98 protein-coding genes and 3 pseudogenes (1 of these 101 cut by a window edge) are annotated in these 114,020 nt (G+C 72.1%); 61 read left to right on the forward strand and 40 right to left on the reverse strand.

The features are described 5' to 3' along the window. The 4 genes and pseudogenes from AB0O07_RS09660 to rbsD form a co-directional block, all read left to right on the forward strand. Positions 1–292 (forward strand): annotated as a pseudogene (locus AB0O07_RS09660) (sugar ABC transporter ATP-binding protein); its annotated part reaches 1,187 nt to the left of the window's first position; the annotation flags it as partial. Positions 293–470: 178 nt separating this feature from the next. Beyond that, positions 471–2,453, forward strand: coding sequence for a substrate-binding domain-containing protein (locus AB0O07_RS09665; protein WP_365629634.1), 1,983 nt, complete (start codon positions 471–473; stop codon positions 2,451–2,453). Positions 2,454–2,541: 88 nt separating this feature from the next. Beyond that, the gene (locus AB0O07_RS09670) at positions 2,542–3,576 is read left to right on the forward strand and encodes a ribokinase (protein WP_365629637.1); all 1,035 of its coding nucleotides are present in this window, start codon (positions 2,542–2,544) and stop codon (positions 3,574–3,576) included. Beyond that, positions 3,573–3,959, forward strand: a complete 387-nt coding sequence (gene rbsD, locus AB0O07_RS09675) for a D-ribose pyranase (protein ID WP_365629640.1) — start codon at positions 3,573–3,575, stop codon at positions 3,957–3,959. Before AB0O07_RS09670 ends, rbsD begins: the two co-directional genes overlap by 4 nt. Before the next feature lie 46 nt (positions 3,960–4,005). Here rbsD and AB0O07_RS09680 read toward each other — a convergent pair whose 3' ends face one another. The 4 genes from AB0O07_RS09680 to AB0O07_RS09695 all read right to left on the reverse strand — a co-directional run bounded on the left by AB0O07_RS09680 (position 4,006) and on the right by AB0O07_RS09695 (position 10,209). Next, a complete protein-coding gene (locus AB0O07_RS09680; protein ID WP_365629643.1) occupies positions 4,006–5,847 on the reverse strand; it encodes a nickel transporter in 1,842 nt (613 codons plus the stop codon). Continuing rightward, on the reverse strand, positions 5,847–7,322 hold the full coding sequence (locus AB0O07_RS09685; RefSeq protein WP_365629646.1) for a tetratricopeptide repeat protein: 1,476 nt from the start codon (positions 7,320–7,322) through the stop codon (positions 5,847–5,849). The genes AB0O07_RS09680 and AB0O07_RS09685 overlap by 1 nt, the downstream gene beginning before the upstream one ends. A 162-nt stretch (positions 7,323–7,484) precedes the next feature. Continuing rightward, complete coding sequence (locus AB0O07_RS09690) at positions 7,485–9,023, reverse strand: DUF4331 domain-containing protein (RefSeq protein WP_365629649.1); 1,539 nt, start codon at positions 9,021–9,023, stop codon at positions 7,485–7,487. A gap of 505 nt (positions 9,024–9,528) precedes the next feature. Then, positions 9,529–10,209: a lytic polysaccharide monooxygenase auxiliary activity family 9 protein gene (locus AB0O07_RS09695; RefSeq protein WP_365629652.1), complete on the reverse strand. Its 681-nt coding sequence runs from the start codon at positions 10,207–10,209 to the stop codon at positions 9,529–9,531. 270 nt (positions 10,210–10,479) lie between these two features. Between AB0O07_RS09695 and AB0O07_RS09700 the strand changes: the two genes are divergently transcribed. Continuing rightward, the gene (locus AB0O07_RS09700) at positions 10,480–11,184 is read left to right on the forward strand and encodes a 1,4-alpha-glucan branching protein (protein ID WP_365629655.1); all 705 of its coding nucleotides are present in this window, start codon (positions 10,480–10,482) and stop codon (positions 11,182–11,184) included. Between the two features lie 80 nt (positions 11,185–11,264). On the opposite strand, the gene AB0O07_RS09705 is transcribed toward AB0O07_RS09700, so the two are convergent. The 3 genes from AB0O07_RS09705 to AB0O07_RS09715 all read right to left on the reverse strand — a co-directional run bounded on the left by AB0O07_RS09705 (position 11,265) and on the right by AB0O07_RS09715 (position 13,468). After that, a complete protein-coding gene (locus AB0O07_RS09705; protein ID WP_365629658.1) occupies positions 11,265–11,645 on the reverse strand; it encodes a hypothetical protein in 381 nt (126 codons plus the stop codon). Between the two features lie 114 nt (positions 11,646–11,759). Further along, positions 11,760–13,253: a sodium:solute symporter gene (locus AB0O07_RS09710; RefSeq protein WP_365629661.1), complete on the reverse strand. Its 1,494-nt coding sequence runs from the start codon at positions 13,251–13,253 to the stop codon at positions 11,760–11,762. After that, positions 13,250–13,468, reverse strand: a complete 219-nt coding sequence (locus AB0O07_RS09715) for a DUF3311 domain-containing protein (protein WP_365629664.1) — start codon at positions 13,466–13,468, stop codon at positions 13,250–13,252. Before AB0O07_RS09715 ends, AB0O07_RS09710 begins: the two co-directional genes overlap by 4 nt. A gap of 343 nt (positions 13,469–13,811) precedes the next feature. Here AB0O07_RS09715 and AB0O07_RS09720 point away from each other — a divergent pair, with 343 nt between their 5' ends. The 3 genes from AB0O07_RS09720 to gcl all read left to right on the forward strand — a co-directional run bounded on the left by AB0O07_RS09720 (position 13,812) and on the right by gcl (position 17,013). After that, positions 13,812–14,201, forward strand: coding sequence for a gamma-glutamylcyclotransferase (locus AB0O07_RS09720; protein ID WP_365629667.1), 390 nt, complete (start codon positions 13,812–13,814; stop codon positions 14,199–14,201). 88 nt (positions 14,202–14,289) lie between these two features. Beyond that, on the forward strand, positions 14,290–15,186 hold the full coding sequence (locus tag AB0O07_RS09725; protein ID WP_365629670.1) for a 2-hydroxy-3-oxopropionate reductase: 897 nt from the start codon (positions 14,290–14,292) through the stop codon (positions 15,184–15,186). Between the two features lie 42 nt (positions 15,187–15,228). Next, positions 15,229–17,013 carry a glyoxylate carboligase gene (gene gcl, locus AB0O07_RS09730; protein ID WP_365629673.1) on the forward strand — a complete coding sequence of 595 codons (1,785 nt, stop codon included), beginning with the start codon at positions 15,229–15,231 and terminating at the stop codon, positions 17,011–17,013. Between the two features lie 51 nt (positions 17,014–17,064). Here gcl and AB0O07_RS09735 read toward each other — a convergent pair whose 3' ends face one another. The 5 genes from AB0O07_RS09735 to AB0O07_RS09755 all read right to left on the reverse strand — a co-directional run bounded on the left by AB0O07_RS09735 (position 17,065) and on the right by AB0O07_RS09755 (position 24,481). Then, entirely contained in the window at positions 17,065–17,745 is a 681-nt protein-coding gene (locus AB0O07_RS09735; RefSeq protein WP_365629676.1) for a response regulator transcription factor, read from the reverse strand. Then, entirely contained in the window at positions 17,742–18,971 is a 1,230-nt protein-coding gene (locus AB0O07_RS09740; protein WP_365629679.1) for a sensor histidine kinase, read from the reverse strand. Before AB0O07_RS09740 ends, AB0O07_RS09735 begins: the two co-directional genes overlap by 4 nt. A 142-nt stretch (positions 18,972–19,113) precedes the next feature. Further along, positions 19,114–21,432 (reverse strand): MMPL family transporter, encoded by a 2,319-nt coding sequence (locus tag AB0O07_RS09745; protein ID WP_365629682.1) that lies wholly within the window; start codon positions 21,430–21,432, stop codon positions 19,114–19,116. 240 nt (positions 21,433–21,672) lie between these two features. Further along, entirely contained in the window at positions 21,673–23,946 is a 2,274-nt protein-coding gene (locus AB0O07_RS09750; RefSeq protein WP_365629685.1) for a PQQ-binding-like beta-propeller repeat protein, read from the reverse strand. A gap of 112 nt (positions 23,947–24,058) precedes the next feature. Beyond that, a complete protein-coding gene (locus AB0O07_RS09755) occupies positions 24,059–24,481 on the reverse strand; it encodes a YjbQ family protein (RefSeq protein WP_365629688.1) in 423 nt (140 codons plus the stop codon). 149 nt (positions 24,482–24,630) lie between these two features. Between AB0O07_RS09755 and AB0O07_RS09760 the strand changes: the two genes are divergently transcribed. The 5 genes from AB0O07_RS09760 to AB0O07_RS09780 all read left to right on the forward strand — a co-directional run bounded on the left by AB0O07_RS09760 (position 24,631) and on the right by AB0O07_RS09780 (position 29,029). Further along, positions 24,631–24,711 carry a putative leader peptide gene (locus AB0O07_RS09760; protein ID WP_365630348.1) on the forward strand — a complete coding sequence of 27 codons (81 nt, stop codon included), beginning with the start codon at positions 24,631–24,633 and terminating at the stop codon, positions 24,709–24,711. Between the two features lie 279 nt (positions 24,712–24,990). Next, positions 24,991–25,878, forward strand: a complete 888-nt coding sequence (locus tag AB0O07_RS09765) for an ABC transporter permease (protein WP_365629691.1) — start codon at positions 24,991–24,993, stop codon at positions 25,876–25,878. After that, a complete protein-coding gene (locus tag AB0O07_RS09770; RefSeq protein WP_365629694.1) occupies positions 25,851–26,717 on the forward strand; it encodes an ABC transporter ATP-binding protein in 867 nt (288 codons plus the stop codon). The genes AB0O07_RS09765 and AB0O07_RS09770 overlap by 28 nt, the downstream gene beginning before the upstream one ends. Positions 26,718–26,777: 60 nt before the next feature. Then, entirely contained in the window at positions 26,778–27,827 is a 1,050-nt protein-coding gene (locus AB0O07_RS09775) for an ABC transporter substrate-binding protein (protein ID WP_365629697.1), read from the forward strand. Further along, the gene (locus AB0O07_RS09780; protein ID WP_365629700.1) at positions 27,824–29,029 is read left to right on the forward strand and encodes an LLM class flavin-dependent oxidoreductase; all 1,206 of its coding nucleotides are present in this window, start codon (positions 27,824–27,826) and stop codon (positions 29,027–29,029) included. The genes AB0O07_RS09775 and AB0O07_RS09780 overlap by 4 nt, the downstream gene beginning before the upstream one ends. A 363-nt stretch (positions 29,030–29,392) precedes the next feature. Here AB0O07_RS09780 and AB0O07_RS09785 read toward each other — a convergent pair whose 3' ends face one another. Further along, positions 29,393–30,451 (reverse strand): acyl-CoA dehydrogenase family protein, encoded by a 1,059-nt coding sequence (locus AB0O07_RS09785; RefSeq protein ID WP_365629703.1) that lies wholly within the window; start codon positions 30,449–30,451, stop codon positions 29,393–29,395. Positions 30,452–30,545: 94 nt separating this feature from the next. Here AB0O07_RS09785 and AB0O07_RS09790 point away from each other — a divergent pair, with 94 nt between their 5' ends. Then, positions 30,546–31,448, forward strand: a complete 903-nt coding sequence (locus AB0O07_RS09790) for an AraC family transcriptional regulator (RefSeq protein ID WP_365629705.1) — start codon at positions 30,546–30,548, stop codon at positions 31,446–31,448. Between the two features lie 1,051 nt (positions 31,449–32,499). On the opposite strand, the gene AB0O07_RS09795 is transcribed toward AB0O07_RS09790, so the two are convergent. The 5 genes from AB0O07_RS09795 to AB0O07_RS09815 form a co-directional block, all read right to left on the reverse strand. Further along, positions 32,500–33,453 carry a cyclase family protein gene (locus AB0O07_RS09795; RefSeq protein ID WP_365629707.1) on the reverse strand — a complete coding sequence of 318 codons (954 nt, stop codon included), beginning with the start codon at positions 33,451–33,453 and terminating at the stop codon, positions 32,500–32,502. 18 nt (positions 33,454–33,471) lie between these two features. Then, positions 33,472–34,251 (reverse strand): SDR family oxidoreductase, encoded by a 780-nt coding sequence (locus AB0O07_RS09800; RefSeq protein WP_365629710.1) that lies wholly within the window; start codon positions 34,249–34,251, stop codon positions 33,472–33,474. Beyond that, entirely contained in the window at positions 34,248–35,261 is a 1,014-nt protein-coding gene (locus tag AB0O07_RS09805; RefSeq protein ID WP_365629713.1) for a VOC family protein, read from the reverse strand. The genes AB0O07_RS09800 and AB0O07_RS09805 overlap by 4 nt, the downstream gene beginning before the upstream one ends. A gap of 178 nt (positions 35,262–35,439) precedes the next feature. After that, positions 35,440–36,213, reverse strand: coding sequence for an SDR family oxidoreductase (locus tag AB0O07_RS09810; protein ID WP_365629716.1), 774 nt, complete (start codon positions 36,211–36,213; stop codon positions 35,440–35,442). After that, entirely contained in the window at positions 36,210–37,748 is a 1,539-nt protein-coding gene (locus AB0O07_RS09815) for a long-chain fatty acid--CoA ligase (protein WP_365629718.1), read from the reverse strand. Before AB0O07_RS09815 ends, AB0O07_RS09810 begins: the two co-directional genes overlap by 4 nt. Before the next feature lie 184 nt (positions 37,749–37,932). On the opposite strand from AB0O07_RS09815, the gene AB0O07_RS09820 reads away from it, so the two are divergent. The 3 genes from AB0O07_RS09820 to AB0O07_RS09830 are packed head-to-tail and all read left to right on the forward strand — an operon-like array spanning position 37,933 to position 41,007. After that, positions 37,933–38,796 (forward strand): enoyl-CoA hydratase/isomerase family protein, encoded by an 864-nt coding sequence (locus AB0O07_RS09820; protein WP_365629721.1) that lies wholly within the window; start codon positions 37,933–37,935, stop codon positions 38,794–38,796. Continuing rightward, positions 38,793–39,851, forward strand: a complete 1,059-nt coding sequence (locus AB0O07_RS09825; RefSeq protein ID WP_365629724.1) for an alcohol dehydrogenase catalytic domain-containing protein — start codon at positions 38,793–38,795, stop codon at positions 39,849–39,851. The genes AB0O07_RS09820 and AB0O07_RS09825 overlap by 4 nt, the downstream gene beginning before the upstream one ends. A 1-nt stretch (position 39,852) precedes the next feature. Then, the gene (locus tag AB0O07_RS09830; RefSeq protein ID WP_365629727.1) at positions 39,853–41,007 is read left to right on the forward strand and encodes an acyl-CoA dehydrogenase family protein; all 1,155 of its coding nucleotides are present in this window, start codon (positions 39,853–39,855) and stop codon (positions 41,005–41,007) included. 172 nt (positions 41,008–41,179) lie between these two features. Here AB0O07_RS09830 and AB0O07_RS09835 read toward each other — a convergent pair whose 3' ends face one another. After that, the gene (locus AB0O07_RS09835) at positions 41,180–41,887 is read right to left on the reverse strand and encodes a TetR/AcrR family transcriptional regulator (protein ID WP_365629730.1); all 708 of its coding nucleotides are present in this window, start codon (positions 41,885–41,887) and stop codon (positions 41,180–41,182) included. A gap of 197 nt (positions 41,888–42,084) precedes the next feature. On the opposite strand from AB0O07_RS09835, the gene AB0O07_RS09840 reads away from it, so the two are divergent. Further along, positions 42,085–44,082 (forward strand): thiamine pyrophosphate-dependent enzyme, encoded by a 1,998-nt coding sequence (locus AB0O07_RS09840; protein WP_365629733.1) that lies wholly within the window; start codon positions 42,085–42,087, stop codon positions 44,080–44,082. Positions 44,083–44,264: 182 nt separating this feature from the next. On the opposite strand, the gene AB0O07_RS09845 is transcribed toward AB0O07_RS09840, so the two are convergent. Continuing rightward, positions 44,265–45,314, reverse strand: a complete 1,050-nt coding sequence (locus tag AB0O07_RS09845; RefSeq protein ID WP_365629736.1) for a cyclase family protein — start codon at positions 45,312–45,314, stop codon at positions 44,265–44,267. Between the two features lie 169 nt (positions 45,315–45,483). On the opposite strand from AB0O07_RS09845, the gene AB0O07_RS09850 reads away from it, so the two are divergent. Together AB0O07_RS09850 and AB0O07_RS09855 are read left to right on the forward strand one after the other, a co-directional pair. Continuing rightward, positions 45,484–45,882, forward strand: coding sequence for a nuclear transport factor 2 family protein (locus tag AB0O07_RS09850; protein WP_365629738.1), 399 nt, complete (start codon positions 45,484–45,486; stop codon positions 45,880–45,882). Positions 45,883–45,949: 67 nt separating this feature from the next. Continuing rightward, positions 45,950–46,363, forward strand: a complete 414-nt coding sequence (locus AB0O07_RS09855; protein ID WP_365629741.1) for a nuclear transport factor 2 family protein — start codon at positions 45,950–45,952, stop codon at positions 46,361–46,363. Positions 46,364–46,443: 80 nt separating this feature from the next. On the opposite strand, the gene AB0O07_RS09860 is transcribed toward AB0O07_RS09855, so the two are convergent. Continuing rightward, positions 46,444–48,138, reverse strand: coding sequence for an NAD(P)/FAD-dependent oxidoreductase (locus AB0O07_RS09860; protein ID WP_365629744.1), 1,695 nt, complete (start codon positions 48,136–48,138; stop codon positions 46,444–46,446). A gap of 246 nt (positions 48,139–48,384) precedes the next feature. Here AB0O07_RS09860 and AB0O07_RS09865 point away from each other — a divergent pair, with 246 nt between their 5' ends. From AB0O07_RS09865 to AB0O07_RS09885, 5 genes are all read left to right on the forward strand, one after another. Next, positions 48,385–48,777: a carboxymuconolactone decarboxylase family protein gene (locus tag AB0O07_RS09865; protein WP_365629747.1), complete on the forward strand. Its 393-nt coding sequence runs from the start codon at positions 48,385–48,387 to the stop codon at positions 48,775–48,777. Between the two features lie 109 nt (positions 48,778–48,886). Then, positions 48,887–49,627: an SDR family NAD(P)-dependent oxidoreductase gene (locus AB0O07_RS09870; protein WP_365629750.1), complete on the forward strand. Its 741-nt coding sequence runs from the start codon at positions 48,887–48,889 to the stop codon at positions 49,625–49,627. 47 nt (positions 49,628–49,674) lie between these two features. Next, positions 49,675–50,895 carry an FAD-dependent oxidoreductase gene (locus AB0O07_RS09875; protein ID WP_365629753.1) on the forward strand — a complete coding sequence of 407 codons (1,221 nt, stop codon included), beginning with the start codon at positions 49,675–49,677 and terminating at the stop codon, positions 50,893–50,895. Between the two features lie 52 nt (positions 50,896–50,947). Next, positions 50,948–51,142, forward strand: coding sequence for a ferredoxin (locus AB0O07_RS09880; protein ID WP_365629756.1), 195 nt, complete (start codon positions 50,948–50,950; stop codon positions 51,140–51,142). Between the two features lie 63 nt (positions 51,143–51,205). Beyond that, positions 51,206–52,189 (forward strand): SDR family NAD(P)-dependent oxidoreductase, encoded by a 984-nt coding sequence (locus AB0O07_RS09885; RefSeq protein WP_365629759.1) that lies wholly within the window; start codon positions 51,206–51,208, stop codon positions 52,187–52,189. 97 nt (positions 52,190–52,286) lie between these two features. On the opposite strand, the gene AB0O07_RS09890 is transcribed toward AB0O07_RS09885, so the two are convergent. Continuing rightward, on the reverse strand, positions 52,287–53,732 hold the full coding sequence (locus AB0O07_RS09890; protein WP_365629762.1) for an MFS transporter: 1,446 nt from the start codon (positions 53,730–53,732) through the stop codon (positions 52,287–52,289). Between the two features lie 216 nt (positions 53,733–53,948). Between AB0O07_RS09890 and AB0O07_RS09895 the strand changes: the two genes are divergently transcribed. Then, positions 53,949–55,190, forward strand: coding sequence for a cytochrome P450 (locus tag AB0O07_RS09895; RefSeq protein ID WP_365629765.1), 1,242 nt, complete (start codon positions 53,949–53,951; stop codon positions 55,188–55,190). On the opposite strand, the gene AB0O07_RS09900 is transcribed toward AB0O07_RS09895, so the two are convergent. Together AB0O07_RS09900 and AB0O07_RS09905 are read right to left on the reverse strand one after the other, a co-directional pair. After that, complete coding sequence (locus AB0O07_RS09900; protein ID WP_365630407.1) at positions 55,173–55,409, reverse strand: hypothetical protein; 237 nt, start codon at positions 55,407–55,409, stop codon at positions 55,173–55,175. The two genes, AB0O07_RS09895 and AB0O07_RS09900, sit on opposite strands and share 18 nt — an antisense overlap. A gap of 502 nt (positions 55,410–55,911) precedes the next feature. Next, a pseudogene (locus tag AB0O07_RS09905) lies at positions 55,912–56,502 on the reverse strand (IS110 family transposase); the annotation flags it as partial. 296 nt (positions 56,503–56,798) lie between these two features. Here AB0O07_RS09905 and AB0O07_RS09910 point away from each other — a divergent pair. Beyond that, entirely contained in the window at positions 56,799–57,908 is a 1,110-nt protein-coding gene (locus AB0O07_RS09910; RefSeq protein WP_365629769.1) for an NAD(P)-binding domain-containing protein, read from the forward strand. A 75-nt stretch (positions 57,909–57,983) separates the two neighbouring features. On the opposite strand, the gene mltG is transcribed toward AB0O07_RS09910, so the two are convergent. Both mltG and AB0O07_RS09920 read right to left on the reverse strand, forming a co-directional pair. Then, positions 57,984–58,841: an endolytic transglycosylase MltG gene (gene mltG, locus AB0O07_RS09915; RefSeq protein WP_365629772.1), complete on the reverse strand. Its 858-nt coding sequence runs from the start codon at positions 58,839–58,841 to the stop codon at positions 57,984–57,986. Between the two features lie 150 nt (positions 58,842–58,991). Further along, positions 58,992–60,875 (reverse strand): ABC transporter ATP-binding protein, encoded by a 1,884-nt coding sequence (locus tag AB0O07_RS09920; protein ID WP_365629775.1) that lies wholly within the window; start codon positions 60,873–60,875, stop codon positions 58,992–58,994. Positions 60,876–61,058: 183 nt separating this feature from the next. Between AB0O07_RS09920 and AB0O07_RS09925 the strand changes: the two genes are divergently transcribed. The 3 genes and pseudogenes from AB0O07_RS09925 (at position 61,059) to AB0O07_RS09935 (ending at position 65,495) form a co-directional block, all read left to right on the forward strand. Next, on the forward strand, positions 61,059–61,502 hold the full coding sequence (locus AB0O07_RS09925; RefSeq protein WP_365629778.1) for a MarR family transcriptional regulator: 444 nt from the start codon (positions 61,059–61,061) through the stop codon (positions 61,500–61,502). 124 nt (positions 61,503–61,626) lie between these two features. Further along, a pseudogene (locus AB0O07_RS09930) lies at positions 61,627–63,414 on the forward strand (ABC transporter ATP-binding protein); the annotation flags it as partial. Positions 63,415–63,713: 299 nt separating this feature from the next. Continuing rightward, positions 63,714–65,495, forward strand: a complete 1,782-nt coding sequence (locus AB0O07_RS09935) for an ABC transporter ATP-binding protein (RefSeq protein ID WP_365629781.1) — start codon at positions 63,714–63,716, stop codon at positions 65,493–65,495. A 197-nt stretch (positions 65,496–65,692) separates the two neighbouring features. On the opposite strand, the gene AB0O07_RS09940 is transcribed toward AB0O07_RS09935, so the two are convergent. Further along, complete coding sequence (locus AB0O07_RS09940) at positions 65,693–66,484, reverse strand: metal-dependent hydrolase (RefSeq protein WP_365629784.1); 792 nt, start codon at positions 66,482–66,484, stop codon at positions 65,693–65,695. Positions 66,485–66,568: 84 nt separating this feature from the next. Between AB0O07_RS09940 and AB0O07_RS09945 the strand changes: the two genes are divergently transcribed. Both AB0O07_RS09945 and AB0O07_RS09950 read left to right on the forward strand, forming a co-directional pair. Continuing rightward, positions 66,569–69,142, forward strand: a complete 2,574-nt coding sequence (locus AB0O07_RS09945) for a DUF3516 domain-containing protein (protein ID WP_365629787.1) — start codon at positions 66,569–66,571, stop codon at positions 69,140–69,142. 100 nt (positions 69,143–69,242) lie between these two features. Further along, positions 69,243–70,115 (forward strand): acyl-CoA thioesterase II, encoded by an 873-nt coding sequence (locus tag AB0O07_RS09950; RefSeq protein WP_365629790.1) that lies wholly within the window; start codon positions 69,243–69,245, stop codon positions 70,113–70,115. A 36-nt stretch (positions 70,116–70,151) separates the two neighbouring features. Here AB0O07_RS09950 and AB0O07_RS09955 read toward each other — a convergent pair whose 3' ends face one another. Continuing rightward, complete coding sequence (locus AB0O07_RS09955; RefSeq protein ID WP_365629792.1) at positions 70,152–70,814, reverse strand: DUF6585 family protein; 663 nt, start codon at positions 70,812–70,814, stop codon at positions 70,152–70,154. Positions 70,815–71,003: 189 nt separating this feature from the next. On the opposite strand from AB0O07_RS09955, the gene AB0O07_RS09960 reads away from it, so the two are divergent. Both AB0O07_RS09960 and AB0O07_RS09965 read left to right on the forward strand, forming a co-directional pair. Then, positions 71,004–73,430 carry a helix-turn-helix domain-containing protein gene (locus AB0O07_RS09960; protein ID WP_365630351.1) on the forward strand — a complete coding sequence of 809 codons (2,427 nt, stop codon included), beginning with the start codon at positions 71,004–71,006 and terminating at the stop codon, positions 73,428–73,430. 137 nt (positions 73,431–73,567) lie between these two features. Then, positions 73,568–73,849, forward strand: a complete 282-nt coding sequence (locus AB0O07_RS09965) for a hypothetical protein (RefSeq protein ID WP_365630354.1) — start codon at positions 73,568–73,570, stop codon at positions 73,847–73,849. Positions 73,850–73,980: 131 nt separating this feature from the next. Here the strand turns inward: AB0O07_RS09965 and AB0O07_RS09970 are convergent, their stop codons facing one another. Then, the gene (locus tag AB0O07_RS09970; protein ID WP_365629795.1) at positions 73,981–74,631 is read right to left on the reverse strand and encodes a GntR family transcriptional regulator; all 651 of its coding nucleotides are present in this window, start codon (positions 74,629–74,631) and stop codon (positions 73,981–73,983) included. Positions 74,632–74,766: 135 nt separating this feature from the next. On the opposite strand from AB0O07_RS09970, the gene AB0O07_RS09975 reads away from it, so the two are divergent. Beyond that, positions 74,767–76,410 carry an L-lactate permease gene (locus AB0O07_RS09975; protein WP_365629798.1) on the forward strand — a complete coding sequence of 548 codons (1,644 nt, stop codon included), beginning with the start codon at positions 74,767–74,769 and terminating at the stop codon, positions 76,408–76,410. Positions 76,411–76,476: 66 nt separating this feature from the next. Beyond that, positions 76,477–77,598, forward strand: a complete 1,122-nt coding sequence (locus AB0O07_RS09980) for a glycerate kinase (RefSeq protein WP_365629801.1) — start codon at positions 76,477–76,479, stop codon at positions 77,596–77,598. Between the two features lie 15 nt (positions 77,599–77,613). Here the strand turns inward: AB0O07_RS09980 and AB0O07_RS09985 are convergent, their stop codons facing one another. Then, the gene (locus AB0O07_RS09985) at positions 77,614–77,823 is read right to left on the reverse strand and encodes a DUF6011 domain-containing protein (RefSeq protein ID WP_365630357.1); all 210 of its coding nucleotides are present in this window, start codon (positions 77,821–77,823) and stop codon (positions 77,614–77,616) included. A 203-nt stretch (positions 77,824–78,026) separates the two neighbouring features. Here AB0O07_RS09985 and AB0O07_RS09990 point away from each other — a divergent pair, with 203 nt between their 5' ends. After that, positions 78,027–78,515 carry a glutathione peroxidase gene (locus AB0O07_RS09990; protein WP_365629804.1) on the forward strand — a complete coding sequence of 163 codons (489 nt, stop codon included), beginning with the start codon at positions 78,027–78,029 and terminating at the stop codon, positions 78,513–78,515. 35 nt (positions 78,516–78,550) lie between these two features. On the opposite strand, the gene AB0O07_RS09995 is transcribed toward AB0O07_RS09990, so the two are convergent. Further along, positions 78,551–79,783, reverse strand: coding sequence for an acyl-CoA dehydrogenase family protein (locus tag AB0O07_RS09995; RefSeq protein ID WP_365629807.1), 1,233 nt, complete (start codon positions 79,781–79,783; stop codon positions 78,551–78,553). A gap of 260 nt (positions 79,784–80,043) precedes the next feature. On the opposite strand from AB0O07_RS09995, the gene AB0O07_RS10000 reads away from it, so the two are divergent. After that, entirely contained in the window at positions 80,044–80,691 is a 648-nt protein-coding gene (locus AB0O07_RS10000) for a TetR family transcriptional regulator (protein ID WP_365629810.1), read from the forward strand. A 62-nt stretch (positions 80,692–80,753) separates the two neighbouring features. On the opposite strand, the gene def is transcribed toward AB0O07_RS10000, so the two are convergent. Next, positions 80,754–81,311: a peptide deformylase gene (gene def / locus AB0O07_RS10005; RefSeq protein WP_365629813.1), complete on the reverse strand. Its 558-nt coding sequence runs from the start codon at positions 81,309–81,311 to the stop codon at positions 80,754–80,756. Between the two features lie 115 nt (positions 81,312–81,426). On the opposite strand from def, the gene AB0O07_RS10010 reads away from it, so the two are divergent. The 5 genes from AB0O07_RS10010 to AB0O07_RS10030 all read left to right on the forward strand — a co-directional run bounded on the left by AB0O07_RS10010 (position 81,427) and on the right by AB0O07_RS10030 (position 86,019). Then, entirely contained in the window at positions 81,427–82,665 is a 1,239-nt protein-coding gene (locus AB0O07_RS10010) for a MurT ligase domain-containing protein (protein ID WP_365629816.1), read from the forward strand. Positions 82,666–82,712: 47 nt separating this feature from the next. Continuing rightward, a complete protein-coding gene (locus tag AB0O07_RS10015; protein WP_365629819.1) occupies positions 82,713–83,441 on the forward strand; it encodes a glutamine amidotransferase in 729 nt (242 codons plus the stop codon). 198 nt (positions 83,442–83,639) lie between these two features. Further along, positions 83,640–84,665: a 6-phosphofructokinase gene (locus tag AB0O07_RS10020; RefSeq protein WP_365629822.1), complete on the forward strand. Its 1,026-nt coding sequence runs from the start codon at positions 83,640–83,642 to the stop codon at positions 84,663–84,665. A 168-nt stretch (positions 84,666–84,833) separates the two neighbouring features. Further along, positions 84,834–85,799, forward strand: coding sequence for a cytochrome c oxidase assembly protein (locus tag AB0O07_RS10025; RefSeq protein WP_365629825.1), 966 nt, complete (start codon positions 84,834–84,836; stop codon positions 85,797–85,799). Positions 85,800–85,860: 61 nt separating this feature from the next. Then, positions 85,861–86,019: a hypothetical protein gene (locus AB0O07_RS10030; RefSeq protein WP_365629828.1), complete on the forward strand. Its 159-nt coding sequence runs from the start codon at positions 85,861–85,863 to the stop codon at positions 86,017–86,019. Between the two features lie 108 nt (positions 86,020–86,127). On the opposite strand, the gene AB0O07_RS10035 is transcribed toward AB0O07_RS10030, so the two are convergent. The 5 genes from AB0O07_RS10035 to AB0O07_RS10055 form a co-directional block, all read right to left on the reverse strand. Beyond that, positions 86,128–86,292 (reverse strand): hypothetical protein, encoded by a 165-nt coding sequence (locus AB0O07_RS10035; RefSeq protein ID WP_365629831.1) that lies wholly within the window; start codon positions 86,290–86,292, stop codon positions 86,128–86,130. A 308-nt stretch (positions 86,293–86,600) separates the two neighbouring features. Continuing rightward, entirely contained in the window at positions 86,601–87,413 is an 813-nt protein-coding gene (locus AB0O07_RS10040) for an SAM-dependent methyltransferase (protein WP_365629834.1), read from the reverse strand. Between the two features lie 169 nt (positions 87,414–87,582). Next, positions 87,583–88,236 (reverse strand): response regulator transcription factor, encoded by a 654-nt coding sequence (locus AB0O07_RS10045; RefSeq protein WP_365629837.1) that lies wholly within the window; start codon positions 88,234–88,236, stop codon positions 87,583–87,585. Positions 88,237–88,240: 4 nt separating this feature from the next. Continuing rightward, positions 88,241–89,716 (reverse strand): histidine kinase, encoded by a 1,476-nt coding sequence (locus AB0O07_RS10050; RefSeq protein ID WP_365629840.1) that lies wholly within the window; start codon positions 89,714–89,716, stop codon positions 88,241–88,243. Between the two features lie 89 nt (positions 89,717–89,805). Further along, positions 89,806–91,122 carry a Clp protease N-terminal domain-containing protein gene (locus tag AB0O07_RS10055; protein ID WP_365629843.1) on the reverse strand — a complete coding sequence of 439 codons (1,317 nt, stop codon included), beginning with the start codon at positions 91,120–91,122 and terminating at the stop codon, positions 89,806–89,808. A gap of 436 nt (positions 91,123–91,558) precedes the next feature. Between AB0O07_RS10055 and AB0O07_RS10060 the strand changes: the two genes are divergently transcribed. The 9 genes from AB0O07_RS10060 (at position 91,559) to AB0O07_RS10100 (ending at position 102,285) form a co-directional block, all read left to right on the forward strand. Further along, positions 91,559–91,864: an MSMEG_0570 family nitrogen starvation response protein gene (locus AB0O07_RS10060; RefSeq protein WP_365629846.1), complete on the forward strand. Its 306-nt coding sequence runs from the start codon at positions 91,559–91,561 to the stop codon at positions 91,862–91,864. Next, positions 91,861–93,171, forward strand: coding sequence for an MSMEG_0569 family flavin-dependent oxidoreductase (locus tag AB0O07_RS10065; protein WP_365629849.1), 1,311 nt, complete (start codon positions 91,861–91,863; stop codon positions 93,169–93,171). Before AB0O07_RS10060 ends, AB0O07_RS10065 begins: the two co-directional genes overlap by 4 nt. 37 nt (positions 93,172–93,208) lie before the next feature. Next, positions 93,209–94,900, forward strand: coding sequence for an MSMEG_0572/Sll0783 family nitrogen starvation response protein (locus tag AB0O07_RS10070; protein WP_365629852.1), 1,692 nt, complete (start codon positions 93,209–93,211; stop codon positions 94,898–94,900). Between the two features lie 10 nt (positions 94,901–94,910). Then, positions 94,911–96,026, forward strand: coding sequence for an MSMEG_0568 family radical SAM protein (locus tag AB0O07_RS10075; RefSeq protein ID WP_365629855.1), 1,116 nt, complete (start codon positions 94,911–94,913; stop codon positions 96,024–96,026). Beyond that, the gene (locus tag AB0O07_RS10080; protein ID WP_365629858.1) at positions 96,023–97,519 is read left to right on the forward strand and encodes an MSMEG_0567/sll0787 family protein; all 1,497 of its coding nucleotides are present in this window, start codon (positions 96,023–96,025) and stop codon (positions 97,517–97,519) included. The genes AB0O07_RS10075 and AB0O07_RS10080 overlap by 4 nt, the downstream gene beginning before the upstream one ends. Continuing rightward, complete coding sequence (locus tag AB0O07_RS10085) at positions 97,516–98,427, forward strand: carbon-nitrogen hydrolase family protein (RefSeq protein ID WP_365629861.1); 912 nt, start codon at positions 97,516–97,518, stop codon at positions 98,425–98,427. Before AB0O07_RS10080 ends, AB0O07_RS10085 begins: the two co-directional genes overlap by 4 nt. Before the next feature lie 54 nt (positions 98,428–98,481). Beyond that, positions 98,482–99,318, forward strand: coding sequence for a carbon-nitrogen hydrolase family protein (locus tag AB0O07_RS10090; RefSeq protein ID WP_365629864.1), 837 nt, complete (start codon positions 98,482–98,484; stop codon positions 99,316–99,318). Continuing rightward, positions 99,315–100,400, forward strand: a complete 1,086-nt coding sequence (locus tag AB0O07_RS10095; protein ID WP_365629867.1) for an MSMEG_0565 family glycosyltransferase — start codon at positions 99,315–99,317, stop codon at positions 100,398–100,400. Before AB0O07_RS10090 ends, AB0O07_RS10095 begins: the two co-directional genes overlap by 4 nt. A 334-nt stretch (positions 100,401–100,734) precedes the next feature. Next, positions 100,735–102,285, forward strand: a complete 1,551-nt coding sequence (locus AB0O07_RS10100) for a cation:dicarboxylase symporter family transporter (protein WP_365630359.1) — start codon at positions 100,735–100,737, stop codon at positions 102,283–102,285. Positions 102,286–102,325: 40 nt separating this feature from the next. Here the strand turns inward: AB0O07_RS10100 and AB0O07_RS10105 are convergent, their stop codons facing one another. Together AB0O07_RS10105 and AB0O07_RS10110 are read right to left on the reverse strand one after the other, a co-directional pair. Next, positions 102,326–102,784 (reverse strand): ribose-5-phosphate isomerase, encoded by a 459-nt coding sequence (locus tag AB0O07_RS10105; RefSeq protein WP_365629870.1) that lies wholly within the window; start codon positions 102,782–102,784, stop codon positions 102,326–102,328. A 21-nt stretch (positions 102,785–102,805) separates the two neighbouring features. Continuing rightward, positions 102,806–104,620, reverse strand: a complete 1,815-nt coding sequence (locus tag AB0O07_RS10110) for a dihydroxyacetone kinase family protein (RefSeq protein ID WP_365629873.1) — start codon at positions 104,618–104,620, stop codon at positions 102,806–102,808. A 127-nt stretch (positions 104,621–104,747) separates the two neighbouring features. Between AB0O07_RS10110 and AB0O07_RS10115 the strand changes: the two genes are divergently transcribed. The 9 genes from AB0O07_RS10115 (at position 104,748) to AB0O07_RS10155 (ending at position 113,185) form a co-directional block, all read left to right on the forward strand. Next, positions 104,748–105,560, forward strand: a complete 813-nt coding sequence (locus tag AB0O07_RS10115) for a GntR family transcriptional regulator (protein ID WP_365629876.1) — start codon at positions 104,748–104,750, stop codon at positions 105,558–105,560. A gap of 3 nt (positions 105,561–105,563) precedes the next feature. Next, positions 105,564–106,400, forward strand: a complete 837-nt coding sequence (locus AB0O07_RS10120; protein WP_365629879.1) for a sugar phosphate isomerase/epimerase — start codon at positions 105,564–105,566, stop codon at positions 106,398–106,400. Continuing rightward, entirely contained in the window at positions 106,397–107,281 is an 885-nt protein-coding gene (locus AB0O07_RS10125) for an NAD(P)-dependent oxidoreductase (RefSeq protein ID WP_365629882.1), read from the forward strand. The genes AB0O07_RS10120 and AB0O07_RS10125 overlap by 4 nt, the downstream gene beginning before the upstream one ends. Then, the gene (locus AB0O07_RS10130) at positions 107,278–108,255 is read left to right on the forward strand and encodes an aldo/keto reductase (protein ID WP_365629885.1); all 978 of its coding nucleotides are present in this window, start codon (positions 107,278–107,280) and stop codon (positions 108,253–108,255) included. Before AB0O07_RS10125 ends, AB0O07_RS10130 begins: the two co-directional genes overlap by 4 nt. A gap of 87 nt (positions 108,256–108,342) precedes the next feature. After that, entirely contained in the window at positions 108,343–109,674 is a 1,332-nt protein-coding gene (locus tag AB0O07_RS10135) for an extracellular solute-binding protein (protein WP_365629888.1), read from the forward strand. Further along, positions 109,671–110,645 carry a sugar ABC transporter permease gene (locus tag AB0O07_RS10140; RefSeq protein WP_365629891.1) on the forward strand — a complete coding sequence of 325 codons (975 nt, stop codon included), beginning with the start codon at positions 109,671–109,673 and terminating at the stop codon, positions 110,643–110,645. The genes AB0O07_RS10135 and AB0O07_RS10140 overlap by 4 nt, the downstream gene beginning before the upstream one ends. A gap of 8 nt (positions 110,646–110,653) precedes the next feature. Then, positions 110,654–111,553, forward strand: a complete 900-nt coding sequence (locus AB0O07_RS10145; RefSeq protein ID WP_365629894.1) for a carbohydrate ABC transporter permease — start codon at positions 110,654–110,656, stop codon at positions 111,551–111,553. After that, complete coding sequence (locus AB0O07_RS10150; RefSeq protein ID WP_365629897.1) at positions 111,553–112,131, forward strand: DUF624 domain-containing protein; 579 nt, start codon at positions 111,553–111,555, stop codon at positions 112,129–112,131. Before AB0O07_RS10145 ends, AB0O07_RS10150 begins: the two co-directional genes overlap by 1 nt. Positions 112,132–112,141: 10 nt before the next feature. Then, a complete protein-coding gene (locus tag AB0O07_RS10155; protein ID WP_365629900.1) occupies positions 112,142–113,185 on the forward strand; it encodes a hypothetical protein in 1,044 nt (347 codons plus the stop codon). On the opposite strand, the gene AB0O07_RS10160 is transcribed toward AB0O07_RS10155, so the two are convergent. Then, positions 113,168–113,938, reverse strand: coding sequence for a GntR family transcriptional regulator (locus AB0O07_RS10160; protein WP_365629903.1), 771 nt, complete (start codon positions 113,936–113,938; stop codon positions 113,168–113,170). The genes AB0O07_RS10155 and AB0O07_RS10160 overlap by 18 nt on opposite strands. Positions 113,939–114,020 lie beyond the last annotated feature (82 nt).

Consider the following 114,020-nt stretch of genomic DNA (forward strand, 5'->3'; position numbering starts at 1 on the left):
CCTGTCCGGCGGCAACCAGCAGAAGGTCGTCATCGGCAAGTGGCTGCTGGCCGAGGTGCGGGTGCTGATCCTGGACGAGCCGACGCGCGGGATCGATGTCGGCGCGAAGGTCGAGATCTACCAGCTCATCAACGAACTGACGGCCGCGGGCCACGCCGTGCTGATGGTCTCCAGCGATCTGCCCGAGGTGCTCGGGATGAGCGACCGGGTGCTGGTGATGGCCCAGGGCCGGATCGCCGGTGAACTCACCGGCGACGAGGCGACCCAGGACGCGGTGATGGCCCTCGCGGTGGGCGCGGCGGCCCGTACCACCGGCACACGTACCACCGAAACCGCCGCGCGGCACACCCCCCAAGAACCAACCCCCCAAGAACACACCGCCCAAGAACACACCGCAGAACGACACACCACCGAAGAACACACCACGGCCACCGATCCGGCTGTCGACGATGAAGGAGTGGAGGGCTCCCGTGGCCACTGACACGCTCACGAGCGGGAAGAACACGGCAGGCGGCGGGGGCGGGGGCGGTGCCTCCGGGCTCCGCAGGCTCCTCCTCGACAACGGCGCGCTGAGCGCCCTGGTGGTCCTGGTGGTGGCGATGTCGCTGCTCTCCGGCGACTTCCTCACCACCCAGAACCTGCTGAACGTCGGTGTGCAGGCCGCCGTGACCGCGATCCTCGCGTTCGGTGTCACCTTCGTCATCGTCACGGCGGGCATCGACCTGTCGGTGGGTTCGGTGGCGGCGCTCTCCGCGACCGTCCTGGCGTGGTCGGCGACCTCGGCGGGGGTGCCGGTGTGGCTGGCGGTCCTCCTCGCCGTCCTCACCGGCATAGCCTGCGGCTTCGTCAACGGGGCGCTCGTCTCGTACGGCAAACTCCCGCCGTTCATCGCCACGCTGGCGATGCTGTCGGTGGGGCGCGGGCTCTCCCTGGTGATCTCGCAGGGCAGCCCGATCGCGTTCCCCACCTCGGTCTCCCGGCTCGGTGACACGCTCGGCGGCTGGCTGCCCGCGCCGGTGCTGGTGATGGTCGTGATGGGGCTGGTCACCGCGGTGATCCTGGGCCGTACCTACCTGGGCCGCTCGATGTACGCGATCGGCGGCAACGAGGAGGCGGCGCGCCTGTCGGGGCTGCGGGTCAAGCGGCAGAAGGTCGCCGTCTACGCCCTCTCCGGACTCTTCGCGGCCGTCGCGGGCATCGTGCTCGCCTCCCGGCTCGCCTCGGCGCAGCCGCAGGCCGCGCAGGGGTACGAACTCGACGCGATCGCCGCGGTCGTCATCGGCGGCGCCAGCCTCTCGGGCGGGGTCGGCAAGGCGTCCGGCACCCTGATCGGCGCGCTGATCCTGGCGGTGCTGCGCAACGGGCTCAACCTGCTGTCGGTGTCGGCGTTCTGGCAGCAGGTCGTCATCGGGGTGGTCATCGCGCTCGCGGTGCTCCTCGACACGGTGCGCCGGCGCGCCGGTGCCACCCCGGTGGCGGGCGGCGCGGCCGGTACGGGGGCGAGCGGCGGGCCGGGCGGCAAGAAGGCGCGGGCGGTGCGGTACACCGTCGCCGCGGTGCTGGTCGCCGCCGTCCTCGGCGGGGTGTCCTTCTGGAACACCGGCTCCTCCGGGGGCACCACCAAGCTGGGGCTCTCCGTCTCCACCCTCAACAACCCCTTCTTCGTCCAGCTCAAGGCGGGCGCCCAGGCGGAGGCGAAGGCGAAAGGCGTGGACCTCACCGTCACCGACGCCCAGAACGACGCCTCCCAGCAGGCCAACCAGGTGACGAACTTCATCAGCGAGGGGATGTCCTCGGTGATCGTCAACCCGGTCGACTCGGACGCCTCGGGACCCTCCGTACGGGCCGCGAACAAGGCGGACATCCCGGTGGTCGCCGCCGACCGCGGTGTGAACAACGCCGAGGTGGCGACCCTCGTCGCCTCCGACAATGTCGCGGGCGGGGCGGAGGCGGCGAAGACCCTCGCCGAGAAGCTGGGCGGCAAGGGCCGGATCGTGATCCTCCAGGGCACCGCGGGCACCTCGGCGAGCCGGGAGCGCGGCGCGGGCTTCGCCCAGGGGCTCAAGGCGTACCCGGGGATCGAGGTCGTCGCGAAGCAGCCCGCCGACTTCGACCGCACCAAGGGCCTCGACGTGATGACCAACCTGCTCCAGGCCAACGGCGACGTGAACGGTGTGTTCGCCGAGAACGACGAGATGGCGCTCGGCGCGGCCAAGGCGCTGGGCTCGAAGGCGGGTTCGTCGGTCGCCGTGGTCGGGTTCGACGGGACGCCCGACGGGCTGAAGGCGGTCGAGGCGGGCACGCTCTACGCGTCGGTGGCGCAGCAGCCCCGGGAACTGGGCAAGCTGGCGGTGCGCAACGCGATCGCGATCGCCGAGGGCAAGAAGATCGACACGACGGTGAAGGTGCCGGTGAAGGTGGTCACGGCGGAGAACGTGGCCGACTTCTCCTGACCCCGGCACCGGACCCGCCCCGACACCGGCTGCCGCCCCGGGGGCGGTCCCGGGGCAGCAGCCACCGACACGATGGAGTGAGAGAGCGATGTACGCGTATGACCTGCTGGTCGTGGGGTCGGCCAACGCCGACCTGGTGACCCTCGTCGAGCGGCGCCCCGGCCCCGGCGAGACCGTCCTCGGCTCGGACCTCCAGGTCCAGCCGGGCGGCAAGGGCGCCAACCAGGCCGCAGCCGCCGCCCGGCTCGGTGCCCGTACGGCGCTGCTGGCCCGGGTCGGCGACGACGCGCACGGCCGGCTGCTGCTCGACGCGCAGCGCGCGGCGAGGGTCGACACGGCGGGGGTGCGGTCCGGCGGGGCGCCCACCGGGGTCGCGCTGATCACCGTGGACCCGTCCGGCGACAACAGCATCGTGGTCTCCCCGGGCGCCAACGCCCGCCTCTCCCCCGCCGATGTCCGGGACGCGGCGGAGCTGTTGGCGACGTCCCGGGTGGTCTCGGCGCAGTTGGAGATCCCGCTGGAGACGGTCGCCGAGGTGGTCCGCGGGCTGGCGCCCGGCAGCCGCTTCGTCCTCAACCCGTCGCCGCCGGTGAAGCTGGACGCGGAGATCCTCGCGGCGTGCGACCCGCTGATCGTCAACGAGCACGAGGCCCGGGTCCTGCTGGGCGGGGCCGCGGGCGCCGACGGGGGCCCGGACGGCGGTCCGGACGGTGGCTCGGACGACGGTCCGGACGGCGGTCCGGACGGTGACGGTGCCGGTGCCGAACCGGCCGACTGGGCGCGGGCGTTGCTCGCGCTGGGGCCGCGCTCGGTGGTCATCACACTGGGCGCGGAAGGGGCGCTGGTGGCGGACGGCCGTACGACGGTACACGTACCGTCCGTCCCGGTGCGGGCGGTCGACACCACCGGCGCCGGGGACGCGTTCACCGCAGCGCTGGCGTGGCGGCTCGGCGCGGGCGAGGACCTGGCGACGGCGGCCGGCTACGCGGCGCGGGTGGGCGCGGTGACGGTCACCCGGCCGGGCGCCCAGGTCTCGTACCCGACGGCGGAGGAAGTGGCGGCGCTGCCGGCCGGAGCCCCGTCGGGCCCGGGGGAGCCGTCGGGGCCGGAGGTGTCCCGGTGAAGAGGTCGGGGATCCTGAACCGTCATCTCGCGGGCGCGCTCGCCGAGTTGGGGCACGGGCACGAGGTGCTGGTCTGCGATGCGGGCATGCCGGTCCCGGCGGGTCCGCGCCTGGTGGACCTGGCGTTCCTGCCCGGGGTGCCGTCCTTCGCGCAGGTGGTGGAGGGGCTGCTCGCCGAGCTGGTCGTGGAGGGCGCGACGGCCGCCCACGAGGTGCGGGAGGCGAACCCGGAAGCGGCGCGGCTGCTGGCGCCGCTCCCGGAGCTGACCTACGTCCCGCACGAGGAGCTGAAGCGGCTCTCGGCGGGCGCCCGGCTGATCGTACGGACCGGGGAGGCCAGGCCGTACGCGAATGTGCTGCTCAGATGCGGGGTCTTCTTCTGATACGGGCGGAGCGCGGCCCGGGGTGCCCGCCCCGGGCCGGGCCGTCTCACCCCAGTCCTGTGACCACACCCCGGAGCAGGAGCCCGCACCCGAGGGCGAGGACGACGGTCGCCGAGGCGAACGGGGCCGCCCGGTGGGCCAGGGCGAAGAACCGGCCCCGTGGCCGGGCGGCCAGCCTGCGGGTGGTGGTCTCGCGCAGCCGGACCACCGCGAACCCGGCGCCCGCCAGGGTGACGGCGAGCCCCGCCCCGTACGCGATCACCAGCAGGAAGCCGAACCACGCCTGCCCGAGGGCCGCAGCGCCGACCAGTACGACGACGGCGGACGGGCTCGGCACCAGGCCGCCCGCGAACCCCATCAGGACGATCCCGCGCAGCCCGGGGGCGGGCGGAAGGTGACTGCGGGCGTGGGCGAGAGCCGCCGCCTCCGCGTCGGCCTCGGCATCGCTGTGGGTGTGCGGGTGGGGATGCGGGTGTGAGTGGGGATGGGGGTGCGGGTGTGCGTGGGGGTGCCCGTGCTCCTGGGGCTCGGGCTCCGCCGTGAGGGTGGCCACCCCGCTCCCGGCCGGCTCGGGCGCGCGGCCGTCGCCGTGGGAGTGCCCCTGCGGGTGCGGGTGTCCGTGTCGGTGTCCGTGTAGGTGTCCGTGTCGGTGTCCGTGACCGTGCCCAGGAGTGTGCCCGTGTGTGTGATCGCGGGCGTGATCGTGCCCGTGGCCGTCCCCATGGCTGTGCCCATGACTGTGCCCGTGCTCGTGCCCCTCCCTATGCCCGTGCGCATGCGCATGCGCATGTCCGTGCCCCTGCGGGCGCTTCCGGTGCCGCCACGCCCGGCGGAGCAGCAGCGCGCCCGCGACCGCGACCAGGGCGCCGCTCGCGATGGAGAGCCAGAACACCACCGTCGGCGCCGCCGCGGAACCCGCCGCGATCAGCGCTCCCAGGGCGAAGACACCGAGCGTGTGCGTCAGTGTCACCGAGAGGCCGAGGGCGAGCACATCGCGGAGCGAGCTGCGTCCGCCCGCCGTCGCGGCGGCGGCCATCATGGTCTTGCCGTGCCCGGGGGCGAGCGCGTGCATCGCGCCGAGCAGCAGCGAGGCGCCGAGCGCCAACGCCGCGAAGCCGACGGTCAGTTCGTGCCGGGCCACCAGTCCGGTGAGCGCCTGCGCCCAGCGGTCCGCGCCGCGCGGCAGCACCCCGGCGGCCGGGGAGCCGCCGGTTTCCTGCTCGCCGCCGGCCAGCGCGGGCCCGCCGGCGTGCACGGTGAACGCGGCCTCCTTGCGGTCGGGCGGTGACGAGAGCAGGTCGTCGGGGTAGGCGGTCAGCCGCCGCGACACCGAGCCGGAGGGGACGTCCCCGGTCTCCTTGAGGGTCGTCCGGTCGCCCCGCGCGGTGATCTCCCGCCAGCCCGCGCCGGTGGCGACGGCCGCCGGCCGGTAGGTGAGCCGGAGCGGCTCGTCCTCCGGCAGCGGCGCCGTCAGTTCGCAGGTCACCCGCAGGGTCCGCAGCCCGGCCTGGCCGGGCCGCTCCTCGGCCTTCGCCGCGCCCGCCGTGACGGTGACCTCCGTGCCGCCGCCCTCCCCGGTGAGCAGCTCGGCGCCCGCGGCGGCCGTGTCGCAGCGGGCCGTGGCCCAGGCGGTGAGTTCGGCGGCGGAGAGTTCGTCGTTCCCGTCGGTGTCGATCCGGGTACGTTCCTGGGCGGCCGGGATCTCCGCCAGGTCCTCGACATGGTCCACCCGCAGGGTGCCGGGGGCGGCCACCAGGCCGTCGTACTGGCTGACCGTGAAGTTGCCGAGCGGGTGCGCCTGGGCCGCCGGGGCGGCCAGCAGCGCGAGCGCCGTCCCCGCGACCAGGGTGGCGAACGCGGTGGCGACGGTGCGGCGCGGCTCCGCCATCACTCCCCCTCCCCCTCACGGGTCGGTTTCCGCAGTGTGTCCCTGGCCTCGCGGGCGCCCGTGGGCGAGAAACCAGGGTTGAGGTCGAGGGCGGCGGTCAGATCGCGGCGCGCGGCCCCGGTGTCGCCGAGGGCGTGCTGGATCATGCCCCGGTGGTAGAGGAATTGAGCGTTGCGGTAGCCGGGGGTGGCGGCGGTCGCCTTCTTCGCGTAGGCCAGCGCCTCGCGGTCCTTCCCGTTGGCGTGCAGCGCCCAGGCGAGCGCGTCCGCCGTGTGGACGCTCTCGCGGCGCGACCACTCGGCGCGGGCGGCCTTCAGCGCCTCCGCCGGGTCGCCGTGGTCGGCCTCGATGAGGGCGGACTCCAGATCGGTGGCGACCCCGTTGGCGCGGGCCAACTTGGTCCATACGCCGACGAGTTGGTACTGCTCCTCGGCCTTCTCCGGCTCTCCGGCCACCTCCTGGAGTTCGCCGAGGGCGGCGAGCTGACCGGGCAGGGGGTAGCGCCGTACGACCTCTTCGAGGGCGGTCAGGGCCTGTTCGGTCCTGCCCTGGGCGGCGTAGGTGCGGCCACGCCCCTCCAGGGCCGGGAGGTACTGGGGGTCGGCGCGCAGGGCCGCCCCGAAGTGGTCCAGGGCGTCCGCGTACTGCCCCTGGCTCCAGGCGAGTTGGCCGAGCGCGGTGGCGACGTAGGCGGTGTCGGCGGTGCTGGAGGCGGAGTCGAGCGCGCGGAGCAGCACGTCGCGGGCGCCCTCGGTGTCGCCGGTCAGCTCCTGGACATACGCGTAGCGGGTGAAGACGGGGAGGCCGGGGCGGCGCCGGTCGGCGAGTTCGACGGCCTGCGACGCCTCGTCGTAGCGGCCGAGTTCGACGAGCGCGTCGACCCGGGTGGAGAGGGCGCGCTCGCTGTACGGGTTGACCCGCAGCGCCCGGTCGGCCTGGGCGAGCGCGGCGGGGAAGTCGTGGCGGGCGGCGGCGAGTGCGGAGCGTCCGGCGAGGGCGGTGTCGTTCTCGTCGGCGGGGCGCAGCGCGAGCGAGCGGGTGAACGCCTTCTCCGCCTGCGGGTAGCGGGTGGGGTCGCCGCTGGTCCTGGCGTCCTCGACATAGGCGGCGCCGAGGGTGGCCCAGCCGGTGGCGTCCTTGGGGTGGTCCTTGAGGTGTTTCTGGAGGGAGGCGATGCCCTGGGCGAGGTCCCGGGAGGTGAGCTGGTCGACGGGGACGCTCGCGGCGAGCGCGGGCGCGGCGCGGGTACCCGGGTCCTCGTCGCCACGGGCGCCGAGCGCGACGGAGGCGGCGGTGACGGCCAGGGCGACGGCCATGACCGTGAGAACACGACGCCGACGCCCGGCACCCGCCGTCGCGGCGTCCGCCGCTGTGGCGCTCGCCGTGGCAGCGCCCGTCGTCGCGGCGCCGCGCGCCTTCTCGCCCCCTCCCTCGCCCTCACGCCGTCGCGCGGTGTGCGGCTTCCGTACGAGCATCGGTCTCGCCTTCCTGGGGTCGTGCGGTGGTGGGGGCCCGGCGGCGCCCGTGGGGGAACGGATGACGCCGCCGGGCCGTTCGGGTGGACCGGTCAAGGCCCTGCGCCAGTACGGCGGTTGGCGCCCGGAGGGTACGGTGTGCGCGGTACGGGGGTACCCGCGTCAGCCGACCCAGGACGGGCGGGAGCGACGGGCGCGGAACCAGGTGGCGCCGAGGCCCACGATCAGGGCGACGACGGCGCCCGCGCCGGCGGAGACGAGCATCAGCGTGGTGCTGGACCAGTTCGCGGTGAGCGCGCCCATGCCGGTCAGTCCCGAGCCCGCGCCCTTGGTCGCCACGTCGGTGGCGTCGACGTCCGAGCCGGCCTTGGGGAGCGCCACGTACGGGAAGTTCTTCTCGAACTCCTTGTCGTTGGCGTCGACCTTGTCGCTCAGGTCGTTCTTCTCGCCGAGGAGCGCGCCCTCGACGACCTGGAGCGAGATGTCGAGCACGTCGTCGGAGAGGCGGCGGCCGTTGGGGAAGCCGGCGGTGTCACCCTCCAGGACGGCCAGCCGCTTCGGCTTGTCGACCGGCTTGATGGAGGTGTTGAGGCGCAGCATCTCCGAAGGGGTGACCTTCGGGGGCTGGTTGAGGTCCTTGACCCCGGTGAGGAAGACCTCGGCGAGGTCGTTCCGCGGCTCCTTGGGGGCCTTGATGCCGAAGATCGCCTCGATGAGCTTGGGCAGCTCGGGCTCGGTGACGTTCTTCAGGAAGTCCGCGTCGTTCTCCGGCGAGGAGGCGTTGAACTTGTCCTTGTCCTTGACCGGGTTGACGACCTCGTTGACCAGCGGCATGCCGAGCCGCGAGACACGGGTGAACTCGCCCCTGGCGTTCTTCCGCTCCGTGGTCGCGTAGACGCCGATGACCGGCTGTTCCTTCGACTCCCGGAGGTAGGAGGTCGGGACCTGGAGGGCGATGCTGTTGACGTTGTAGCCGCGGAGGGTGTCGTTGCCGACCTCCGACAGGTCGCCGCCGTACAGCAGGTCGAAGACGCGCAGGTCGGCGAAGAACGGGTCGTCGGCCTGGCCGGCGAAGGCCTTGATGCCGCCGGGGACCTTGGCGATCGCCTGGTCGCGGAGCTTCTTGTAGTCGGGCATCGACGCCTTGCCGACGTTGGACGGGGCGACGGGCAGCCCCTCGGCGACCTTGTGGCGCGAGACTTCCTTCTTGTGCTCCAGCCGGATCAGTTCGATGTCGTAGGTCTGGGTGAAGTTGAGCTCCGGGGCGTCCAGGCTCTTCACCACACCGGTGTTGTACAGGAAGGTGTGCTCGTTCTTGCGGTGGTCCTTGAACGTGAACCGGTAGATCAGGTCGTCCTGCGCGTCACCGTTGTTGTCGATGTGGATCTCGTACCGGGCGTCGGTGGCGAACGTGTAGAAGTTCGGTCCGCCCGCCGGCTCCTGGAACGGCAGGACATTGGTGATGATGGTCGTGGTGTCGGGGTGGTCGGGGCTGACGAACGCGTAGAGGTCCGTGTTGTCGAACTGGGGCTGGCCCGAGATCAGGGGCGCTTCGCGGTGGCTGGAGGCGTGTGCTGCCTGGGGCACCAGCGCGGCCACGCCGGTGGCGGTGACCCCCCCGGCGGCCAACGCACCACAGGCGAGCAGCGCGACGCTCCTGCGTCCCCGCCACGTACGCCCGCTTCTGGTGATTGCGGTCATCGATTCGTCCTTCGTCGTCCGTCATCCGGTGCCGTTCCGGCTTGCTGTACGTCCTTACGTGCGCCACACCGGTCTTGTTCGGTTCGGATCGCGGCAAGTTGGTTCTCCGGAGACCGAGTTGGGGCCGGAGGCCATGGCGGGGCTGGGACGTAGCCGGATCGGGGCCGGCAAAAAAATTTTTCGGCCGGACCAATCCTTCGGAGGCCGTGCGACGAAGAAGAGAAGACGGGGAGTATCAGCGCACGTCAGAACGGGTACGCGCGGGCCTCGGGGCGACGCTCCCGTACGTACCCGGGCGGTGTTCCCGGTACGGAGCGGGGCGGGCCCCGTACGACGGACGCCGGTCCCGGCGGAGCGTCGGAAACGCTCACCGGGACCGGCGGTGGGGGGTGCCCGTCGCCGCCGTACGGCCCCGTCACACCGACAGGTCCGTACCACCGGACGGGCCCTTCACACCGACCGGGGGACCGTCACACCGGAAGGCCCCCGGTCGCCCCCGGAGGGGTCAGACGAAGTTGACGTCGCTGCACAGGAAGTAGGTCTGGTCCATGTGCGACGCCTGCCAGATGGTGTAGACGACATGGCGTCCGGTGTATCCGGAGGTGCTGACGTCGATGGCGTAGTTCTGGCTGGGGCCGTAACTGCCCGTCCTGGCGACCAGTTGGAGGTCGCTCCACTTCAGCGGCTGGGTGGTGGGGTCGTACCCCTGCCGGCTCACATAGACGAGGAAGTAGTCGGCACCGTGGCTCGCCTGGTCGTACAGGTCCACCCGGAAGTCGGCGCGGATGTCCGTGGTCTTCCACGCGCCCGGCGTGTCGAGCGAGCGGTACCGCCCGCCCTCGGTCTGGCCGCCGCTGCACAGCTGGCCGTCGGGGACGGCGGCCGGGAAGTTGCCGCCCGAGCCGTCCCGGTAGAGGCCGTTCCAGTTCCACATGGCGTTGGGGTTGTCCTGCCACGCCTGCCAGCACATCGGGTCGAGCTGTGCCATCGCGGGGTTCTGGAAGTCGCTCCCCCACCGCAACCAGCAGCCGTAGTTGCGGGAGGCGGGGTCGATGACGGAGCCGTGCGCGGAGGCGGTGGTGACGGAGGGGATCAGGCAGAACAGCGCCGTGGCGAGCACGGCGAGCGCCCGGGCGGCCCAGTGCCGGGACCGCCTGATCCTGCTGTCGTGATCATGACATTTCATGGAGTCTCCATTGTCCGGTCTGTGGGGTGTTCGGAAATGGGAGCGCTCCCACTTTACCGCGCCGTTACGCGGCGGCATAGAGCCGAAACATGCCATTCACCGGAAACCGGGGGCGCGGGCCGGCACCACGGGCAAGGCGAGGCCCTGGCCCGGAGTACGCTCCGACGGGGCCGTCGCGGAGGACGTGGCGCCGGGCACCCCCTGACCGCCGAGACCGCCGCCCTGCCGTCCCCGCCCCGAGCCGAACCCACGCGAAAGGCTGCCCGACCTATGGCCGTTGTCCACCGCACCACCATGCGACCGACCAAGCTGGAGCTGCTGACCCTCTGGCTCCCCACCCGCCCCTGGTACCACGCGGGTACGGGCACCCCCGCGTTGAGCCGGACCGGCGGGTTCCGGCTCGACGACCCGCGCGGGGAGGTGGGGATCGAGTTCATGGCCGTCACGGACACCTCCGGCGAGCGGCCGCACACCTACCACATCCCGCTCGGCTACCGGGGCGCGCCGCTCGACGGGGCCGAGGAGGCGCTGATCGGGACGAGCGAGCACGGGGTGCTCGGGCTGCGGTGGATCTACGACGGGGCCCATGACCCGGTGGTCGTCGCCGCGCTGCTCGCCCTGCTCGCCGGGGAGGCGGAGCCGCAGGCGCAGAGCCTCAGCGACACACCCGACCCGTCGGTCGTCGCCCGGCTGGCGGAGTCCGCCCGTCCGGTCGTCGAGGGTGCCGCATCCGGAGCCGTACCGGTGGTGGACGGGCCGGAGGGCACCGATCTGCTGCTCCGTACGGCCGGCCCCGACGGCTCTCCCGGCATGGCGGGCGGTCCGCTGACGGTACGGGTCAACCGCACCCTGACCGACGACGGTGACGCCCCGTCGGGCGCGCCCGGGCGGCTGGGAGAGGTGACCGCCGGGTGGAGCCTGCCGGACGGCACGGCGCCGCGCGGCGCGTACGCCGTCGTGACGGGCGCCGCATAGGGCCGGGGCGGAACGGAGGAGCCGGCCGACACGGGGTCGGCCGGCTCCTGGCTCCGGTCGTGGCGTGCGCGTACGCGGGGTTACGCGGGCACCGGCTCCTGCTCGGCGTCGGCGGCCTGGGCCTCGGCGCCGGCCCGCCGCTCGGCCTTGGCCTGGGCCACGGCCTTCGCGGAGGCGCTGCCCGCGGCCTCGCCGGTGCCGTCGGGCTCCTCCGCGCCGCCCTCGGCGATGGCCAGGAAGTGGCGGACGGCCTCGACGGAGAGTTCCAGCTCGTCGGAGGCGCCCACCTCGCTGCCGAAGACCTCGACGGCCTCCGCGACCGCTTCGGCGAGTTCCGCCTCGGCCTTGCGGAGTTTGGCCTCGGCCTTGTCGACGGTGTCGACCACGGCGAGCTGGCGGCGCTGCTTCTCCTGGAGCTTCTGCTTACGGGACGGGCTTTTCTCGGGGGATTGCGAAGTCATGACCAAGATCCTATGACGACCCTCCGCAATCCCCGAAATCCCAACTGACGCCCGTCGAAAGGCGGTTCCCGGGCCCATTCCGCGCGGCAATTCCGGGTCCCCGCCGCGGGCTCTTCACACCCCTTGTCCGGCGGTGGCCCCGGGCCTGGCCTCGGCGCGCGGGGCCGGTTCCGGTCTGCGGGTGAGTGCGGAGACACCGGCCGTCACCAGGGTGTTGAGCAGCAGCGCCACGATGCCGACGTTGAAGTCCTTGACGGACTGGGGCAGGAAGGGCAGCAGGTCGCCGACGGTGACGCCGGAGAGGCTGACGAGCGCCACGACCGCCACGCCGACGGTGATCCCGGCCGCCGCGCCCTCTTTGGTGACCAGCCGGCGGGCGGCGAGGCTGCCGACGAGCGCCGGGAAGAGCTGGGTCACCAGCGCGTATCCCATGAGCAGCAGGGAGACCAGGGAACTGCCGCCGTTGAAGGTGAAGTACAGCGAGATCAGCGCGAGCGCCGGCACCAGGAGCTGGGCCAGTCTGCCGACATGGGCCTCGGAGGTGTGCGGGCGGGCCAGCCGGTAGACGTTCTTCGCCAGACAGGTCGCGGAGGTCATGAGCAGCAGCGAGCCGGGGACCAGCGCGGTGAGCAGCCCGGCGCCACCGACGATCCCGACCGCCCACGGCGGGAAGGCGGCGGTGGTGACGCGGAGCAGCGCGAGGTCGGCGTCGGCGCCCTGGAGGCCGGGGACGACCATGAGCGCGGTGAAGCCCGCGAAGAAGACGAAGAGCAGGATGAGCTGGTAGAGCGGCATGAAGATGGCGTTGCGCCGGAAGACCCGCTCGTTCTGGGCGGTGTAGGAGGCGCTGAAGGTGTGCGGCCACATGTAGAAGCCGACGGCCGAGAGGAGCACGGTGGTGGCGAACCAGGAGGTGCTCATCCCGCTGGAGGGCAGGGTGAGGAAGCCGGGGTGGGCGGTGTCGACGGCCCGGAACATGTCGCCGATTCCGCCGAAGTAGTGCACCGGCAGATAGATCCCGAGCACGAGGACGACGAGCAGGATCGCGACGTCCTTGAGCACGGCGGTCCAGGCGGAGCCGTGGATGCCGGAGATCGTCACGTATACGGTCAGCGCGACGGTGCCGATGATGATGGCCCAGTGCGAGGGGATGTGTCCGTACGAGGCCACGGAGACGATGATCCCGAGGCCCTTCAACTGGAGGACGAGGTACGGCACCATCGCGACGACGCCGACGAGCGCGACCAGCGCGCCGAGCCAGGGGCTCTCGAACTTCGCGACGAAGAAGTCGGACTGCGAGATCAGCCGGTGTTCCTTCGCGTACCGCCAGACCGCCGGCAGCAGCCAGTACGACAGGACATAGGCGAGCGAGGCGTAACAGAGGATGTAGTACGCGGGCGCTCCCTTGCCGTAGGCCCAGCCGGAGGCTCCCAGGAAGGTGAAGGTCGTGTAGATCTCCCCGGCGAGCAGCAGGAAGACGAAGACCGTCCCGAAGCCGCGGCCTCCGACGGACCACTCTTCGAGGTTCATGTCCCTGCCGCGGCGGGCGCGCAGCCCGAGCCCCAGGGACGCGATGAGGAAGAGCAGGATGACGATGAGGGCGGTCACGACGCGGGGTCCTTCCGGTGGGCCGGGGCGGGCCGGTTGGCCGGGTCCAGCCGGTAGATGACGGCCATGGTCGCCGAGATCAGCACGACCCAGAGGACCAGCCAGAAGAGGATGAACGGCATCCCGAGGACGTAGGGCGTCACCCGGTTCGCGAAAAAGATCCCGCCGAGGATCCCGAGGAACGGGACCACTCCGAGCAGGTGGAAGGGTTTCACGGTCAAGGACCTCCTGGAGCGGGCGGGCTCCTCACCGGAGCGGAGGCTCCGGGGCTGCCGCCGGGGGGGGCGGCCGGGCCCGCCGGTTGCGCGATGGGGCGGCTCTCCGCGTTTAGTTGAACTTTCACACTGCGGAAACTCATTTCCGGCCTGGGAGATGTATAGGCCCGCCTGGCGCCCCTGTCAACGGTTCCCACGAGACGGACAGATGTCGCATCGCACCCCGCGAGGGGGGTTGTTATTCCGCCATGCAGAAAATACTATCCGCATCACAGAAACAGCGACCGTGCCTCGTACCCGTCCCCGTCCCCGTACCGCTGACGCTTCTCCCGGAGGAGACCCCATGGCACACATGTTCCTGAACGGCCAGGCGATGGAGGGCGGCCCCTTCCACCACCACCTCAAGGGCGCGCCGCTGGTGGCCCGGACCCGTACCGCACCGGGGTACCGGTTCTTCTCGATCCGCGACATCTGTCCGGGGATGCTGCCCGACGCGAGCGCCGGCAGCACCGTGCTGGGCGAGGTCTACGACGTACCCGACGAGGTGCTCCGCGACGAACTGCTGCCCTGCGAACCGCCGGAGCTGGAGTTCGGCATCATCAAGCTGGCCGACGGCGCCTCGTGCTTCGCGATGGTGCTGCGCCGCGGCGAGCTGGAGAAGGGCGTCCACACCGAGATCACCCCGTTCGGCGGCTGGCGCGCCTATCTGAAGACCCTCGGCCGCGAGGTCTGAGCGGCGGGAAGACTCCGCACGGCGGGAGCGGAGCGGCAGCCGGCTCCGCCGGCACCATCCGACAGCGACGAAGAGAAGGAAGCACACGATGAGCGTCACCCCCCGGAAGATCGCCTTCATCGGCCTGGGCATCATGGGCGCCCCGATGGCCGCCAACCTCGTCCGTGCCGGCCACACCGTGACCGGCTGCAACCGCAGCCGGCCGGCCGTCGACACGCTGATCGCGGCGGGCGGCCGGGGCGCCGCGACCATCGCGGAGGCGGTGAGCGACGCCGAGGTCGTGATCACCATGGTCCCGGCCGACGCCGAGGTGAAGGAGGTCGTCCTCGGCCCGGACGGCGTCCTCGCGCACGCCGCCCGGGGCACCCTGCTGATCGACATGAGCAGCATCACGCCGGGGACCTCGCTGGAGATCGCCGCCGCCGCGCGGGAGAAGGGCGTCCGTACCCTCGACGCCCCGGTCTCCGGCGGCGAGGCCGGGGCGATCGAGGCCGTCCTCTCCATCATGGTCGGCGGCGAGGCCGAGGACTTCGCCGACGCCCGGCCGGTCTTCGACGCGCTGGGCACCACCGTCGTCCATGTCGGCCCGCACGGCGCTGGGCAGACCGTCAAGGCGGCGAACCAGCTCATCGTCGCCGTCAACATCCAGGCCCTCGCCGAGGCCGTGGTCTTCCTCGGCAACGCCGGGGTGGATCTGACGGCGGCGCTCGATGTGCTCGGCGGCGGTCTGGCCGGCTCGACGGTGCTGGAGCGCAAGCGCGCGGCGATGGAGAGCGGCGACTTCAAGCCCGGCTTCCGGATCGACCTGCACCACAAGGACATGGGCATCGTCACCGACGCCGCCCGCGCGGTGGGCGCCCCGCTGCCGGTCGGCTCCCTCGTCGCCCAGCTCGTCGCCTCCGCGCGCGCCTGCGGCGACGGCGGCCTGGACCACTCCGCGCTGCTCCGGGGCGTCGAACGCCTCGCCGGCCGCGGCGACCACTGACCCCACCCCCCACACGACGCACGAGACCCCCAGGAGAACCTCATGGCTCGCATGACCGCGGCCCAGGCCGCCGTGCAGATCCTCCGGCGTGAGGGCGTCACCCACGTCTTCGGGCTGCCCGGCGCTGCGATCAACCCCTTCTACTCCGCGATGCGGAGCGACGGGGAACTGACCCATATCCTCGCCCGGCATGTCGAGGGCGCCTCCCACATGGCCGAGGGGTACACCCGGGCCAAGGCCGGCAACATCGGTGTCTGCGTGGGCACCAGCGGCCCGGCGGGCACCGACATGATCACCGGTCTGTACGCGGCCGCCGCCGACTCGGTCCCGATCCTCTGCATCACCGGCCAGGCCCCGGTGTCCAAGCTGCACAAGGAGGACTTCCAGGCCGTCGACATCTCGGCGATAGCCAAGCCGCTGACGAAGATGGCGATGACCGTGCTGGAGCCCGCGCAGGTCCCCGGCGCCTTCCAGCAGGCGTTCCATCTGATGCGCTCCGGGCGTCCCGGGCCGGTTCTGATCGACCTGCCGATCGATGTCCAGATGGCCGAGATCGAGTTCGACCCGGAGACGTACGAGCCGCTGCCGGTGTACAAGCCGGCGGCGACACGGGCGCAGATCGACAAGGCGGTCGAGCTGCTCCAGGCGGCCGAACGGCCGCTGCTCGTCGCGGGCGGCGGGGTCATCAACGCCGACGCGAGCGAGCTGCTGGTGGAGTTCGCCGAGCTGACCGGGGTGCCGGTGGTGCCCACCCTGATGGGGTGGGGGTCCATCCCGGACGACCACCCGCTGATGGCCGGGATGGTGGGGCTCCAGACCTCCCAGCGGTACGGCAACGAGACGCTGCTGGCCTCGGACTTCGTGCTGGGCATCGGCAACCGCTGGGCCAACCGGCACACCGGCTCGGTCGACACGTACACGCGGGGGCGCACCTTCGTCCATGTGGACATCGAACCGACCCAGATCGGCCGGGTGTTCGCGCCGGAGCGGGGCATCGTCTCCGACGCCGGGGCCGCCCTCGAACTCTTCGTCGAGGCCGCGCGGGAGCTGAAGGAGGCCGGGGCACTCAAGGACCGGTCGGCCTGGTCGGAGAGTTGCCGGGAGCGCAAGCGGACGCTGCTGCGCAAGACGCACTTCGACAGTGTGCCGGTCAAGCCGCAGCGGGTGTACGAGGAGATGAACAAGGCGTTCGGGCGGGACACGCGGTACGTCTCCACGATCGGCCTCTCGCAGATCCAGGCGGCGCAGATGCTGCACGTCTACCGCCCCCGGCACTGGATCAACGCGGGCCAGGCGGGCCCGCTGGGGTGGACGCTCCCGGCGGCGCTGGGGGTCGCGACCGCCGACCCGGACGCCACCGTGGTGGCGCTCTCCGGGGACTACGACTTCCAGTTCCTGATCGAAGAGCTGGCCGTCGGGGCGCAGTTCAGGATCCCGTATCTGCATGTCGTCGTGAACAACGCCTACCTGGGGCTGATCCGGCAGGCGCAGCGCGCCTTCGACATGGACTTCTGCGTGCAGTTGTCGTTCGACAACATCAACGCGCCGGAGGTCGGCGGATACGGCGTGGACCATGTCAAGGTCGCCGAGGGGCTGGGGTGCAAGGCGATCCGGGTCTTCGAGCCCGATGCCATCCAGCCGGCGCTGGAGGAGGCCAGGAAGCTGATGGCGGAGCACCGGGTGCCGGTGATCGTGGAGATCATCCTCGAACGGGTCACCAATGTCGCCATGGGCACCGAGCTCGACAACGTCAACGAGTTCGAGGAGCTGGCGGCGGGCCCGCAGGACGCGCCGACGGCCACGCTCGCCCCGGTCAGCGGAGGGTGACCGGGTGCCCCCTGTGGGCATCCGTGCCCGGGGACACCCGCCGGGGCGCGATCAGCGGAGGGTGCGTGCGATCGGCACCAGCCCGGTCTGGTAGGCGATGACGACGAGCTGGGCGCGGTCGCGGGCGCCGAGTTTGGTCAGGGCGCGCTGGATGTGGGTGCGTACCGTCAGCACGCTGATGAAAAGACCCGCGGCGATCTCCGCGTTGGATCTGCCCTGGGCGGCGAGCACGGTGACCTCGCGTTCTCGCGGTGTGAGATCGTGCAGCCGCTCGGGGGGCGCCAGGGCGTTGTCCGGCGCGGGGGCCGCCAGGAAGCGGGTGATCAGGGCGCGGGTGGCCCCGGGGGAAAGGAGCGCCTCGCCGGAGGCCACGGTACGGATCCCCGCCAGCAGGGCGTCGGTGGTGACGTACTTGCCGAGGAAGCCGGAGGCACCGACGCGCAGCGCTCTGGCCACGTACTCGTCCGTCTCGAACATGGTGAGGATCAGCACCCGGGTGCCCGCCAGATCGCGGTCGTCGCAGATGGCGGCGGTGGCGGCGAGGCCGTCGGAGCCGGGCATCCGAATGTCCATGAGGACGACATCGGGGTGACGGGTACGGGCCAGTGCCACGGCCTCGTCGCCGTTGGCGGCCTCCCCCACCACCTCCATGTCGTCGCAGGAGTCGATCAGCAGCCGGAACGTGCCCCTCAGCAGGGCCTGGTCGTCGGCGAGCAGGACGCGGACGGTCACGGGGCCACCTCTTCCTCTGACATGTCGTTCCGGCGCTCCTCCCGGGCCTGGGGATGGATCGGCAGCGCGGTGGTGACTTCGAAACCGCCCCCGGCACGGGCCCCGGCCCGCAGGTCACCGCCGACCGAGTGGGCGCGTTCGCGCATCCCCATGAGGCCGAAACCGTCCTGCCGGGCGGCGGGAGCGGTGGCGGGTCCGTCATTGGTGACGGTGATGAGCAGACGGGAGTCATGGTAGGTGAGCCGCACGCGGGCCGCGTGACCGCTCGCGTGTCTGGTGACGTTGGTCAGGGCCTCCTGGATGATCCGGTACGCCGTCAGGTCCACACCGGGGGTCAGGGGCTGGGGCTCGCCCTCGGTGGTGACGGTGAGTTCGAGCCCCGCCGACCGGCAGGCGGAGATCAGTTCGGGGAGCCGGTACAGACCGGGTGCCGGTTCCAGGGAATCCGCGTCGGGGTCGCCGGCCTGGCGCAGCACGCCGACGGTGGCCCGGAGTTCGAGCAGCGCGGAGGAGGTGGTGGACGTCAGGGCGGCGAGGATCTCCCGCGCCTGCTCGGGGTGGCTGCGCGCGAGGTGGGCGGCGGTGCCGGCCTGGGCGTTGGCGACGGCCATGTGGTGGGCGACGACATCGTGGAGCTCGCGGGCGATACGCATGCGCTCCTCGGCCACGCGCAGCCGTGCCTCCTCCTCACGGGTGTGCTCGGCGTGGGCAGCGCGGGCGTGCACCGACTCCGTGTAGAGGCGCCGCAGGCGGGACTTGCCGCCGAAGGAGAGGGGCAGCATCAGCCACAGGAAGGGTCCCACGGTCCTGAGCAGGAACGAATGGCCGCTGGGGTCGGCGATCAGCGCCGTGGCCACCACAACGGACATGGTCGTCCAGCCGTAGACGCGCGTGGTCCTGGAGTCGGTGAGTGTGGCCAGCCAGTACAGCGCGACCATGACCGGCGCCAGCAGCAGCGGACTGAGCAGGTAGCCCCCCGCGGCCATGAGCACGGCGCCCGCCGCGGTCACGACGACCCCGGTGCGCGGATGGCCGCGCCCCTTCATGACGGCGACACAGGAGACGACGGCGGCGAGGATCTGGACCGGCCACTCCTGCGGCGGGCGAGCGCTGTCCGGCGTGGTGATCACGGAGCCGAGGACCGTGCAGCCGAACAGCGCGAGCACCGTCACCGCGTCCACGGTATGCGGGTGGCGCTCCGTGTAGCGCTCCAGACTGATGGTCATCACATTCCTCCGGGTGGCGTACGGGGTCCATGGTGGCCGAATCCGGCCGGGACCTCCTCCCGGGCGGTACGGCCCGGGAGGAGGTCCCGGGCCGCACCGCCCGGGGAAGGTCCCGGGCGGGCACGCGTGGTGGGACGGCCGGTCAGAGGCGCGTCGTCACCGGCTCCCCGGCCGGCGCCCCGGGACTCGTCGAGACGGCCGGCCGGTGGCCGAGGGTCTCCCCCTCGACATCGACGCGAGGCAGGATCCGGTCGAGCCGGCGCGGCAACCACCAGGCCCGGTCGCCGAGGAGCGCGAGGACGGCGGGCACCAGCGCCATGCGGACGACGAAGGCGTCGAAGAGCACGGCCGAGGCGAGTCCGAAGCCGATCATCTTGATCATGGAGTCGCTCTCGCCGATGAAACCGGCGAAGACCGCGATCATGATCAGCGCGGCGGCGGCCACCACCCGGGCGCTGTGCCGGAAGCCGGAGATCACCGATTGTTCCGCCGTTTCTCCCCGGACGTGCGCCTCTCGCATGCGGGAGACGAGGAACACCTCGTAGTCCATGGCGAGACCGAAGACGATGCCCACCAGGAAGATCGGCATCAGGCTCATGACGGGGCCCGTCTGCTCCACTCCGAACACGCCGGCTCCGTGTCCCCACTGGAAGACCACGACGACCGCGCCGAGGGCGGCGAGCACCGACAGCAGGAAGCCGAGAGCCGCCTTGAGCGGGACGAGCACGGACCGGAAGACGGCCAGCAGGAGGACGACGGCCAGCCCCACGATGGTCGCGAGGTAGGGGACCAGTGCGGCCTGGACCTTGGCGGCGATGTCGATGTTGAGCGCCGTGGTGCCGGTGACCTCGAAGGAGGCCCCGGTCGCGGACTCGGTGCCGGGCCGCTCGTCGCGGATGGTCCTGACGAGGGTCTTGGTCCTCTCGTCGGTGGGGCTGGTGGACGGCGTCGCCATGAACACCGCCGTGTCAGCCGCCTTGTTGAAGGAGGGCCGCGTGACGGAGACCACGCCCCTCGTGCCGCCGATCCGCCCGGCGACCGCCGCCACGGCCGCCTTCGCGTCCTCGGTGCCCTTCGCGTCCACGACGATGGTGAGCGGCCCGTTGAAACCGGGCCCGAAGCCCTGGGCGAGAGCGTCGTAGGCGCGGCGTTCGCTGGTGGAGGTGGACCTTGCCTCGTCGCCGGGCATGCCCAGCCGCAGGGATGTCATCGGCACGGCGAGGGCGCCGAGGCCCAGAACGCCCAGGATCAGCACGGGGACGGGGCGGCGCCAGACGAAGCGGGCCCAGCGGGCGCCCAGGTTGTCCTGGGCCACCGGTGGCACCGGTGGCACCGTTCCGGTCTCCGGATGCCGCGCGGTGTTTCCCGCGTCCCGGGTCCGCCCGCCCCACCGGGACCTCCGGCCGGGCCGGGCTGCCTGCCCGCCGGGCCCGCCCTGCCGCCGTACGGCACCGGGCAGTACCGCGCCGGGCCAGAAACCGAGGAGGGCCGGCACCATGGTCAGCGCGACGAGCACGGCGACGACGACCGCGCCCGCGGCGGCCAGGCCCATCTTGGTCAGCATCGGAACACCGACCACCGCCAGACCGGCGAGCGCGATGACGACGGTGAGCCCGGCGAAGACGACCGCGGATCCGGCGGTGCCCACCGCGAGACCGGTCGCCTCCTGCGGGGCGTGCCCCTGGGCGCGTTCCTCGCGGTAGCGGGAGACGACGAAGAGGGCGTAGTCGATGCCGACGGCCAGCCCCAGCATCATCGCCAGGGTGCCGGTGCTCGTGGAGAGGCCGAAGGCGGCGGCCAGCGTGGTGATCGTGAACAGGGTGACACCGACACCGAGGAGCGCGGTCAGCAAGGGCAGTCCGGCGGCGGCCAAGGAGCCGAAGGTGATCAGCAGGACGACCGCGGCCACCGATATGCCGACGATCTCGGCGACGCCGCCGGGCCCGCCGCCGCTGTCCGTCGCGGAGCCGCCGGCCTCCACGGTCAGACCCGCCTCGCGGGCCCGGTCCACGGCCTTCTCCAGAGCCGCCCGGTCGCCGTCGGTGAGGTTCTCGGCCTTCACCCGGTACATGACGGTCGCGTACGCCGTGGAGCCGTCCTGGCTGACCGCCCCCGACGCGAAGGGCTCCGCGACGCCGGCGACCTGTGGCCCTTCGCCCAGTTCACCCACCGTCTCCTCGATGAGCCTCTTGTTACCGGCCGCGGTGACCTGCTGACCGTCCGGGGCCACGAAGACCACCCGGGCGGTCGCGCCGTCGGCGGCAGCCCCGGGGAAGCGCTCGCCCATCAGGTCGAACGCCCTCTGGGACTCGATCCCCGGCATCGAGAACTCCGTATCGGGGGCTCCCGGCGCCCGCAGCGCGGTCAGCCCGGCACAGGCCAGCACAGCCGCCCACAGCACGGCGGCATACCAGCGCCGCCGGAAGGCCAGACGGCCCAGTCGATAGAGAAAAGCAGCCACGGCAAGGAACCTCACGTCGGATCGCACGGACCCGACCAGGCTGCCGTCCCAGGGGGTGCCCGGTCGTCGTGCGGCTGCTGGCAACCGCGTCTACCGCAACGGCAGGAGCCCGTACCGCGGCTGCGGTACTTCCGCGACCGGCCAGGCACCGCCGGGCCGGCCGGGCCGGCACGCCGCCGCCGTCGTCCGCCGGGAGCGCCGCTGGTACGCCCGCGCCGCCGACGGCCGGTCGCGCCGGGGTCAGCCGGAGGTCGGCGGCTTCCGCGTGTCGAAGGCGACGACGGTGTTCTGGGCCGCTGCGACGATCACCGCGCGCCCCATGACGGTGACGCGCGGGCTCGCGCTCAGGTCGCCCGTGAGACCGTCGGCCTGCGGATCCGTGGTCCACAGGCGTCTGCCGTCGTACCCCGCCAGGGCGACGACCCGGCCGGTGGCCGAGCTGAAATACAGGGCGCCGGCTCCTGCCACCGGGCCGGAAGCGCCCTCCACGCTCGTCTGCCGGGACCACTTCTCCCGGCCGGTCGCGGGGTCGATCGCCGTGATCAGTCCGGTCTGCCGGCTCACGTAGAGGGTGCCGTCCGTCATGCCGGGCGTTCCCTCGTAGGTCTCGGCCAGCCGGGATTCGGTGACCTCGCCGGTGGCCGGGTCGACCCGTACCACCCCGTCGTAGCCGGACATCTGCGGCCCGTCCATGGCCATCCGGAGGAGGACGAGCTTGCCGTCGGCGACGCCCATCGGCATGACGGGGTCCGACAGCGCGATACGGGCACCCAGCTTCCCCGAGGCGCCGTCGACCGGGTACAGACTGGCGTGGTTCACCTCCAGGGCGTCCAGCTCCGGGTCCGTCGCGCACATCGCGAGCAACTGTGCGCCCTCGGCGACGGGGGCGCACCGGGTGCCCGCCGGGAACGAGGTCTTCCAGGTGACCTTGCCGCTGTGCGCGTCCCTGGCCTCGAAGCGGGAGTCGGCGGCGTCGACGGTCACCACGGTGGAGCCGGTCACCACGGCGTCCTGGTCCCGGGCCGTGACGGCCAGCGACTGGGCGCCGGACTCCACGGACCACAGCTCCCGGCCGCTCTCCGCGTCGACGGCCACCACCTCGATCCGCGGGTCCTGCGGGGCGTCCTCGGCGGCGAGGCGGTAGCCGACCACCGTGTCGTCGGTGGCGCCCACCAGGTGGACGCCGACGATGGGGATGCCCGGGCTCTTCACCGTCCACACCGGCGAACCGTCCGCGACCCTGAGACGGGTGGCGACCACCCCGCCGCCGCCGCAGAACAGCGCGTCGCCGCGCGCGACGCAGCGCAGTTCGTCGGGGGTGTCCTCGCGACCGCCCCGCGCCGTCGTGTGCCAGGGCTTGAAGCCGTCCGGCAGCGCGGCGACCGGCGCGGCGGTGCTGCTGACCCCGCCCGCGCCACCACCACCGCCGTTCCCGACGAAGCCGCCCGCCTCCAGCGCGGTGATGCCCCCGCCGGCCGCCGCCACCGCGGCCACCGCCGCGAGCACGGAGCGCCACCGGCGGCGGAGCCGGCGGCCGATACGGGCATCGCCGGCCCGGGCGGCACCGGAACCGGCCGGGGAGCCCGGCGCCGTGGTGTCCCCCGCCGCGAGGTGGTGCTGGGTGATCATGTCGCGGGTGCGGCCGGCGCCGGGCCCGTCCGCGCGGGTCCCGTCCGCGCCGGCCCCGTGCGCACCGCTCCCGCCGAGGTCGGCCGGCAGGTCCCGGAGCAGGACGAGGAGTTCGTCCGCCGAAGGACGCCCCTCGGCCTCCTTGGCCAGGCACGGTTCGACGACCGCGCGCAGGACCGGCGGCACCGCGTCCAGCTCCGGTTCCTCGTGCACCACCTGGTACGCCGACAGGTAGGGGCTGTCCGCCTCGAAGGGCCCGCGCCCCGTCGCCGCGAACACCAGCAGCGTCCCCAGCGAGAACACGTCGGACCGCGGCCCCACGTCGCGCGGCGCCCGCAACTGCTCCGGCGACATGAAGGGCGGCGTCCCGATGACCCGCCCGGTCATCGTCAGCGTCTGCTGGTCCGCGGCGCGCGAGATGCCGAAGTCGATGACGCGCGGCCCCTCGGACGAGAGCACGACGTTCGAGGGCTTCAGGTCACGGTGGACGACGCCCACCCGGTGGATGTCGCGGAGCGCCTCGGCGAGACCGATGGCGATGCTCCGCAGCTCCGCCCCGTCGAGCGGGCCACGCGCCGCGATGTGCTGGGCGAGCGTGGGTCCCTCGATATAGGTCGTCGCCATCCACGGCTGCTCGGCCTCGGGCGCGGCGTCGACCACGGCGGCGGTGAAGGCTCCGCTCACCCGCCGCGCCGCCGCCACTTCCTGCCGGAACCGGATGCGGAACTCGTCGTCGCCCGCGAAATGCTGATGGATCAGCTTGATCGCGACCGCCCGTCCCGAACTGGTACGGGCGAGAAAGACCGTGCCCATGCCTCCCGAGCCGAGCCGGGCCTCCAGCGGGTAGCCGCCGATCTCGGCCGGATCACCTCCGCGCAGCGACACTCTTCCCGACCTCTCGTCCTCCCGTGCGCCTCGGTCACCACGGGTCCGCGTGTCCATCCTGTCCTGCACACAAACTAGCGGCTGGGCGGCGCGACGGAGCGCGGCGGGTGCGCTACCCCAGGAAGCTCAGCCGCACCTGGCGCTCCGGGTTGTCGGTGTTGGTGTCGACCAGGCAGACCGACTGCCAGGTGCCCAGCGCCAGTTGGCCGCCGACGACCGGGAGGGTGGCGTGCGGGGGCACGAGGGCGGGCAGGACATGGTCCCTGCCGTGGCCCGGGGCGCCGTGGCGGTGGCGCCAGCGGTCGTCGGCGGGGAGGAGGGTGTGCAGGGCGGCGAGGAGATCGTCGTCGCTGCCCGCGCCGGTCTCGATGACGGCCACACCGGCCGTGGCGTGCGGCACGAAGATGTTGAGCAGGCCGTCCCGGCCCGCCGCCGTCTCGCGGAGGAACTCGGCGCAGGAGCGGGTCAGATCGGTCACGGTCTCCTGACCGCCGGTGGTGAGACGGAGGACTCTGGTGGTGAACGCGTGCGACATGCGCCCATCCTGCCGTCCGCCCCGCCGCTCCCCGCCACACGCCCCGCCGACTGCCGCGCACCGGTCCGCTTCCGCGTCCCCGTCCGCCTCACCGTCCGCGTGCCGAGACGGCATTGACCGAAGCCGCTCGCTCCCCTACCTTCTGCGACATGTCCCGATCAGCTCTGCTCACCACGCGCGGTCACATCGACCTGCTGCGGGTGGCCTCCGCGTGTTGTCGCGGCCGCTGATCCCTCTCCGGTTCCGGCGCCGCTCCCTGCCGAGCGCCGTTCCACCCCGCCGTCACCCCGTCCCCTAGGGCCTGTCGTCCCCCGGCCTGCCGCGCCGTGGCAGTGCCGCGCCCGGACGCCCGGGGCCGGGCCCTGACGGCGTACCCCTCTCCTCCCCTTCCGCCGTCCGCCGTCCGCGCGTGACCCCCGTACGCACCTGTACGGGGATACGGGTCCCCCCTCACGGGTACGGGTCCGTCCCCCCTCACGCCGTTCCGCCGCCGCCCCCGTGGAGCCGCCATGACGATCGACCATGCCCCGCCACCGGACATATCCCCCGTATCGCCCCAGCCCTCGCTCTCCGTCTCCTCCGCCCCGGTGCTGGAGGCCGTGACGCCCGACTCCGTGCGCGGGGCCCGGTCGCGGGCCGTTCCCCGCTGGGTCCGCCGGGGCGTCGGGCCGCTGGTGCTCCTGCTCCTCTGGCAGGTGCTCAGCTCGGCGGGTGTGCTGCACCGGGACGTCCTCGCCTCGCCCGGCACCATCGCCCGCTCCGCCGGTGCGCTGATCGCCGACGGGACGCTGCCGGCGGCGATGGCCGTCTCGCTCCAGCGGGTCGCCGTGGGGCTGCTGCTCGGCGGGGCGGCCGGGGTCGCGCTGGCGCTGGTGTCGGGGCTCTCCCGGCTCGGCGAGGACCTGGTGGACGCGCCGGTGCAGATGCTCCGTACCGTCCCCTGGGTCGGGCTGATCCCGCTCCTCATCATCTGGCTCGGCATCGGCGAGGCGCCCAAGGTCGCGCTGATCGCGCTCGGGGTCGCCTTCCACCTCTATCTCAACGTGTACGCGGGGATTCGCGGCGTCGACGACCAACTCGTCGAGGCGGGACAGTCGTTGGGGCTCGGCCGGTGGGGGCTGATCCGGCATGTGGTGCTGCCGGGGGCGCTGCCCGGCGCGATGACCGGGCTGCGGTACTCGCTCGCCACCGCGTGGCTCGCCCTGGTCTTCGGCGAGTCGATCAACGCGGACGCCGGGATCGGCTTTCTGATGAACCAGGCCAGGGACTTCTTCCGAACCGATGTGATCGTCGTCTGCCTGGTCGTCTACGCCCTCCTCGGCCTGCTCGCCGACGCCGTCGTCCGTACTCTCGAAAGGCTGCTGCTGCAATGGCGACCGACCTTCACGGGCCAGTGACCGAGACGCCGGGCCGCGCCGAGACGCCGGGCCGCGCCGAGGCGGCGGCCGTCCGGGTCTCCGGGCTGACCCGCTCCTTCGGCGGGCGGCCCGTCATCGACCGGCTCGAACTGACCCTGCGCCCCGGGGAGTTCACCGCGCTGCTGGGCCGCAGCGGCTGCGGCAAGTCGACCCTGCTCCGGGTACTCGCCGGGCTCGACCGGGAGATCGAGGGAACCGTCCTCGTACCGAAGCGGCGCGCGGTCGCCTTCCAGGCGCCCCGGCTGATGCCCTGGAAGCGGGTCTGGCGCAATGTGCTGCTCGGTCTGGACGGCAAGCCCCAACGGGCTCTGGCCGAGCGCGCGTTGAAGGAGGTCGGGCTCGGCCACCGGGCGGACGCCTGGCCGAAGACGCTCTCCGGCGGTGAGGCCCAGCGCGCCTCGCTCGCCAGGGCGCTGGTACGCGAGCCCGAACTGCTGCTGCTGGACGAGCCGTTCGGGGCGCTGGACGCGCTGACCCGGCTCACCGCGCAGCGGCTGGTCGCGGACGTGTGGCAGCGGCACGGCTGCGCGGTGCTGCTCGTCACCCACGACGTGGACGAGGCGCTGCTCCTCGCCGACCGGGCGCTGGTGATGCGGGACGGGGTCATCGCGTACGAGACCCCGGTGGCTCTGGACCGGCCGCGCTCCGTGGACGACCCCGGCTTCGCGCCGCTCCGCGCGCGGCTGCTCACCGAACTCGGCGTGGACCGGCCGGAGGCGGCCGAGCCGGAGACGGCCGCACCGGACGCCCCCGGCCCGGCCGCGCCGGACGCCCCGCACCCGGACGGCGCCGGCGCCGGCGCCCACGGGGACACGTAACCCCGCCCCGCTCCCCCACACCTGAGCCTTCGCGCTCTCCGAGCCCTGAGAGAACCCGAGATGAGACGCTTCCGCCCCGCCCTCCTGCTCCCCCTCGTCCTTCCCCTCACCCTCCTCCTGGCCGCCTGCTCCGGCACCTCGTCCGCCGACTCCTCCGGTGGCGCGGGCCGCACCGACGGCAAGGGGTCGCTGACCCTCGACATCGGTGACCAGAAAGGCGGCGCCGAGGCCGTGCTGCGCGCCGCCGGTGAACTGAAGGATCTGCCCTACCGGGTGAAGTGGTCCACGTTCACCTCGGGCCCGCCGATGCTGGAGGCGATCAACGCCGGTGCCGTGGACCTCGGTCCGGTCGGCAACACCCCGCCGGTCTTCGCCGCCGGGGCCGGTTCGAAGATCACGGTGGTGGGTGCCCAGCACGGCAGCTCCGAGGGCGAGGCCATCCTCGTACCGAAGGACTCGCCGCTGAAGAAGACGAGCGACCTGCGGGGCAGGACCGTCGCCGTGGCCCAGGGCAGCTCCGCGCACTACCAGTTGATCGCCTCGCTCAAGAAGGCGGGGCTCACTCTCAAGGACATCAAGGTCACCCTCTTGCAGCCGGCCGACGCGCTGGCCGCTTTCGCCGGGGGCAAGGTGGACGCCTGGGCCGTGTGGGACCCGTACACCAGTCAGGTGCTCCGCGCCGGGCAGGGCCGGGTGCTCACCACCGGGCAAGGGGTCGTCAACGGGCTCCAGCTCTTCGTCGCGGGGAACGCGGCGCTCCAGGACAAGGCGAAGTCGGCCGCGCTCGGCGATCTGCTCGACCGGCTGCACCGGGCCCAGAACTGGGTCCACGGCCACCCCGAGGCCTGGGCGAAGGTCTGGGCGAAGGACACCGGGCTGCCGTACGAGGCGGCGCTGGACTCGGTGAAGCGGACCCAGGGCACCCGGGTTCCGGTGGCGGTGGACAAGGACGTCGTCGAATCCGAGCAGGCGATCGCCGACACCTTCGCCGAGCAGGGGCTCATCCCGCGCCGCTTCGACTTCGCCGACTATGTGGACGGCCGCTTCAACAAGGACCTGCCGCCCTCCACCTCCCCCGCCCGCGGCTATGGAAAGGCCACCTCCCGATGAACGTTCATCTGCACTGGTTCCTGCCGACCGGCGGCGACGGACGGACCCTCGTGGACCGGCACGCGTACACCGACGGCGGGGTCAAGCGCTCGGCCATCACCCCGGTCAGCGGGGTCAGGGCGCCCGACATCGAGTATCTGGCGCAGATCGCCAAGGCCGCCGAGCACCTCGGCTTCGAGGCGGTGCTCACGCCCACCGGCACCTGGTGCGAGGACGCCTGGCTGACGACGATGGCGCTCGCGCAGCAGACCGAGCGGCTGAAGTTCCTGGTCGCGTTCCGGCCGGGGCTGATCTCACCGGTGCTGGCGGCGCAGATGGCGGCGACATACCAGCGGATCACCCGGGGCAGGCTGCTGCTCAACGTGGTGACCGGCGGTGACGCCACCGAGCAGCGGCGCTTCGGCGACCATCTCGACCACGACCGGCGGTACGCGCGGACGGCGGAGTTCCTCTCGGTGGTCCGGGGCGCCTGGCAGGGGCGCCCGTACGACTTCCACGGGGAGCACTTCCAGGTGGCGGGCGGGCTCACCGCGCTGCCGCCGGACCCGCTGCCCGAGATCTTCTTCGGCGGCTCCTCGCCGGCCGCCGGTCCGGTCGCGGCCGACCACGCGGACGTCTATCTCACCTGGGGCGAGCCGCCCGCGCAGGTGAAGGAGAAGACCGAGTGGATCCGGTCGCTGGCGGAGGAGCGGGGGCGCACGGTCCGCTTCGGCATCCGGCTCCACACCATCTCGCGGGACTCCGCCCAGGAGGCCTGGGCGACGGCCGGACGGCTGCTGGACGATCTGGACCCGGAGACGGTGGCCGCCGCGCAGCGGGCGCTGGGCCGCAGCGAGTCGGTGGGCCAGCAGCGGATGCTCGCGCTCCACGGCGGTTCCCGCGAGGATCTGGAGATCGCGCCCAACCTGTGGGCGGGGGTGGGTCTGGTACGGGGCGGGGCGGGCACCGCGCTGGTCGGCAGCCATGGCGAGGTGGCCGACCGGATCGAGGAGTACCACGCGCTGGGCATCGAGCACTTCGTGCTCTCGGGGTACCCGCATCTGGAGGAGGCGTACTGGTTCGGCGAGGGCGTGACGCCGGAGCTGGCCCGGCGCGGGCTGCTCGCCCAGGTCCCGGCCTCCCCGCTGCTCGGGGTCGGGGGCGCGGCCCCGGGCGGCGAGGGCCGGGGCGGCGCGCCGCTGCTGCTGGCCGGGGGCCGCTGAGCGCACGCCTCCCCCGACCGCTCCCCGGCCTCCGCCGGCCGTACGGGGCGGGGGGGGCGGCGGACCAGCCGGAGGGCCTCCTGGTTCTCGGCCGGGGTGCAGTCCTCCAGCCAGAAGAGGCGGCAGGGCTCCAGGTCCTTGCCGAGCTGGGCCGCCTGCGCTACCAGCAGTTCGACCGCGACCGCCCCCGGCTCCCCCCGGCGAGCGCGCTTTCGTTCAACTCAAGATGGGGCGGCTGCGACGTGGCGGCTACTGCGGCGAGCCCGCTGTTCCACTCATCTCATCGGCACAGCGGCCAGGCCATCCATGCCCTTCTGAACTGCATATATTCGGGATAAAAACGGTTCCGTGATCTTCTGTGCTCTACGCGACCAGCGCGCTGCCGAGGCCCTCGGTGGCGAGATAGGCGTTCAGCACGGGATGACGGCTGCCCACCGCGACGTCCCGCCAGTAGCGCTGCAGGGAGTTGGAGTCACGGAAACCGCTGGAGCCGTGCAGGTCGAGCAGGAGCTCCACCGCGCTCCGGCAGTCCTTCGCCGCACCTGCCAGACTCGTCCGGAGCTGGGCGCGCTCGACCTCGGTGAGGTCCTCCCGTGCGCCGGAGTGGGCGATGGCGAGCATGGTCGTGTCGGCCCGGTTCACCAGCGAGGCGGCGTCGGCCAGCCAGTGCCGGGCGCCGGGGGAGTCGCCCATGTGCGTGTAGCTCGTCATGAAGGGCTTGCGGTCGGACGCGAACATGTCCTGGACCACGTCGAGCGCGCCCTGCGCCGCCCCCACGACCGGGGCGAGCACGCACAGCCCGAAGAACAGCTGTACCGGCGGCTCCGGCGGGCCGCTCTGGGCGACGCGGTGGGCGGGCACCAGAAGACCGTCGGCGACGAGCCGCTGGCTTCCCGTGCCCCGCATGCCCGCCATGTGCCAGTTCCGTTCGACGGTCAGGTCGGCAAGGGGAATGGCCGCGACGTGGTAGGCGCCGTCCACCATCACGGCCAGGTTCGCCCACTCGGCGGACTCGGATCCGGAAATGTTGTCCCAACGCCCCGTCACACGTATGCCGTCCGCCTCTCGCACACCTTGGGCCGAGGGGAGCCCGGAGCCGCAGACGAGCGCGTCCGGGTCGGCGAAGAACTCCTTGCGGGCGGACGCGCTGTGGTTCAGGGCCGTCATGGTCTTGGAGGTGGCACAGGTGCCGGCGATCCATCCGGCCGACGGGCAGGCACGTCCCAACTCGGTCAACCGGCGGGCGACCGTCGGCGCGTCGGACCACGTCCCGCCGTGCTCCAGCGGTGTGCGCAGGGCCAGCGACCCGCTGTCCCGCAGGGCGTCGACGCCGGCTGCCGCCAGGCGGTCGTGCCGCTCGGTCTCGTCCGCGTGGGCCAGCAGGACCCGACCGTATTCATTGACTGGCTGGTTGATTCTCACAGGACACAGCCAACCCGCACGGACGTCGCCCGGCCATACTCCGTGGACGCGCGCACATACGATTTAGTGCACCCTGCGTTGTTAGCCTCTGCGCATGGACATCCTCAGCGAAATGATCGGCAGCATCCGGACCGGTCAGGTCTATGCCCGCCGTGTCGAGGAGGCAGGCTCCTGGGGCTGGTGCTACGACGAGTTCACCGGCAGCGGCTTCCACGTCGTCCTGCGCGGTCAGGCATGGCTCCTCACCGAGGACGCGCCGCCGCGCGCATTGCGTGCGGGAGACGTCGTCCTCATCACGAGCGGCGCGCGGCACGGGCTGAGCAGTGAGCCGTGCGCCCTGTACGACCTCCCGCCAGAGCCGACGGGGCCCGCCTCCGCTCCCGGGCCCGTCGACTTCGAGTTCCTGTGCGGCGCCTACCGCCTGCCGCACGGCAAGGTCCACCACTATCTGACCACCCTGCCCGACCTCATCGTCGCATCGTCCGAGCGTGGCGGCCCCCAGGCAGTGACCCTGGCGGAGCTGCTCCTCGCCGATCTCTCGGCACCGCGTCCCGGCGCGGAGGCAACCCGCTCGGCGCTGGCGGACCTGCTGCTGATGCATGTCCTGCGCCAGTGGCTGCAGGAGAACGGCACGGCCGACGGGCCGTACACCGATGACCCGGTGATCGCCCGCGCCCTGCGGCACATCCACAGCGCCCCGCACCGGAACTGGGCTGTCGCCGAACTGAGCACTGCCGCCGGTATGTCGCGCACGGCCTTCACCCGCCGCTTCACCAGGGTTCTCGGCAAGCCGCCCCGGGACTATCTGACGGACGTGCGGCTGTCCCGGGCGGCGCGGCTGCTCCGGGAGAGCGACGCGCCGCTGGTGGCCGTCGCCCGCGAACTCGGGTACTCCAGCGAGTTCGCCTTCGGCGCCGCCTTCCGCCGCGCACACGGCATCTCCCCTGGCCGCTTCCGCGACACCTCAGGCACGGAGCGCGTATCGACCACCTGGTAGTGCTTCATCGAGAACTTCATTGAGAAGTTTTCATCCTGTCTTCCCAGGTCACAGGGCTGGTGTGGGGTTACGGTGATGTACTGGCGCCGGTCGGTGCGTGATCTTCTCCGGGAGACCGTCTGTCACTTGTGGACTTCGGTGTTCGCGAGGACGAGCAGGGCGCGCAGGAGGTGCCGGCGTGCCGGGCGTTCATCCGGATCTTGGTCACTGTCGAGCGCCTCTGCGGCGGCCGGGGCGGAAGTGAAGGCGGAGGCCGACGAGGGACAGGGCGCGACGGACGAGGAACCTACGGAGGGACCGCCTCCCGCATCGGCAGATCCGGCCCCGGTGGACGACGCCGCCGCTCACCGCCGCGAGGCCTCGTCCGACTCCGCCTCCAAGAAGCGGCCGGCCCCGCCCGCAGGAGACGGTTCCCGAACCCTTCGGCCTCGTCGCCCAGCAGCCCACGGCATCCGCGGACAGCACCCGGCGACCACTCTCAACACCGTCCCCACGTCCCCGTTCACCGGCGCGATCGCGAGTTCGAGCGCGCCCACCGCGGCGTCCGCGAGAGTGGCCGCGGACATGCCCGGCGAACGCGTGCCCTCCCTGGGGACGGCCCACGCCCAGGAGCCTTCCCGGCACGACGACGGCCCTTCCGCGGACGGAGAGCCGGATGAGGAGAGTGCCGAGCAGGCCGTGGCCGAGCGGGTCCCCGAGCCGGACCGGGACCGAGCCGGGACCAAGAGAGCCCGGCGGCACAGGAGTTCAGCGGTGAAGCACGGGTTGTCGGTCTTGGCGGTGTCCTGGCCGCTGGCGGTCGTGATGCCGGTGACGCTCCCTGCCGTGCACGGAGGTGGCCCGCTGCCGCTCGATCCGGTGTACAGCATCCACGCGCTCAAGATGATCCAACAGGCGATGCGGGGATGGCGCGTTCCGCGCCCAGGACGGCCCCTCCCGGGCGCGGAGCGCCATTCTTCCCGCTGTCAGCCGGCAGTGGGCCGGTGCCACCAGTCGGTGCGTGGACGCAAGCCGCGGCTCCCCGCCGTCGTCAGGTTCTTGCTTCGGGTTCTTACTTCAGGGCCATCGGCGTGACCGGGGAGCCGACCGAGCCGGTGACCTTGAGGCCGGGGGCGCAGAACAGGAACTCCCAGTCACCGTCCTGCGCGCAATCGGCGGCCAGGCTTTCGAAGTTGAACATCTCACCGAGGGTCAGTCCCATGTCCCGGATGGCAACCTGGTGGAACGGGATGATCGCGCCCTCGATCGGACAGGGGTACACCTCGCAGGCCCAGTTGTCCAGGGCGAGCGCGGCGACCTCCCGGTCGTACAGCCACCGACAGGTGTCGAGGCCGGGCCCCGGCTCATCGCCCATGAAGTGCTCGCGGTCGCCCTCCAGGAACCACTGGTACGAACCCGTACGCAGACACAGGATGTCACCGGACTCCACCCGCACGCCCTGGCGTTCTTCCGCAGCCGAGAGGTCCGCCGCGGTAATCTCGTAGGAGTCCGGCAACCGGTCGACGCCCTTCAGCGCGGCGATGTCGAGCAGTACGCCACGCGAGATCAGGTGTTCCACGGCTTTCGCGAACGAGTTCTTGGCGGCGCCGACGAAGCTGTTCACCGCGCGGGCGGGCACGTTGTTGTAGAAGAGCCCGTCGTATCCGACGTGCGCGAGGCTGTCCCACTGGGTGGCTGACTGGAGGCCCAGGACCACCATGTCGTCGGCGGAGATCATGCCGTCGGGGCAGCCCGCGGTGTCCGAGGGCAGCAGTGTCATCACGTGCTGCGGATTGGTCCGGAACCCGCCGGGGGTGAACGGGCCGTCCTTGTCGAACGCCATGCCGAGGTCGAAATTCTTGCCGGTCGTCACCAGCCGTGCGGCGGCGACCCGTTTCTCGGGGGTGACGAAGTTCAAAGTGCCGATCTCGTCGTCGTCGCCCCACCGCCCCCAGTTGCTGAGTTCCTTGCCGAGTTCGTGATGCGGCCACGTCCTGCTGTCGGCCGCTCCGTTGCTGTCCGTCACATCAGCTCCTGTGCTGGTTCAGACCGTGGCTCCGCCGTCCACCGGGATCACGGTTCCTGTCATGTACTTCGACGCGTCCGAGGCGAGGAACAGGGCCACGGCCGCGATGTCCTCGGGCTGTCCCACCCGGCCGAGCGGGACCGTCGCGGCGATCGCCGACAGCGAGGCGTCGACGGCCCCTTCCTGGAAGGCGGCTCGCATCCCCGCCGTGTCCGTGCCGCCCGGGCAGATCGCGTTGACGCGGATCCCCTCGGGCGCGAGCAGCAGGGCGGTCGCCTTGGTGAACTGGATGACGGCGCCCTTCGTCGCCGAGTAGACCGGCAGCCCCGCGACCCCGCGCAGCCCGGCAGTGGAAGCGGTGTTGATGATCGACGCCGCGTCCGAGCCGCGCAGCAGGGGCAGCAGCTGCTGCGTCAGATACGCCGGTACCCATGCGTTGAGCGTCATGCACGCATTCCAGCTCGCGACGTCGAACTCCAGCCCGCGAGGGCCGGTGACACCGGCGTGGTTGTGCAGCACATCGAGGACTTCATGGCGGGACTTCACCGCGGTCACGAACCGGTCGAGATCGGCCTGGTCGCACAGGTCGGCGCCGTGGGCCTCGGCCGAACCGCCGTTCGCCTCGATCTCCGCCGCGACAGCCAGGGCGCCCGCCGCGTTCACGTCCACGAGGATGACGTGCGCGCCGTGCGCACCGAAGAGCCGTGCCCCGGCCCGCCCCATGCCTGAGGCGCCCGCGGTGATGAGGGCGGTCCTGCCGGTGAGGAGGGCCGGACCGCCGGTCTGTGCCGTCGTCACCGGTGATCTCCTCTGGGATCCCCGGGTACCGGGGCGTCGGTGAATCCCCAAGGCACGCCGAGGCTCGTGTCGGGGTCGGTCACGATGGCGTGGTCAGTGCGGGTGCGGACACCGACCCCTTCCGCCTCCAGGTGCCGGGCGACCCGTCCGAGGTCGGCGACCTTGAAGGTGATCGCGTGATAGGTGTCCTGGGGTGCGTTCCCCGCCCAGTCGTCATGGGCCGGCGTGCCCTCGTCGGGGACGGCGAACTCGTAGACCGCGTCGGCGAGATGGACGTACGTGCCTGTCGCCCCGACCGTCTCGTCCCGCTCTTCGCGGAAGACCTCGCCGCCCAGGACGTCCACGAAGAGCCGGAGTTGCCGCTCGGGGCGGTCGGTGAGCACGGTGTGGTGCGAGCACCGCTCGATGCCGAGGGGGTCGTCGTCCGACACGGGCGGCAGTACCCAGTCCGGCCGGACACGGGGATCCAGCGGGAAGGAGATCCGCGGCAGGAACTCGTAGCGCAGCCCGGTGTCCTCGGGAACGGTGAAGAACAGCGGCATCCCGCCGACGCCGGGCGGCTCCTCGCCCTCGGCCGGCTCGTCATTCTGCCCGATGATCCGGTAGCCGCGCCCTTTCAGGGCCTGGTACAGCCCGGTCACCCCGTCGGCTCCCTCGATGTACCAGCCGAACCCCTTCAGGTGCGGCCGGTCGACGGTCGGATACCGCTGTATGCCGTCGACCAGGTACAGCTTGGGGTCGATCGTGTCGAACAGGACATCGTTGATCGGGGTGAACAGGGAATAGTCCATCCGCCGCCCCGGCGGCGTGGGCGCGCCCCGCAGCGTCGCCGAGAGATTGGTGCTGGACCGCCCGAAGACCCGCGCGAACCAGCGCTCGGCGGCATCGAGATCGGTGACGTGGTGACTCGGGTGGTACATCATCGCCACCCGGAATCCGCCCGCGCCGATCGGGGCTTCCTCCGGGGAATGCGCCGCAGGGCGCGGTGGATTTCCTTCGGCTTCAGACATGGGGTGTCTCCTGCCTGGATGGCTCACGACTGGTAAGGCCGGTTCGCTGCGGCCGGGATGTTTCTGCCGAATTCGACGCCGGTCGGAATGATGGAGCGTGATATGCGGGAATCTTAAAACGATCGGTCCATTAAATCAATATTGCGGTCGCAGCTTGCACCGGACGAGTGCCGTCCGTTCACCAGGCCGTCCAGCCGCCGTCCACGGTGAGGGTCGTCCCGGTGACGAAACGGGAGGCGTCCGAGGCCAGGAAGACCGCCGCGCCGCCCAGCTCGTCGGCTTCGCCCACCCTGCCCAGGGGAGTGCGCCGCACGATTCCCTCGCCCCGTCGGCTGTCGAGCAGCCCCGCACTGAGGTCGGTGCGGAAGTAGCCGGGCGCCAGGGAGTTGACCCGTACCCCGCGGTCGGCCCACTCGACGGCGAGCGCCCGGGTCAGCGCCTCGACGCCGCCTTTGCCCGCCGCGTACGCGGCGATCCGCTCGAAGCCCCTGCTCGCGTGCACCGAGGACACGTTCACGATCGATCCGTAACTCTGCTCCAGCATCACCCGCCCTGCTTCCCTGCAGCAGTAGAAGGTGCCCTGGAGATTGACATCGAGGACCTGGCGCCAGTCGTCGTCGCCGACGTGCTCGCTGCGGGTGAAGTGCGGGCTGATCCCGGCGCAGTTGACGACGGCGTCCAGCCGGCCCGTCCCGGCGGCGACGATCCGTGCGACGATGTCTCGTACGACGGCGGAATCGGCCACCGAGCCGGGCAGGACCAGTACCTCGCCCCCGCGCGGGGCGAGTTCGCAGCGCAGTGACTCCAGGTCGCCGGGCGTGCGCGCGGTGACCGCCACCCGAGCCCCGGCCTGCGACAGCGCGACGGCGACGGCGCGGCCGAGTCCCTTGCCCGCGCCTGTGACCCAGACGGTCTTCCCCTTCAGGTGCAGCGCGGTGTTCACGTCGGTCATGAACGCTCCCTCGCGGGGAGGTCACGCAGGGTGCGTTTGAGAACCTTGCCCGAGGGTGTGCGCGGCAGCTCGCCGACGATGTCGAAGCGGGCCGGCACCTTGAACTTGGCCAGCCGGGCGCGGCAGAACGCGCGCAGCTCCTCGGCCCCGGCGCCGACCCCTGGCCGGAACACGACAAAGGCGCGCGGGACTTCGCCCCATCTCGGATGGGCGAGACCGACAACGGCGGCCTCCAGTACGGCGGGATGTTCGTACAGGACCCGTTCGACCTCCGGCGTGGCGATGTTCTCGCCGCCCGAGACGATCATGTCTTTCTTCCGGTCGTCGACGTAGAGGAAGCCGTCCTCGTCCAGGTGTCCGATGTCGCCGGTGCGGAACCAGCCGTCGCGCAGCGCGGCGGCGGTGGCCCGCTCGTCCCGCCAGTAGCCGGGGAATACCTTGGGCCCGCGCAGGGTGATCTCGCCGAGCACGCCCGCCGGGACCTCCCGGCCCGTGTCGTCGACGATCCTGACCCGGACGTGCGGCACGGGCCGGCCGACCGAGCCGAGCTTGGACAGCGCGTGCTCGCGGTCGAGGAAGGTGTCGCCGGACACCGTCTCGGTGAGCCCGTAGGCGTCGGCGAACCAGGCGCGCGGGAAGGCGGTCATGATGCGCCGCAGCAGTGGTTCGGGGGTCTTCTCGCCGCCACCGAGGATGAAGCGGACCGAAGAGGTGTCGTAGCGCTCGCGGTCCGGCACTTCCAGGACCGCGTTGACCATGGCGGGCGCCAGCCACACGTTGGTGACGCGGTGCCGCTGGATGTCGCGCAGCACGGCGGCGGCGTCGAACCTGCGCTGGAGCACCACCTTCCCGCCCGCGTGGAGCACCCCGAGCGCCGGCATGTCCAGACCGCCGACGTGGTACAGCGGGCCGCAGACCAGAGTGGTGTCCGCGGCCGTCAGGCCGAAGTGGACGATGTGCGCCATGTTCTTGGCCTGCACATTGCCCTCCGTGATGCAGACGCCCTTGGGGCGTGAGGTGGTGCCGGAGGTGTACATGAGCCGCTGGAGGTCGTCCGGTGTGGTCTCCGCGGTCTGCACCCTGGCCCCCCGGTGGCGGGCCAGCAGTTCCTCGTAGCCGGTCCACGGCCCCCCGGGAGAGCCGTTGCCCGCCCTGATCCGGTGCTTGAGGCCGGTCAGTCGCGCGGCGATCCTGTCGGCCGGGGCCGTCAGGTCCGGCTCGGCGACGAGCGCCTTCGCTCCGGAGTGCTCAAGGATGTACCCCCATTCCTCCTCCGACAGTCGGTAGTTCAGCGGCAGGAAAACCGCCCCGATCCGGCCCACCGCGTACACCAGTTCAAGAAACTCCGGCCGGTTGTGCAACAGCAGGGCCACGATGTCGCCCCGGCCGATGCCCAGTCCGGTCAGGGCCGCCGCCAGCTCGTTGACCCTTTCGTACAGTTCCCGCACGGTCAGCTGCCGTTCGTCCTGCGTGACGGCCACAGCTTCGGGCCTTTGGGCTGAGTGGTAGTCGAGGATGCTCGCGAAATTGTGCACGGCGACTCTCTCGTTCGGCGACCGGAAGTATTCCGACCGGTCGGTTGCCCGCTACAATGTTTTAGTGTACCCATTGGTCTATAAAATCTGGTAGCCGCACTCTACGACGCGCCGAAGCCGCCGACAACCATCGTGCGGCGAGCCATACGCTCCCGGGGACATTGGGGAAGAAGGGGAGTACTCCGTGCCACGCATCCGGCTCGACCCGGAAGACGGACCGGTCGTCACACTCCGGTTGGACCACCCGCCTCTGAACGCGTTCGACTCCGCGCAGCGGGCGGAACTGGCCGCCGCGGTCCGCCTGCTGGCCGACCGCCGTTCCGTACGGGCCGTCGTGCTCTACGGCGGCGAACGCCTTTTCGCGGCCGGCGCGGACATCAAGGCGCTGGCGGCCATGGACCCCGAGGAGGTACGCGCCTGGAACCGGGCGCTCCAGCGCACCTTCGACGAGGTGGCCCGGTTGCCGATGCCCGTGGTCGCGGCGGTCACCGGGCACGCGCTCGGCGGAGGCATGGAACTCGCCCTGTGCGCCGACCACCGGGTGGCTGCCGAGGACGCGGTGCTGGGCCAACCGGAGGTATTGCTCGGCATCATGCCGGGCTCCGGCGGCACCCAGCGGCTGGCCCGTCTGATCGGCCCGGCGCGCGCGAAGGACCTGCTGATGACCGGGCGCGGTGTCGGGGCCACCGAGGCGCTGCGGATCGGTCTGGTGGACGAGGTCGTCGCGCCGGGCTCGGCGCACACCGCCGCGCTCGCCTACGCGCGGCGGCTCGCGGCCGGGCCACCGGCCGCCCTGGAGGCGATCAAGGAGGCGGTGGACCACGGCGGCGACGCGGGGCTCGGCGCCGGGCTCGCGTTGGAACGTGCCCTGTTCACGGGGGTCTTCGGCACGGCCGATGCGGCCACCGGACTGCGCTCCTTCCTCGAACACGGCCCCGGAAAGGCCCGGTTCGCCGGCCCGGCCCGCCCGGACACCGGCTGCCCGTCCGACGGCATGCCCCGCGACGACCCGGAGGGGACGGACGGCATGAAGGGACGCTCGACATGAAGGCACTGCGCTGGCACGGGGCAGGCGATCTGCGGCTGGAGGAGGTGCCCGAGCCTCCGGAACCCAGGGCGCACGAGGCCGTCCTGGAGGTCTCCTGGTGCGGGGTCTGCGGCACCGACCTGCACGAATTCCTGGAAGGCCCGCACATGATCCGCCCCGCCCCGCACCCGCTCACCGGCGTGAGCCCCCCGCTCGCCCTGGGGCACGAGCTGAGCGGCACCGTCGTCGCACTCGGCGCCGACGTACCCGGTATCGCCGTCGGCGACCGAGTGGCCGCCGACCCGGTCTGGCGGTGCGGTGTGTGCTTCTGGTGCGCCCGCGGCGAGTACCACATCTGTCCCCGGAGCGGATCGGTGGGCCTGGCCTCCCCTGGAGGGTTCGCCGAGCGCGTCACCGTACCGGTCTCCGGACTGACCCGGCTGCCGGACGCCGTGCCGGACGACCTGGCCGCCCTGGCCGAGCCGCTGGCCGTGGGCCTGCACGCGGTGACCAGGGCCGGCGTACGCGCCGGTGACAACGTCCTCGTCCTCGGCGGCGGTCCGATCGGCTTCGCCGTCGTCCTCGCGGCCCGGCTGGCCGGAGTCGCCGGGCTCTATGTGAGCGAACCGCTGGCCCCGCGCCGGGAGAAGCTACTCGGTGTCGGTGTCACCGAGGCGTTCGACCCGGCGGCGGTGGACGTACGCCGCGAGGTGTTCCTGCGCACCGGCCGGATCGGCCCGGACGCCGTCATCGACGCGACCGGGGTGCCCGCCCTCGCGGAGCAGGCCGTCGCCACAGTCCGGCGCGGCGGTCGGGTCGTGTTGGCCGGAGTGGGCCACGGCAGCGTCCGGTTCGACATGGGACAACTGGTGTTCTACGAACGCGCGGTACTCGGCACCCTCGGCTCCGCCTTCGACATCCCGCGCGTCGTCGATCTGCTGCGCACCGGGCGCCTGGACGCGACGCCCCTGCTCACCGGGCGGTTCTCGCTCGCCGAGGGGGCCGGTGTGTTCGCGGACCTGACCGCGGACCGGGCCCGTCACCTCAAGGTTGTGCTGACCCCGAAGGGACTGTGACATGGATTTCGACCTGCCAGAGGAGACCAGGGCACTCAAGGACCTGGTCCGCGAGTTCGCCGCCCGGGAAATCGCCCCCCACGCGGCCGGGTGGTCCGAGAACGAGGAGTTCCCGACCCATATCTTCACCAAACTCGGCGAACTGGGCCTGATGGGCATGCTCGTGCCGGAGGAGTACGACGGCGCGGGCTCGGACATGGTGTCGTACGTGGCGGTGATGGAGGAACTGGGCGCCGCCGACCAGTCGGTGGCCTCGTCGTGGAACGCGCACTCCACCATCGGCTCACTGCCGCTGCTGGCCTACGGCACCGAGGAGCAGAAGCGGCGCTGGCTGGCCCCGCTCGCACGCGGGGAGGCCATGGGGGCCTTCGGACTGACCGAGCCGGGCGCAGGATCCGACGCAGCCGGGATCACCACCACCGCCCGCCGCGACAAGGGCGGCTGGGTGATCAATGGCACCAAGATGTTCATCACCAATGCCGGGACCGACATCAGTCAGGGCGTGACGCTGCTGGCCGCCACGGGCCGGGACGCCGACGGGCGCAAGCGGTACGCGACCTTCTACGTCCCGATCGACACACCCGGCTACACCTGCGGCGCCAAGCTGAGGAAGCTCGGCTGGCACGCCATGGACACCAGGGAACTGGTCTTCCAGGACTGCCGGATCCCCGACGACCATCTGATCGGCGAGGAAGGGGGCGGGCTGCGCCAGTTCCTCGCCGTACTCGACAAGGGGCGGATCAGCGTGGCCGCGCTGAGCCTGTCGCTGGCCAGGGCGGCGCTGTCGCTGGCAGTCCGGCACGCGGCGGAACGGCGTCAGTTCGGCCGGCCGCTGGCCGACTTCCAGGCGATCGCCCACAAGATCGCCGACATCGGCACCGAATGCGAGGCCGCGCGCTGGCTCGTCTACCGCGCGGCCTGGCTCGCCGACCAGGGCCGTCCCTACACCACAGAGGCCGCAATGGCCAAACTGTACGCCTCCGAGGCCGCCAACCGCGCCGCGTCCGAGGCGGTCCAGATCCACGGCGGCTACGGCTATGTACGGGAGTCGGAGATCTCCCGGTTCTACGCCGACGCCAAGATCCTGGAGATCGGTGAGGGCACGAACGAGATCCAGCGCAACGTCATCGCGAAGGCCCTGGTCAAGAGGGCATGAGGCGGCGGACGTGAGGCGGGGTGAAGACGCTGGTGACCCGTCAGTTGCGGGACCCCGGTTCCGCCCCCGGCCCCCGCCGCGGCCCGCTGTCCGGCCGGGGAACCCGCGGGGTGCCCGGTGGCAGCGTGGACCCGGCACGGCTGTTGGTCGCGCCCACGGCTCGGGCCCGGGTTCAGGTTCCGACCGGGACGCCCTCCCAGGCGGCCTCGGGATCGAGCGGGAGCGCCAGGTGGGCGCGTTTGAATCCGGCGGCCCGCTCCTCGACGTCCGGCAACGCGGCCTCCGCGGCGCCGAACCCCCGGAACAGGGTGGCGCAGTACTCACGGGAGAGGAACGCGGGATCCCACGGCCCCTCGGGCCGCACCCACTGATAGGTGTGGTTGTGCAGGTTGAGGAACTGGAGCGTGGCCAGCCGGGGCTGGAACGGCTGGAACGTGCCGCGTTCGACCGCCTCCGTGAGCAGACCGGACACCAACTGTTCGAAGTCGGCGCGCTGGCCGAGCAGGGTCCGCAGCTCCGCCCCGCTCAGGCTGCGGTAGTCGTGCTCGTAGACCCAGATGTGGTCCAGCCTGCGGAAGATGATCGTCAGCAGCGACTCGGACAGCAGGCGCAGCCTGAGCAGGGGATCCTCGTCCAGCGCGGCGATCTGCCGGGCGCGCGACAGCAGCGGCCGCATCACCCGCGACTGGATCTCGATCAGCAGGTTCTCCTTGGAGCCGATGTAGTAGTAAAGGGCTCCCTTGGCGAGCCCGACCGCACGGCCCAGGTCGTTCACGGATGTCGCGGCGTATCCCTGACGGGCGAACAGCTCCGCCGCGGTGTCGATGATCTTCTGTCGTCTGACCTCGAATTCAGGTCCGTGGCCCGGTGGGCGTGGCATGTGTCTCTCCCCTGACGTGACAGCGCGGCGACAGGGCCTCGGGCCGCGTGCCCGCTCCGGCCGGCCTGTGGCCGACCGGGGGAGAACAGGCGTGGAGAACGCTGTCACCAGTTTGCTAGACCAAACGGTATATTAAAAATCGGCCGTGCAGGCGCTGCCCCTCGCGCACCGCCCGCACGAGGGTAGCGAGGACGCACATGACCGTGGCACCGCAGACCACCGCAGTGGACGCAGCCCACCGGGAACGCCTGCTGGAGATGTACCGCCGGATGCGCCGCATCAGGCGATTCGAGGAACGGGCCTCGGAGCTGTACAAAGCGACCGAGATTCCGGGTTTCCTGCACCTGTCGATCGGCCAGGAGGCCACCGCCGTCGGCGCCTGCTGGCCGCTGCGCGAGCGCGACGGCATCACCTCCACGCACCGCGGCCACGGCCATGTCCTGGCCAAGGGCCTGGACGCGGCCCCGATGATGGCCGAGTTGATGGGCCGGGCCGAGGGCACCTGCCACGGCCGCGGCGGCTCGATGCACATAGCCGACCCGCGCCTCGGCATCTACGGTGCCAACGGCATCGTCGGCGCCGGGCTCCCCATCGCCGCCGGAGTGGCGACTGCGGCGAAGCTCCGGGCCGCGGGCGATGTCGTCGTCGCGTTCTTCGGCGACGGCGCGGTCGCCCAGGGCATGTTCCACGAGGCCGTCAACCTGGCCGCCGTCTGGGACCTGCCGGTCGTCTTCCTGTGCGAGAACAACCACTACTCCGAGTTCTCCCCGGCCGCCGAACAGCACCGCGCCCCGCTGTCGGCGCGCGCCGCCGGGTACGGCGTCGGCTACCGGCACGTGGACGGCAACGACGTCCTCGCCGTGGCCGGACTGATGACGGACCTGGTGGCGGAGATGCGCGCGGGCGGCGGACCGGTTCTGGTCGAGGCCGAGACCTACCGCTGGCACGGCCACTACGAGGGCGACCCCGAGCGCTACCGCCCCTCCGAGGAGGTGGCCCGGGCCAAGGAACGCGATCCGCTCCTGGTGGCTCGCCGCCACCTGGCGCTGGCCGGCGCCTCCGACGCGGTGGCCGACGCCGTGGACGAGGAGATCGACCAAGAGATCGAGGCTGCCGTCGCCTGGGCCAGAAGCCTGCCCGAGCCCGCCCCCGAGACCCTGTACGACTTCGTCTCCGCACCGCGCCCCGCCCGGCCCGAGCCCCCCGTCCCGCCCGCCGGCGCCGAGGTCTTCCGTACCATGGACGCCGTACGGCTGGCCCTGGAGCACGAACTCACCGCCGATCCCGACGTGTTCCTCGCCGGCATCGACGTCGGCGAGGGCGGCAACGTCTTCGGCCTCACCCGGGGTCTGGCCCGGGCGTTCCCCGGCCGGGTCCGTGACACGCCGATCAGTGAGAGCGCCGTCCTCGGCACCGCGGTCGGCGCGGCCATGGCCGGGATGAAGCCCGTCGTCGAGATCATGTACATGGACTTCATCGGCGTTTGTCTCGACATGCTCCTCAACCAGGCGGCCAAACTACGCTTCATGACCGGCGGCCGCGCCTCGCTGCCGCTCGTGGTGCGCACCCAGTTCGGCGCGGGCCGCTCCTCGGGCAGCCAGCACTCGCAGAGCCTGGAGGCCCTGCTCGCGCACATCCCCGGGCTGACCGTGGTGATGCCCTCCGGCCCGGCCGAGACCTACGGACTGCTGCGCGCAGCCATCCAGGACCCCAACCCAGTGGTCTTTGTGGAGAACCGTCTCCAGTACGGCCTCAAGGGCCCGCGCCCTGAGCCCGGCCACCTCGTCCCACTGGGCCGCGCCAAGGTGGTGAGGGAGGGCACCGACATCACCCTCGTCTCCTGGTCCCGGATGGTCCAGGACGCCGTCGCCGCCGCGGAACTGGTCGCCGCGGAGGGCATCAGCGTCGAGGTCGTCGACCTGCGGACCATCACCCCACTGGACCGTACGACCGTACTCGACTCCCTGGCGAAGACCAGCCGTCTGGTCATCGCGCACGAGGCGGTACGGGACTTCGGTGTCGGCGCAGAACTGGCGGCCCTCGCCGCCGACGAGGGTTTCTGGCACCTTGACGCCCCCGTCACCCGGGTCGCGCCGCCGCCCACCCCGGCCCCCTACGCCCCCTCGCTGGAGCGGCTGTGGCTGCCGTCGCGCGACACCGTGGCCGGCACCCTGCGCCGGATCGCGGCGGTCTGAACACGCGCGGCAGACGCGGAAAGCGCACGAGACAGACGGAAAGGGGGTTCCCGGGAATCCGGTTCCGAGAACCCCCTTCCGCTTCCACCCTTTTCGCAGGTCCGCCACCGTCCCGGGCCTGACCGGCAGGACGGGGCGGTGGGACGGTGGCGGACGTCGGTGGCGGTGCGGGACGCCGCCGGTCAGACGGTCGCGACGGGCGTCAGCGGACTCCCCTGCGTACCGGGGAGGTTGAGCGGCGGAGCAGTCAGCAGGAACCGGCTGCGGCCGTGCTCGCGCAGCCAGGCGGCGAGGTCGTGGAGGTACCACAGTTCACCCAGCGGCACGCCCAGCTTGAACAGGCACAGATGATGGATGGGCAGCAGGGTGTGCGGCTCGGCGATGTCCTGGGTGACCCCCACGCCCTCCACGGCGTAGTTGTCCGCGACCAGCGCGGAGATCCCGGAGCTGGCGATCCACTCCAGCAGTGCCGGGTCGGAGGCATCGAGGTAGGACGCCGTCCGGTGGATGGCCACGGGGTCGGGGTTCTTCTCCCACGCCAGGACCTGGGTGGCGAACCCGGTGTGCAGCAGGAGCATGTCGCCCGGCTCGACGGTCACACCGTCGGCCGCCATGATCTCCTGGAGCAGCGTCAGGCCGACCGGCTGGTGGCCGGTGCCGAGGTGGTGGGCGAGGTCGACGAGGACGCCCCGGCCCTGCACGCCGTGCGCCGCCATGTGTTCGAGCCCGAGATGGCGGGCGAAGCCGAGACTGCCGCTGCCGTCGCCCTTGGCGTCCTCCGCGGGGCCGACGATGTCGGCGCCCGCGCGGTAACCGTTGTAGTAGACGGGCTCGGCGACGCCGTCGCCGTCCGCGTCGAACTCGGCACCCTGGTGCGCGAGAGCGTCCCACTGGGTGGAGTACTGGAGCCAGAGGGTCACCACGTCGTCCGACCACACGTCGATGAGCCGAGGGCTGATCTGCTCGCGGGCGACGACGTTGTAGAAGACATCCTGCCGGTGCGCCAAATCCTCGGTGGGACGCAGAACAGGCGGATAACGCCGCTGGTTGAGGGCGGTCCCGCCCGGGTAGTCGAGCGGCAGGCTGAGGCTGAAGGCTATCCCGTGCTCCACCTCGCGCACCCCCTGCAGTACCTTCTCGGCGGTGAGCAGGTTGATGCGGCCCAGTTCGTCGTCCTCGCCCCAGTCGCCCCAGGTCGATCCCGGTGGCCGCTGCTTCCAACGCTTCGTCATGATCGTGCCTCCTCAGGCGACGGTCCCCGTCGACAGTCGATGGCCATGCTATTCAGATGTGTACTGAACGGTCAATAATTAAGGAAATAATTCTTGGGGTGGATCGCATGCCCCATCTGTGCAATAGACTGAATGGTCGAAAGAGGTTCCCGACATGGGAGAGAGAAGAATGAGTGAATCCGTGAAGGCTCTCGTCTCCGCCGGTATCCGGACCGTGATCGGAGCGCATGCCCAGGCGCAGGACGCCGCGCGCACCGACGAGCTCGTCGCCCTGTACACCCCGGACGCGGTCCTGGAGGTCCCCGGCCTTCCGCCCGTCGAGGGGCGCGACGCCCTCCGCGCGGCGTTCACGGGATGGGCGCCGGCCACCCCGCAGCTGCACCTGGTGTCCAACATCGTCATCACGTCCTGGACCGAGAACGAGGCGACGGCCGTCAGTGACGTCGCCTTCCTCCAGCGCGGCGAGTCCGGCTGGCAGGTACGCCTGGTCGGCCGCTACGACGACACGCTCACCCACCACGACGGCGCGTGGCGCTTCCGCCGCCGGGCCACGACCTACCAGAGGTGAACCGGACCCCCCGCCCCGCCGCACCTTCTTCGTGCCTCATGACACTTTTTGATCTTTGGAGCCGCACATGAGCACAGCGAGTACGGATACGAACACCACCATGGCGGCGTCCGTGGCGGCGCACGCGGCCATCGCCGCGTATGCGCGGGCGCTGGACGCCGGAGGGCTGGACGCGGTCGTGGACCTGTTCTGGCCCGACGGCGTGGCCGAGATCGGCGGCGTTGGCACGTTCGAGGGCCATGACGCCATCCGCGAGGGCTATGCCGCGTTCATCCCCACGCAGCCGCAACTGCACTTCGTCGGCAACACCGTGGTCACCTCCTCGTCGGCGGACGAAGCCACCGCCACCAGTGACCTGGCCTTCTTTGCGCGTGGCGCGTCCTGCTGGGAGGTGCGGCTGGTCGGCCGCTACCAGGACACGCTGTGCCGCCGCGCGGGCGAGTGGCGTTTCCAGCGCCGAGTCACGACCTTCCGGGCCTGACCGCAGGCGATCGATCGCTCGACCGCTGTCCGCGGCGCTCGGGCCGGAGTCCGGTCCGGCCCGGCGCCGTAGCTGCCGCGTCAGGCTTCTGCCGGGCTGCCGCCGCCGGTCGTCGCGGCGCCGGGAGTCTCACCGGCCTTCGAGAAGCGGAAGGTCGGGTAGTCGTCCCCTTGGGCTTCCCGGATCAGTTGTTGGAGCTTCCAGCGCCCGGTCGGGTTCAGCAACTGCCGCACGGCCTTGCCCGGGATGTTGGAGCCGTAGAAGTAGCTGGCGCGCTGGAAGATGGACAGCGACGAGCTGTCGTTCATGAGGTCCGTCCACTCCCGCTCCGCGGACTCCTCGACCTCGATGACCTCGTAGCCCCGCTCCCGGGTACGCATCAGCGCGTCGTGGACGAAGTCCGCCTGGTCCCCGGCATAGCGAGGGTTGTTGCCGGTGGCTCCGTGCGGGCCACCGGGGAAGAAGAAGTTCGGGAAGCCCACGGCGGCGACTCCGAGATAAGTGGCCGGCCCGTCCGCCCAGTACTCCTCCAGCGCCAGACCTCGCTTGCCGCGCACCCCGAGCCGGTTCAGGGCTCCGGTGCCGAAGTCGTAGCCGGTGCCCCAGATGATGATGTCGAACTCGCGCAGACCCGCGGTGGTCTCGATACCGGTCTCCGTGATGCGGACGATGGGCTCCTCGGGCAGCGCGACCAGCGAGACGTTCGGCCTGTTGTACGCCTCGTAGTAGCCGGTGCCGAACGGCGGGCGCCGCGCCCCGTAGCCGCCGTCCGTCGGGATCAGCCGCCGCGCCGTCTCGGGGTCGGCCACGATGCCACGGATCTTGTCGGCCATGAACGCGCACCATTCGGCGTTGACCTCAGGATTGCTCGTCATGTCGCGGTAGTGCTCGGTCAGCTTGGTGAAGCCGGGGCTGTTCCAGATCTTCTCGTAGAACTTCTGCCGCTCCTCCGGGGCGACATCCGCGCCGCTGACCGGGTTCAGGGTGTGCAGGAACCCGCTCGGTGAGGTGTTGAGGGTGTCCCGGATCCGTTCGAAGTCGGCCTTCAGCGCCTGCTGTTCCTCGGGCGTGACGGGCCGGTTGTGCAGGGGTGTCACCCAGTCGGCCTTCTGCTGGTACACCGTCAGGGAGGCCACCTCGCCGGCGATCGCCGGGACGACCTGTACCCCACTGGAGCCGGTGCCGACGAGCGCCACCCGCTTCCCGGTGAAGTCGATCGGTGTGCTCGGCCAGCGGCTCGTGTGGTGCTGTGCCCCGCGGAAGTCCTCCCGGCCTGCGACGGGCGGGATGAACGGCACCGAAAGGTTCCCCGTCGCCGCGACGAGGAAACGGGTGCGCAGCGTCGTCCCGTTCCCGGCTCGTACGGTCCAGGTACCGGTTGTCTCGTCGAAGACCGCCGAGGTCACCGGCGCGTCGAAGACGATGTCACGGCGCAGTCCGAAGCGGTCGACCACGTGGTTGAAGTACCGCTCGATCTCCGGCTGTCCGGCGTACTGCTCCGACCACTCCCACTCCTCCCACAGCTCTTTCGAGAACAGATAGCCGTAGGTGTAGCTCTCCGAGTCGAAGCGCGCCTCCGGATACCGGTTCCAGTACCAGACGCCGCCGACACCGCCGCCGGCCTCCAGCAGCTTCGCCGAGAGATGGGACTGCCTGGCCCGGTACAGCTGGTAGATGCCGGTGACACCGGCGCCGACCACCACGACATCCAGCGTCTCGGCCGGACCGTCCTCCCGGTCCGCTGCAGCGTCCGCCTCCACTGTCGATTCGCTCATCTTCCCTCCACGCCGAACAGGGGGCTGCCCGTGCCCACGATTGTTATATCGACCGGTCGATCGAATATTCCGAGCCTAGAGGAGTGCCGGAGTCCGATCAATGCCGAAGGCCGGTTCGGCTCCGCACGGGGAAGTGTGGCGGGTGTGTCTCGGCATGCGAATGTCGGAAGCGTTGATTATATCGACCGTTTGGTCTAACTTTCGCGGCGGGGGATGACATCGACGTCGTGCCGACAGGAGCCGCACATGACCGCCAAGGATGCCGAGAAGCCCGCCGACCTGCGCAGCGCCGGGCTCGACGCGATGCGCGCGGCCCTGCCCGGAGTGTTCCCCGAAGGGGACGTCGACCTGAGAGACGGGCGGCTCGGGGACGAGTTGGTCGAGATCGGCCTGACCAGCGTCTGGGGCGCACTGTGGGCCCGCGAGGGACTCGGTCCGCGCGACCGGAGCCTGGTCACGTTGGGGGTCCTCATCGCACTCGGCTCCGAGACCGAGCTGAAGACGCACTTCCGCGTCGGGATCACCAACGGGTTGACCGAGGAAGAGATCGCCGAGGTCATCTACCACGCCGCGGGCTACGCGGGGTTCCCGGCCGCGACGGCGGCCCGGGGCGCGGCCCGCGAAGCCCTGTCCGGCTGACGCCGGCACACCCTACGGTCCTCGTGCCATTGCCTACAGCCACGCACCACCACGCACAGCCAACCACCACTACGTAACTACGCATCACCACCCCCAACTAGGAGCGCGCATGTCACTACAGGGGAAGGTCGCGGTCGTCACGGGAGGCGCACGCGGTATCGGACAGGCGATCGCCACCGTACTTGCCCAGCGCGGCGCGGCGGTCGCGGTGTGGGATCTGAACGCCGAGGGCGCCGAGAAGTCCGCCGCGGCGATCCAGGAAGCCGGCGGCCGGGCGATCGCGGTCGCCGGAGACGCCGCCGACGCGCGTGCCGTCGCCGCCGCGGCGGCCCGCACCCGCGCCGAACTGGGCGCTGTCGGCATCCTCGTCAACAACGCGGGGACCACCGCCTACCAGCCCTTCACCAGCATCAGTGAAGAGGCGTGGGACCGGATGATCGGGATCAACCTCAAGGGTCCGTTCCTGGTCACCAGAGAGCTGGTGCCGGACATGCTCACGGCGGGCTGGGGCCGGATCGTCAACATCTCGTCCTCGTCGGCCCAGACGGGAGCCCCGTCCATGGCTCACTACGCGGCGTCCAAAGGCGGGGTCATCGGCTTCACCAGGGCGCTGGCGATGGAGTACGCGGCCCAGGGGATCACCGTCAACCACGTACCCCCGGGTTTCATCGACACCCCGCTGGTGCGTGAGGGCCCCGTCGACGTGGAAGCGGCGGCGGCCCGTATGCCGATGAAGCGCGCCGGGCGGCCGGAGGATGTCGCGTACGCGGTGGCCTACCTGGCGTCGGCGGAGGCCGGATACGTCACCGGACAGACCCTCAGCACCAACGGCGGACGCTACCTGGCATGACGCCCGTACCCATGTACTGTCCGCATCCCGGCGCAACGGAGTCAGCGATGACGATGGACCGCGGCACGGCCGCCCCGGCCCGGATCCTGGTGGTGGGGGCCTCGGCGTCCGGTCTCACCACGGTGGAAGCACTGAGACGCAAGGGTTACACCGGGAAGATCCAGGTCCTGGGCGACGAGCCGCACGCCCCCTACGACCGGCCCCCGCTGTCGAAACAGGTGCTCTCCGGGGCGTGGGAGCCGGAGCGGACGGCCCTGCGCGCCCCGGGCGTCCTGGCGGACCTGGACGCCGAATTCCTGCTCGGCGACGAGGCGGTGGCGCTGGACGCCCGCGCCCGGACCGTACAGACGGCGTCCGGACGGGAATTGTCCGCCGACGCCATCGTGATCGCCACCGGCGCCCGGGCACGCGCCCTGCCCGGCCAAGAGGGCCTGCGCGGTGTGCATGTGCTGCGTGGCCTGGACGATGCCCTGGCCCTGAAGAGGGAACTCCTGCCCGGTGCCCGGCTGGTGGTCGTCGGTGAAGGCGTCCTCGGCTCCGAGATCGCGGCGACGGCCCGTGCCCTGGGTCTCGTCGTCACCCTCACCGGACCGCTGGCGGCACCCATGGCCCTCCAGGTGGGGCCTATGGTGTCGGGCCTGCTGGCGGAGCTGCACATCGAGCGCGGGGTACGGCTGCGGCTGGGCGCGGGGGTCGCGGCGCTGACTCGCCGCGGCGGACGGGTCACCGGCGTCGAACTCACCACCGGGGTCCACCTCCCGGCCGACGTGGTGGTGGTCGCGGTCGGCGCGGCACCGGCCACCGGCTGGCTGGCCGACAGCGGACTCGCCCTCGAGAACGGCGTGGTCTGTGACTCCCGGTGCCGCGCCGCGGAGGGCGTCTTCGCGGTCGGTGACGTGGCCCGCTTCCACCACGAGGGGCTGGGCCGCGCCGTGCGCCTGGAGAACCGTACGAACGCCACGGAACAGGCCGTCGCCGTGGCCGGGGCGATCCTCGGCGAGGACCGGCCCTACGCTCCCGTGCCCTATTTCTGGACCGACCAGTTCGACGCCAGACTCCAGCTGCACGGGGTCGTCACCGCAGCTCCCGGGGCCGCCGAGACCGTCGAGGTCGTCGAGGGCGACGTGGCGTCACGGCGGTTCGTGGCCCGGTACACCAGCGATGGCGTCGTCACCGGCGTCCTCGGCTGGAACATGCCGAAGCAGACCCGGGCGCGCCGCCAGGAAGTCGTGGCCGCCCAGGCCGCGCTCGTCGTCCCGGCCCGGTGAACCGGCCCGGGAAAAACGAACCAGCGAAGAACAGAGAACTGGGAGAGGCTCGATGAAGGTCGTCGTCGACGAAGAGAAATGTGTTGCCGCGGGGCAGTGTGTGGCCGCCGCAGCGAAGGTGTTCGACCAACGTGACGAGGACGGTGTCGTGGTCCTGCTGAACGCGAATCCGCCGGCGGATCTGGCCGACGACGTCCGCGACGCCGCCGCGGTCTGCCCCGCGCTGGCGATTCTGATCGAGGAATGACGATGCGGGAACGACAACGCCGGGACGACGCAGGTCTTCCGCGTGGTACTTCAGGGAGTTGCCATGGACGAATTGAGTTTTGACGGACGGGTGGCCGTCGTCACCGGAGCCGGGCGGGGGATCGGGCGGGCGCACGCCCGGCTGCTGGCCGAGCGCGGGGCGAAGGTCGTGGTGAACGACCTCGGCGGGTCGATGGCGGGTGAGGGGACCGACACCGGTCCGGCTCACCAGGTCGTCGAGGAGATCGTCACGGCGGGCGGCACGGCACTGGCCGACACCCACGACGTCGCCACACAGGCCGGTGGCCAGGCGATCGTCGACAGCGCGCTCGACGCCTTCGGGCGGATCGACATCCTGGTGAACAACGCCGGGATCATCCGCTGGGCGGGCCTTCCCGAGGTCGACCTGGACAACCTGCGGCGCCATCTGGACGTGCACCTGCTCGGTTCGTTCACCACCCTGAAGGCGGCCTGGCCGCACTTCGTGGAGCAGGGCTACGGACGCGTCGTGCTGACCACCTCCGCCGGGCTGTTCGGCCTGGAGAACAACCTGTCGTACGCCGCCGCCAAGGGCGGTGTCATCGGTCTGGCTCGCAGCGCGCGGCTCGCGGGGGAGCCGCACGGGATCAAGGTCAACCTCATCGCGCCCGCCGCGATGACCCGCATGGGCGGCGCACAGGACACCGGCGGGGCACCGGGTACCGGTGAGGCGGCGGGCGCCGCCGAGAGAGCCTCGGGCACGTCCGCCGCTCCGCCGTACATGCCCTCCGAAGCGGTGGCCCCCATGGTGGCCCTGCTCGCGCACGAGACCTGCCCGGTCAGCGGGGAGATCTACTCGGCGGGCGCGGGGCGTTTCGCGCGTTTCTTCATCGGTTCCACGCAGGGCTATGTGCACGAGGACGGCACTGCCACGATCGAGGACATCGCCGCGAACTGGGACGCCGTCAACGATGAGAAGGACTACTACGTACCGTCCGACCTGATGGCGTGGACGGGCGCGTTCCTGGGCCACCGGCTCCGCCAGGACCTGGGCTCCGCCTCCGGCTGAACCCCGGACCGGCCGCTCCCGCGCCGGTCCGGGCGAAGGGTCCCGTGCCACTCCCTCTCGGAGCGGCACGGGACCCTCGTGGTGGCAGCGTCCTGCGTCAGGCATCGGACGGGACGGGCGCCGGGACGGCCGGGGCGCGTACGCCGGGCCGGATGAGGAAGGCGAGGGCGAGTGCCGCGAGAGAGCACGCGCCGATGAGGGTGAACACCGACAGATAGGCGCCGCGCGTGCTGAAGTGCGTGCCGGCCACGACCGACATGCTGAGCAGCAGCGTGGCGACCGATGTCCCGACGCTGCTGAACGCGGTGCGCACCACCACGTTCAGGCCGGTCGCCTCGCTGGTGTTCCGCGCGGGCGCCTCCTCGATGATCAGGGTGGGCAGGGAGGACAGGATGAACGAGGTCGCCACGGTCAGGAATACGGTGGAGAAGATCAGACCGGTAAGGGTCGAGTGGAGCAGGGCGATGGCGAGCGCGTTGACGGCGCCGAACGCGCTTCCGATGATCAAGGACTGCCGGGCACCGGCCTTCGCGGCGATCCGGCCGCTGACCGGCGAGAGCAGGAACCCGAAGATGGCGATGCAGAACGAGACCCAGCCCGCGTCGGTCGCGCTCAGCCCGAGGCCGACGGGCGCGTCCTTCGGAGTCTGCATGATGATCTGGAGGAGGAAGCCCGTGGCGCCGAGCGGGCCGATGGCCAGGACTGCGGTCGCGAGCATGGTCAGGGCGATTTTACGTTCGGTGAACAGCCGCAGGTTGATCATGGGGGTGTCGGAGCGCAGCTCCCGCCACGCCCACAGGAGCAGGAGAAGGAGGCCGCCGCCGACGCAGCCGACGCTCCGCGGATCGATCCAGCCCCAGTGCCGGCTTTCGTTGACTCCGTAGAGCACCAGGGCGATCGCCGGGGCGAACAGTACGCTGCCGAACCAGCCGACGCGTCCGGTGCGGACGGGCGTGGTCGAGCGGGGAAGCAGGGTGCAGGAGACCGCCGAGACCAGGGCGACGACGGCGGCCACGACGAAGATGTAGTGCCAGCTGAAATTGTCGATCAGCGCTCCGGAGATGATGTTGCCGGACGCCGCGGCCAGCATCGCGGCGCCCGCGATCAGCGCCGTCGCGACGGGTACCCGCTTCTCCGGCAGGGTCTCGCGGGCCATGCCGAAGCACAGCGGGAGAATGCCGCCGGACACGCCCTGGATGGCCCGGCCGGCGATGATCCCGCCGAGGGTGCCGGTCGTGATGCTGACAATCGAGCCGACCAGGGACACGAGGAGCAGCACGATGATGACGTTGCGGCGGCCGTAGACATCCCCGAGCCGGCCGCAGACCGACGCCGACGCGGCTGCGACCAGCATGAACGAGGTGAGGACCCAGCTGGCTCCGACGGGGGTGGTGTGGAATTCGGTGAGGATGCGGGGGAGCGCGTTGTACATCATCGACGCCTCGAAGGCGCTGACGATGTCAGCGAGGATGAGGACGGCGATGATCAGGGGGACCGGACGGGCGGGGCGTGCGCCCGCCGTGATTTCTTGAGGAGATGACATCTTTGTCTCTCTCGCCTAGGCGTAAGAACCGGGGCCGATAGGTTCGGGATCGTGACATCAGTAGACCGAGTGGTCAATAGACTGCGCATTGCTTTGCATCCGGCCGCTGGGTCGAAAATTTCCACTCGTAATTTTTGATCGATCACGCCTCGTCGATTGAATGTACCAATCGGTCGAAGTATGGTGTGGGGCAGTCTGAGGAGAGGGAGGCCGACCATGACCGAGCAGGTGGACGGTGCGGCGGTGACCGAACAGCTTCCGGAGTTCCCGACGCCCCGGGCGGCGAAGTGCCCGTTTGCGCCGCCCCCGGACCTGCTGGCCCTGCACGAGTCGGGAAAATCCGTGGTGCGGGCCAAGACCTGGGACGGCACCACGCCCTGGGTGGTCACGACCCACGCCGCCCAGCGGCAGCTCCTGTCCGACCCCCGGCTGAGCGCCGACATCGGCGCCCCCGGCTACCCGCACACCACGCCGTCCATGAAGGCGCACGCGGCGGAGATAGCTCCGTCGATCAACAACACCGACGGAGCCGAGCACGCCCGCTGGCGCAGGATGCTGACCAGCTCCTTCACCCGCCACCGGATGGAGAAGCTGCGCCCGGAGATCCAGAAGATCACCGACGGCCTCATCGACACGATGCTCGCGGGATCCAACCCCGCCGACCTGAACGAGGCACTGTCCCTCCCACTGCCCTCGCTCATGATCTGTGAACTCCTCGGCGTGCCCTACGAGGACCACGAGTTCTTCCAGGAGCACGCGGGCGTCACCAACTCCCGGTTCAAGACCGCGGAGGAGGCCGCCGAGACGACGCGGGTCCTGCGCGCCTACATCTCCGGACTGATCGAGGCCAAGATGGACGACCCGGCCGAGGATGTGCTGTCCGACCTCGGCGCCCGGGTGCGGGAGGGCGCGCTCTCCATGGAGGAGGCCGCGCCGCTCGGTCACATCCTCCTCGTGGCCGGCCACGACACCAGCGCAAATATGATCACACTGGGCACCGCCCTGCTCCTGGAGAATCCCGGCCAGCTCGCCCTTCTCCGGGAGCGCGCCGACGACTCGAAGTTCGTCGCGGGCGCGGTCGAGGAACTGCTGCGCTACCTCACCATTCCGCACCTGCTGGCACGCCGGGCGGTGGTCGAGGACATCGAGTTCGACGGCGAGATCATCCGCGCGGGTGAGGGCATCATCGCGTCCCTGCCCGCGGCCAACTGGGACCCGCAGGCGTTCCCCGCCCCGGAGCGGGTCGACCTCGCACGCAAGGCGTCGCACCACCACGCGTTCAGCTGGGGCCCGCATCAGTGCATCGGTCAGCAGCTCGCCCGCATCGAACTCCACGTCGTCTTCAGCACGCTCTTCCGTCGGATACCGACGCTCCGACTCGCCGCGGACCTCTCGGAACTCCGCTTCAAGGAGGATTCACAGGCGTACGGCATCTACGAACTACCCGTCGCCTGGTAGCTGTCCTGTCAGGCCCGCCCGCCGGGGCCGGCGGGCGGCGGTGGCGGCGAGGCCGACACCGTCCACTCCGAGCCGGGGAAGACCGAGACCGCCGTGCGGGAGAAGCCGGTCGAGGCCCGCGTTCACACCGGTCGACACCAGTGTGCTCCGGGCCAGGGCCGGGGCGCGCACACCGATGGTGGCCTGGAGCCCGGCCCGGAACCACAGACAGGGCGGCAACGCGGGCGTGAGGGGGTGCAGCGTGCCCGGGCAAGCCGGACAGATCGGGCGTTCCTGTGATCACTAGGGTGAGGCACCCCAGGATCTGCCGGAGTCCGCTCTCCGTGCCGACGTTTTGGATTCCCTCCCACTGACCGGCACTTCTCCGGTTCGTATCACAGTGCCATGGTGCGGCTCCCCGCATGCACGATGAGCAGGCAGAGTGCGCGGGTCGCGCACAGATCGCCGGGCGGCCCGTACACGCACGCTGTTGAAGGAGTTCGTCGGGCACACCCGGATGAACCGCTGGGGGTGCCTCTATGTCTTTCGTCAAGGCTCCGGTGTCAGTTTTAGGACGGTTCGGGGTGCTGGGGTTATGCGGCGAGCTCGACGTCTTTCGGTGTCCGGGGCTCGTAGAAGGTGCCGTCGCAGAGCATGGTGAAGAGGACGCTGATGCGTTGGCGGGCGAGGCGGAGGAGGGCCTGGGTGTGGGTTTTGCCGTGGCGTAGGAGGCGAGGTGGGCGGCCTTGAGCAGGGCGGCCGGGGATCCGTAGCGCTCCAGCAGCCAGGTGACGGCCTGGTGGTCGAGGCGGGGACCGAGGACGCGTTCCAGGCCGGGGTGGAACCGGGTGAGCAGTCCGCGTATCCGGTTGGAGGTGCGGGTGGCCTCGGCGGCGAGATCCTGGTCGAAGCCGGTCGGCACGGTCAGCTCGGCGGTGATCTCGTCGGTCACCTCCAGGGACCGCAGGGTGTGCGGCATCGTCCGGGCCGCGTCCGCGATGACCGCGGCGTCCTTCGCGTCGGTCTTCGCCTCGCCCGGACAGAGGTCGGCGATCCGCCGCATGGCCAGGCCTGGCAGGTAGGCGACGCGGCAGCCCGCGTCCCTTGCGACGGTCAGCGGCAGGGCACCGATCGAGGCGGGCTGGTCCACGATCACCAGGACAGTGCCGAACGTCTCCGTGAGCTTGTCGAACACGGCCCGCAGCTTCGGCTCGCTGTTGGGCAGCGGCTTGTCGAACACCTTCTTGCCCGCCGGGGTGAGCCCATGACCGTGGTGAGCGGTCTTGCCGACGTCGAGGCCGAGGAACACTCCCACGTCTTGGATCTCGAACATCGTGCCCTTTCCGGGGTGTTGACGGCGCCGACCTCGGCTTGGGTGTCGTGCTCGCGCATCCACGTTATGCAGACCTGCCGCCCGCGAACGGTCCGGCGTTGCGCCGGGCCGGACGGTGGCCGGACCTCTGATCAGCGTCTCCGACGAACACCCCCGGACGGCGGCGACACCACCCCCAGGTCATGCCTTCGACAGGGGGACACAGTCATACCGGGCCCAGAGGCCGGCGGCCCTCTTGCAGGACCGCACAAAACATAACGGGGAAGATCCGCGCACCCCGGGCTGTTGGTAGAAGCGTGAACGACTTCGGGGTACGCGAGATCGATGTGGTGGTCATCGGCGCCGGGCAGGCCGGTCTGTCCAGCGCCTACCACCTGCGCCGCACGGGCCGGGAGCCGGAGCGCGACTTCGTCGTCCTGGACCACGCCCCGCGCCCGGGCGGCGCCTGGCAGTTCCGGTGGCCCTCGCTGACGTACGGCAAGGTCCACGGGATGCACGCGCTGCCGGGGATGGAGCTGGTCACCGGGCCGGAGGACGGACGGCGCCCGTCCTCCGAGGTGATCGGCGCGTACTTCACGGAGTACGAGCGCCGCTTCGGCCTGCGGGTACGCCGCCCCGTCGACGTCCGTGCCGTACGGGAGGGCGCCGCCGGGCGGCTGCTGGTGGAGTCCTCGGCCGGTACGTGGTCGGCACGCGCCCTGATCAACGCCACCGGCACCTGGGACCGGCCGTTCTGGCCCCGCTATCCGGGCCAGGAGAGTTTCCGGGGGCGGCAGATGCACACCGCGAACTACCCGGGGCCGGAGGAGTTCGCCGGGCTGCGGGTGGTCGTGGTCGGCGGCGGTGCCTCCGGCACCCAGCATCTGATGGAGATCGCCCCGCTGGCGGCGGCCACCACCTGGGTGACCCGCCGGCCCCCGGTCTTCCGGGAGGGCCCGTTCACCGAGGAGTGGGGCCGGGCGGCCGTCGCCCTGGTCGAGGAACGGGTGCGCCGGGGGCTGCCGCCCCGGAGCGTGGTCTCGGTCACCGGCCTTCCGGTGACCGAGGAGATCGCGCGGGCCCGCGCGGAGGGGGTGCTCGACCGGCTGCCGGTGTTCGACCGGATCACCCCGTCCGGGGTGGCCTGGGACGACGGCCGCACCGTCGACGCCGATGTGATCCTCTGGGCGACCGGCTTCCGCCCGGCCATCGACCAGCTCGCCCCGCTGGGGCTGCGCGAGCCGGGCGGCGGGATCCGGATCGAGGGGACGCGCGCCGTACGGGACGAACGGATCCATCTCGTCGGGTACGGCCCCTCCGCCTCCACCATCGGCGCCAACCGGGCCGGCCGGGCGGCCGTACGGGAGATCGGCCGTCTGCTGACCCGCGCGCCGGGCGAGGAGCCGACGGAAGCGGTACGGGTCTGAACCGGGCCGGTACGGGTCCGCACCGGTGCGGTACGGGTCCGAGCGGAACCGGTACGGGTCCGAACGCCCCGCCGGTCAGGAGGCGTTCTGCCGGATCCGGTTGAACTCCTCGACGTTCTGGCGGTGTTCGGCGTACCGGTTGGTGAAGCGGGTGTCCCCCGGCTTCACCGTGACGAAGTAGAGCCAGTCCCCCCGCGCCGGGTTGAGCGCGGCGCGCATCGCCGCCTCCCCCGGGTTGCCGATCGGGGTGGGCGGCAGCCCCTTGTGCGCGTAGGTGTTGTACGGGCTCTCCGTCCTGGTGTCCGCGTGGCTGGTGTCCAGGGTGGAGCGGTTCAGCGCGTAGTTGAGCGTCGAGTCCATCTGGAGCGGCATGTCCAGGGCGAGCCGGTTGTGCACCACCCGGGAGACCCGGGCCATGTCCGCCATCGTGGCCGCCTCGGCCTGCACGATGCTCGCGATGGTCACCGCCTGGTAGCCGGTCGCCCCGTGGGGGCGCGCCCCCGCGGTGATCCGGTCGCCGCCGAACCGTTCGTTCGCGGTCCTCACCATGTAGCCCAGCAGCCCGCCCGGGGTGGTCGAGGCGTCGAGCGGGTACGTGGCCGGGAAGAGATACCCCTCCGGGTTGGTATGGGCGGCCTCGGGGAGGGCGAGCCCGGCGCCCGTCACCGCCTTCCGGGTGGCGCCGCCGGGCAGCTCCAGGGCGCGGTCGACGGCGGCGTAGACCTGGCTGGCGCGCCAGCCCTCGGGGACGACCAGGGTCTTCGGCCGGCCGGCCGGGCCTTCGCCGGTCCCGCCGGTCCGCAGGGCGACCACCGCGGGCACCACGACGGCCGCGATCGCCGCCAGCGCGGCTCCGGTGATCAGCACCAGCCGGCCGCGCCGGGTCAGCCGGGTGCGCCGGGCGGGGCGTGCGGCCGGGGGCTCGTTCGTCATATGGGCACGCTAACCCGGAGTGATCGCCGAACCCGGCACCTCGGGCGGTGCGACACGGACGGTACGCGTTCGGACGGACGCCCCGCCGCCCGGCCGTCCGTGGGAGCCTTCGGGGGCGCCCGTCGGGAGCCCCCGTCCGGAACGTTCCGTTCAGAGGGGCGCGGGCGCGAGGCTCGGGGCCTGTTCGGCCTCCGGGTGCCCGGCCGCCGGGCTCTCGTCCCTGCGGACGAGGGCGGCGTACCGGCCGTCCAGCCGGAGCAGTTCCTCGTGCGTACCGCGTTCGGCGACGGCGCCCTCGTGCAGGACGACGATCTGGTCGGCGTCCCTGACGGTGGAGAGCCGGTGCGCGATGGTGATCGTCGTCCGTCCCTCGGAGAGCGCGTCGATGGCCTGCTGCACGGCGTGTTCGGTACGGGTGTCCAGGGCGCTGGTCGCCTCGTCCAGGATGAGGACGGGCGGGTCGCGCAGGATGGTGCGGGCGATCGCGAGGCGCTGCTTCTCGCCGCCGGAGAAACGGTATCCGCGCTCGCCGACCAGGGTGTCGTAGCCGTCGGGCAGCGCGGCGATGTGGTCGTGGATCTGGGCGGCCTTCGCGGCGGTCACCATCTCCTCGTCGGTGGCGTCGGGCTTGGCGAAGCGCAGGTTGTCGGCGACCGAGGCGTGGAAGAGGTAGGTCTCCTGGGAGACCACGCCGACGGCCCTGGCGAGGGTGTCGAAGTCCAGGTCGCGTACGTCGACGCCGTCGAGGAGGACCCGGCCGCCCGTCACGTCGTACAGCCTCGGTACGAGGTAGCTGAGCGTCGACTTGCCGGATCCGGTGGGGCCGACGACGGCGAGGCTGCCGCCGGACGGGACGGTGAGGTCGATCCCGCCGAGGGTCTGCCGGTCCTTCTCGTCGTAGCGGAAGTCGACCTTGTCGAAGCGGACTTCGCCGCGGATCTCCGCCGGCCGGACCGGCCGCTCGGGCTCGGTGATGTCGACGGGGAGGTCGAGGTACTCGAATATCCGGTGGAAGAGCGCGAGGGAGGTCTGCATGTCGACGCCGGTGGAGAGCAGGCTGACGGCGGGCCGGAAGAGGCCCTGCTGGAGCGAGACGAAGGCGACGAGCGTACCGATGGAGACCGGGGAGCCGCCCGCGCCGAGCGCGAGTCCGGCGGCCCAGTAGATGACGGCGGGCATCGCCGCCATGACGATGCCGATGGTCGACATCCGCCACCGTCCGGCCATGCTGGAGCGGACCTCCAGGTCGACCAGGCGCTCGGACTCGTCGGCGAAGGAGCGGGTGAGCGAGTCGGAGCGGCCCATGGTCCGGCCGAGGAGGATGCCGCTCACGGAGAGCGATTCGGTGACGGTCGCCGCCATCGTGGCCATCTGGCCCTGGCGCTCGGCGGTGATCCGCTTCCGCTCCCTGCCGACCTTCCGGCTGATCCAGACGAAGACGGGCAGCAGCACCATGGAGACGGCGGTGAGCCGCCAGTCCAGGGCGAGCATCGCGACGACCGAGGCGATCACGGCGGTGAGGTTGGAGACCAGGGAGGTCGCGGTGGAGGTCACCGTGGCCTGCATGCCGCCGATGTCGTTGGCGATACGGGACTGGACCTCGCCGGTCCTGGTCTTCGTGAAGAAGGCGAGCGGCATGGCCTGGAGGCGGGCGTAGACACCGGTCCGCAGATCGTGCATGACGCGCTGGCCGACGGTGGTGGAGATCAGCGTCTGGAGGACGCCGAAGACGCTGTTGACGACGGCCGTCATGATCATGCCGAGGGCGAGCAGGCTCAGCAGCCCGGTCCTGCCCTGGGGGATCGCGGTGTCGAGGATCTCGCGCAGCATGAACGGCGAGGCGACGGTGACCAGCGAGGACGCGGCGACCAGCAGCCCGACGAGGGCGAGCCTGCCGCGATAGGGGCGGAAGAGCCGGAAGATCCGGCGGAGCTGGGCGGGCTGCTCGGCGGCGGGGGCGTCGGCCGGGGTCCGGTCGTCCGCCGGGGCCGTGGGGCGGGACGGGGAGGTCCTGGGGGATGGTCCGGGTTTCATGGGCTCCTTCGATGGCACATGAGGGGATACGGCGGAGGGGGTACGGCGCCACCGGTGGCCCGGGCGGGAAGCGGGTGGTCCCCGTGGCGGGACCGGTGCCGGGCCGGGGTCCGGTGGACCTTACCGAGGCTAGCTCATTGTTACCTATACTCACAATCACCTTGGTCCTGATATTATTCCGCCATGACCACCCCCGATGTCGACGGCGTCCTGGCCGATCAGCTCCTCCGGCTGACCCGGCGGCTCCAGCGCGTCAACAAGCAGCAGCTCGAACCGTTCGGCATCACCCCGGCCCAGGCGCGGCTGCTGCGCGCCCTCGCCGCGTACGACACACCGCCCCGGATGACCGATCTGGCGGCCCGGCTCGAAGTGGTCCCCCGGGCCGTGACCACGCTCGTCGACGGCCTGGAGGCGAGCGGCTGGGCCCGCCGCGCCCCCGATCCGACCAACCGCCGGGTGATCCGGATCGAGCTGACCGACACCGGCCGGGAGACCCTGCGCGCCCTGCGCGGCGCCCGCCGGGCCGCCGCCGAGAACATCCTGGAGCCGCTCACCGCCGAGCAGCGCGAGGTGCTCGGCGGGCTGCTGTCCACGCTGGTCGAGGGAGCCGGCGAGCGCCGCTGCTGAGCCTCCGCGCGCCCCCCGTCTGAGCGGCGCAAACTCACCGGACCCGCGGGAAAACCCGTTGCTCAGGTTCCCGAACAACGCGAACCTTGCACGGTTTGGGCCACCCACGAGTCACTGGGACATCATGCAGATTCGCGACCTCCCCTACCCTGATCCCGGGATCCCCGATGTCCGGTCAGGCCCCCGCTTCCTGTGGTGGCTGGGGCGCAACCAGCTGGGCGGACAGCTCAAGTCGCTCTCCTGGGGCCTGCTGCACCAACTCGGCATCGCCGGGCTGCCGTTCGGCGCCGGCCTCGCCGTGCAGGCCGTCGTCGACCGCTCCGGGAGCCGGCTCGCGCTGGCCGGCGGGCTCATCGCGCTGTTCGGCGTGGCCATCACCGTCGGCGACACCATGCTCCACCGCACCGCCATCACCAACTGGATCACGGCCGCCGCCCGGGTCCAGCAGCTCCTGGCCCGCAAGACGGCGGGGCTCGGCTCCGCGCTGACCCGCCGGGTCGCCGCCGGTGAGGTGGTGGCCGTGTCGACGGGCGACGTCGAGAAGATCGGATGGTTCGTGGAGGCGCTCTCGCGCTTCCTGGCCGCCCTGATCGCCATCGCCCTGGTCTGTCTCGGCCTCGTTCTCTACCTGCCGGAACTGGGGGTGCTGGTCGCCCTCGGGGCGCCCCTGCTCGCCCTCTCCGTCCTGCCGCTGCTCCCCCGCGCCACCCGGCGCGCCGACCTCCAGCGCGAGAAGGCGGGGCGCGCCACCGAGCTGGCCTCCGACACCGTCGCGGGGCTGCGGGTGCTGCGCGGCATCGGCGGCGAGGAACTCTTCCTCACCCGGTACCGCGCCGCCTCCCAGGAGGTCCGCGAGGCCGCCGTCCACAACGCCCGGATGTGGGCGCTGATCTCGGCCATCCAGGTGCTGCTGCCGGGCGTCATGCTCGTCACGGTGGTCTGGTACGGGGCCCGGCTCGCCCTGGACGGGCGGATCGAGGTCGGGGGTCTGGTCACCGTCTACAGCGCGGTGACGCTGCTGCTCTTCCCGCTGCGGCACTTCGAGGAGATCGCCATGGCGTACTCCTTCTCCCGGCCCTCGGCGAAGCGCGCGGCCCGGGTGCTCGCGTTGCGCCGTACGGACACCGAACCGGACACCGAACCGGACACCGGCGCGGACGGCATACACGGCGCGGCCGGTGGGCACGCCGACGCCCCGCCCACCGGCGACCTGTACGACCCCGCCACCGGGGTGCTCGCCCCCCGCGGGGTGCTGACCGCCGTGGTCTGCGGCGACCCGGACGCGGCGGGGCGGCTGGCCGAACGGCTCGGCGGGCACCCGCCCGAGTCCGACGGGAGCCCGTCCGTACTGCTCGGCGGAGTGGCGCTGGACGGCCTCCCGCTGGACGCGGCGCGGGCCGCCGTCCTCGTCCAGGACAAGGACCCGGTCCTGCTCTCCGGCACCCTGACGGAGCTGCTCGACATCCCGGCCTCCGGCGCGGTCGCCCCCGCCGACGCGCTCGCCGCCGCCCAGTGCGGGGACGTGCTGGAGGCGCTGGTCCAGGCGTCGGTGGACGGCAGCGGCGACCCGATGCGCTCCCGGATCACCGAGCGCGGGCGCTCGCTCTCGGGCGGCCAGCGGCAGCGGCTGGCGCTGGCGCGGTCGCTCGTCACCGACCCGGAGGTGCTGGTGCTCGACGAGCCGACCTCGGCCGTCGACTCACATACGGAGGCCCGGATCGCGGGCGGCGTGAAGGAGCTGCGCGCCGGGCGTACGACGGTCGTGTTCGCCTCGTCGCCGCTGCTGCTGGACCGCGCGGACCGGGTGGTCTTCGTCCATGAGGGGAAGGCCGTCGCGGAAGGCACGCACCGGCAGTTGCTGACCGCCGAACCGGGCTACCGGGCGGTCGTCACCCGCGAGACGGACGCGGAGACGGAGGCCGGAACGGACACCGGGGCGGAGGCGGGTGCCAGGGCGGACACCGGAACCGTCGCGGGCCGCGCCGGCGCCACGGACGGAACCCCGCACGCCCTCGCCGGCCCCGCCACGAACGGCGCCGCGAGCACCACGGCCGCCAACGGCACCACCAACGGCACCACCAACGGCAGTAGCGCTGCCCGTACCAACAGCACCGCGCACGGCCTCGCGGCCACCGGCCCGGAAGACGTCAGGGCGCCCGTCCCGGCGCGGGCCGCGCGGACGACGGGCGAGAACGAGAGCGAGGAGACGGCATGACGCGCCTGAAGCCCCCGGAGTACGACCCGGCCGCCCCCACCTCGGCCACCACCCTGCCGGTCGGCACCCCCGCCACCGTACGGACGTACGTGGGCGAGCTGCTGCGGCGCCACCGCACCGCGTTCGTCGTCCTCGTCACCGTCAACGCCATCGCGGTGATCGCCTCGATGGTCGGCCCGTACCTCCTCGGCACCCTGGTCGAGGACTTGTCGGAGGGCGCGCGCACCCTCCCCCTGGAGCGGGTCGTCGCCGTCTTCGCGGTCGCGCTCCTCGTCCAGGCCTGTTTCGTCCGGCTGGTCCGGCTGCGCGGCGCGGTCCTCGGCGAGCGGATGCTCGCGGATCTCCGCGAGGACTTCCTCGTCCGCTCCGTCGGGCTGCCGCCCGGGGTGCTGGAGCGGGCCGGGACCGGCGATCTGCTCTCCCGGATCACCACCGACATCGACCGGCTGGCCAACGCGATGCGGGAGGCCGTGCCGCAGCTCGCGATCGGCTTCGTCTGGGTGCTCCTGCTGCTCGGCGCCCTCACCGCGACCGCGCCGCCGCTGGCGGTCTCGGTGCTGATCGCGCTGCCGCTGCTGATCGTGGGGTGCCGCTGGTACTACCGGCGGGCGCCCTCCGCGTACCGCTCGGAGGCGGCCGGGTACGCGGCCGTCGCCGCGATGCTCGCCGAGACGGTCGACGCGGGGCGGACCGTGGAGGCGCACCGGCTCGGCAAGCGCCGGGTGGCGCTCTCGGAGCGGCGGATCTCGGAGTGGACCGCGTGGGAGCGGTACACGCTCGGACTGCGGACGGTGCTCTTCCCGGTCATCAACGTCACCCATGTGACGATCTTCCTGAGCGCGCTGGTGCTGGGCGGTGTCTTCGTCCTGGAGGGGTGGCTCACCGTCGGGCAGCTCACGACGGGCGCGCTCCTCGCGCAGATGCTGGTGGACCCGGTCGGGATCATCCTGCGCTGGTACGACGAACTCCAGGTCGCCCAGGTGTCGCTGGCCCGGCTGGTCGGCGTACGGGAGATCGAGCCCGCCGAGGGCGACGCCTCGGTGGTGCCCGAGGGGCGCGAGGTGACCGCCGACGAGGTCGACTTCGGCTACCGCGAGGGCGTGGACGTGCTCCGTCAGGTGTCGCTGGATGTCAGCCCCGGCACCCGGCTGGCGCTGGTCGGCCCCTCCGGCGCCGGGAAGTCGACGCTGGGCCGGCTGCTCGCCGGGATCTACGGGCCGCGCCGGGGCCGGGTGGCGCTGGGCGGGGCCGAGCTCTCCCGGATGCCCGCCGAGCGGGTGCGCGAGCAGGTCGCGCTGGTCAACCAGGAGCACCATGTCTTCGTCGGGTCGCTCCGCGACAATCTGCGGCTCGCCCGCGCGGGCGCGGCCGACACGGAGCTGTGGGCGGCGCTGGCGGCGGTCGACGCGGACGGCTGGGCGCGGGGTCTGGAGAACGGTCTGGAGACCGAGGTCGGCTCGGGCGGTACGGCGCTGACGCCCGCGCAGGCACAGCAGATCGCGCTCGCCCGGCTGGTGCTGGCGGACCCGCACACGCTGGTGCTGGACGAGGCGACATCGCTGCTGGACCCGAGGGCCGCCCGCCATCTGGAGCGCTCGCTCGCCCGGGTGCTGGACGGCCGTACGGTGATCGCGGTCGCGCACCGGCTGCACACCGCGCACGACGCGGACATGATCATGGTGGTCGAGGAGGGCCGGATCAGCGAGCGCGGCAGCCATGACGAGCTGGTCGCGGCGGACGGCGCTTACGCGGCGCTCTGGCGCTCCTGGCACGGCTGAGCGGGATCACCCACCGGTACGGCGGTGGTACGGGCCCGGGCGCACCCCGGATCCGTACCACCGCCGCCGTACCGCCACCGCCGTACGGCCGGTGCTGTACCACCACCGCCGTACGACCGGTGCCGTACCGCCGCCGTACCGCCGCCGTCCGCTCAGGCCGGTCTGAGCGGTCTGAGCGGTCGGACCGGTCCGACCGGTCAGATCAGGTTCAGGGCGAACGCGGCGCCGACCCCGCCCAGCACCATGAAGACGGGCATCAGCACCTTCACCTCCACCCAGGCGCCGGCCTTGAAGCGCATCGCCTTCGGCGGGCCCAGCGGGTACCAGCGCTTGCGGCCGACGGGTATGGGCCAGAGCACCGGGCACCCCGAGACCGTCAGCGCGTCGCCGAGGTCGTGCACCAGCGCGCCGACGACGATCGGCAGGCCGAGCCAGAGATATTCCTGGCCGGGGTCGGAGAAGAGCCAGTCGGCGCCCTGGCCCGGCTGGTCGAGGATGCCCGCGAGCATCCAGGCGCTGGTCGCGCCCAGCAGCCAGACCAGGACATCGCTGGAGACCCGGGCGGCCCGCCACAGCAGCCCCTCCACCGCGAGCACCATATGGACGAAGAGGATCGCGAGGACCCCCCACCGGCCGCCGGTGTAGGCGACGGCGGAGGCGCCGGCGCCGATCAGCAGGGCCCAGGCCCAGGTGTGGGTGAGGGTGCGGTGGCCGCCGGTGCGGCGCGGGTCGCCGGACATCTTGGTGGCCTTGTAGACGGCGAACGAGAGCTTGTCGACCACCTCGCAGAGGGTGCGCGACACCGGTCCGAAGGCCCGGGATATCGTCGCCGCCTTGTGGTCGAGGTCCGGGGCGAGCGCGGCCCCCGCGGAGATCAGCGCCCCGACGACCAGGACCGGCCAGGGCATCGGATAGCCCGCGGCGGTCGCCGCGGCGCCCACCCCCAGCCAGGCCGCCGCCCCTGACAGCGAGTGTGCCGGTCCCATCATCGTCTTACCCGTCCCCTTGCAGTTGTCGTGGTGCCCGTGAAGGCGGTTGTCCTGATGCCCAGTTGACAGGGCAGCGTATCGCTCGTGATCTTCCGCCGGGCGGCCGGTTCCCGTATCGGGACGGAAGGAGGGCAAGATGGGGACGTGACCCTTATCGATCGCCTGCCGCCGGACGCCGACCCCGATGCCCTCTTCGAGGCCTTCTCCTCCTGGGCCGAGGACCAGGGCATCACGCTCTACCCGGCTCAGGAGGAGGCGCTGATCGAGGTGGTCTCCGGGGCCAACGTGATCCTCTCCACCCCGACGGGATCGGGAAAGAGCCTGGTCGCGGCGGGTGCGCACTTCACGGCGCTGGCCCAGGACAAGGTCACCTTCTACACCGCGCCGATCAAGGCACTGGTCTCGGAGAAGTTCTTCGACCTGTGCAAGCTCTTCGGTACGGAGAACGTCGGCATGCTCACCGGCGACGCCTCCGTCAACGCCGACGCCCCGGTGATCTGCTGCACCGCCGAGGTACTGGCGTCGATCGCGCTGCGCGACGGCAAGTACGCCGATATCGGCCAGGTCGTGATGGACGAGTTCCACTTCTACGCCGAGCCGGACCGGGGGTGGGCCTGGCAGATCCCCCTGCTGGAGCTGCCCCAGGCGCAGTTCGTGCTGATGTCCGCGACGCTCGGGGACGTCTCCCGCTTCGAGGAGGACCTGACCCGGCGCACCGGGCGGCCGACCTCGGTCGTACGGTCGGCGACCCGTCCGGTGCCGCTGAGCTACGAGTACCGGCTCACCCCGATCACCGAGACGCTGACGGAGCTGCTGGAGACCCGGCAGTCGCCGGTCTACATCGTGCACTTCACACAGGCGGCGGCGGTCGAGCGGGCGCAGTCGCTGATGAGCATCAACATGTGCACGCGCGAGGAGAAGGACCGGATCGCCGAGCTGATCGGCAACTTCCGCTTCACCACCAAGTTCGGCCGCAACCTCTCCCGGTACGTGCGCCACGGCATCGGGGTGCACCACGCGGGCATGCTGCCGAAGTACCGGCGGCTGGTGGAGAAGCTGGCCCAGGCGGGGCTGCTGAAGGTGATCTGCGGGACGGACACCCTGGGGGTCGGGGTCAACGTGCCGATCCGTACGGTGCTGTTCACGGCGCTCACCAAGTACGACGGGACCCGGGTCCGCACCCTGCGCGCCCGCGAGTTCCACCAGATCGCCGGGCGCGCGGGGCGGGCCGGGTTCGACACGGCGGGGTTCGTGGTGGCGCAGGCGCCCGAGCATGTCGTGGAGAACGAAAAGGCGCTGAACAAGGCGGGCGACGACCCGAAGAAGCGCCGCAAGGTGGTGCGCAAGAAGGCGCCCGAGGGGTTCGTCGCCTGGTCGGAGACGACCTTCGACAAGTTGATCGGTTCCGATCCCGAGCCGCTGACCTCGCGGTTCCGGGTCACGCACACGATGCTGCTCTCGGTGATCGCCCGTCCCGGCAACGCGTTCGAGGCGATGCGCCGGCTGCTGGAGGACAACCACGAGCCGCGCAGGCAGCAGCTCCGGCACATCCGGCGGGCGATCGCGATCTACCGTTCGCTGCTGGACGGCGGGGTGGTGGAGCGGCTGGCGGTCCCGGACGCGGAGGGCAGGACCGTCCGGCTGACGGTCGACCTCCAGCAGGACTTCGCGCTCAACCAGCCGCTGTCGACGTTCGCGCTCGCCTCGTTCGAGCTGCTGGACCCCGAATCGCCGTCGTACGCGCTGGACATGGTCTCGGTCGTCGAGTCGACCCTGGACGATCCCCGGCAGATCCTCGCGGCCCAGCAGAACAAGGCGCGCGGCGAGGCGGTCGGCGCGATGAAGGCGGACGGGATCGAGTACGAGGAGCGGATGGAGCGGCTTCAGGAGGTCACCTACCCCAAGCCGCTGGAGGAGCTGCTCGTCCACGCGTACCACACCTACCGGACCAGCCATCCGTGGGTCGGCGACCATCCGGTCTCGCCGAAGTCGGTGATCCGGGACATGTACGAACGGGCGCTCTCCTTCACGGAGTTCACCTCCTACTACGAGCTGGCCCGCACCGAGGGCATTGTGCTGCGCTATCTCGCGAGCGCGTACAAGGCGCTGGAACACACCATTCCGGACGATCTCAAGTCGGAGGACCTGGAGGATCTGACGGCCTGGCTGGGCGAGATGGTCCGGCAGGTCGACTCCAGTCTGCTGGACGAGTGGGAGCAGCTCGCCAACCCGGAGGTGGAGACGGCCGAGCAGGCGCAGGAGAAGGCCGACCAGGTCAGGCCGGTCACGGCGAACGCCCGCGCCTTCCGGGTCCTGGTGCGCAACGCGCTCTTCCGCCGGGTCGAGCTGGCCGCGCTGGACAAGGTGGACGAACTGGGCGAGCTGGACGGCGAGGCGGGGTGGGACGCGGACCGCTGGGGCGAGGCGATGGACGCGTACTGGGACGAGTACGAGGACCTGGGCACCGGTCCCGACGCGCGCGGGCCCAAGCTGCTCGCCATCGAGGAGGACGCGGCGCACGGGCTGTGGCGGGTGCGGCAGACCTTCGCGGACCCGAAGGGGGACCACGACTGGGGCATCTCGGCCGAGGTCGATCTCGCCGCCTCCGACGAGGAGGGGCTCGCGGTCGTACGGGTCACCTCGGTGGGCCAGCTCTGACCGGCCGGCCACGGCCCCGGTGCCGTGCAGGGCACCGGAGAGCGAGCCCTGAGAACGAGCACGGAACGAGAACGGAACAGGAACGGGAGCACGGAACACCATGACGAATCCTGCGGAGCGACTGGTCGATCTGCTCGACCTGGAGCGGATCGAGGTCGACATCTTCCGCGGGCGCAGCCCGGAGGAGTCCCTTCAGCGGGTCTTCGGCGGGCAGGTGGCGGGCCAGGCGCTGGTCGCGGCCGGCCGTACGGTCGAGGCCGGCCAGCCGGTCAACTCGCTGCACGCGTACTTCCTGCGGCCGGGGCGCCCCGGGGTCCCCATCGTCTACCAGGTCGAACGGATCAAGGACGGCCGGGCGTTCACCGCGCGCCGGGTCACCGCGGTCCAGCAGGGCCGTACGATCTTCAATCTGACGGCCTCCTTCCACCACCCCGAACAGGCGGGCTTCGAGCACCAGTTGCCGCCCCGGCTGGACTTCCCCGACCCCGAGTCGCTGCCCAAGGTCTCCGACGAGGTACGGGAGCACCTCGGCGGGCTGCCCCAGTCGCTGGAGCGGATGGTGCGGCGCCAGCCGTTCGACATCCGGTACGTGGAGCGGCTGCGCTGGACCCAGGAGGAGATCAGGGGCGCCGACGCCCGCAGCGCGGTCTGGATGCGCGCGGTGGGCCCGCTGGGCGACGACCCGCTGGTGCACACCTGCGCGCTGACGTACGCGAGCGACATGACCCTGCTGGACGCGGTACGTATCCCGGTCGAGCCGCTGTGGGGCCCGCGCGGCTTCGACATGGCGAGCCTGGACCACGCCATGTGGTTCCACCGGCCGTTCCGCGCGGACGAGTGGTTCCTGTACGACCAGGAGTCCCCGATCGCGACCGGCGGCCGGGGGCTGGCCCGGGGCCGGATCTACGACCGGGAGGGCAGGCTGCTGGTGTCGGTGGTGCAGGAGGGGCTGTTCCGCAAGCTGGGCGGGTGAGTTCGGCTCGGGCCGCCGGTTCCGCCGCGCTCGATGTCAGCCGTCGTCCCGCGCGCCACCGGCGAGCTGGTCGGCGAGGGCGTGGAAGACGCACAGGTTCGGGATGCCGGAGGCGGCGGTGGCCCACACCTGCCGGCGGCCTCCGGCGCGTACGGTGACGGAGCCGCGCACGATCTCGACCCGCTGGATCTCCGCCCAGGGCAGGGCCGACCGCCGGGATCCGGCCCCGTCCCCGGTGATCCAGAGGGGCCCGAAGGAGAGCCGGGCCCCGTCCCCGAGCGCGGCCAGCGCCCGGGGCACCTGCGCCTCGGTGACGCTCCGGCGGATCTCGGGCCCCCACTCCTCCGGCCGGGCGAAGTCACCGCAGCGCAGCGCCGCCCGCTCGCCCCCGATGTCGACGAGGAGCAGGGCGCGGTCGGACCCCCGTACCGACAGCACCCTGCGTCGCCGCACCACCGTGGTGTCGTAGCGGATGACCTGGATCCGCTTGCCGATGGCGGCGGTCACCCCGGACGCGTACAGGTCCAGTCGCGCCCCGGCCCCCCGTACCGGGGCGCCACCGGACCACCAGGCGGGGCCGGTGCGCGGCGCCCGGTAGGTGGCGCGCCGCCTGCCGAGACGGGCCCGGCCGGCGGCCTCGGAGACCCGCGCGAGCAACAGCTCCTCCGCGCGCCCCCAAGGGTGGACTCCCCCGCTCATCCCGCCCTCCTCGCCCCGTCTCTCCGCGCCGGGCCGGTCACCGCCCGGCGCGTCACCTCGGCACGTCCAAGGCTGGCCGCTGTGCGGGAAGTGTGCACAGGGCATTGAACCGGCCATATATGGCCGGTGCCGCCGCTACAGTTCTCACCTGCGAAAACGCGGACAACTCAGAGGAAAGGCGCCTTGCTTATGGCCGGTGAGTTCGGCACGGTCCTGCGACGGCTGCGCAAGAGGGCGGGGCTGACCCAGGAGGAAGTGGAGGGGCGTTCGGGCATCGGCGTGCGCACCATCCGCGATCTGGAGAACGGGGCCCGCAGCAACCCCCGGATGGACACGGTGCGGAGGCTGGCGGACGGTCTGGGGCTGGGGAGCGAGGAGCGTCAGCGATTACTCGACGCCGCCGTACGGGGTCGCCGGTCCGGCATCGCGGACACCGCCGACGCACCGGAGCCGGGGACGGGGACGGGGCTGACGCCGGAGCCGGGGACGGGGGCCAGGCCGGAGGAGTCAGGCGCCGCGCCGACCGCCCCGCCGACGGTCCCGCCGTCCACCCCGGCATCCACCCCATCGGCTGCCCCATCGGCCGCCCCACGGCGGCCCGGGTCGGCGGCGCGGGACGCGCTCGCGGACGCGGCGGGGCAGCTCGCGGAGGCGGTCGCCGCGCGGTGGCGGCGCGAGGAGGAGCACCGGGGGATCCACGACCCGTATCCGCTGCCGGTCCGCTGGACGGCGGCGGACGCGAGGCTCACCGACCACTGGGCGAACATCCGCTGCCTGCCGCCCGGTTCGACGGGCGAGCCGCTGGACCTGAGCGGCCAGGTGGAGGTCATCGCCGACATCTACCGGACGATCCCCTCCGGGCGGCTGGTGGTCCTCGGCAGGTCCGGCTCCGGGAAGACGGTCCTCACCCTCCGCTTCGTCCTCGACCACCTGGAGACGCGGACGCCCGACGAGCCCGTCCCGGTGGTCTTCAGCATCGGCGCCTGGAACCCCACCGCCGTCACCCTGCGCGAGTGGCTGGCCGAGCGGCTGACCCGGGACCACCCCGGTACGGCGGCCCGGGGCCCCGGCGGGGTGAGCCTCGCCGAGGGTCTGGTCGACTCCGGTCATGTCCTGCCGGTGCTGGACGGCTTCGACGAGATGGCGGACGGGCTGCGCAGGCCCGCGCTCGAAGCGCTCAACAGGACCACCCTCCCCCTCGTGCTCACCAGCCGCCCGGCGGAGTACGCGGCGGCGGTCGGGGAGACCGATGTGCTGACCGCCGCGGCCCCCGTCGAACTGGCCGATCTGACCCTCCCGGACCTCGACCACTATCTGCGGCGCACCACCGTCAGGCCCGACCCGGCCGACCCCTCGGCGGGTCTCTGGGACGCCGTGCTGAAGAGGCTGGGCGCGCCGGAGCCGGAGCCGTCGGCCGTCCGGCTCGCCGCGGTCCTCTCGACCCCGCTGATGGTCTCGCTGGTCCGCACCGTCTACAGCGACCCCCGGGGCCCCGACCCGGCCGAACTCCTCGACGCCGGGAGGTTCCGGAGCGAGAAGGGGCTGGAGGAGCATCTGCTCGACAGCTTCCTCCCCACCGTCTACCGGCCCCGGCCGGGCGTGGAGCAGCCTGACCCGGAGCGCGCCCGGCGGTGGCTCGGGTATCTCGCGCACCATCTGACCGAGCGCGGCACCCCCGATCTGGCCTGGTGGCGGCTGGACACCGCGCTGGGCGGCACCCCCCGCACCCTGGTCACCGCCCTGGTCACCGGAGTGGTCATCGGGCTCGTCGACGCCTCCGTCGCCGCCGCCGTGCACGGTGTTCTCGTCGGCGCCCTGCTGGACGGGGCGGTCGTCGGGCTCGTCGCCGGGATCGCGTTCGGGCTCGTGAACTGGTTCACGTACACGGTCAGGGGCAAGGAGGTCGCCCCGTCGGCCGTCCGGTTCCGTATCCGGGGCGGCACTTCCGAGACCACCTTCTGGACGGCGGGGCCCCGGCTGGTGATCGGGATGCTGGGCGGCGGGCTCTTCGGCTTCGTCTACGCGTTCGTGACCAGCGTGCTCTACACGTACGACAGGAACGGCGGGAGCGGCGGGCTCGCGGCCGCCGTACGCCCCGGGCTCGTCGACGGGACCGCCTTCGGCCTGGTGTTCAGCGCGGGTACCGGGGTCGCCTTCGCGCTCCTCGGCCGGCTCGAAACCCCGCTCGACATCCGCTCCGCCGTCAGCCCGCGCGGGGTCCTCGACGCGGACCGGAGGACCGCGACCGTCCGGCTGGCCGTCTGGACGGCGGTCTTCGCCACGGTCATCGGCGTCGGGACGGAGATCGCGGTCGAGCTGCTCCAGGGGTATCCCGGCAGGCTCGCGCTGAACAACACGAACAGTCTGACGACGGGTGTCATCAGCGGGCTGGGCGGCGCCCTCGGCTATCTGCTGAGCCTGACCGCCTGGGGCCAGTGGTGCCTTCTCACCCGGCTCTGGCTGCCGTTGACCGGACGCCTCCCCTGGGCCCTCGTCGGCTTCCTCGACGACGCGTACCGCCGGGGTGTCCTCCGCCAGGCCGGCGCCGTCCACCAGTTCCGGCACGCCCGGCTCCAGAGCCATCTCGCCCAGGCGTACCGGGGCAGACAGGGTTGAGTACGCGTACTCACGCCGGGGCCGCCCGCCCTCCCGCAGGATGGTCACATCAACTGATCACCGATTAACAGGAGTTGACCGTGCGAGCGATCCGTGCGACCCGTACCTCCCCGTCCTCCGTACGCGGCCGGCGCGTCCTGAGGCCGGCCGTGGGGCTCGCCCTGGCCTGCGCGGCCGTGGCGGCGCTGACCGGCTGCTCGATCGAGAACGCGAGCTGCGGCGGCGAGGAGTACCCGGTGCTCTCCGTGGGCTCCACCGGCAGCACGTGTGTGCCCAAGGGCGAGGACCCGCCGAAGGGGTATGTCCGCTACCCGGAGGGCAAGGAGCCCCAGAAGGTCGACGACAAGTGGGACGTCTACTGGCAGACCCACACCGTCGACGAGAACGGCAAGATCATCGAGGTCCCCAAGGGCGGCTGACCTCCGCGAAGCGCGCGCACCAGGCCCGGCACCGTACCGACGGCGCCGGGCCGACGTGTGTACCGAGTGCGGGCCGGCACACGGGACCACGCGTCCGCCGCCGTACGCCGGGGCGCCGTACAGCGGCCTGATCAGCCCATGTGCGACAGGAGTTGCCGGCTCGCGCGGTCCAGGTGGAAGGTGAGCGCCTCGTCCGCGCGCTCCATGTCGCCGTCGGCGATGGCGGCCAGGATCGCCTCGTGCTCCTCCGCGATCTCGCCGATGCGCAGCAGCTTGTACGTCTGCACCTGCGCCATGCACAGCCGCATCTCCCCCATGACCGACCCATGGGCCCGGCTCAGCCGGGGGCTGCCGAGGGCGTCGACCAGCGCGCGGTGGAAGGTGACGTCCGGCTCGACCGCGGCGATGGTCGAGCGCTCGGCCCCGGCCAGCTCGGCGATCTCCGCCTGAGCCGCCCTGGCCCGCTCCGGGACCAGCCGGCCGGCCGCGAGCTGCCGCATGACCTGGCGCTCCAGACAGGTCCGCGCGAAGTACAGGTCCGCGATGTCCTCGGCGGTGAAGACCGGGACCCGGGCGCTGCGGTGGGCGTCCCTGCGCAGCAGTCCCTCCGCCACCAGCCGCTCGATCGCCGCCTTGGCGGTGGGCCGTGCCACCTCGTACCCTCCCGCGACCTCCGTCTCGGTGAGAGCCGTCCCTCCCGCGAGCCGTCCGTCGAGGATCCGGTCCCGCAACTCGCCCACGAGCGCGTCGATCAGGGATGTCGCCTGCGGGCGACTGACCATCTCGCCTCCCCTGCACCTAGCCGACCCGCAGAAGTTACCACACAGGAGCTCTTGACTGCTAAGAACACTTGTCTTACAAGTTAACAATCTTTTCCGGCTCCGCGCCGTCGCGGGTCCGCTGCCCCAGGAGGCTCTATGTACCGTCAGTCCCTCGACCCGCTCGCCGGGTCGTTGTACTGGTCCGCGCTGTGCGCGGCCGTACCGCTGCTGACCATGTTCGTGCTGCTCGGCGTCTTCCGGGTCAAGGCCCATCTGGCGGCGCTCGCCTCCCTCCTCCTCGCCCTGCTGCTGGCGGTGGCGGTCTGGGGCATGCCGCTGCCCCAGGCGCTCTCCGGCGCGGCCGAGGGCGGCTTCTACGGACTCTTCCCGGTGCTCTGGATCCTGGTGAACGCGCTGTGGATCTACCGGCTGACCGAGATCACCGGCTGGTTCACGGTGCTGCGCCGCTCGTTCCGTACGGTCTCCTCCGACCAGCGGGTGCAGGGCATCCTGATCGCGTTCTGCTTCGGTGCGCTGATCGAGGCCCTGGCGGGATTCGGCGCCCCGGTCGCCATCACGGCGGTCATGCTGGTGGCGGTGGGGATCGCCCCGCTCAAGGCGGCCACCGTGGCGCTGGTGGCCAACACGGCGCCGGTCGCCTTCGGCAGCATGGCGGTACCGCTGACCACCCTGGCCGGGGTGACCGGGCTGCCCCTCGACGAGCTGGGCGCGATGGCCGGACGGCAGACGCCGCTGATCGCCTGCCTGATCCCGCTGATCCTGGTGCTCCTCCTCGACGGCCGCCGGGGCGTCCGCGAGACCTGGCCGGTCGCCGTGGTGGCCGGGCTGGCCTTCTCCCTCGCCCAGTTCGTCTCCGCGAACTACATCAGCGTCGAGGTCACCGACATCATCGCCGGGGTCGTCGCCGTCGTCGCCGTCCTCGCTTTCCTGCGGATCTGGCAGCCCGCCACGGCCCCGGCGGACGGGGTCCCGGGCGGCGCGGTGGACCCGGCCGCCGCCGACGGCGCCGAGATCGAACCGGAGGGCGACACGAGCGGCCGGCGCGGCGCCCTGATGGCGTTCGCCCCGTACCTCCTCATCGTCGCGCTCTTCGCGCTCACCCAGGCCGGTCCGGTCAAGGAGTGGCTGACCGCGAACGGCGCCGTCCACTTCACCTGGCCCGGCCTGGACGTGGTCTCCACGAGCGGCGACCCCGCGAGCGCCATGACCTTCAAGCTGGAGCACCTCAAGGGCGCCGGAACGATTCTGCTGCTGGCGGGGCTGCTCACCATGGCGCTCTACCGGGTCGGTCCCGGCCGCGCGGTCCGGGCGTACGGCGCCACCCTCCACCAGCTCCGCTGGACGGTCGTCACGGTGACCTCCGTCCTCGCCCTGGCCTGGGTCATGAACCTCTCGGGCCAGACCGTCACCCTGGGCAGCGCCCTGGCCGAAACCGGAACGGCGTTCGCGCTCTTCTCCCCGGTCGTCGGGTGGCTCGGGGTCGCCGTCACCGGCTCCGACACCTCCGCCAACTCGCTCTTCGGCGTCCTCCAGGTGACCGCGGCGCACCAGACCGGTCTGGATCCGGTGCTGCTCGCCGCCGCCAACTCCACCGGTGGTGTGCTCGGCAAGATGCTCTCCCCGCAGAACCTGGCCGTCGCCGCGGCGGCGATCGGGATGTCCGGCAGCGAGAACGTCATCTTCCGCAAGGTCCTGGGGTGGAGCCTCGGGCTGCTCGCCGGTTTCGCGGTGATCATCTACCTCCAGTCGACCCCGGTCCTGGGCTGGATGACCGTCTGAGGCCCCTGTCACCACCCGCCCCCTCTCACCGCCCACGAACACCACCGCCCACGGAAAGGACGAGCCATGCGTGTCGTCTGCGCCCCGGACAAGCTCCGCGGCTCCCTCAACGCCGACCACTCCGCCGCCGCTCTCGCCGCCGGGGTCCGCGCGGCAGGGGGCATCCCCGTCGAACACCCGCTCGCCGACGGCGGGGAGGGCTCCCGCCACACCGTCCAGGCCGCGCGCGGCGGCACGGTGACGGAGGTGCCGGCCCTCGACGCGCTCGGCCGTCCGGTCATGGCGCCCGTCGGCCGTCTCGACGACGGGACGGCGCTGGTCGAGGCGGCCGAGCCGGTCGGCTGGGGCGCCCTCGCCGGCGCCGCCCCCGACGCGCTGCGCGCCTCCAGCGCCGGGCTGGCCGCGCCGCTGCTGGCCGCCGCGCGCGGCGGCGCCCGGCGGGCCGTCGTCTTCCTCGGCGGCACGGCCACCATGGACGGGGGTACGGGGCTGCTCGCCGCCCTGGGCGCCGGGGTACGGGACGGGTCCGGTGCCCCGCTGCCCGGCTGCGGCGCCGATCTCCTCCGTACCGCCTCGGTCGACCTCGCCCCGGCCCGCGCCGCGCTCGCCGGGATGGAACTGGTCGTCGCCGCCGATGTCATCAGCCCGCTGTACGGTCCGGACGGCGCCGCCCATGTCTTCGGGCCGCAGAAGGGCGCCACCCCCGACCAGGTGGAACTCCTCGACGGGGGGCTGCGCCGGCTCGCCCCGCTGCTCGGGGTCGCACCGGACGCCGTGGGCGCCGGCGCGGCCGGCGGACTGGGCGCCGCCCTGCTCGCGCTCGGCGCCGAGCTGGTCCCCGGGGCGGAACTGATCCGGGAACTGACCCGGTTCGACGACCAGTTGGCGACGGCGGACCTCTGTCTCACCGCCGAGGGGAAGGTCGACGCCTCCACCGACGCGGGGAAGACCGTCCGCTCCGTGGTCGACGCCTGTGCCCGCGCCCAGGTCCCCTGTGTCGTCCTGGGCGGCACCCTCACCCCGGAGGCCGACCGGCTCTACGAGCGCGGCGCCACCGCCGTCCTCGCCATCGGCACCGGCCCCCGCGACCTCGACACCGCGCTGCTGCACGCCGCCGACGACCTCACCAGGGCGGCCCACGCGGTGTGCAGGATCGCCCTGGCGGCGGGGGCCGCGTCGAAGGCGTAGGGCGGGTCCCGGCGGTCAGATCCCCGGCAGCGGGTCCTGCTCGGCCGTGCGCCGCCGGGTCCTGATCTCCGGTGCGGGCGGGTGGAGTTTGGCGTCGCAGGCGGGGCCGAGGCCGGTACGGCGCGAGTCGGTGCCGGTCAGCACCCGGCCGCACATCCGGCACCGTACCGGCCGGGGAACACCGTCCGCCGCCGGGGAGCCGGGCGCCGGGGAGCCGGCCGGCAAGGGGTCGAACGGGAGGGTGCCGGAGGGGTTTTCAGGGACGGGCGGGGGCGCGGGGGAGCCACCGGGCGGGGTGTCGGGCAGGGCATCGGTCACGGACCACCTCTACCAGCCCGGACGTCCCGCCGCCGCCCCGGAGGTCCACAATGGCCCCGTACCCCCGTGCACTCCGTGCACCGTCACCCCGTCGACCGAGGAGACCCCCGATGTCCCTGTACGACATTCCGCTGACCACCCTGAACGGCGAGCCGACCACCCTGGGCGCCTACGAGGGCAAGGCCGTGCTGCTGGTGAACGTGGCCTCCCAGTGCGGCCTCACCCCCCAGTACGCCGGTCTGGAGCGGCTCCAGCGGAGTTACGGGGAGCGCGGGTTCACCGTCGTCGGCGTGCCCTGCAACCAGTTCGCGGGGCAGGAGCCCGGCACCGCCGAGGAGATCGGGACGTTCTGCTCGGCCACGTACGGGGTCAGCTTCCCGCTGCTCGCGAAGACCGACGTGAACGGCGAGTCCCGGCACCCCCTGTACGCGGAGCTGACCAGGACCGCCGACGCGGCCGGCGAGGCCGGGGACGTCCAGTGGAACTTCGAGAAGTTCCTGATCTCCCCGAAGGGCGAGGTCGTCGCCCGGATCCGGCCGCGCACGGAGCCGGAGGACCCCGAGGTCGTCGCGGCCGTCGAGGCCCAGCTCCCCGCCTGACGACCGCCGCTTCCGGGTCCGCCGCTTCCGGGGGTTCAGCGGATCGGGACCCCCGCGAGGGTACGGGCGATGACCAGGCGCTGGATCTCGCTCGTGCCCTCGAAGATGGTGTAGATCGCGGCGTCCCGGTGCATCCGCTCCACCGGGTACTCGCGGGTGAAGCCGTTGCCGCCGAGGATCTGGAGGGCCTGCGCGGTCACCTGCTTGGCCGTCTCGCTGGCGTGCAGCTTGGACATCGAGCCCTCGGCGGAGGTGAACGGCTTGCCGGTGGCCGCCATCCAGGAGGCGCGCCACACCAGCAGCCGCGAGGCGTCGATCCGGGTGCGCATGTCGGCGAGTTGGAAGGCGATGCCCTGGTTGTCGATGATGGGGCGGCCGAACTGGGTGCGGGTCCTCGCGTAGTCGAGGGCGACCTCGTACGCGGCGCGGGCGGTGCCGACCGCCATCGCGCCGACGGCCGGGCGGGACGCCTCGAAGGTGGCCATCGCCGCGTTCTTCACCCGCTCGCCGCCACCGCCCTGAGCGGCCCGCTCCCGGGCCCGAGCCAGCCGCTCGTCCAGCTTCTCCTTGCCGCCGAGCAGGCAGTGGCCGGGGATCCGGACGTTCTCCAGGACCACCTCCGCCGTGTGGGAGGCGCGGATGCCGTGCTTCTTGAACTTCTGGCCCTGGGAGAGGCCGGGGGTGCCCGGCGGGACGATGAAGGAGGCGTGCCCCTTGGTGCCCAGCTCCGGGTCGACGACGGCGACGACGACATGGACGTTGGCGATCCCGCCGTTGGTGGCCCAGGTCTTGGTGCCGTCGAGGACCCACTCGTCGGTGGCCTCCTGGTAGACGGCGCGGGTCCGCATGGCCCCCACGTCGGAGCCCGCGTCGGGCTCGGAGGAGCAGAAGGCGGCGAGCTTCACGTCCCCCGGGTCCCCGTACATCTGCGGGATCCAGGTGCCGATCTGCTCCTCGGTGCCGTTGGCGAGCACGCCGACGGCGGCGAGCCCGGTGCCGACGATGGAGAGCGCGATGCCCGCGTCGCCCCAGAACAGTTCCTCCATGGCGAGCGGGATGCCGAGCCCGGTGGGGTCGAAGAACTGCTGGGCGTAGAAGTCGAGCGAGTAGATGCCGAGTTTGGCGGCCTCCTGGATGACCGGCCAGGGCGTCTCCTCGCGCTCGTCCCACTCGGCGGCGGCGGGCCGGATGACATCGGCGGCGAAGCCGTGCAGCCAGTCGCGTACCTGCTTCTGGTCGTCGTTGAGATCGAGCGTGAACCCGGTCATGCTGCCCTCCACCCACCGCGTCGGCACGGTGTCGCTCTTCCTGTCGCTCGCGATGTCGGTCGCCCTGTCGCGTGCGCTGCTACTTGCACTGCTACTTGCACTGTTACTTGCACTGTTACTTGCACTGCTACTTGCGGTAACAGCAGTCTGTTACTCGCAAGTAGGGGATGTCAACCGGCCACCTTCTGATCAGCATTGACGGCAGGCGGAGTGTTACGTTGCCGGAGCTGCACGCAATCGCACGGGCGGGGAGACGGACCATGGAGCGCACACACCAGGCCGAACAGCAGCAGCGGTCGGCACGCCGGCGCCGCCGCCAGCTCCTGGAGGCGGCCGACCGGGTGGTCCTCAGGGACGGCCCCGGCGCCTCCATGAACGCCATCGCGGCCGAGGCAGGCATCACCAAACCGATCCTCTACCGGCACTTCGGCGACAAGGGCGGACTGTACCGGGCCCTCGCGAAACGCCATACGGACGCCCTGCTGGACGCGTTGCGCACGGCGCTGGACGCCCCCGCCGAGCGGCGCCGGCGGGTGGAGGCCACCCTCGACACGTATCTCGCCGCGATCGAGGCACGCCCCCAGGTCTACCGCTTCCTCATGCACCCCGCCGAGGACACCCACCTCCCCGAGCACGGCTTCGACGTCGGCCGCCACTCGGCGCCGCTCCTCCGCCGGCTGGGCGAGGAACTGGCCAAGGTCATCCAGGAACGCGTCGATCTCGGCCCCGACAGCGAGCAGCTCGCCCGGGTCTGGGGCCATGGCATCGTCGGCATGATGCACGGCGCCGGCGACTGGTGGCTGGGGGAACGTCCCTGCTCACGGGCGCAGTTGGTACGGAGCCTGGCGGATCTGCTCTGGGGCAGGCTGGCGGCGGTCGACGACCGCGCGGGCGGCCCCGGCTTCTGACCGGCCCCGGCTTCTGACCGTACGGGCAGACCGTACGGGCCGGTCGTACGGGAGCCACCGGGTTACGGAGCGGACGTGCGGCCCCCGGCCCAGGGCGCCCGGCGGGCCGCCCGCAGGGTGCGGGCGCGCCGCCACCCGGTGAGCCGGTCGGCGTAGACCAGGCCCTCCAGGTGGTCGCACTCGTGCTGGAGGCAGCGGGCGAAGAACCCGCTGCCCGCCACCCGGACCGGGGCGCCGTCCCGCGTGACCCCCTCCACCACGGCCCGGTCGTACCGCTCCGTGCCCGCCTCGATGCCGGGCAGCGACAGACACCCCTCGGGCCCGCGCAGCAGCAGGTCGTCCGCCTGGACCAGCCGGGGGTTGACGACATGTCCGAGGTGACGGACGTCCTCGTCGTCGGGGCAGTCGTAGACGAACACCCGTTTCGCCACGCCGATCTGATTGGCCGCGAGCCCGACCCCCCGGGCGGCGTACATCGTGGCGAAGAGATCCTCGATCAGTTCGCCGAGCCCCCGGCCGAAGTCGGTGACGGGCTCGCAGGGCGCGTGGAGGACGGGATCTCCGAGCAATCTCATGGCTCGTACTCGCCCGGTACTGCCGGGGATCGGACGGTTTCGCATGACGGTCAGGGTACGGTCCTCCGTGAACCCCGCCGTCCGCCCGGTGCCACGGTTCGGGGCCCTGGCCGGATCTCGATAGGCTGGCCCACGGACCGACGCAAGGAGGATCAAGGCGATGTCAGGCAACACGGACCCGCTGACGCCGCGGGCCAAGCTGGCCGTGACGGCGGGCAGAGCCGCGGCGGCGGTATCGCGCGCCGCAGGCCGTGGCAGCGGATCGGTGATCGGCGGGAAGGTGGCGCTCCGGCTCGACCCGGATCTGCTGGGGCGGCTCGCCCAGCACCTCGACGTCATCCTCGTGTCGGCGACCAACGGGAAGACCACCACCACCCGGCTGATCGCCGAGGCCCTGCGGGCCGCCGGGCCCGTGGTGTCGAACGCGCTCGGCGCCAACATGCCCGCCGGGATCACCTCGGCGCTCGCGGGCGGCTCCGACGCCAAGTTCGGGGTCATCGAGGTCGACGAGAAGTACCTCGCGGGTGTCGCCAGGGACACCACACCCAAGGCGATCGCGCTGCTCAACCTCTCCCGCGACCAGCTCGACCGCGCCGCCGAGACCCGGATGCTCGCCGAGAAGTGGCGCGAGGGGCTGGCCGGCACGAAGGCCATCGTCATCGCCAACGCGGACGACCCGCTGATCGTCTGGGCCGCCTCCTCCTCCCCCAACGTCGTCTGGGTGGCGGCGGGGCAGGAGTGGAAGGACGACGCCTGGTCGTGCCCGTCCTGCGGCGGTGTGATGCAGCGCCCCGGCGACGACTGGTTCTGCGGCGAGTGCGGCTTCCGCCGCCCCGCGCCGACCTGGGCGCTCCGCGGTGACCATGTCCTCGACCCGCACGGCTCCGCCTGGCCGATCCACCTCCAGCTCCCGGGCCGCGCCAACAAGGCGAACGCGGCGACCTCCGCCGCCGTCGCCGCGGCCTTCGGGGTGCCGCCGCAGGTCGCCCTGGAGCGGATGTACCAGGTGCAGGCGGTCGCGGGCCGGTACGACGTGGTCTCCTTCCTCGGCCGCGATCTGCGGCTGCTGCTCGCCAAGAACCCGGCAGGCTGGCTGGAGACCTTCTCCCTCATCGACCCGCCGCCCTCCCCGGTCATCCTCGCCGTCAACGCCCGGGGCGCCGACGGTACGGACACCTCATGGCTCTGGGACGTGGACTACACCCGGCTGGCGGGCCACCCGATCTTCGTGATCGGCGACCGCAAGCTGGACCTCGCGGTCCGCCTTGAGGTCGCCGGCCTGGAGTTCCAGGTCTGCGAGACGCCCGACGAGGCGGTCCGGCTGGCGCCGCCGGGCCGGATCGAGGCGATCGCCAACTACACGTCGTTCCAGGATCTGCGGAAACGGGTGGGCAACTGACCATGTCGGGATACACGACCCCCCGGAACCCGGAAGGACGAGCGAGAATGAGCGAGAGCGGTCTGCGACTGGTCTGGATCTACCCCGATCTGCTGAGCACCTACGGGGACCAGGGCAACGCGCTGGTGGTGGAGCGCCGGGCGCGGCAGCGCGGTCTGAGCGTCACGCGGGTGGATGTCCGCAGCGACCAGGCGGTGCCGACCTCGGGCGACATCTATCTGATCGGCGGCGGCGAGGACCGGCCGCAGCGGCTGGCGGCGGAGCGGCTGCGCCGGGACGGCGGGCTCAGCCGGGCAGTCTCCAACGGCGCGATCGTCTTCTCGGTCTGCGCCGGCTACCAGATCCTCGGCCACGAGTTCATCAACGACCTCGGCGAGCGCGAGCCCGGGCTCGGGCTGCTCGACGTGGTCTCCACCCGGGGCGAGGGCGAGCGGTGTGTCGGCGACGTCCTCGCGGACATCGACCCCCGGCTCAACCTGCCGCAGCTCACCGGCTTCGAGAACCACCAGGGCATCACCCATCTCGGCCCGGCGGCCCGCCCGTTCGCGCGGGTCCAGCTCGGCCGGGGCAACGGCACCGGGGACGGCACGGAGGGCGCGTACAACGACACCGTCTTCGGCACGTACATGCACGGCCCGGTGATGGCGCGCAACCCGCAGATCGCCGACCTGCTGCTCAAGCTGGCCCTCGACGTCAACGCGCTGCCGCCGACCGACGACCGGTGGTACGAGGCGCTGCGCGCCGAGCGGGTCGCCGCCGCGACCCAGCCGGCCTGACCCTCCGGCCCGCCGGGCGGCCCGCCCGCCCGGCGCCGTACCCGGAAGTACCGCGCCGTACCCGGAACCCCGCTCCGCCTGTCCAGCAGGCGGACGCGGGGTTTCGGTCCGTACGGCGCCCGCCGGTAGGGTGACAGGTGATCTGGTCTGACAACGGTGTCCGGCCGTCGGTCCCACGTTGCAAAGGTAACCCGGGCTATGCGAATTGGTGTGCTCACCTCAGGCGGCGACTGTCCCGGCCTCAACGCCGTGATCCGGTCCGTCGTGCACCGTGCCGTCGTCGACCACGGCGACGAGGTGATCGGCTTCCACGACGGCTGGAAGGGCCTTCTGGAGTGCGACTACCGCAAGCTCGACCTCGACGCGGTGGCCGGCATCCTGGCGCGCGGCGGGACCATACTCGGCTCGTCCCGGGTCCGGCCCGAGCATCTGCGCGACGGCGTGGAGCGGGCCAGGGGCCATGTCGCCGAGCTGGGGCTCGACGCGATCATCCCGATCGGCGGCGAGGGCACCCTGAAGGCGGCGCATCTGCTCTCCGAGGCCGGGCTGCCGATCGTGGGCGTGCCGAAGACCATCGACAACGACATCGCATCGACCGATGTGACCTTCGGTTTCGACACGGCCGTCGGGGTGGCCACGGAGGCGCTCGACCGGCTGAAGACGACCGCGGAGTCGCACCAGCGGGTGCTGATCGTGGAGGTCATGGGGCGGCACACCGGCTGGATCGCGCTCCACTCCGGGATGGCGGCGGGCGCGCACGCCATCGTCGTGCCGGAGCGCCCCTTCGACATCGACGAGCTGACCGAGGTGGTCGGCAAGCGGTTCTCGGCGGGCAAGCGGTTCGCGATCGTCGTGGTGGCGGAGGGCGCGAAGCCGCGCGAGGGGTCGATGGAGTTCGACATCGGCGGCAAGGACATCTACGGCCACGAGCGCTTCGCCGGGGTCGCCCGGCAGCTCTCGATCGAGCTGGAGGAGCGCCTCGGCAAGGAGGCCAGGCCGGTCATCCTGGGCCATGTGCAGCGCGGCGGCACCCCCACGGCGTACGACAGGGTGCTGGCGACCCGGTTCGGCTGGCACGCGGTGGAGGCGGCGCACCGGGGCGAGTTCGGCATGCTGACGGCGCTGCGCGGCACGGACATCGAGATGGTCCCGCTGGGCGCGGCCGTGGAGACGCTGAAGACGGTCCCGCCGGAGCGGTACGCCGAGGCGGAGTGCGTGCTCTGACCGGGCCCGCCCCCTGCCCGTAGCCTCGCCCGTACCCCCGCCACCTGCCTCTTCCCCTCCCCTTCGGCCGCCCCCGGTCTCAAGTTCTCCCGGGGGCGGTTCTACTCTGGTGCGTACAGACGGAGAGCCGGCGCGCACCACCGCCGGGGAGGCACCGGGAGCGCACGGATGGACCACGGCGGGCACGGCATGACCATGGATCTGCCGCCGTTCACGCTGGGACGGGGGCTGGCGTACTCCCCCGATCCCTTCTTCCTGGCCGGCTGTGTGCTGGCGCTCGTGCTGTACGGGTGGGGTGTGGTGCGGCTGCGGCGGCGCGGGGACTCCTGGGGCGCCGGCCGTACGGTCGCCTTCGCGCTCGGGGTGGCGTCCATCGCCCTGGTGATGTGCACCGGGCTGAACGACTACGGCATGGTCATGTTCAGCGTGCACATGGTCCAGCACATGGTGATCAGCATGGTCTCGCCGATCCTGCTGCTGCTCGGCGCCCCGGTGACGCTGGCGCTGCGCGCCCTGCCGGTCGCGGGGCGGGACGCGGCGGGGAAGAGCCGCACGGGGCCGCGCGAGCTGCTGCTGGCGGTGCTGCACAGCCGGTACGTACGGGTGATCACGCACCCCGCGTTCACCATTCCGGTCTTCATCGCCAGCCTCTACGGGCTCTACTTCTCCCCGCTCTTCGACTATCTGATGGGGTCGAAGCCCGGGCATCTCGCGATGATGACGCACTTCCTCGCGGTGGGGCTGGTCTTCTTCTGGCCCATCATGGGGGTGGACCCGGGGCCGCACCGGCCCGGGTATGTGATGCGGATGCTGGAGCTCTTCGCCGGGATGCCGTTCCACGCGTTCTTCGGGATCGCGCTGATGATGGCGAGCCGTCCGATGGTCGCCACGTACGAGCATCCGCCCCTCTCGCTGGGGATCGACGCGCTCGCCGACCAGAACGCGGCGGGCGGCATCGCCTGGGCGTTCAGCGAGATCCCCTCGGTGCTGGTGCTGGTCGCGCTGGTCTACCAGTGGTACCACTCCGAGCAGCGCCAGGCGGCCCGCTCGGACCGGGCGGCGGACCGGGACGGCGACAAGGAGCTGGCGGAGTACAACGCGTACCTGGCGTCGCTCCAGGCCCGGGGGCGGTAGCGCGAACCGGGGTCCCCGGGCGACGATGGGCGTCATGGCCCTCGCCTGGAGGAGGACGCGCGTGTCCGGATCCACGAAGACGATGGGCGCGCTGACCGTCGGCGCGCTGGTGGTGGTCACGGGGTACACCGTGGCCCTCGGCAACAGCGGCTGGCTCTGGTTCGGGTGGGTGGTCCTGGCGCTGGTGACGCTCGGGACGGCGGCGACGGGGCGGCGCTGACGCGGTACCGGCGCGGTGCCGCCGTTGAGGCGGTGACCGCCCGCTCCCCGGTGGCGGGCCGCCCGGGACGCCCCGGCTCGCCGGGACGCCCCGGAGACCGGCGGCGGCTCAGTCGTGACGTATCTGCTCGGCGGGGAAGCGCCGGTGGAGCCCGCTCCAGTCCAGGACGTGCTCCGCCTGCCGGGTGGTCTGGTGCGCCGCCTCACGCGCCTCGCTGATGACATCACCGTGCTCGCGGAGCATCTGGTCGTAGATCGGAGGGTTCGCTGCCACATTCATTGGTCTGTACTGATCTTCCCGTTGTCGATCGTCGGCCGGTGCACTCTACTTCCCCGTCCACCAGCGACGATGCGGCGGGAGACCGGAATGTGATCTTCCGCCGCCGCGGCCCGCGCGGGCGGAGGGCCTAGGTCCTGTCGTCGGACTCCCGCCGTCGCCCGAAGGGCGGTCCCGCGGCGTCTGGTGCGTGCTCTCGGTGTGCCGGGCGCAGTCCCTCGTACTGGACGTACTCGGGACTTCGCCCGGTGCGGCGAGAGTGCGTGCCAGGCGTCGCGGGACAGGCGGGAGTCCGACGACAGGGCCTAGCCCTTCCGGGCGATCGCGCCGTACATGGCGATGTCGCGGTCGTCCATGGCCACCTGGCCGGGGTCCGGGCGCCACTTGTGGACCTGGGTCACGCCCGGGTCGACCAGTTCCAGGCCGTCGAAGAACGTGGTGGCCTCGGCGAGCGTACGGAGCTGCATGGGCATGCCCCGGCGCGCGTACTCCTCGGCGACATGGCCGACCTCGACCGGGGCGAAGTCGGCGGTGCCGATGGTCATCGCCAGATAGCTGCCGGCGGGGAGCGGGTCGAGGAGGCGCTGGACCAGGCCGTGGTCGTCGTCGTTCTCCAGGATGAAGTGGAGAATCCCGATGATCATGAGGCCGACCGGCTCACCCAGATCGAGGAGTTCCTTGAACTGGGGCGAGTTGATGATCGCGTCGGGGTCCCGCATATCGGCGTCGATGTACGCCGTACGGCCCTCGGGGGCGCTGGTCAGCAGGGCGCGGGCGTGCGCGAGGACGATCGGGTCGTTGTCGACGTAGACGACGCGGGAGTCGGGCACGACCCCCTGGACGACCTCGTGCACATTGGGCTGGGTGGGCAGCCCGGTACCGATGTCGAGGAACTGCCGGATGCCCTTCTCCTGGGCGAGGTACCGGGCAGCGCGGTGCATGAACTCGCGGTTGGCGCGCATGTGGATCGGGAGCGCGGGCCACTCGCGGCACATGGAGTCCCCGGCCTCCTGGTCGACCGGGTAGTTGTCCTTGCCGCCGAGGATGTAGTCGTACACCCGCGCGGAGTGCGCCTCCCCGGTGTTGAAACGGTCGTCTGGAGAGTACTGCGCTGCCATCTTCGCTCCTCCCAGGTACGGCGGACGGCACGGAGCCGGGCGCGCGTACCGGTACCGGTCCGGTCCACACTGAGCCTTCCCAAGAGCTTAGACGCTCCGTGACCTTGGAGGAGTGCCACGGCGCGCTCGGATCCGGCGGCCGGACCGGGCGGCGGATCCGGCGGCCCCGTCAGCTCTCAGCGAGGAGACCCGCGTCGTGGGCGAGGACGGCGGCCTGGACGCGGTTGGCGCAGCCGGTGCGGGTGAGGATCCGGCTGATGTGGGCCTTCACCGTGCTCGGGCTCATGGGGAGCCGGTCGGCGATCTCCGTGTTCGACAGACCGGTGCCGAGCAGCCGCAGCACCTCGCGCTCGGCCGGGGTCAGCTCGTCGGTCCTGCGCCGGGCGGCCTCCGCCTCGCGGCCGCTCCGTATCTGCTGCTCCAGGAGGCGACGGGTGATCCGGGGGGCCAGCACCGGCTCGCCGGCTGCCGCCAGCCGTACCGAACGGATCAGCTCGGCGGGTCCGGTGTCCTTGAGCAGGAAGCCGGTCGCCCCGGCCCGCAGGGCGCGGGTGACGCTCCGCTCCTCGCCGAAGGCGGTGAGCATGACCACCTGGGTACGGGGCGAGGTCCTGGCGATCTCCTCGGCGGCGGCGACCCCGTCCTTGCCGGGCATCTGGAGGTCGAGCAGGGCGACATCGATGCCCTGGCCCCGGCAGGCGGCGACCGCCTCGCGGCCGTCGGAGGCCTCGGCGGCCACCTCGATGTCCTCGGCGTTCTCCAGGATCAGCCGGATGCCGGCGCGCATCAGCGTCTCGTCGTCGGCGATGAGGACTCGTATCACCGCCTCATCCTACGATCCGCAGGACCACCAGCAGCACGAGGAAGAGCACGGTGGGGAGGATGACCACGGCCGCCGCGCACCCCGCGCCGAGCAGCCTCGGCCAGGTGAGCGTCTCGGCCGAGAGCGGCGGGAACACCCCCGCCCCGTTGGCTCCGGGGGCGGCGGAGCGGGCGCCGGGGTGCGGGGCCGGATGGCCCGGCTGGTCCGGACGGGGCGCCGTCTCCGGCTGCTGGACGGTCTCCGGGTGGGTGGGCAGCAGCGCCTCGACCCGGAAGCCGCCGTGCGCGACCGGACCGGCCCCGAACGAGCCGCCGAGGAGCGCGATCCGCTCCTCCAGGCCGACCAGTCCGCTGCGGGTGCCGGGTCCCGGCCGGACGGCGCGGGGCGTCTCGTTGGTCACGGCGAGCGCGATCCGGCCCGTGGTGTGCCGGAGCTCCACCCGGGTGGGCGCGCCGGGGGCGTGTTTGAGCGCGTTGGTCAGCGCCTCGCGGACCACCCGGTGCACCGCCTGGCGGGTACGGGGGGAGGCGTCCGCCGTATCGGACCCCGACCAGTCGAGGACCACCGCCATGCCCGCCCGCGCCGACTCGTCGACGAGGGCGGTGATGTCCTCCCGGGTGCCCCGGGTGGAGCCGGGTTCCCCGCTGGGGTCGGCGAGTTGGTCGCGGCGCAGCACGCCGAGGATCTCGCGGAGCTCGTCCATGGCCGTGCCGGCGGTGGTACGGAGCAGCTCGGCCTGGGCGGAGAGGGCCGGGGCCTGCCGCTCGGCGGCGAGTTCCAGGGCGCCCGCGTGGACGGAGATCAGGCTCAGTTTGTGGCCGAGCAGGTCGTGCATCTCCCCCGCGATCCGGTTGCGCTCCGCGCCGCGCGCGGCGGCCGCGCTCAGCGAACGGGCCTGCTCCAGATAGGCGTTGCGCTCCCGCAGGAGGCTGACCAGCGGTCGGCGCCGGCCGAGCAGCGTCCCGGCGAGCGCGGGGAGGATCAGCAGGAAGAGCAGGGAGCCCGCCTCGGCGGCCAGCCGCAGCGGCCAGGAGAACTCCGCGCTCTGGCCCACCGCGAAGGAGAGGGCGAAGGAGGCCGCGGAGGCCACGCCGACCGCCTGCCAGCCCCGGCGCGGGGCGACCCGGCGGGTCGCGGAGAGCACGACGAACGGCACGGCGGCGGCCACCCCGAAGCTGTCGCTGGCGAAGAGCAGCCCGGTGCCGAGCACGGCGGGGACGGGGTGGCGGCGCCGTACGAGCAGCAGGAGCGCCATCCACACCCCCTCCAGGACGACGAGGGCGGGCCGCTGCGGGGAGTAGAGGCCCAGCGGCAGCAGAGTGAGGGCGAGGACGACCAGGCAGACCAGCGTCTCCAGGACGACCGTGCGGGGCCGGGCGGTGCGGATGTCCGCCACGGACTGGACCACCTCACGCCGTACGACGGCCGCCGCCCTGCGCCCGGCGCGGCGCGCCCGCTCCCGTATCCGCTCCACCGTCACTCCTGCCTCGCTCCTCGCCGTACCTCTTCCCGGGACCGTAATGCCCCTGTCTCCCGCCGGACCGGCCGGGGGCCGGGCGGCCGGTGGTCTCACGCGGCGGTGTCCGGGGCGGACGCGGCCCGGAGCGCTTCGATGTCGACGCCGACGGTACGGAGCAGATCCGCGACCCGGTCGGGTGCGGCTTCCCCGGCGGCGGGACCGGCCTCGGGGTCCGTGGCGGCACCGGCCTCGGCGGCGTCGGAGGCGTCGAGCAGGGCGGCCAGTACATGGAGGGTGCCGGTGGTGGCGGCGGAGCGCTCGGCGGCCAGGAGCCGGGTGCGGGCCATGACCCGGTCGGCGGCGGGCGAGAGCGGGAAGTCGGTGGCGGGGACACCGGGCACCGGCGCGGTGTCGGTCCCGGCGGTCGCGCGGTGGAGCGCGGCGGGCCCGGCGCCGTGGGCGCGCAGCAGTTCCGCCGCGCTGTTGACGCCGGCGATGTCCTCGGGGAAGGACTGTCCGACGACGGTCATCGCCCGGTCCAGGGAGAGGATCGCGAGGAGCAGATCGGCCGGCTCGACGGCGGCCTGTCCGCGCCGTACCGCGTGGCGTACGGCCTCCGCGCGCACCATGAGGAGGACCGCGTTGTTGTCCGGGCCCATCCGGAACATCCAGGAGTAGACGGCGCGGGCGATCCGGCCCTTGCCGCCCTCCAGCGTCCCGGAGTTGCGCAGCCCGGCGACGGCCCGGGGCACCGGGAAGTCCGGGCCTCCGGCGGCGTCCGCCTCCCGGGCGTCGAGCGCGTCGAGCGCGGTGCGGGCGGCGTCCAGGTCGACCTGGCTGAGCGTCATGGCCTCCCGGGCCCGGCTGCCGGGCAGCTCCACCAGGGCGCGGGCGAGGTGGCGGCAGCGGACGCTCTCCGTCCGTTCCGCGCGGGCCAGGCCCAGGGCGTGACGCAGGCAGGCGAGGAGCGCGCCGGTGGGCCCGGGCGGCGGGGTGTCCTCGTCGAGGGAGAGGCCGCGCCCCGCCTCCCCTACGGCGCGCCAGGCGATCTCGCGCCAGGTGGCCTCGGCCTCCGTCTCGTCGTCCGGGTGGGTCTCCAGCGGTCCGGGGCCCGCGTCGCGGGAGACCCAGTGCCGGTCCTCGCCGGCCAGGGCGATGCCCTTGACGGTGCCGCCGAGTTCGCCGGCCTTGCGCATGCCGGGGGTGACCGCCTCGCCGGCCGCCGTGTCGCCCATCACGAGTTCGGAGACGAGGTGTTCGGTGCCGGTGCGGGGGTTCTCCAGCCGTACGGCGGCGTGCACGGCGGCGACGAGCAGGGTGAGGGCGTCCTCCTCGAACTGCGGGGCGGGGAGTGCGTCGTCGGTCACACCGGGGTGCTCGGGGGGCCCGGAGTTCTCGGGCAGGGCGGGGTTGGGCGGCTGCGTCATGGGAAAGGTTCCTTGCGTCGGTGGCCTGAATGGCGCGGCAGTGGCCGCGTCGCCCGGTCTGCTCCGACCCTAGGCGCGGCCCGGCCGGCCGCGCGTCGGCCGACCGGCCATCGCCGGCGGCCGACCGGCTACGGCTGATGGCCGACCGGCCAGGTCCGGTGGCCGGACGGCCGGACCCGGTGGCCGGACGGCCGGCTCGGGTCCCTCCGCCCGGCAGGCGTCCAGGGGCGTTCCGCCGCCTGTCTCCGGGGCCCAACTCGCCCTCGCTGGCCCGAATATGACCTTCCGTTTATGCCAACGAGGCAAGGGGACTGTGAGGTTTGCGTAACACCGCTTTATTCCGGATGATTCAATTCCGTAACTCCAGCTCGTTGAAGTGGAGTTCGCAGCAGCGGCGAGGAGCGAAGACCTCGGCGCATCGCCTGGAGGATCCCCCATGCCTGAAATGTATGTCCGTGTGCGCTGGCCGGACGGTGAAGTCCAACGCTGTTACTCCCCCTCCACGGTGGTCGAGGAGTACTTCACCCCGGGGGTCGCCTACACCGTTCCCGACTTCGTGGAGCGGAGCAGGACGGCGCTGGGCATAGCAAGTGAACGGGTACGGGAGAGGTACGGATTCGCATGCACCGGCGCCGCCGAGGAACTCGCAAGGATCGAGGGCGTGGCCGCGACGTTCCGGCGGGAGCCCCCGGCGATGGTCACGGTGGAGGCGCTGCTGAACGCCGACGGGAGCGAGCGGTGACGCCTCCGATAGCCGGGGCGCACTATCCGGTGGCCGTCATCGGCGGGGGCCAGGCGGGGCTCTCCGTCAGCTATCTGCTGCGCGAGCGCGGCATCAAGCACATCGTCATCGAGGCCCGGCGGGTGGGCAACGAGTGGCGTTCGCGGCGCTGGGACACCTTCTGTCTCGTCACCCCCAACTGGCAGTGCAAGCTGCCGGGTTACCCCTACAGCGGTCCCGACCCGGACGGCTTCATGGTGCGGGACGAGGTGATCAGGTACCTGGAGGGGTACGTGGACTTCTTCAACCCGCCGCTGGTGGAGGGGGTCAGCGTCACCCGGCTCCGGCACGCCGACAGCGGGTACTACGAACTCACCACGGAGCAGGGCGTGCTGACGGCCGACCAGGTGGTGGTGGCCACCGGTCCGTACCACACGCCCACGATCCCCCGGATGGCGGAGCGGCTGCCGGCCGGGGTGCGGCGGCTGCACTCCTCGCAGTACCGCAACCCGGACCAGCTCCCCAAGGGCGGGGTGCTGGTGGTGGGCAGCGGCCAGTCCGGCTGCCAGATCGCGGAGGATCTGCACCTGGCCGGGCGTAAGGTCCATCTCGCCGTCGGCACCGCCCCGCGCGTGGCCCGGTTCTACCGGGGGCGCGACTGTGTGGCGTGGCTGGACGACATGGGGCACTACGCGAAGACCATCGACGACTACGACGACGCCACGACCGTACGGATGCGGGTCAACCACTATGTGACCGGGCGGGACGGCGGGCGCGACATCGACCTGCGGGCCTTCGCGCGGGACGGGATGCGGCTGTACGGGCGGCTCACCGGGATCCGGGGGACGGCGCTGGAGTTCGCGGACGATCTGAAGGTCAATCTCGACCGGGCGGACGCCGTCGCCGAGTCCATCAAGGACTCCATCGACGCGCACATCGACGCCAACGGCATCGACGCCCCGGCCGAGGCACGGTACGTACCGGTGTGGGAGCCCGCCGAGCAGCCCGCCTCCCTCGATCTAGCCAAGGCGGGAATCACCTCGGTGGTATGGTCCACGGGCTTCACCCGCGATCACGCGTGGATCGAGACCCCCGTCTTCGACGGACGCGGCTTCCCGATGCACCGGCGTGGCGCCACCAACTCCCCCGGGCTGTACTTCGTGGGTCTGCCCTGGCAGTACTCCTGGGGGTCAGGCCGCTTCGAATCGGTCGGCAGGGACGCGGAGTTCCTGGCGGACCACATCGACGCGAGCCGGCGCCTCGCCGATGTGTGCGGCGCCATCACCGGCGCTCCCACGGCGCTCGCCGCCGCGCTGCCCCTGGGGTGAGCGCGGTCCACCGGACCAAGGAAGGTGTCACCGGATCATGATTCACGACGCACACCGCCATATTGGTGTGCTTCCCGCACATCCCTTTTACGGCGGGCCTGCCGTACGCCCGGACGTCAGCGCCCGGGCCACGGTCAAACAGCTCTTCGCCGACCTCGACGCCGAAGGCACGGAACGCGCCCTGGTTTTACCGAACTACGGGGTTCCGGACCCCGATGTCGCTTTCTCCTTCAACGGGCTGGTGATCGAGGCCGCCCAGAAGGACGACCGCATCACGGCCGGCCTGTGGGTCTCGCCGCGCCCCGAGGACTCCGACCGGACCGCGGTCGCGCTGTCGCTCGCGGGCGAGGAGGGCGTACGGGCGCTCAAGCTGAGCTTCCTGCTCGGCGGCCACCCCACCGACCCGGCCTGCCGGCCGATGCTGGACCGGATCTTCCACACCGCCGAGCGGTTCGGTCTCGTCGTCCATATCCACACCTCGCCGGGGGCCGCCTCCGACATCGACGAGGTGGGCCATCTCGTCGAGTGGTACGCCGACCGGGTCCCCATCCACCTCGTGCACTTCGGGGGCGGGATGAGCGGCCACATCAAGCTGGCCGGCTCCCGCTTCTTCGACTGGGTCACGGCCGGCAAACGGGTCTACACCGACCTGTCCTGGGCGCTGGGTTTCGCGCCGCGCTGGCTGGTGTCCGAGATCGAACGGCGCGGTGTCGGGCACGACCGGCTGCTCTTCGCCAGTGACCAGCCCTGGGGCGACTTCGCGGGCGAGCACGCCAAGCTGGCCGCCGCCGCGGGCGACGGCGAACTCGGCCGGCTGGTCTTCCGCTCCACCTTCGCGGACCTGTACGACCGGCACCGGCCCCGGCCCACCCCCGCGTACGCCGCGCAGCCCGCCCCCGCCGGGCCGGCCGTCGCGATGCCCAACGCGGTGCCGAATGCCATGCCCCACACGATGCCCAACGCGATGCCCGCCGCGGCGCAGAACGGCTACCCGCCGCCCCCGCACCCCGATACGCGCATACCCGCGGAGCTGCCGCAGAACGACGCTCCGTACCGGCTCGGCGAACGGTTCCCGCCCGGGGAGGGCTACCCGCCCGCCGCCCCTCAGCAGGCCGCAGCCCCGTACGCTCCTGCCGACACGTTCCAGCCCCCCACAGTGTCCGTCCAACCAGCCGAACCTCCGCAGACGCCCAAGGAGACCGCCATGCCCGAGTCCACCGCCGAACTCACCGACATCGAGCAGAAGTCGCTGACCGAGATCCCGCACCCCTCGCTCCCCGAGGGCTCCAGCATCTACGGGTCCACGAAGGTCTTCCCCGACTACCGCGCGGAGCACGGCGAGTCGTACTTCACCCTGGTCCACGGCATCGCGCACGAGTCCTCGGTCTCCTTCGTCGCCGTTCTCCAGGCCACCCGCGCGCTGCGAAAAGGCTTCGAGACCGCGATCTACTTCTACGGTCCCGGCTCCCTCAACTGCCTTGCCACGCGCGGCTTCCCGACCGTGGGCAACTCGGCCTTCCCGGGTGAGCACAACATCAACAACCAGCTCAGGACGTTCATCGCCGAGGGCGGCAAGGCGTACTGCTGCCGGTTCGGTCTCTCGCTCCACGGTGCCCGTGAGGAGGACCTGATCGAGGGTGTCATCCCCACCCACCCGCTGGATGTCCAGGACGCCCTGATCCACTACGCCCGCAAGGGCGCCATCATCAACTCGACCTACCAGCTCTGAGAGGCACGCTATGAGCGTTGGCACCGAATCGACGGCGGTCGATGTCCGGATCATGACCCGGGCCGAACTCGCCTTACGGGGCGTGTCGCTGGACGCGCCGGTACGGCGGCCGGACGGCGCCGGGCCAAGCGACGACGGTCACTTCGTGATCGGGCACGGCCCCGCCGACGGTGCCGGCGCCGCCCTTCCGAGGAACCCGGACAGCCCCTACTCCGTACGCGACGGACGGGTCTGGCTGGGCGAGGAGGACGGGACCCTCACCGACACGGGGCTGACCCTGACGCCGGTGCTGCGGCCCAAGTTCTACGACCTGACGACCGCCGACGGTGTGTCGTACGAGCGGATCGCCCGGCTGCACGGCAAGGACGTCCTCGCGACGACCGTCGTCCAGACCTGTATCCGCTACGCCGAGTCCGACCGCTGCCGCTTCTGCACCATCGAGGAGTCGCTGCGCGCGGACGCCACCATCGCGGCGAAGACCCCGGCGCAGCTCGCCGAGGTCGCCGAGGCCGCGGTGCGGCTCGACGGCATCCAGCAGATGGTCATGACGACCGGCACCACCACGGGCCCCGACCGGGGCGCCCGGGTCCTGGTCCGTTCGGTGCGGGCCGTACTGGCGGCCGTACCGGGGCTGCCCATCCAGGTGCAGTGCGAGCCACCAGGCGATCTCGCCTGGATCCGGGCGCTCCACGACGCGGGGGCGACGGCCATCGGCATCCATGTCGAGTCGCTCGACGACGAGGTGCGGCGGCGGTGGATGCCCGGCAAGTCGACGGTCCCGATGGCCGAGTACGAGGCGGCCTGGGACGAGGCGGTACGGGTCTTCGGGCCGAACCGGGTCTCCACGTACCTGCTGGTCGGTCTCGGTGAGAACCCCGATGAACTGATCGCGGGCGCGGGCTCGTTGATCGAGCGGGGCGTCTACCCGTTCGTGGTGCCGTTCCGTCCGATGAGCGGCACGCTCGCCGCCAGGGACGGGATACCCGCGCCCGGCGCCGAGCTGCTGCGGTACGTGACCGAGGGCGTCGCCGCAAAGCTGCGCGCCGCGGGCATGACCGGCGCCGACCAGGGTGCCGGCTGCGCGGCCTGCGGGGCGTGCAGTGTGCTGCGTTCGGCGGGTGGGTGATCGGCGTGTTCCTCGACGGATACGGTCTCGACGGCGCCCGGGGAGGCCCGGGGAGCGGCAAGGTCGACGGGGGGTGCGGGGTCGCGGCGGCCGGTCTGCCCCAGGACATCCTCGCCCTGCTCGGTGACCGCTCCACCCTGGCCAGGGATCCCGGGTTCCAGATCGAGGAGGCCGTGTCCGGGGGCGAGCTGGCGGCGTACCGGCGGTTGCGCCGGGCCGCCTTCGTCCACGAGCAGGGGCTCTTCGACGGCAACGACCTGGACGGCAGGGACGCCGATCCGCGCACCGTCGTCCTGGTGGCCCGGGACCGGGCCACCGGCACGGTGGTCGGCGGGGTACGGCTGGGCCCGGCCGGGGACGGCCCCGACATCGGCTGGTGGACGGGGGGCCGGCTGGTGGTCGCCCGGGGCGCGCGGGGCCCCCGGGGCATCGGCGCCGCGCTGGTCAGGGCCGCGTGCGCGCGGGCCGAGGCGGAGGGCGCGCTGCGCTTCGAGGCGACCGTGCAGACCCGTAACCAGCCGCTGTTCACCCGGCTCGGGTGGGAACGGATGCGGTCGGTCACGGTGGCCGGGGCGCCGCATGTGCTGATGCGGTGGCCGATCGGGCGGATCGCCGCCCGGACGGAGGCGACCAAGGCCGCGCTGGGCCCGCTGCTGGACGGAGTGCTCTCGGCGGGCGCCGGGTTCACCGGTGACGACGGCGCGCCGGTGCCGGGGACCGGGACGGTCGCCGCCTGTGACGCGATCGTGCCGTCGATGGTGGAGCGCGACCCGGAGTGGGCCGGCTGGTGCGCGGTGCTGGTCAACCTCAACGACCTCGCCGCGATGGGCGCTTCGCCGGTCGGGCTGCTCGACGCGCTGGGCGCGCAGGACGCGGTGCACGCCGCGCGGGTGATCTCCGGGCTGCGCAGGGCGGCCGAGGCGTACGGCGTGCCGGTGCTCGGCGGCCATACCCAACTGGGCGTGCCGGCCTCGCTGTCGGTGACGGCGCTCGGGGTGACGGGTTCGCCCGTACGGGGCGGCGGGGGGCGTCCCGGTCACGCGGTACGGCTGACGGCGGACCTCGGCGGGGGGTGGCGGCCGGGGTACGGGGGCGTGCAGTGGGATTCGACGACGCTGCGCCGTGGCGGGGAGCTACGCGCGATGATCGGCGCGGTGGCCGCCGCGCGGCCCGCCGCCGCCAAGGATGTGTCGATGGCGGGGATCGCCGGAACGCTCGGCATGCTCGCGGAGGCGAGCGGCTGCGCCGCCGTGCTCGATGTGGCGTCCGTGCCGCGCCCGTTCGGCGCGACGGTGGGCGACTGGCTGACCTGTTTCCCCGGCTTCGCGATGCTCACCGCGGACGAGCCGGGCGCGCCGCCGCTCTCCGCGGGGCCCGCCACGGGCGCCGTCTGCGGGGAGCTGCGGGCGGGAGAAGGCGTCGGGCTGCGTTGGCCCGACGGAGAAATCACGGAAGCGGTCACCGGCTCGGTGACCGGATTGGGGACCGCATGAGCGCCGACCGCACCATGAGCGGCGTGACGGGGGGAGGTGGCGCGGGCGTCCTGCGGATGGCCGCCGTCGCCGAGGAGTTCGGCCGGGATCTGGAGGAGGACTTCCGGATCGCCGGACGGCTGATCGAGGAGGCCCGCGAGGCGGGCGTACGGCTTCTCGCGCTGCCCGAGGCGTGTCTCGGCGGCTATCTGCTCAGCCTCGACGGGAACACCGCCGAGGGCGTGCCGGGGACCGACCCGGGGCCGCCCGCGCTGGCGCTGGACGGCCCGGAGATCCGCCGGCTGGCCTCGCTCGCCGGGGAGATGACGGTGGTCGCGGGGTACTGCGAGGACGCCGGGGACCGCCGTTACAACAGTGTGGTGTGTGTCAGCGGGGACGGGGTGCTGGGGAACCACCGCAAGGTGCACCAGCCGCTCAACGAGGACGACAGCTACTCCTCGGGCGACCGGTTCCACGCCTTCGACACGCCGGTCGGCCGGATCGGCATGCTGATCTGCTACGACAAGGCGTTCCCCGAGTCGTCGCGGGCGCTGGCGCTGGACGGCGCCGAGATCGCCGTCTGTGTCTCGGCGTGGCCGGGGGCGCGGACCCAGGCGGTCACGGATCTGGCGGAGGACCGCTGGAAGCGCCGGTTCGACCTCTTCGACCGGGCCCGCGCGCTGGAGAACCAGATCGTGTGGCTCTCCGCCAACCAGGCGGGCACCTTCGGTTCGCTGCGCTTCGTGGGCAGCGCCAAGGTGGTGGACCCGGGCGGCGAGGTTCTCGCCGCCACCGGGGTGGGGCCGGGGATGGCGGTCGCCGAACTCGATGTCGCGCGGGCGCTGGAGACGGCGCGCCGGGCCATGGGGCATCTGCGGGACCGGCGCCCCGAGACGTACTCGTACAGTCTGGATGTCGAGACCGCATGACCGCGGAGCCGCGCGCCGCGTGGTCCCGTCGGCATCAGGGACGATGAGGCGAGGATGAGCACGATCAGGATCGCGGCCGCCGCCGCTCATTTCGGCCGTGACCTGGAGTTCGACCTGGCGCGCGTCACCAAGATCATTCATGACGCGCGCCGGGAGGGGGTCGGCCTGCTCGTTCTGCCGGACGCCGCGCTCGGCGGTTATCTGGCCGATCTGCGCCACCCCGACCCGGACGCGCTGCCGCCCGCGCTCGACCCGGACGACCCGCTGATCCACCGGGTGGCCTCGGTCGCCGCCGAGATGGTGGTGTGTGTCGGGTACTGCGAGGACGGCGGGGACGCCCGGTACAACGCGGCCGTCTGTGTCAGCGGGGACGGGGTGCTCGGCCGGCACCGCAAGGTCCATCTGCCGGCCGGGGAGGTGGCCGCCTACGCGCCGGGCGACCGGTTCGACGCGTTCGACACGCCGGTTGGCCGGGTGGGCATGCTGATCGACTACGACAAGACGTTCCCCGAGTCGGCCAGGTCGCTGGCGCTGGACGGCGCGGAGATCGTCGCCTGTCTCTCGGCGTGGCCCACCAGTATCACCAACCGTGCGCCGCTGATGGCCCACGACCGGCAGGCGAAACTCTTCGACCTGTACGACCAGGCGCGGGCGGCCGAGAACCAGGTCGTCCTCGCCTCCTCCAACCAGACCGGCGCCCTGGGCGGTATGCGCTTCCTCGGCCAGGCGAAGGTGGTGGGTCCCGGTGGCGACATCCTCGCCCGTACCTGGTCCAAGGCCGGGCTCGCCGTCGCGGAGACCGACCCGGAAGCCGAACTCGACCGCGCCCGCCGGGTCCTGTACCACCTCGGCGAACGCCGACCCGCTGCCTACCGGGAGACCGCCCCGTGAAGATCGCCCTGCTCAGCTACTCGACCAAGCCGCGCGGCGGTGTCGTCCACACCCTGGCCCTCGCCGAGGCGCTGGCCGCCGCCGGGCAGGACGTCACCGTGTGGACGCTGGGGCGCGGCGGCGACGAGGGGTTCTACCGTCCGGTCGATCCGGAGGTGCGGCTGCGGATCGTACCGTTCGCCGACGGGCCCGCCGGGGAGAGTGTCGGGGAGCGGGTGCTGCGCTCGATCGACACTCTGCGGGAGGCGTTCACGGCGGAGGGCGCCGGGGCGTACGACATCGTGCACGCGCAGGACTGCATCAGCGCCAACGCGGTGGGCCGGTGTGTCCGGACGGTCCACCACATCGACCACTTCACCACCCCGGAGCTGGCCGCCTGCCATGAGCGCGCCATCGTGGAGCCGTACGCGCATGTCTGTGTCTCGCGGACGGTCGCCGACGAGCTCGCGGAGGGGTGGCGGCTCTCCGCCCGGGTGATCCCGAACGGGGTCGCCTACGAGCGTTTCGCGGCCACCGACCCGGCACTGCGGGCCCGTTGGGCGGAGCGGCTCGGCCCGTACGTGCTGACGGTCGGCGGGATCGAGCCCCGGAAGGGGTCGCTGGACCTGCTGGAGGCGTACGCGCTGCTGCGCGCCCGGCACCCCGGGGTGAAGCTGGTGGTCGCGGGCGGCGAGACGCTCTTCGACTACCGCGACTACCGGGCCCGTTGGGAGGAGCGCGCGGCGGAGCTGGCGGTCGAGCCGGTGGTCCTCGGGGCGGTGCCCGACGACGAGCTGCCCGCGCTGGTGGCGGCGGCCTCCGCCTTCGCCTTCCCCTCGGTCAAGGAGGGTTTCGGGCTCGCCGCGATGGAGGCGCTGGCCGCCGGGGTTCCGCTCGTCGTCCGTGATCTCCCGGTGCTGCGCGAGGTGTTCGGGGCGGCGGCACGCTTCGCGGACACCCCGGAACGGCTCGCCGTCGAGCTGGGCGATGCGCTCACGGCGGCGGAGCCGGAGCGGCGCGCGGCAGGCCGGGAGCTGGCGGCGCGCCACACCTGGGCGGAGGCGGCCCGGCTCCATATCGATCTCTACTCCGCTCTCCTCTGACCTCGGCTCCGGTCCGGACTCCGCTCCGTTCCGGACTCCTTGTGATCGGAACTTTCCTCTGATCGGAACTCCTCTTCCACAGGGTCTTGCGCTGGGGACGCGCACGCCCGACTCTATGTGGAAGTAATTTTCCGAAAACGACGCGGGGCGGCGCGGCAGCGGTCGCGCGCCCCGGTCGTACACCCACGAAAGGCCCTCGGATCCCGGGTTTTCCCTGTTCGTAACAGGTGGACTTCCGGCGGAAACGCATGCCCGGCCATAGTGGCGAATCGGAAATGTTCTTCCGTCAGACAGAACTTGACAGAAGCTCTGAACGGAGCTGGAGAGAGTGACTGTGCCGCACACGTCCCCGTCCCCGGTCCGGCGTATCGCCGGAACCCTGCGCACCTCACTGTTCGCCCAGGTCGCCCTGGCCCTGGTGCTGGGCGTCCTGCTGGGCCGGCTCTGGCCCGACGCCGGCACCGCGGTCCAGCCGCTCGGCGACGGCTTCATCCGGCTGATCAAAGCCGTCATCGCCCCGCTGGTCTTCTGTGTCGTCGTCTTCGGCATCGCCGGCGCGGGCGACCTCAAGGGCTTCGGCCGGATCGGCGTCAAGGCGCTGATCTGGTTCGAGGTCGCCACGACGGCCGCCCTGGTGCTGGGGCTGGTGGCGGCGAACCTGCTCGGCCCCGGCACCGGGATGAACATCGACCCGGCGACGCTCGACGCCGCCGCGGTGGACCAGAAGACGGGCGGCGGGTCGCTCCCCTCGACCGCCCAGTTCATCCTGGAGGCCATACCCGACAGCGCGATCGGCGCGTTCGCGAACAACGCGCTGCTCCAAGTGCTGGTGCTGGCCTGTCTCACCGGGGCCGCGGTGCTCCACCTCGGGAAGACGAAGGTCCCCGCGATCCTTCCGGCCATCGAGCAGGTGCAGCAGGTCGTCTTCGCGATCGTCGGTTTCATCATGCGGCTCGCGCCGCTGGCCGTCTTCGGCGCCACCGCGCATCTGGTCGGCGAGTACGGTCTGGGCGCGCTCACCACGTACGGGAAGCTGATCGCCGTCTGCTACGGGGTGGCGCTGCTCTTCCTGCTCCTGCTGTCGGTGGCGCTCCGGCTGGTCACCGGGCTGAGCCTGTGGAAGTTCGTGAAGTACACCCGGGAGGAGCTGCTGCTCGCGCTGGGCACCGCGTCCAGCGAGGCCGTCATGCCCCGCATGATGCAGAAGCTCAGGAAGGCCGGCTGCCGGGACGACGCGGTCGGGCTGGTGCTGCCCACCGGGTACTCGTTCAACCTCGACGGCGCCTCGATCTACCTGTCGATCGGTACGCTCTTCATCGCCCAGGCCGTGGGGGTCGACCTGACGCTGGGCCAGCAGGTCACGGTGGTCCTGGTGCTGATGCTGACCAGCAAGGGCATGGCGGGCGTACCGGGTTCGGCGTTCCTCGCCCTCTCGGCGACGGCCTCCGCGCTGGGGGTCATCCCGGCGGGCGCGGTGGCGCTGCTGCTCGGCGTGGACCGGATCATGGACTCGATGCGGGTCGCGACGAACCTGCTCGGCAACTGTGTGGCGGTCTTCGCGGTGTCGCGGTGGGAGAACGCGCTGGACGCGGAGAAGGCGAAGCGTGTGCTGGCGGGCGAGGAGCCGGCGGAGACCGGGGCGGGGGACGGGCCGGACGGGGCCGGGACGGCCTCCGGGGCCGCGCCCGGGGCGGGCGACGAGCCCGGCACCGTACCGGCTTCCGGCGCGGAAACCGCCCCGGAAGCCGCGCCCGACGGCGCCGGTGCGGCCGGCGCCGGTGCGGCCGGCGCCGGTCCGACCGGCACACCGTCGCCGTCGGGGGCCGCCCCGGTCACACCGGCACACCGTCACACCGACACCGCCGCCGGGACCCTCACCGAGTGAGCGGCCACCGCCCCGCCGGGCGGAGCGGCCGGCATACCGGTCACCGCCCCTCGTATCGCTCGATCTCGGCGACCTTGGCGTACGAGGGGCCGGCCGTGTCGAAGGTGTGGCCGAGCCATTCCCGGGCGAGCCGGCGGGCCAGTTCGATGCCGATGACGCGCTGCCCCAGGCAGAGGACCTGGGCGTTGTTGGAGAGGACCGAACGCTCCACCGAGTAGCTGTCGTGCGCGGTCACGGCCCGTACGCCCCGGACCTTGTTGGCGGCGATGGCCACCCCCAGCCCCGTACCGCAGACCAGGATCGCCCGGTCGGCCTCGCCCCGGGCGATCATCTCGGCGGCCCGGATGGCCACGGCCGGGTAGGGAGTGTGTCCCTCGGCGTCCACACCGACATCGGTGAGGTGGGCGACGGCCGGGTGGCCGTCGAGGTCGGCCTTGATGTGCTGTTTGTACGTGTGTCCCGCGTCGTCCGAGCCGACGACCAGGCGCCATGTCCGCATCTGAGGATCCGTTTCTTCGGGTCAGGAAGGCGTGGAGGAAGGGGTGATGGCAGCAGGGGCGGAAGAGGGGAGGGAGTCTCCGGCCACCCGGGCGAGGGCGGCGAGGGAGACCGCACCGGGGTCGGGGGTGCCCAGGGAGCGTTCGCCGTGGGTTCTGGCCCGGCCGAGGCGGGGCAGCAGCGTCGCGGTGGCGTCGGCGGCGGCGGTCGCGGCTGCCGCCGCCTTCGGCCAGGCGACGGCGAACGGCTCCCCCGCCGCCACCGCCCCGGCGAAGGTGTCGGCCAGCGGTACGAGCGCGTCGACCAGTGTCTTGTCGCCGACCGCCGCCTTGCCGAAGGCGGTGACCTCGGTGACCGCACGGCGCAGCCCGGCGGCCAGGTCGTGCCGGGTGGCCTCGCGTTCGTCGCCCAGCTCCCGCCCGATCGCCCGCAGGATGACCGCCCAGATCGCGCCGGAGGTCCCGCCCGCCCGGTCGGACCAGGCGCCGGCGGCATGGTCGAGCGTGGTGGCCGCCCCGGCGCCCCGCCCGGCCGCGGCCCCGGCGGCCCGCGCCGCCGCGCGGGTGCCGCGCCGCATCCCGGTGCCGTGGTCGCCGTCGCCCGCCACGGCGTCGATACGGCCCAGCTCCTCGGCCGAGGCGGCCATGGCGGTGTGGGCCTCCGCGAGCAGGGCGGCGATCAGGGCCGCGAGCCGGCGGGAGGCGTCGGACGACTCCGGGAGCGGCGCCGCCCCGTCCGCGCCCTCCGTGCCCTCCGCGCCGCCGGTTCCGTCGGCTCCGGCCGGCTGGTCCTGAGGAAGCGCGGCCGGCCGGAGCGCGGCGGTGTCGACGGTGCCGGTACGGAACGCGGGGGTCTCGGCCGGGGCCCGCCACAGCTCCTCCAGTTCGTCGTCGAGCCAGAGCAGGGTCAGCGAGACCCCGGCCATGTCGAAGCTGGTGCAGTACTCGCCGACCTGCGCGTCCGCGACCGTCACGCCCGCACCGCCGAGGAGTTCGGCGACCCGGCGGTAGACGACGTACAACTCCTCGTACTTCACCGAGCCGAGCCCGTTGAGCAGTGCCACCACCCGGGCGCCGTGGGCGCCGCCCTCCACCGGGGTCTCCGCCGGGTCGAGGAGGCGTTCGACGAGGAGTTCCGCGAGTCCGTCGGCGGTGGGCAGCTCCGCCTCGCCGATGCCCGGTTCGCCGTGGATGCCCAGGCCGATGGCCATCCGCCCCTCGGGGACCGTGAAGAGCGGGGCGGCGGCGCCCGGCAGCGTGCAGCCGGAGAAGGCGACGCCCAGGGAGCGGGTACGGGCGTTGGCGCGCCCCGCCAGCTCCTCGACCCCGTCGAGGTCGTGTCCGGCGGCCGCCGCCGCTCCGGCGATCTTGAAGACGGTGAAGTCCCCCGCGATACCGCGCCGTTGGTCCGTCCGGTCGGCGGGCGCGCTGAAGATGTCGTCGGTGACGCGCACGGTGCGGCAGTCGATTCCCTCGGCCCGCAGGGTGGCCTCGGCCGCGCCGAAGTGCAGGACGTCGCCCGCGTAGTTGCCGTACGAGAGGAGCACTCCCCGGCCCTGCGCCGCGGCGCGGGCGACCGAGAGGACCTGCTGTGCCGAGGGCGAGGAGAACGGGTTGCCCACCGCCGCGCCATGGGCCAGCCCCGGTCCTACGAGCCCCCCGAAGGCCGGGTAGTGCCCCGATCCGCCGCCGATGACCAGCGCCACCGTCGGCTCCGGGGCCCGGGTCGAGCGGACGACCCCGCCGGGCACCCGCCGTACCCAGCGGCCGTGGGCCGCGGCGAACCCCGCGAGCATCTCGTCGGGGAAGTCGTCGGGTGCGTTCCACAGTCGCGTCACGTACGTCGCATCTCCTTCTGGGGTCTTCCGCCGACCGGCTCCGGCGGTGGTGCCCGCCCGGCCCGTGTCCGATGTTTCGCCACCGTAACTGTTGACAAAAAAATGTCAACAGTTCTTACTTCTCGTCATGACCAACGGTGTTCAGGCCATCCTCGGCCGCAGCACACTCCGGGAACGGTGCACGGCTTTCGTCCGGGACCGGATCATCTCCGGCGCGCTCCGCCCCGGTGAGCACATCGTCGAGGCGGCCCTCAGCGAGGAGCTGGGGGTCAGTCGCGGCACCCTCCGGGAGTCCCTGCGGCTGCTGGAGGCGGAAGGGCTCGTCGTGGGCGACGGGCGGGGGCATCTGCTCGTCCGGGAGCTCTCCGCCCAGGAGATCGTCGAGGTCTTCGAGGTCCGCGAAGCCCTCGAAGTGCTCGCGGCGACCAAGCTGGCGCTGCGCGCCGACCGCGCCGACTCCGCCGCCGAACTGCGCCGGGTGCTGGAGCCGTTGAGGCGTCCCGGGCTCTCCTTCGGCGAGCAGATCGCGCTCGACCTGGCCTTCCACGCGGCGCTCTGCCGGCTCACCGGCAGCGCCACACTCGCCACCGTCTGGGGCCGGCTGATCGGCCAGATCGAGATGATCATCATCGCGGCCGGACCCGCCAGGGCCTCAGGACGGATGCGGTACGACGACCATGTCGCGATCGCGGAGGCGATCGGGACCGGCGACCCCGCCCATGTGGCCGCCACCGTCTCGGCGCACATGGGCGACTTCGCCCGCCGTTACGTGGACGACGCGCGGGCCGCTCCACCCCCGGCGGCCGGGGAGGCCCCGGCGGCCCCCTCCGCCCCCTCCGGCTCCACTGACTCCTCTGACTCCTCCGGCTCCACTGACTCCTCTGACTCCTCCGCCTCCACTGACTCCTCCGCCTCCCCTCACGACCGAGAGACTGGATGACTCGTGCCGCTATCCCCCCAACTCTCCTGCTCCACCATCACCTTCCGGGGTTACGAACTGCCCCGGGCGCTCGACACCGTCGCCGCGCTGGGCTTCCGCCAGGTCGACCTGGGCGCGCTGGCGGGCCTCTGTGAACACGTACCGCCGACCGGGAGCGCGGCGGCCCTGGCCACGGTCGCGCGGCAGGTGCGCGCGGCGGGCCTGCCGGTCACCAGCGTCAACGCCGACCCCGGCTCGTTCAACACGGCGGGCGCCGCGCCGGAGGTACGGGACGCGATCCTCCGGCTGCTCGACTTCTGCGCGGAGTCGGGGAGCCCCCGTCTGGTCCTCACCTGCGGGGAGCCCGAGCAGAGCGGGGAACCGCCGGCCGAGCAGATACGGCGGGTGGCCGACGGGCTCAACTCCGTCGCCGACCGGGCCGGTGCGGCGGGGGTCGCCCTGACCGTCGAGGCGCCCCACTATCTGCGGCTGGTCAACACCCTCGCGCGGACCGCCGAGTTGATGGCGGGGCTGGCGCCCGGCATCAGCCAGGTCTGGGACGTCTCGCATGTACGGGCGGCGGGCGAGGACCCCGCCGAGGTGTTCCCCCGCTTCGCGGAGCGCGTCTCGGTGGTCCATCTGCGGGACGCCGTCCCCGGGGACATCGGCCGGCCGATGGGGCAGGGCGAGGTGGACTTCGGCCGGGTGCTCGCCGGTGCGGCGGCGGCCGGGTTCACGGGCCCGCTTGTCCTGGAGCTGGAGACCCACGACACACCGTTCGCCACGAAGGAGGAGGAAGTGCGTTCCGCCCTGCGCCATCTCGGCGCCGTATCGCCCTCGACCGTCGGGGAGGCGCGGTGAACGTCGCGTTCGTCGGTGTGGGCGCCATGGGGCTGCCGATGGCCCGCCGGGTGCTGGCCCGCCATCCGGTGACCGTCTTCGACCCGGACCAGGGCCGGACCGGCGAACTGGTCGCCGAGGGCGCGCGGTCCGCCGCGAGCCCGGCCGACGCGGTACGGGGCGCGGACGCGGTCGTCGTGATGGTGGCCACGCCCGCCCAGCTCGACGCGGCGCTCTTCGGCCCGGACGGGGTCCATGAGGGGCTGGCGCCCGGCACCACCGTCGTCATCATGAGTTCGGTCGGTGTGGAGAGTGTGGTGACGGCGGCCCGGCGGCTCGAAGCCCTGGATGTACGGGTGGTCGACGCGCCGGTCACCGGCGGCGCCGTCCGCGCCGTGAGCGGCGAACTCACCGTGCTCGCCGGTGCCGCCCCCGAGGTCCTCGCCCCCGTACTGCCGCTGCTGGAGCTGTTCTCCGCGCGGATCGCCCGCTGCGGTGAGCGGGTCGGCGACGGACAGGCCGTGAAACTCGTCAACCAGCTCCTCTGTTCCGTCCATCTGGCGGCGGCGGGCGAGGCGCTGCACTTCGCGCGCGCCCTCGGGCTCGACCCGGCCACCGTGCTCGCCACCATCGAGACCGGGGCCGCCGCCTCGTTCATGCTCAGCGACCGCGGGCCGCGCATGCTCGGCGAGACCGCCCCGCCGGTGCTGAGCGCCATCGACATCTTCGTCAAGGACTCGTCCCTCGTGCTCGAAGCGGCGCGCGAGGCGGGCGCCCCGACCCCGCTCACCGAGCAGGCCGCCGGCCTGTTCTCCCGCGCGGCCCGTCAGGGGCTGGGCCGGATCGACGACTCCGGCGTCATCGCCATGTTCCAGCAGGACCAGAAGGAGCCGCAGAGATGAAGTACCGCAAGATCGGCGCCAGTGGGCTCGAAGTCTCGGCCGTCACCCTCGGCTGTATGAGCTACGGCGACCCCGGCCGGGGCGCGCACGGCTGGACCCTCCCCGAGGAGGCCGGCCGTACGTTCATCCGGCGCGCCCTGGAGCTGGGCATCACCACCTTCGACACCGCGAACATCTACTCCCTCGGCCACAGCGAGGAGATCCTCGGCCGCTGCATCCGCGAGTTCGCCCGCCGGGAGGAGGTCGTCATCGCGACCAAGGTCCACGGGGTGATGCGGCCGGGTCCCAACGGGGGCGGGCTCTCCCGCCGCCACATCATGGAGCAGATCGACGCGAGCCTGCGCCGGCTGGGGACGGACCATGTCGACCTCTACCAGATCCACCGGTGGGACCCCACCGTCCCGGTCGAGGAGACCATGGAGGCGCTCCACGATGTCGTCAAGGCGGGCAAGGCCCGCTACCTCGGGGCCTCCTCGATGCACGCCTGGCAGTTCGCCAAGGCCCAGTACACCGCGCGGCTCCACGGCTGGACCCCGTTCATCGCGATGCAGAGCCAGTACAACCTCCTGACCCGGGAGGACGAACGGGAGCTGCACCCCATGTGCGAGGACATGGGGGTCGGGCTGCTGCCCTGGTCCCCGCTGGCCCGGGGGAAGCTCGCCCGGCCGTGGGACACCGGCAGCGACCGGATCAAGACCGACCCGCTGGGCAAAACGCTGTACCAGCAGGCCGAGGCGGAGGACCGGAAGATCAGCGACCGGGTCGCCGAGATCGCCGGGGCCCGGGGGGCCACCCGCGCGCAGGTCGCGCTCGCCTGGCTGCTGCACCGCCCCGCCGTCGCCTCGCCGATCGTCGGCGCGACCCGCCCCCACCACCTCGACGACGCCGTCGCCGCGGTCGAACTCGCCCTGGACGCCGACGAGACGGCCTCCCTCGAAGAGTGCTACGTCCCGCACCGGATGGAAGGTTTCTGATCCCCCACCGGACCCTCCCCCCCTTCGCGCCGCCCTCCCCCACGTCCTCCCGCACTCCCCCGCACCCCCCTTTCAACGGAGAAAGGCATGTCCATGCACCCCATCCCCACCGGCCCCTCCCGGCGCTCCGTGCTGGGCTACGGCCTGGCCACGGCCGGGGCCGCGTCCCTCGCGATGACCGGCTGCGCCCCCTCCGGGGGAGCGCCGTCGGCCTCGGCCACCCCCGAGGGCGATGTCCCCCTCACCATGTCCGCGTACGGCTCCAACGCCCGGCAGCGGAAGCTCCAGCAGGTCTACGCGCTCTACGCGAAGAAGCACGGCGGCAAGGTCGGTCTTGAGCTGCTCTCCAACGACGCCTACGCGCAGAAGCTGGCCACCCAGATCGCCGGGGGCGCCGCCGCCGACACCCTCGCGCTCTTCCAGAACCTGGTGGCGCAGTACGCCGTCAAGAACGCCCTGGCGCCGCTCGACCGTTACGCCCCGAAGACCCTCGGCCTCGCGCACTTCGACAAGGCGTCCATCGCCGGCGGGGTCATCGAGGGGAAGCGGGTGGCGCTCCCCCTCGGCGACAACGCCTACGGGGTGATCTACGACAAGGGTGCCCTGGACGCGATCGGGATGTCCGTCCCCGAACCCGGCCACACCTGGGACGAGTTCATCACCTTCGCCAACGACGTGACGAAGAAGTCGCCCAGCGGCCATTACGGCACCATGGACGACAGCTCCGACTTCAACGGCTTCGAGATCTTCGTCCGGCAGCGCGGCAAGGAACTCTACAAGGACGGGAAACTCGGCTTCTCCCAGGCCGACATGGAGGCGTGGTTCGAGATCTGGGCCGAGCTGCGCAAGAGCGGCGCCGCCCCGCCCGGCGATCTCACCGTGCAGACCACCACCGGCGGCTTCGGCAACTCGCTGCTCGTCCAGGGAAAGGCCGCCACCTTCTTCATCTATCCCAATGTGCTCAGCTCGTTCCAGGCCCTCACCAAGAGCGAACTCGCCGTGACGACCATGCCGATGCCGAGCGCCGCGCGGTCCGGGCACTTCGTACGGGCCTCCAACTGGGTCGCGGTGAACGCCCGTTCGCGGTATCCGGCGGACGCGGCCGCGCTGATCGACTTCATGCTCAACGACGAACTCGCCGCACGGGTGCTGCAAGCGGAGTTCGCCGCCCCGCCCAACCTCGAACTCCGCAAGGCGATCACATACGACCGGGCCGACCGGCTCTTCGTCGACTACGTGGACCTCGTCGCCAAGGAGTTCGCCCGGCCCGTGCCCACCCTCGCCGAGGAGTTCCCGAAGGGCTCCCCGCAGGTGATGACCACCTTCGTGACGGTCAGCCAGGCCATCGCGACCGGACAGCAGTCCGTCGCGGCCGGTACCGACAGCTTCTTCTCCCAGGCCGGAGGGTTCCTGGCATGACGATGACCACCGGTCTCCGGCGCGCGGCCCCGGCCGCCGCCGGCGGACCGCCCGCCACCGGAGCGCCACCCGGCGCCACCGCCCGCCGGCGCCCCCAGAACAGGTGGGCCCTGCTCTTCCTCACCCCCTGGATCATCGGCCTGGTCTTTCTGACCCTGGGCCCGCTCCTCGCCTCGCTGGTCATGTCGTTCACCGACTACGACCTGCTGACCGCCCCGCGCTGGGCCGGCCTGGGCAACTACACCACGATGTTCACCGCCGACCCGCTCTGGCGGCAGTCGCTCACCGTCACCGCGGTCTATGTGGCCGTCGCCGTCCCCCTCCAGCTCGCCTTCGCGCTGCTGCTGGCCACGATCCTCAACCGGGGCATCAAGGGGATGAGCGTCTGGCGGGCGCTCTACTACCTGCCGAGCCTCTTCGGCTCCAGCGTCGCCATCGCCATCCTGTGGCGCGAGATCTTCGGCGCCGACGGGCTGCTCAACACCCTCCTCGGCGTCATCGGGATCCACTCCACGACGAGCTGGATCGGCAACCCCGACTGGGCGCTGGGCACCCTGATCCTGCTCCGCGTCTGGGAGTTCGGCTCCCCCATGATCATCTTCCTGGCCGGGCTCCGGCAGATCCCCGCCGAGATCTACGAGTCCGCCTCGCTCGACGGGGCCGGCGGTCTCCGGAAGTTCTTCTCGATCACCCTGCCGATGCTGACCCCGATCATCTTCTTCAACCTGATCCTCCAAGTGATCAACGCCTTCCAGGTGTTCGGCTCGGCGTTCATCATCGGCGGCGGCCAGGGCGGCCCCGGCAATTCGATGCTCGTCTACACCCTGTACCTGTACCAGGCCGCGTTCACCAACTTCCAGATGGGGTACGCCGCCGCGATGGCCTGGGTCCTGCTCGTCATCATCGGCACGGTGACGGCGGCCAACTTCTGGCTCAGCAGGTACTGGGTTCACTACTCCGACGCAGAGTGAGAGCGGCCATGACAACCACCACGCACCCCGTCGGGAAGGGCGCGCCGCACCGCGCCGCACCCGCCCGCGCCGTCCTCGGCCGGCGGAGCGCCCGCGCCGCCCTCTACGCCGTCCTCACCCTCGGCGTCATCGCCATGCTCTACCCGCTGGTGTGGCTCCTGACCTCGTCCTTCAAGCCCGCCGACGAGATCTTCGGCTCCGTCGGCCTGCTGCCGCGCACCTGGAACCCGGGCAACTACGCCGACGGCTGGACCGCGGCGGACGGCAGCACCTTCGGCCGGCCCCTGCTCAACTCCCTGATCGTGAGCGCCGGGGCGGTCGCCGGCAATCTGATCGCCTGCTCGCTCGCCGCCTTCGCCTTCGCCCGCCTCGAATTCCGTTTCAAACGGGTGGCGTTCGCGCTGATGATGGTCACCATCATGCTGCCGGCGCAGGTGACGATCATCCCGCAGTACATCCTGTTCCACTCGCTCGGCTGGGTGAACACCTATCTTCCGCTGATCCTGCCGAAGTTCTTCGCCGTGGACGCCTTCTTCATCTTCCTGATGGTGCAGTTCATCCGGGGGATCCCGCGCGACCTCGACGACGCCGCCGCGCTCGACGGCTGCCACCCGGGGCAGATCTACCTCAAGGTGATCCTCCCGCTGCTGACCCCGGCGCTGGTCACCACCGCGATCTTCACCTTCCTCTGGACCTACAACGACTTCTTCTCCCAGCTCATCTACGTCTCCCAGGCGGAGCTGTACACGGTGCCCCTCGCCCTCCGTCAGTTCGTCGACGGAACCGGGCAGTCCGAGTTCGGGCCCATGTTCGCGATGAGCACCCTCTCGCTGCTCCCCACCCTCCTGCTGTTCGTGATCTTCCAGCGGCTGATCGTGGACGGCATCTCCACCTCGGGGATGAAGTGATGACCGCCCACCCCGCCCGGATCTGGTGGGCGGGCCCCCTCTACGAGGCCCTCGCCACCGCCTGCCGGTATCTGCTGCTCAGCCTCGCCTGGACGCTCTGCGCCGCCCCGCTGGTCACCGCCCCGGCCGCGACCTGCGCCCTGGTCGCGACGGTACGCGGCTGGGCCGCCGGCCACGAGGGCCCCGTACTCGCCACGTTCCTCACCCGTCTGCGGCGCTCGGCCCGTACCAGCACGCTCGCCGCCGCGCTCCTGCTGCCCGGCGGAGCACTGCTCGCGGTCAACGCCGTCATCGTCCCGCACATGGCGGGGCAGCGCCCGTATCTGACCGTCGCGCTGGCCTCGGTGGCCCTCCCTTACCTGGGGTTCTGCGCCAACCTGGTCCCCGTTCTGGCCGCCGGGGACCGGGGCGTCCGGGACGCCTTCCGCCGTACGGCCGAACGCCTCGTCCGGCACCCCGCACCGGCGCTGCTCACCACCGCCGTCGCCGTCACCGCCGCCCTCTGCCTCTATGTCCAGCCGCTCACCGCGCTGGTCCTCGCCGCGCCCGCCGCCCGGCTGGCCGCCACATCTTCCTGAGGAGACCTCCATGACCTCGATCGAGATCCGGGGAACGGACTTCGTGGTCGACGGGCAGACCGCCCATCGGGGCCACACCCTCGACGGCATCCCGCTCGACGGGCTGCTGCTCAACAGCCGTATGATCAACGGCGCCTTCGACGACGCGAACCCCGGCACGACCCACCTCTGGGCCTATCCGGACACCGGGGTCTGGGACGCCGAGCGCAACACCCGCGAGTTCCTCGCCGCCATGCCCCAGTGGAAGGCGGACGGGCTCGACGCGTTCACCATCGGCGTGCAGGGCGGCAGCCCGCAGGGCTACTCCACCGAACAGCCCTGGGACAACGCGGGGTTCACGGCATCGGGCCGGCTGAAGGACGCGTACCGGGAGCGGCTGGGCCGCATCATCGAGGAGGCCGACCGGCTGGGCCTCGTCGTCATCCTGGACATCTTCTACCACGGCCAGGACCACCGGCTCCGCGACGAGACGGCGATCAGGCGGGCGATCACCGAGGTGTGTACGTGGGTGCTCCGCTCGGAGTGGCGCCATGTGCTGCTGGAGATCGCCAACGAGGTCAACTGGCACCGGCACTACACCCATGACCTGATCAAGGCGGGACGCGTCCACGAACTGATCGCCCACGCGAAGTCGGTCACGTACGAGGGCCGCAGGCTGCTGGTGAGCACGAGCTTCCTCGCCCACCCGCCCATCGTCACCGAACAGGTCCTCCGGGAGGCCGACTACATCCTGGTCCACGGCAACGGGACCCCCGCCCCCGACCGGCTGCGGGAGATGGTCGAGGAGATCAGGGCCACCCCCGGGTACACCCCGAAGCCCATCATGTTCAACGAGGACGACCACTTCGACTTCGAGGCGCCCCACAACCACATGAAGGCGGCCCTCGCGGCCGGCGCCTCCTGGGGATACTTCGACCCCGGTTCGGTCACCACCGACCCGCCCCGGCCGACCCGGGGCGACTACCACAACGGCTACCAGGCCGTTCCCGTCGACTGGCGGGCCGGCACCGCGACGAAGCGGGCGTTCTTCGCCACGCTACGACGCGTGCGCTGACGCCCGGCCCACGTCCGACCGGCCCGCATCCGACCGGCCCGCATCCGACCGGCCCGCATCCGACCGGCGCGCATCCGCCTGCCCGGCACCCTCGGCGAGCACGTCCCCGACATAACGGTCGGCGAAGTCGCCCATGTGGTGGGTGAGGGTCTCCCGTACCGCCGTCACATCGCCGGACCGGATCGCCTCCACGATCGGGAGATGGTCCTCGCAGCGCATCCTGCCGGAGGCCCGGTCCGGCCCGGCGGCGATGATCATCATCCGGATCTGGCTGATGAGCTGATTCCAGGAGGTGCTCAGCGTCCTGCTCTCGGTGAGCTCGCAGAGGAGGGCGTGGAAGCCGAGATCGAACTCGATCCGCTCACCGAAACTCAGCCCCGGCCGGTCCAGCAGCCTGACCTTCTCCTCCAGCAGAGCGGCGAACTCGGCGCGCCGGGGGCTCTCCGCGAGCTTCGAGGCGGCCAGGATCTCCAGCACCGTCCTGACCTCGAACACCTCCGCGATCTCACGGGCGTTGAGGCTCCGTACCCGCATCCGCCCCTTGCCGTTGTTGACGAGCAGCCCCTCGGCCTCGATCGGCCGCAGGGCCTCGCGGAGCGTCCCCCTGCTGACCCCGAGCTCCTCACTGAGCTGGACCTCCTTGACCCGCTCCCCCGGCTTCAGCGCGCCGGACACGATCTGGTCGCGGAGATACGCGATGCACCGCTCGCGGAGACTACGGCGATCGAAGGGGCCCGCATCACTCAGACTCATACGCAGAGGGTAGCCGCCCGGGGACCGGCGTACGACGGGCGGCGGATCCGCCCCCGGCCGGCCCCCGGAGACGGTTACAACC

Source organism: Streptomyces sp. NPDC093085, assembly GCF_040683935.1.
Classification (GTDB): Bacteria; Actinomycetota; Actinomycetes; order Streptomycetales; family Streptomycetaceae; genus Streptomyces.

Coding starts and splice junctions, on each gene's coding strand:
- AB0O07_RS09670 (WP_365629637.1), top strand. CDS start 2,542: ATGTACGCGTATGACCTGCTGGTCGTGGGGTCGGCCAACGCCGACCTG.
- AB0O07_RS09680 (WP_365629643.1), bottom strand. CDS start 5,847: ATGGCGGAGCCGCGCCGCACCGTCGCCACCGCGTTCGCCACCCTGGTC.
- AB0O07_RS09685 (WP_365629646.1), bottom strand. CDS start 7,322: ATGCTCGTACGGAAGCCGCACACCGCGCGACGGCGTGAGGGCGAGGGA.
- AB0O07_RS09690 (WP_365629649.1), bottom strand. CDS start 9,023: ATGACCGCAATCACCAGAAGCGGGCGTACGTGGCGGGGACGCAGGAGC.
- AB0O07_RS09695 (WP_365629652.1), bottom strand. CDS start 10,209: ATGAAATGTCATGATCACGACAGCAGGATCAGGCGGTCCCGGCACTGG.
- AB0O07_RS09700 (WP_365629655.1), top strand. CDS start 10,480: ATGGCCGTTGTCCACCGCACCACCATGCGACCGACCAAGCTGGAGCTG.
- AB0O07_RS09705 (WP_365629658.1), bottom strand. CDS start 11,645: ATGACTTCGCAATCCCCCGAGAAAAGCCCGTCCCGTAAGCAGAAGCTC.
- AB0O07_RS09720 (WP_365629667.1), top strand. CDS start 13,812: ATGGCACACATGTTCCTGAACGGCCAGGCGATGGAGGGCGGCCCCTTC.
- AB0O07_RS09725 (WP_365629670.1), top strand. CDS start 14,290: ATGAGCGTCACCCCCCGGAAGATCGCCTTCATCGGCCTGGGCATCATG.
- gcl (WP_365629673.1), top strand. CDS start 15,229: ATGGCTCGCATGACCGCGGCCCAGGCCGCCGTGCAGATCCTCCGGCGT.
- AB0O07_RS09740 (WP_365629679.1), bottom strand. CDS start 18,971: ATGACCATCAGTCTGGAGCGCTACACGGAGCGCCACCCGCATACCGTG.
- AB0O07_RS09755 (WP_365629688.1), bottom strand. CDS start 24,481: ATGTCGCACGCGTTCACCACCAGAGTCCTCCGTCTCACCACCGGCGGT.
- AB0O07_RS09760 (WP_365630348.1), top strand. CDS start 24,631: ATGTCCCGATCAGCTCTGCTCACCACGCGCGGTCACATCGACCTGCTG.
- AB0O07_RS09765 (WP_365629691.1), top strand. CDS start 24,991: ATGACGATCGACCATGCCCCGCCACCGGACATATCCCCCGTATCGCCC.
- AB0O07_RS09770 (WP_365629694.1), top strand. CDS start 25,851: ATGGCGACCGACCTTCACGGGCCAGTGACCGAGACGCCGGGCCGCGCC.
- AB0O07_RS09775 (WP_365629697.1), top strand. CDS start 26,778: ATGAGACGCTTCCGCCCCGCCCTCCTGCTCCCCCTCGTCCTTCCCCTC.
- AB0O07_RS09780 (WP_365629700.1), top strand. CDS start 27,824: ATGAACGTTCATCTGCACTGGTTCCTGCCGACCGGCGGCGACGGACGG.
- AB0O07_RS09790 (WP_365629705.1), top strand. CDS start 30,546: ATGGACATCCTCAGCGAAATGATCGGCAGCATCCGGACCGGTCAGGTC.
- AB0O07_RS09805 (WP_365629713.1), bottom strand. CDS start 35,261: ATGTCTGAAGCCGAAGGAAATCCACCGCGCCCTGCGGCGCATTCCCCG.
- AB0O07_RS09810 (WP_365629716.1), bottom strand. CDS start 36,213: ATGACCGACGTGAACACCGCGCTGCACCTGAAGGGGAAGACCGTCTGG.
- AB0O07_RS09825 (WP_365629724.1), top strand. CDS start 38,793: ATGAAGGCACTGCGCTGGCACGGGGCAGGCGATCTGCGGCTGGAGGAG.
- AB0O07_RS09830 (WP_365629727.1), top strand. CDS start 39,853: ATGGATTTCGACCTGCCAGAGGAGACCAGGGCACTCAAGGACCTGGTC.
- AB0O07_RS09835 (WP_365629730.1), bottom strand. CDS start 41,887: ATGCCACGCCCACCGGGCCACGGACCTGAATTCGAGGTCAGACGACAG.
- AB0O07_RS09840 (WP_365629733.1), top strand. CDS start 42,085: ATGACCGTGGCACCGCAGACCACCGCAGTGGACGCAGCCCACCGGGAA.
- AB0O07_RS09845 (WP_365629736.1), bottom strand. CDS start 45,314: ATGACGAAGCGTTGGAAGCAGCGGCCACCGGGATCGACCTGGGGCGAC.
- AB0O07_RS09850 (WP_365629738.1), top strand. CDS start 45,484: ATGAGTGAATCCGTGAAGGCTCTCGTCTCCGCCGGTATCCGGACCGTG.
- AB0O07_RS09855 (WP_365629741.1), top strand. CDS start 45,950: ATGAGCACAGCGAGTACGGATACGAACACCACCATGGCGGCGTCCGTG.
- AB0O07_RS09860 (WP_365629744.1), bottom strand. CDS start 48,138: ATGAGCGAATCGACAGTGGAGGCGGACGCTGCAGCGGACCGGGAGGAC.
- AB0O07_RS09865 (WP_365629747.1), top strand. CDS start 48,385: ATGACCGCCAAGGATGCCGAGAAGCCCGCCGACCTGCGCAGCGCCGGG.
- AB0O07_RS09870 (WP_365629750.1), top strand. CDS start 48,887: ATGTCACTACAGGGGAAGGTCGCGGTCGTCACGGGAGGCGCACGCGGT.
- AB0O07_RS09875 (WP_365629753.1), top strand. CDS start 49,675: ATGACGATGGACCGCGGCACGGCCGCCCCGGCCCGGATCCTGGTGGTG.
- AB0O07_RS09880 (WP_365629756.1), top strand. CDS start 50,948: ATGAAGGTCGTCGTCGACGAAGAGAAATGTGTTGCCGCGGGGCAGTGT.
- AB0O07_RS09885 (WP_365629759.1), top strand. CDS start 51,206: ATGGACGAATTGAGTTTTGACGGACGGGTGGCCGTCGTCACCGGAGCC.
- AB0O07_RS09890 (WP_365629762.1), bottom strand. CDS start 53,732: ATGTCATCTCCTCAAGAAATCACGGCGGGCGCACGCCCCGCCCGTCCG.
- AB0O07_RS09895 (WP_365629765.1), top strand. CDS start 53,949: ATGACCGAGCAGGTGGACGGTGCGGCGGTGACCGAACAGCTTCCGGAG.
- mltG (WP_365629772.1), bottom strand. CDS start 58,841: ATGACGAACGAGCCCCCGGCCGCACGCCCCGCCCGGCGCACCCGGCTG.
- AB0O07_RS09920 (WP_365629775.1), bottom strand. CDS start 60,875: ATGAAACCCGGACCATCCCCCAGGACCTCCCCGTCCCGCCCCACGGCC.
- AB0O07_RS09925 (WP_365629778.1), top strand. CDS start 61,059: ATGACCACCCCCGATGTCGACGGCGTCCTGGCCGATCAGCTCCTCCGG.
- AB0O07_RS09935 (WP_365629781.1), top strand. CDS start 63,714: ATGACGCGCCTGAAGCCCCCGGAGTACGACCCGGCCGCCCCCACCTCG.
- AB0O07_RS09940 (WP_365629784.1), bottom strand. CDS start 66,484: ATGATGGGACCGGCACACTCGCTGTCAGGGGCGGCGGCCTGGCTGGGG.
- AB0O07_RS09950 (WP_365629790.1), top strand. CDS start 69,243: ATGACGAATCCTGCGGAGCGACTGGTCGATCTGCTCGACCTGGAGCGG.
- AB0O07_RS09955 (WP_365629792.1), bottom strand. CDS start 70,814: ATGAGCGGGGGAGTCCACCCTTGGGGGCGCGCGGAGGAGCTGTTGCTC.
- AB0O07_RS09960 (WP_365630351.1), top strand. CDS start 71,004: ATGGCCGGTGAGTTCGGCACGGTCCTGCGACGGCTGCGCAAGAGGGCG.
- AB0O07_RS09970 (WP_365629795.1), bottom strand. CDS start 74,631: ATGGTCAGTCGCCCGCAGGCGACATCCCTGATCGACGCGCTCGTGGGC.
- AB0O07_RS09975 (WP_365629798.1), top strand. CDS start 74,767: ATGTACCGTCAGTCCCTCGACCCGCTCGCCGGGTCGTTGTACTGGTCC.
- AB0O07_RS09980 (WP_365629801.1), top strand. CDS start 76,477: ATGCGTGTCGTCTGCGCCCCGGACAAGCTCCGCGGCTCCCTCAACGCC.
- AB0O07_RS09990 (WP_365629804.1), top strand. CDS start 78,027: ATGTCCCTGTACGACATTCCGCTGACCACCCTGAACGGCGAGCCGACC.
- AB0O07_RS09995 (WP_365629807.1), bottom strand. CDS start 79,783: ATGACCGGGTTCACGCTCGATCTCAACGACGACCAGAAGCAGGTACGC.
- AB0O07_RS10000 (WP_365629810.1), top strand. CDS start 80,044: ATGGAGCGCACACACCAGGCCGAACAGCAGCAGCGGTCGGCACGCCGG.
- def (WP_365629813.1), bottom strand. CDS start 81,311: ATGCGAAACCGTCCGATCCCCGGCAGTACCGGGCGAGTACGAGCCATG.
- AB0O07_RS10010 (WP_365629816.1), top strand. CDS start 81,427: ATGTCAGGCAACACGGACCCGCTGACGCCGCGGGCCAAGCTGGCCGTG.
- AB0O07_RS10015 (WP_365629819.1), top strand. CDS start 82,713: ATGAGCGAGAGCGGTCTGCGACTGGTCTGGATCTACCCCGATCTGCTG.
- AB0O07_RS10020 (WP_365629822.1), top strand. CDS start 83,640: ATGCGAATTGGTGTGCTCACCTCAGGCGGCGACTGTCCCGGCCTCAAC.
- AB0O07_RS10025 (WP_365629825.1), top strand. CDS start 84,834: ATGGACCACGGCGGGCACGGCATGACCATGGATCTGCCGCCGTTCACG.
- AB0O07_RS10040 (WP_365629834.1), bottom strand. CDS start 87,413: ATGGCAGCGCAGTACTCTCCAGACGACCGTTTCAACACCGGGGAGGCG.
- AB0O07_RS10055 (WP_365629843.1), bottom strand. CDS start 91,122: ATGACGCAGCCGCCCAACCCCGCCCTGCCCGAGAACTCCGGGCCCCCC.
- AB0O07_RS10060 (WP_365629846.1), top strand. CDS start 91,559: ATGCCTGAAATGTATGTCCGTGTGCGCTGGCCGGACGGTGAAGTCCAA.
- AB0O07_RS10070 (WP_365629852.1), top strand. CDS start 93,209: ATGATTCACGACGCACACCGCCATATTGGTGTGCTTCCCGCACATCCC.
- AB0O07_RS10075 (WP_365629855.1), top strand. CDS start 94,911: ATGAGCGTTGGCACCGAATCGACGGCGGTCGATGTCCGGATCATGACC.
- AB0O07_RS10085 (WP_365629861.1), top strand. CDS start 97,516: ATGAGCGCCGACCGCACCATGAGCGGCGTGACGGGGGGAGGTGGCGCG.
- AB0O07_RS10090 (WP_365629864.1), top strand. CDS start 98,482: ATGAGCACGATCAGGATCGCGGCCGCCGCCGCTCATTTCGGCCGTGAC.
- AB0O07_RS10105 (WP_365629870.1), bottom strand. CDS start 102,784: ATGCGGACATGGCGCCTGGTCGTCGGCTCGGACGACGCGGGACACACG.
- AB0O07_RS10115 (WP_365629876.1), top strand. CDS start 104,748: ATGACCAACGGTGTTCAGGCCATCCTCGGCCGCAGCACACTCCGGGAA.
- AB0O07_RS10130 (WP_365629885.1), top strand. CDS start 107,278: ATGAAGTACCGCAAGATCGGCGCCAGTGGGCTCGAAGTCTCGGCCGTC.
- AB0O07_RS10135 (WP_365629888.1), top strand. CDS start 108,343: ATGTCCATGCACCCCATCCCCACCGGCCCCTCCCGGCGCTCCGTGCTG.
- AB0O07_RS10140 (WP_365629891.1), top strand. CDS start 109,671: ATGACGATGACCACCGGTCTCCGGCGCGCGGCCCCGGCCGCCGCCGGC.
- AB0O07_RS10145 (WP_365629894.1), top strand. CDS start 110,654: ATGACAACCACCACGCACCCCGTCGGGAAGGGCGCGCCGCACCGCGCC.
- AB0O07_RS10150 (WP_365629897.1), top strand. CDS start 111,553: ATGACCGCCCACCCCGCCCGGATCTGGTGGGCGGGCCCCCTCTACGAG.
- AB0O07_RS10155 (WP_365629900.1), top strand. CDS start 112,142: ATGACCTCGATCGAGATCCGGGGAACGGACTTCGTGGTCGACGGGCAG.
- AB0O07_RS10160 (WP_365629903.1), bottom strand. CDS start 113,938: ATGAGTCTGAGTGATGCGGGCCCCTTCGATCGCCGTAGTCTCCGCGAG.